The 100,588-nt window shown below is 41.6% G+C and carries 85 protein-coding genes, 1 other RNA gene, 2 pseudogenes and 1 riboswitch (1 of these 89 only partly in view); of the genes and pseudogenes, 83 read left to right on the top strand and 5 right to left on the bottom strand.

What is annotated here, in order from left to right; genetic code table 11:
• From DWX96_RS08055 to DWX96_RS08285, 46 genes and pseudogenes are all read left to right on the top strand, one after another.
• Nucleotides 1-982, top strand: the end of a protein-coding gene (locus DWX96_RS08055) for a heavy metal translocating P-type ATPase (protein ID WP_118057211.1). The gene continues 1,652 nt to the left of window position 1, outside the view; only the last 982 of its 2,634 coding nucleotides appear in the window; its start codon lies off the left edge, out of view; its stop codon occupies nt 980-982.
• Nucleotides 983-1,205: 223 nt separating this feature from the next.
• Nucleotides 1,206-2,513, top strand: a complete 1,308-nt coding sequence (locus DWX96_RS08060) for an alpha-amylase family glycosyl hydrolase (protein ID WP_118057212.1) — start codon at nt 1,206-1,208, stop codon at nt 2,511-2,513.
• A 58-nt stretch (nt 2,514-2,571) separates the two neighbouring features.
• On the top strand, nt 2,572-3,906 hold the full coding sequence (locus tag DWX96_RS08065; protein ID WP_118057213.1) for a methyl-accepting chemotaxis protein: 1,335 nt from the start codon (nt 2,572-2,574) through the stop codon (nt 3,904-3,906).
• Between the two features lie 91 nt (nt 3,907-3,997).
• Nucleotides 3,998-4,741, top strand: a complete 744-nt coding sequence (locus DWX96_RS08070; RefSeq protein WP_117842000.1) for a DUF6062 family protein — start codon at nt 3,998-4,000, stop codon at nt 4,739-4,741.
• Nucleotides 4,742-4,819: 78 nt separating this feature from the next.
• Nucleotides 4,820-6,415, top strand: coding sequence for a potassium/proton antiporter (locus DWX96_RS08075; protein ID WP_117841999.1), 1,596 nt, complete (start codon nt 4,820-4,822; stop codon nt 6,413-6,415).
• 352 nt (nt 6,416-6,767) lie between these two features.
• Nucleotides 6,768-7,277, top strand: a complete 510-nt coding sequence (locus DWX96_RS08080) for an RNA polymerase sigma factor (RefSeq protein ID WP_118057214.1) — start codon at nt 6,768-6,770, stop codon at nt 7,275-7,277.
• A gap of 65 nt (nt 7,278-7,342) precedes the next feature.
• Nucleotides 7,343-9,481 (top strand): beta-propeller domain-containing protein, encoded by a 2,139-nt coding sequence (locus tag DWX96_RS08085; protein WP_118057215.1) that lies wholly within the window; start codon nt 7,343-7,345, stop codon nt 9,479-9,481.
• 462 nt (nt 9,482-9,943) lie between these two features.
• Complete coding sequence (locus DWX96_RS08095) at nt 9,944-11,122, top strand: aldo/keto reductase (protein ID WP_118057217.1); 1,179 nt, start codon at nt 9,944-9,946, stop codon at nt 11,120-11,122.
• A gap of 159 nt (nt 11,123-11,281) precedes the next feature.
• Nucleotides 11,282-12,289, top strand: coding sequence for a deoxyguanosinetriphosphate triphosphohydrolase (locus DWX96_RS08100; RefSeq protein ID WP_117841995.1), 1,008 nt, complete (start codon nt 11,282-11,284; stop codon nt 12,287-12,289).
• Between the two features lie 3 nt (nt 12,290-12,292).
• Nucleotides 12,293-14,074, top strand: a complete 1,782-nt coding sequence (gene dnaG / locus DWX96_RS08105; RefSeq protein ID WP_118057218.1) for a DNA primase — start codon at nt 12,293-12,295, stop codon at nt 14,072-14,074.
• Between the two features lie 136 nt (nt 14,075-14,210).
• Nucleotides 14,211-15,323 carry an RNA polymerase sigma factor RpoD gene (gene rpoD / locus DWX96_RS08110; RefSeq protein WP_117698098.1) on the top strand — a complete coding sequence of 371 codons (1,113 nt, stop codon included), beginning with the start codon at nt 14,211-14,213 and terminating at the stop codon, nt 15,321-15,323.
• A 3-nt stretch (nt 15,324-15,326) separates the two neighbouring features.
• The gene (locus DWX96_RS08115; protein WP_118057219.1) at nt 15,327-16,121 is read left to right on the top strand and encodes a tRNA (adenine(22)-N(1))-methyltransferase; all 795 of its coding nucleotides are present in this window, start codon (nt 15,327-15,329) and stop codon (nt 16,119-16,121) included.
• On the top strand, nt 16,118-16,903 hold the full coding sequence (locus tag DWX96_RS08120) for a Nif3-like dinuclear metal center hexameric protein (RefSeq protein WP_117698072.1): 786 nt from the start codon (nt 16,118-16,120) through the stop codon (nt 16,901-16,903). Before DWX96_RS08115 ends, DWX96_RS08120 begins: the two co-directional genes overlap by 4 nt.
• A gap of 28 nt (nt 16,904-16,931) precedes the next feature.
• Complete coding sequence (locus tag DWX96_RS08125) at nt 16,932-18,626, top strand: nucleoside kinase (RefSeq protein WP_118057220.1); 1,695 nt, start codon at nt 16,932-16,934, stop codon at nt 18,624-18,626.
• Nucleotides 18,627-18,849: 223 nt separating this feature from the next.
• A complete protein-coding gene (locus tag DWX96_RS08130) occupies nt 18,850-20,544 on the top strand; it encodes a GspE/PulE family protein (RefSeq protein ID WP_117841990.1) in 1,695 nt (564 codons plus the stop codon).
• A 20-nt stretch (nt 20,545-20,564) separates the two neighbouring features.
• On the top strand, nt 20,565-21,623 hold the full coding sequence (locus DWX96_RS08135) for a type IV pilus twitching motility protein PilT (RefSeq protein WP_117841989.1): 1,059 nt from the start codon (nt 20,565-20,567) through the stop codon (nt 21,621-21,623).
• Between the two features lie 118 nt (nt 21,624-21,741).
• The gene (locus tag DWX96_RS08140; RefSeq protein ID WP_117841988.1) at nt 21,742-22,956 is read left to right on the top strand and encodes a type II secretion system F family protein; all 1,215 of its coding nucleotides are present in this window, start codon (nt 21,742-21,744) and stop codon (nt 22,954-22,956) included.
• Between the two features lie 77 nt (nt 22,957-23,033).
• On the top strand, nt 23,034-23,498 hold the full coding sequence (locus tag DWX96_RS08145; RefSeq protein ID WP_022244032.1) for a type II secretion system protein: 465 nt from the start codon (nt 23,034-23,036) through the stop codon (nt 23,496-23,498).
• A 31-nt stretch (nt 23,499-23,529) separates the two neighbouring features.
• Nucleotides 23,530-24,288: a prepilin peptidase gene (locus DWX96_RS08150; RefSeq protein ID WP_330416165.1), complete on the top strand. Its 759-nt coding sequence runs from the start codon at nt 23,530-23,532 to the stop codon at nt 24,286-24,288.
• A 77-nt stretch (nt 24,289-24,365) separates the two neighbouring features.
• Entirely contained in the window at nt 24,366-26,069 is a 1,704-nt protein-coding gene (pilM, locus tag DWX96_RS08155) for a pilus assembly protein PilM (protein ID WP_118057221.1), read from the top strand.
• Nucleotides 26,062-26,901 carry a hypothetical protein gene (locus DWX96_RS08160; protein WP_118057222.1) on the top strand — a complete coding sequence of 280 codons (840 nt, stop codon included), beginning with the start codon at nt 26,062-26,064 and terminating at the stop codon, nt 26,899-26,901. Before pilM ends, DWX96_RS08160 begins: the two co-directional genes overlap by 8 nt.
• Before the next feature lie 55 nt (nt 26,902-26,956).
• Nucleotides 26,957-28,060, top strand: coding sequence for a prepilin-type N-terminal cleavage/methylation domain-containing protein (locus DWX96_RS08165; protein ID WP_118057223.1), 1,104 nt, complete (start codon nt 26,957-26,959; stop codon nt 28,058-28,060).
• A 12-nt stretch (nt 28,061-28,072) separates the two neighbouring features.
• A complete protein-coding gene (locus tag DWX96_RS08170) occupies nt 28,073-30,289 on the top strand; it encodes a hypothetical protein (RefSeq protein ID WP_118082987.1) in 2,217 nt (738 codons plus the stop codon).
• Nucleotides 30,290-30,296: 7 nt separating this feature from the next.
• The gene (locus tag DWX96_RS08175) at nt 30,297-30,887 is read left to right on the top strand and encodes a pilus assembly FimT family protein (protein ID WP_118057225.1); all 591 of its coding nucleotides are present in this window, start codon (nt 30,297-30,299) and stop codon (nt 30,885-30,887) included.
• Between the two features lie 27 nt (nt 30,888-30,914).
• A complete protein-coding gene (locus DWX96_RS08180) occupies nt 30,915-33,071 on the top strand; it encodes a type II secretion system protein (RefSeq protein WP_118057226.1) in 2,157 nt (718 codons plus the stop codon).
• A 30-nt stretch (nt 33,072-33,101) separates the two neighbouring features.
• Nucleotides 33,102-37,847, top strand: a complete 4,746-nt coding sequence (locus tag DWX96_RS08185; RefSeq protein WP_118057227.1) for a DUF5057 domain-containing protein — start codon at nt 33,102-33,104, stop codon at nt 37,845-37,847.
• Between the two features lie 126 nt (nt 37,848-37,973).
• Nucleotides 37,974-38,317: RNase P RNA component class A (gene rnpB, locus DWX96_RS08190), an RNA gene on the top strand.
• Nucleotides 38,318-38,516: 199 nt separating this feature from the next.
• Entirely contained in the window at nt 38,517-38,912 is a 396-nt protein-coding gene (locus DWX96_RS08195; protein ID WP_117698086.1) for a hypothetical protein, read from the top strand.
• A gap of 25 nt (nt 38,913-38,937) precedes the next feature.
• Entirely contained in the window at nt 38,938-39,837 is a 900-nt protein-coding gene (locus tag DWX96_RS08200; protein WP_118057228.1) for a DUF5685 family protein, read from the top strand.
• A gap of 28 nt (nt 39,838-39,865) precedes the next feature.
• Nucleotides 39,866-40,528 (top strand): J domain-containing protein, encoded by a 663-nt coding sequence (locus DWX96_RS08205; RefSeq protein WP_022244043.1) that lies wholly within the window; start codon nt 39,866-39,868, stop codon nt 40,526-40,528.
• A gap of 90 nt (nt 40,529-40,618) precedes the next feature.
• Complete coding sequence (locus DWX96_RS08210; RefSeq protein ID WP_022244044.1) at nt 40,619-41,158, top strand: hydrolase; 540 nt, start codon at nt 40,619-40,621, stop codon at nt 41,156-41,158.
• 12 nt (nt 41,159-41,170) lie between these two features.
• Nucleotides 41,171-41,683: a YqeG family HAD IIIA-type phosphatase gene (locus DWX96_RS08215; RefSeq protein WP_118057229.1), complete on the top strand. Its 513-nt coding sequence runs from the start codon at nt 41,171-41,173 to the stop codon at nt 41,681-41,683.
• Nucleotides 41,680-42,120 (top strand): ribose 5-phosphate isomerase B, encoded by a 441-nt coding sequence (gene rpiB / locus DWX96_RS08220; protein WP_022244046.1) that lies wholly within the window; start codon nt 41,680-41,682, stop codon nt 42,118-42,120. The genes DWX96_RS08215 and rpiB overlap by 4 nt, the downstream gene beginning before the upstream one ends.
• Before the next feature lie 158 nt (nt 42,121-42,278).
• Entirely contained in the window at nt 42,279-42,836 is a 558-nt protein-coding gene (efp, locus tag DWX96_RS08225) for an elongation factor P (protein WP_022244047.1), read from the top strand.
• An 84-nt stretch (nt 42,837-42,920) separates the two neighbouring features.
• Nucleotides 42,921-44,819, top strand: a complete 1,899-nt coding sequence (locus tag DWX96_RS08230; protein ID WP_242988759.1) for an LTA synthase family protein — start codon at nt 42,921-42,923, stop codon at nt 44,817-44,819.
• 2 nt (nt 44,820-44,821) lie between these two features.
• The gene (locus DWX96_RS08235) at nt 44,822-47,305 is read left to right on the top strand and encodes a YfhO family protein (RefSeq protein WP_118057230.1); all 2,484 of its coding nucleotides are present in this window, start codon (nt 44,822-44,824) and stop codon (nt 47,303-47,305) included.
• A complete protein-coding gene (locus DWX96_RS08240; RefSeq protein ID WP_117698091.1) occupies nt 47,302-48,039 on the top strand; it encodes an ElyC/SanA/YdcF family protein in 738 nt (245 codons plus the stop codon). The genes DWX96_RS08235 and DWX96_RS08240 overlap by 4 nt, the downstream gene beginning before the upstream one ends.
• Before the next feature lie 151 nt (nt 48,040-48,190).
• On the top strand, nt 48,191-49,231 hold the full coding sequence (locus DWX96_RS08245) for a zinc ribbon domain-containing protein (RefSeq protein WP_118057231.1): 1,041 nt from the start codon (nt 48,191-48,193) through the stop codon (nt 49,229-49,231).
• 130 nt (nt 49,232-49,361) lie between these two features.
• Nucleotides 49,362-50,225, top strand: a complete 864-nt coding sequence (locus DWX96_RS08250) for a C39 family peptidase (protein WP_242988760.1) — start codon at nt 49,362-49,364, stop codon at nt 50,223-50,225.
• Between the two features lie 414 nt (nt 50,226-50,639).
• Complete coding sequence (locus DWX96_RS08255) at nt 50,640-50,813, top strand: chorismate--pyruvate lyase (RefSeq protein ID WP_117698093.1); 174 nt, start codon at nt 50,640-50,642, stop codon at nt 50,811-50,813.
• 62 nt (nt 50,814-50,875) lie between these two features.
• Entirely contained in the window at nt 50,876-51,949 is a 1,074-nt protein-coding gene (locus DWX96_RS08260; protein WP_118057232.1) for an alpha/beta hydrolase family protein, read from the top strand.
• A 236-nt stretch (nt 51,950-52,185) separates the two neighbouring features.
• A complete protein-coding gene (locus DWX96_RS08270; protein WP_117841976.1) occupies nt 52,186-52,758 on the top strand; it encodes a hypothetical protein in 573 nt (190 codons plus the stop codon).
• Nucleotides 52,759-53,043: 285 nt separating this feature from the next.
• Nucleotides 53,044-54,297 (top strand): ATP-binding protein, encoded by a 1,254-nt coding sequence (locus DWX96_RS08275; protein WP_022244062.1) that lies wholly within the window; start codon nt 53,044-53,046, stop codon nt 54,295-54,297.
• Nucleotides 54,298-54,315: 18 nt separating this feature from the next.
• Complete coding sequence (locus DWX96_RS14270) at nt 54,316-54,480, top strand: hypothetical protein (protein ID WP_158561519.1); 165 nt, start codon at nt 54,316-54,318, stop codon at nt 54,478-54,480.
• A gap of 230 nt (nt 54,481-54,710) precedes the next feature.
• Nucleotides 54,711-56,078, top strand: a complete 1,368-nt coding sequence (locus DWX96_RS08280) for an MATE family efflux transporter (RefSeq protein ID WP_118057233.1) — start codon at nt 54,711-54,713, stop codon at nt 56,076-56,078.
• 13 nt (nt 56,079-56,091) lie between these two features.
• Nucleotides 56,092-56,184 (top strand): annotated as a pseudogene (locus tag DWX96_RS08285) (cytidylate kinase family protein); the annotation flags it as partial.
• Nucleotides 56,185-56,768: 584 nt separating this feature from the next.
• Here the strand turns inward: DWX96_RS08285 and DWX96_RS14960 are convergent.
• A complete protein-coding gene (locus DWX96_RS14960) occupies nt 56,769-56,921 on the bottom strand; it encodes a DUF6774 domain-containing protein (protein ID WP_416390273.1) in 153 nt (50 codons plus the stop codon).
• Between the two features lies 1 nt (nt 56,922).
• Here DWX96_RS14960 and DWX96_RS08295 point away from each other — a divergent pair, with 1 nt between their 5' ends.
• From DWX96_RS08295 to DWX96_RS08315, 5 genes are all read left to right on the top strand, one after another.
• Nucleotides 56,923-58,131: an ROK family transcriptional regulator gene (locus DWX96_RS08295; protein WP_330415590.1), complete on the top strand. Its 1,209-nt coding sequence runs from the start codon at nt 56,923-56,925 to the stop codon at nt 58,129-58,131.
• 251 nt (nt 58,132-58,382) lie between these two features.
• Entirely contained in the window at nt 58,383-59,411 is a 1,029-nt protein-coding gene (locus DWX96_RS08300) for a zinc-dependent alcohol dehydrogenase (protein ID WP_117841974.1), read from the top strand.
• A gap of 9 nt (nt 59,412-59,420) precedes the next feature.
• Nucleotides 59,421-59,813, top strand: a complete 393-nt coding sequence (locus DWX96_RS08305) for a VOC family protein (protein WP_117841973.1) — start codon at nt 59,421-59,423, stop codon at nt 59,811-59,813.
• Between the two features lie 18 nt (nt 59,814-59,831).
• The gene (locus DWX96_RS08310) at nt 59,832-61,196 is read left to right on the top strand and encodes an MFS transporter (RefSeq protein ID WP_117841972.1); all 1,365 of its coding nucleotides are present in this window, start codon (nt 59,832-59,834) and stop codon (nt 61,194-61,196) included.
• Nucleotides 61,180-62,142, top strand: a complete 963-nt coding sequence (locus DWX96_RS08315) for a carbohydrate kinase family protein (RefSeq protein ID WP_117841971.1) — start codon at nt 61,180-61,182, stop codon at nt 62,140-62,142. Before DWX96_RS08310 ends, DWX96_RS08315 begins: the two co-directional genes overlap by 17 nt.
• A 143-nt stretch (nt 62,143-62,285) precedes the next feature.
• Here DWX96_RS08315 and DWX96_RS08320 read toward each other — a convergent pair.
• Nucleotides 62,286-62,411, bottom strand: a pseudogene (locus DWX96_RS08320) (DUF6061 family protein); the annotation flags it as partial.
• A 448-nt stretch (nt 62,412-62,859) separates the two neighbouring features.
• Here DWX96_RS08320 and DWX96_RS08325 point away from each other — a divergent pair.
• The 7 genes from DWX96_RS08325 to DWX96_RS14575 all read left to right on the top strand — a co-directional run bounded on the left by DWX96_RS08325 (nt 62,860) and on the right by DWX96_RS14575 (nt 66,346).
• Entirely contained in the window at nt 62,860-63,297 is a 438-nt protein-coding gene (locus tag DWX96_RS08325; protein ID WP_117841969.1) for a radical SAM mobile pair system MarR family transcriptional regulator, read from the top strand.
• Nucleotides 63,294-63,983 carry a radical SAM mobile pair protein A gene (locus DWX96_RS08330; protein WP_118057234.1) on the top strand — a complete coding sequence of 230 codons (690 nt, stop codon included), beginning with the start codon at nt 63,294-63,296 and terminating at the stop codon, nt 63,981-63,983. Before DWX96_RS08325 ends, DWX96_RS08330 begins: the two co-directional genes overlap by 4 nt.
• A complete protein-coding gene (locus DWX96_RS08335) occupies nt 63,971-64,879 on the top strand; it encodes a radical SAM mobile pair protein B (RefSeq protein ID WP_118057235.1) in 909 nt (302 codons plus the stop codon). The genes DWX96_RS08330 and DWX96_RS08335 overlap by 13 nt, the downstream gene beginning before the upstream one ends.
• A gap of 206 nt (nt 64,880-65,085) precedes the next feature.
• The gene (locus DWX96_RS08340; RefSeq protein WP_117698757.1) at nt 65,086-65,727 is read left to right on the top strand and encodes a nitroreductase family protein; all 642 of its coding nucleotides are present in this window, start codon (nt 65,086-65,088) and stop codon (nt 65,725-65,727) included.
• The gene (locus DWX96_RS08345) at nt 65,724-65,918 is read left to right on the top strand and encodes a hypothetical protein (RefSeq protein ID WP_147326044.1); all 195 of its coding nucleotides are present in this window, start codon (nt 65,724-65,726) and stop codon (nt 65,916-65,918) included. Before DWX96_RS08340 ends, DWX96_RS08345 begins: the two co-directional genes overlap by 4 nt.
• Before the next feature lie 14 nt (nt 65,919-65,932).
• The gene (locus DWX96_RS08350; protein WP_158561833.1) at nt 65,933-66,184 is read left to right on the top strand and encodes a DUF3303 domain-containing protein; all 252 of its coding nucleotides are present in this window, start codon (nt 65,933-65,935) and stop codon (nt 66,182-66,184) included.
• 24 nt (nt 66,185-66,208) lie between these two features.
• Nucleotides 66,209-66,346, top strand: coding sequence for a hypothetical protein (locus tag DWX96_RS14575; RefSeq protein ID WP_242986207.1), 138 nt, complete (start codon nt 66,209-66,211; stop codon nt 66,344-66,346).
• 262 nt (nt 66,347-66,608) lie between these two features.
• Here the strand turns inward: DWX96_RS14575 and DWX96_RS14190 are convergent, their stop codons facing one another.
• Nucleotides 66,609-66,791 (bottom strand): DUF6774 domain-containing protein, encoded by a 183-nt coding sequence (locus tag DWX96_RS14190; RefSeq protein ID WP_147337975.1) that lies wholly within the window; start codon nt 66,789-66,791, stop codon nt 66,609-66,611.
• 115 nt (nt 66,792-66,906) lie between these two features.
• Between DWX96_RS14190 and DWX96_RS08360 the strand changes: the two genes are divergently transcribed.
• The 11 genes from DWX96_RS08360 to DWX96_RS08415 all read left to right on the top strand — a co-directional run bounded on the left by DWX96_RS08360 (nt 66,907) and on the right by DWX96_RS08415 (nt 79,543).
• Complete coding sequence (locus DWX96_RS08360) at nt 66,907-67,410, top strand: cysteine hydrolase family protein (protein WP_118057237.1); 504 nt, start codon at nt 66,907-66,909, stop codon at nt 67,408-67,410.
• Nucleotides 67,411-67,500: 90 nt separating this feature from the next.
• Nucleotides 67,501-67,968, top strand: coding sequence for an acyl-CoA thioesterase (locus DWX96_RS08365; protein ID WP_117947003.1), 468 nt, complete (start codon nt 67,501-67,503; stop codon nt 67,966-67,968).
• Nucleotides 67,969-67,974: 6 nt separating this feature from the next.
• Nucleotides 67,975-70,611 carry a DNA polymerase I gene (gene polA / locus DWX96_RS08370; RefSeq protein ID WP_118057238.1) on the top strand — a complete coding sequence of 879 codons (2,637 nt, stop codon included), beginning with the start codon at nt 67,975-67,977 and terminating at the stop codon, nt 70,609-70,611.
• Between the two features lie 15 nt (nt 70,612-70,626).
• Nucleotides 70,627-71,241: a dephospho-CoA kinase gene (gene coaE, locus DWX96_RS08375; RefSeq protein ID WP_022244071.1), complete on the top strand. Its 615-nt coding sequence runs from the start codon at nt 70,627-70,629 to the stop codon at nt 71,239-71,241.
• Nucleotides 71,234-73,495, top strand: coding sequence for a cell division FtsA domain-containing protein (locus tag DWX96_RS08380; RefSeq protein WP_117698747.1), 2,262 nt, complete (start codon nt 71,234-71,236; stop codon nt 73,493-73,495). The genes coaE and DWX96_RS08380 overlap by 8 nt, the downstream gene beginning before the upstream one ends.
• A gap of 20 nt (nt 73,496-73,515) precedes the next feature.
• Nucleotides 73,516-74,313 carry an MBL fold metallo-hydrolase gene (locus DWX96_RS08385; protein ID WP_117698746.1) on the top strand — a complete coding sequence of 266 codons (798 nt, stop codon included), beginning with the start codon at nt 73,516-73,518 and terminating at the stop codon, nt 74,311-74,313.
• A 35-nt stretch (nt 74,314-74,348) separates the two neighbouring features.
• Nucleotides 74,349-74,633, top strand: a complete 285-nt coding sequence (locus DWX96_RS08390; protein ID WP_022244074.1) for an ACT domain-containing protein — start codon at nt 74,349-74,351, stop codon at nt 74,631-74,633.
• 104 nt (nt 74,634-74,737) lie between these two features.
• Complete coding sequence (locus DWX96_RS08395) at nt 74,738-76,102, top strand: PFL family protein (protein WP_117698745.1); 1,365 nt, start codon at nt 74,738-74,740, stop codon at nt 76,100-76,102.
• Nucleotides 76,103-76,126: 24 nt separating this feature from the next.
• Nucleotides 76,127-77,320, top strand: a complete 1,194-nt coding sequence (locus tag DWX96_RS08400; RefSeq protein WP_118057239.1) for a glycosyltransferase family protein — start codon at nt 76,127-76,129, stop codon at nt 77,318-77,320.
• Between the two features lie 76 nt (nt 77,321-77,396).
• Nucleotides 77,397-77,477, top strand: a riboswitch (ZMP/ZTP riboswitch).
• Between the two features lie 134 nt (nt 77,478-77,611).
• On the top strand, nt 77,612-78,325 hold the full coding sequence (locus tag DWX96_RS08410) for an IMP cyclohydrolase (protein WP_022244078.1): 714 nt from the start codon (nt 77,612-77,614) through the stop codon (nt 78,323-78,325).
• A 39-nt stretch (nt 78,326-78,364) separates the two neighbouring features.
• Nucleotides 78,365-79,543 (top strand): phosphoribosylaminoimidazolecarboxamide formyltransferase, encoded by a 1,179-nt coding sequence (locus tag DWX96_RS08415; RefSeq protein ID WP_117841215.1) that lies wholly within the window; start codon nt 78,365-78,367, stop codon nt 79,541-79,543.
• Nucleotides 79,544-80,088: 545 nt separating this feature from the next.
• On the opposite strand, the gene DWX96_RS08420 is transcribed toward DWX96_RS08415, so the two are convergent.
• On the bottom strand, nt 80,089-81,348 hold the full coding sequence (locus DWX96_RS08420) for a nucleotidyltransferase (protein WP_118057241.1): 1,260 nt from the start codon (nt 81,346-81,348) through the stop codon (nt 80,089-80,091).
• Nucleotides 81,349-81,574: 226 nt separating this feature from the next.
• On the opposite strand from DWX96_RS08420, the gene DWX96_RS08425 reads away from it, so the two are divergent.
• From DWX96_RS08425 to ilvA, 10 genes are all read left to right on the top strand, one after another.
• The gene (locus tag DWX96_RS08425) at nt 81,575-82,765 is read left to right on the top strand and encodes an acetate kinase (protein ID WP_022244081.1); all 1,191 of its coding nucleotides are present in this window, start codon (nt 81,575-81,577) and stop codon (nt 82,763-82,765) included.
• A gap of 71 nt (nt 82,766-82,836) precedes the next feature.
• Nucleotides 82,837-83,361 carry a YceD family protein gene (locus DWX96_RS08430; protein ID WP_197420842.1) on the top strand — a complete coding sequence of 175 codons (525 nt, stop codon included), beginning with the start codon at nt 82,837-82,839 and terminating at the stop codon, nt 83,359-83,361.
• 4 nt (nt 83,362-83,365) lie between these two features.
• Complete coding sequence (gene rpmF / locus DWX96_RS08435; protein ID WP_022244083.1) at nt 83,366-83,545, top strand: 50S ribosomal protein L32; 180 nt, start codon at nt 83,366-83,368, stop codon at nt 83,543-83,545.
• A gap of 117 nt (nt 83,546-83,662) precedes the next feature.
• Nucleotides 83,663-84,316 carry a YesL family protein gene (locus tag DWX96_RS08440; protein ID WP_158561517.1) on the top strand — a complete coding sequence of 218 codons (654 nt, stop codon included), beginning with the start codon at nt 83,663-83,665 and terminating at the stop codon, nt 84,314-84,316.
• A gap of 81 nt (nt 84,317-84,397) precedes the next feature.
• Entirely contained in the window at nt 84,398-85,417 is a 1,020-nt protein-coding gene (gene plsX, locus DWX96_RS08445) for a phosphate acyltransferase PlsX (protein ID WP_022244085.1), read from the top strand.
• Nucleotides 85,418-85,430: 13 nt separating this feature from the next.
• Nucleotides 85,431-85,661 carry an acyl carrier protein gene (gene acpP / locus DWX96_RS08450; RefSeq protein ID WP_022244086.1) on the top strand — a complete coding sequence of 77 codons (231 nt, stop codon included), beginning with the start codon at nt 85,431-85,433 and terminating at the stop codon, nt 85,659-85,661.
• 229 nt (nt 85,662-85,890) lie between these two features.
• Complete coding sequence (gene rnc, locus DWX96_RS08455) at nt 85,891-86,589, top strand: ribonuclease III (RefSeq protein ID WP_022244087.1); 699 nt, start codon at nt 85,891-85,893, stop codon at nt 86,587-86,589.
• 12 nt (nt 86,590-86,601) lie between these two features.
• Nucleotides 86,602-90,162, top strand: a complete 3,561-nt coding sequence (gene smc, locus DWX96_RS08460; RefSeq protein ID WP_022244088.1) for a chromosome segregation protein SMC — start codon at nt 86,602-86,604, stop codon at nt 90,160-90,162.
• Nucleotides 90,163-90,191: 29 nt separating this feature from the next.
• Nucleotides 90,192-91,163, top strand: coding sequence for a signal recognition particle-docking protein FtsY (gene ftsY / locus DWX96_RS08465; RefSeq protein WP_022244089.1), 972 nt, complete (start codon nt 90,192-90,194; stop codon nt 91,161-91,163).
• The gene (ilvA, locus tag DWX96_RS08470; protein ID WP_022244090.1) at nt 91,157-92,368 is read left to right on the top strand and encodes a threonine ammonia-lyase; all 1,212 of its coding nucleotides are present in this window, start codon (nt 91,157-91,159) and stop codon (nt 92,366-92,368) included. Before ftsY ends, ilvA begins: the two co-directional genes overlap by 7 nt.
• A gap of 137 nt (nt 92,369-92,505) precedes the next feature.
• Here the strand turns inward: ilvA and DWX96_RS08475 are convergent, their stop codons facing one another.
• Nucleotides 92,506-93,525, bottom strand: coding sequence for a DUF5050 domain-containing protein (locus DWX96_RS08475; protein WP_117841209.1), 1,020 nt, complete (start codon nt 93,523-93,525; stop codon nt 92,506-92,508).
• Between the two features lie 466 nt (nt 93,526-93,991).
• Between DWX96_RS08475 and pheA the strand changes: the two genes are divergently transcribed.
• From pheA to DWX96_RS08500, 4 genes are read left to right on the top strand one after another with little or no spacing between them, the layout of a single operon-like run.
• Nucleotides 93,992-95,122: a prephenate dehydratase gene (gene pheA, locus DWX96_RS08485; RefSeq protein ID WP_118057244.1), complete on the top strand. Its 1,131-nt coding sequence runs from the start codon at nt 93,992-93,994 to the stop codon at nt 95,120-95,122.
• A 21-nt stretch (nt 95,123-95,143) separates the two neighbouring features.
• A complete protein-coding gene (locus DWX96_RS08490) occupies nt 95,144-96,439 on the top strand; it encodes an ATP-binding protein (RefSeq protein WP_117698734.1) in 1,296 nt (431 codons plus the stop codon).
• A 30-nt stretch (nt 96,440-96,469) separates the two neighbouring features.
• A complete protein-coding gene (locus DWX96_RS08495; RefSeq protein ID WP_117841208.1) occupies nt 96,470-98,002 on the top strand; it encodes a Ppx/GppA phosphatase family protein in 1,533 nt (510 codons plus the stop codon).
• A 12-nt stretch (nt 98,003-98,014) separates the two neighbouring features.
• The gene (locus tag DWX96_RS08500; protein WP_117841207.1) at nt 98,015-100,210 is read left to right on the top strand and encodes an RNA degradosome polyphosphate kinase; all 2,196 of its coding nucleotides are present in this window, start codon (nt 98,015-98,017) and stop codon (nt 100,208-100,210) included.
• Nucleotides 100,211-100,588: the final 378 nt, after the last annotated feature.

Genomic DNA, 100,588 nt, shown 5'->3' on the forward strand with positions numbered 1-100,588 from the left:
CCTTGGAGATACTCTGGACAAGCTGGCAGAAGAAGGAAAGACTCCATTAATCTTTGCGAAAAACAACAGCCTTCTGGGTATCATTGCAGCAGCAGATGTGGAAAAGAAAACCAGCCGCTATGCTATTGAAGCATTCCGTAAGATGCACATTGAGGTAGTAATGCTGACCGGAGACCATAAACGTACCGCCGAAGCTATTCGTAAGAAGCTTGGAATTCCAAAAGTAATTGCAGAAGTATTGCCGGAGGATAAGGAACGGCATATTGCCAAACTGCAGCAGCAGGGACATAAGGTTGCCATGATTGGAGACGGAATCAATGATGCACCGGCACTGGCAAGAGCTGATGTAGGAATTGCCATTGGAGCAGGAACAGATGTGGCAATCGAAAGTGCAGATGCGGTACTGATGCGGAATGATCTGATGGATGCCGTAACAGCCATCCGGTTAAGCAAAGCGGTTATCCGCAATATCAAGGAGAACCTGTTCTGGGCATTCTTCTATAACAGCATTGGAATTCCACTGGCAGCAGGCGTTTTATACCCGGCATTTCATATTAAATTAAATCCGATGTTCGGTGCAGCCGCCATGAGTTTAAGCAGCGTCTGTGTTGTTTGCAATGCTCTCCGGTTAAAGCTTTTTAAGCCGCAGCGATTAGAGCAGACGGCAGGAAATGTGGCAGAACAGATAGCGGAAAAAGCAACAGGAAGTCAGACAGAACAGACAACAGAAAAAGTGACAGATAATAATGAAAATGATAAGGAGGATAATAAAATGAAAGAAACACTTAAAATTGAAGGAATGATGTGTGAACATTGCAAGAAACATGTGGAAGAAGCATTAAATGCCATGGAAGGAGTACAGGCAGCTGTCAGCCTTGAGACAAAGAGTGCTGAAGTAACCATGGACAAAGAGATTCCGGATGCAGCATTTGCAGAAGTGATTGAAAAAGCAGGATATCAGCTTACCGGTGTTGAAAAATAACAAAATAACGTTATGAAAATCAAAAAAAATTAGGAAAAATGCAAGAAAAAAATTCCCTTATGCTATAAAGTTATGTTATAATAAGCGTAATTGAAACAACATGGGCGAAGGTAGAGGGAAGAAGTTAGGAGGATGGTTCCCGCAAAAGGAACCGTCCTCTTTTATTTACGCAGGTAGCGGGAAAACCACAGCACATGATGGACAGACAGGAGGAACAGTTTTTATGTGGTCATATGACAGTGTATTTTATCAGATTTCAACATTGGGATTTTGCGGAGCACCAACAGAAAATGATGGTGTTCTGGCTCATCGGATAAAGAAAGTGGAAGATTGGATTCCGCATATGGTAAAGCTTGGAGTGGATGCAATATATTTCTGTCCGGTTTTTGAATCAGACCGTCACGGTTATGATACCAGGGATTATACAAAGTTAGATGTAAGACTTGGAACCAATGAGGACTTTAAAGAAGTATGTGGAAAATTACATGACAACAATATCAAAGTAGTGTTGGACGGAGTGTTTAACCATGTGGGAAGAGGCTTCTTTGCATTTCAGGATTTACTGAAAAACAGAGAGAATTCTCCATATAAGGACTGGTTCACAAATGTGAATTTTGGCTGGAATAATAATTATAACGACGGACTTTCCTATGAAGGCTGGGAAGGACATAATGAGCTGGTAAAGCTGAATTTGCGGAATGAAGAAGTAATCCGGCATATCTTTTCAGCAGTAGAGGGATGGATAAAAGAATTTGATATTGACGGACTGCGTCTGGATGTTGCATACAGTCTGGATATGGATTTTGTAAGAAGATTACGTCAGTTCGTAGATTCGAAAAAGGATGATTTTTATCTCCTGGGCGAGATGATTCATGGTGATTATAACCGTCTTCTGGATGAACAGAATATGCTGCACAGTGTAACAAATTATCAGGCATATAAGGGAATGTGGTCCAGCTTTAATGACCGCAACCTCTTTGAAATCAATTATACCCTGGAGCAGCATTTCTGTGGAATGTATCAGGGCAAACATTTATTAAATTTTCTGGATAACCATGATGTGAACCGTCTGGCAAGCACTTTAAAGGAAAAAGAACATCTTCCACTGGTATATGCAATGCTGTTTGCAATTCCTGGCATTCCATGTGTCTATTATGGCGGTGAATGGGCAGCAGAGGGAAAGAAGGAAAATGGCGGGGATGAAGCACTCCGTCCTTCTTTTGAAGCACCGGAATGGAATGAACTTACCGATTATATTTCCAGACTGGCGAAGGTTCATAAATCGGAAAAAGCACTTTGCTATGGCAACTACCGAAAGGTATTCTTAACAAACCGGCAGATTGTATTTGAGAGAAGCTTTGAAGGTGAGCGGATTCTTGTAGCAATCAATCTGGAAGAGAATCCCTTCCATGCATCCTTTGATGCAGGAGCAGCAGAAGCAGTTGACCTGCTGACCGGAGAAAAAGCAGCATTTCAGGGTGGTCTTGATATGCCGGCATTTTCCGCAGCTTATTTAAAGATAACCGGATAAAAAGATAATACATAAGAATAAGAATAAGAGATAAGAGCTATAAGGAGGAAGTGCAGTAATGGCAGAAAAACGTAAATCTTCAGAAAAAAGTAATATAGGAAAGAAACTGGCACTTGGATTAATTGCAGTAATTTCACTCCCGATTCTTCTGGTTGGACTTGCCGGAATTATCATAATGCATCTGGTACAGAATACAGCATTAAATGCAGGTGTGGGAACGATTATTTTAATTGTGGTTTTAGCGGTATTTGTGGCAGGTTCCCTGTGGCTTGCAGTAGCAATTGCCGGAAAACTGAAAGCTGTAATTGGAAGTATGGATAAGATTGCGGATGGAAGCCTTCAGTTAGAAGAACCAAAACATAATGAAAAAAATGATGAAATCAGCAAATTGTTAGGCTCTGCCAATGATATGGTAAGAAACTTTGCACAGATTGTAACCGGAATCCGTAGAGCCAGCAGGGAATTAAGCGAACTGTCTACGACATTCAGCCAGTCCTTTGACACTATGAATGAAGCGTTGGATCATGTGAGCGGTGAAGTTGCTTCCATTACAGATAATACCGTTTCACAGGCAGAGAAAACACAGCATGTACAGCAGAAAGTAGCAGAAATCGGCAATGCCATTGAAGTAATTGCCAGCAATATTACACTTCTTTCGGACAGTGCATTAAAAATGAAAGACTGCAATGAATCAGCAGAGGTGATTATGCAGCAGCTGGTGGAAATCAGCAGACAGAACAGGCAGTCTATTGATGAAGTGCAGAGCCAGACAGACAGAACCAATCAGTCTGCCTTACAGATTCGTACTGCAACAGAGATTATTGCAGGAATTGCAAGCCAGACAAATCTGCTTGCTTTAAATGCAAGTATTGAAGCTGCGCGGGCAGGAGAACAGGGAAAAGGATTTGCCGTAGTTGCAGAAGAAATCCGTACCTTGGCAGACCAGTCCAGAGAGTCTTCAGAGCAGATTAATAAAATTGTTAATGAACTGATTGATAATTCTAATGTCAGTGTAGACATTACCGGAAAAGTATCAGAAGCATTTGAACAGCAGAATGCAAAGATTCGCGAGACAGAGACAATCTTTACTGCCTTGAATCATGAAATTGAAAGTGTCAGCACTTCTATTCAGGGAATCAATTCAGAAGTCGGTGGCTTGAATGAACATAAGAGTGCCATTGAAGAGAAAATGGATTCGCTTGCTGCAGCAGCAGAGACAAATACAACAAGTGCCAGAGATACATCTGAGGCAATGAATGAGTTTGAAGCTTTGGTAGAAGAATGTAAGAATGCAACTGCCAGAATTACTTCTGTAGTAGCAGAACTGGATGAAAATATCCGTAAGTTTAATGTTTCTTCCATGAAAGAAGAAGTAGAGAAAAACATGATGTAATAAACGGTATACAATTGCAAAGAGAAGGGTATTCCACAGGCCGAAGGAGTGCATATGGAATACCCTTTTGTGTATCTTTAAGGAGATTAAAATGAAAACAGAGATTTATACGATACCAATACAGGATGCATTTGCAGAGGAAAGCGAATGTCCGGTCTGCAGAATGTATCAGAAATTAGAAGAAAATGCTATCAATTATACCATTGGACCGGGTGCAAGTTATATGGAGGGAGATATCCGGGAGCAGAGCGATGAACAGGGCTTCTGTCAGAAGCATTTGGAAATGTTATATGAATATCCGAATAAATTAGGACTTGCCATGATGTTAAAGACCCATATGGATAAGACAGCTAAGGAGTTAAAAAAAGCAATGAAAGCACCACTGCCTCAGGCAGCTGTACTTTTCAGGAAAAAGAGCCAGACGGTCCATCCGGTGATTACCTTTGTGGAAGAAAAAGAGAAAAAGTGCTTTGTGTGTGATTACATTAATCACAGCTTTACAAATTATATCAATACCATTTACTATTTATATGAAAAAGAAGAGGACTTCCGCAAACAGTTTGCAGCATCCAAAGGCTTTTGTGTAAATCATTATAAAGTTCTGTTTTCCGGTGCCCCGGAATATATGGGTAAGAAATACCTGAATGAATTTCTGATGACTTTAAATGAGACTTTTATTAACGGATATGAGAGGGTGCGGGATGATTTAGAATGGTTCATCTGTAAGAATGATTACCGTTATAAGGAGCAGCCTTGGAAGAATGCAAGGGATGCACTGCAGAGAGGACTGGTAAAGGCAGGAAGTATCATGGAGGCAGAAGAAAAGAAGGAATAGGTAGAGGTAATAAAAGAAAAGGGGATAGAAGAAGACGTAAGAGCAACAGGTAAATAAAAACAGGAAAGAGAGGTATTTATGACAAGCTATATTTTACTGGTAGCAGCAGTGATTTTATTGTGCCTGTCATTGAATAAAATGTCCAACAAACTGGGAATTCCAATGCTGTTGGCATATATTCTTCTTGGCATGATGTTTGGAACAGATGGAATTTTAAAGATTCCTTTTGATAATTTTACGATTGCCGAACAGATTTGTACGGTGTCCTTAATCTTTATCATGTTTTACGGTGGATTTGGAACCAACTGGAAACAGGCAAAGCCGGTGGCTGGTAAAGCAGTATTATTATCAACAGTGGGTGTGATACTGACCGCAGTAACAACCGGAGCATTCTGTCATTTTATATTGAAAATGGATTTCTGGGAAAGTATGCTGATTGGCTCTGTAATCAGTTCTACGGATGCGGCATCGGTCTTTTCAATCCTTCGTTCCAGACGGCTGAATCTTAAGAACAATACTGCATCCATGTTGGAGGTGGAAAGTGGTAGTAATGACCCATGTTCTTATATGCTGACCGTAATTATATTAACAATAATGAGCGGAGAATTAAGTGGTTCTTCGCTGGTTGTCATGATATTCTCGCAGATTATTTTTGGCATATTAGTGGGGGTAGTTGTGGCACTGGCAGCAGCATTCATTTTAAAAAAAGTGAATTTTGCAACGGATGGATTTGATACGATATTTGTATTCAGTATGGCACTGGTATCCTACGCCGGAGCATCCATGATAAATGGAAATGGTTATCTGGCAGCATACATTGCCGGAATTATCCTTGGCAACACTCCCCTTCATCACAAAAAATCACTGGTGCATTTCTTTGACGGAATCACCGGATTGATGCAGATGCTGATTTTCTTCCTGCTTGGTCTGCTGGCATATCCATCCCAGCTGCCGAAGATACTGCCGATTGCACTGGCAATTGCGGTATTTTTAACATTTGTGGCAAGGCCGGTTTCTGTATTTGCTATCTTGATGCCATTCCGCTGCCCGGTAAAGCAGCAGCTTCTGGTGTCCTGGGCGGGGCTTCGTGGAGCGGCATCCATAGTATTTGCAATTATGGCAACAGTAAGCCCGGCATATACGAAAAATGATTTGTTCCACATAGTTATTTTCATTGTCCTGTTCTCTATCAGTATTCAGGGTACACTGCTTGGACTGGTGGCGAAGAAGCTTGACATGATAGACGAAAATGGCAACGTCATGAAGACCTTCAGTGACTACTCCGATGAAATGCCGGTGGAGTTTGTTAAAATCAGCATCAAGGCAGGACATCCATGGGAGAACCGCAAGATAAAAGACCTTGCTTCCCTGCCGGATTTATTACTGGTGCTGATTCTAAGAGGCGAGGAGCGTATCATTCCAAATGGCAACACGGTAGTGCTTGCCGGAGACAAGATTGTCTTAAGTGCCTTATCTCCGGAAGAAAATCTTGGCATCTGTCTGACAGAAATCCCAATCGAAAAAGACAGCAAGTGGATTGGAAAGCCATTATCCAGAATAAAACTGGGAGAAGAGAAGCTGGTTCTTGTTCTAAAGCGGAATGAGAAGGTTGTGATACCGAACGGAAATACTGTGATTCGTGAAAATGATGTGCTGGTAATCAGCCAGTTATAAATATGTTTTTTTGAATTTTGAAGAATAGCAGGAGTGTTCGCCGAAGTGCAGATGCATTTTAAGGGCTGTTAAGGGCACTTGGAATTTCGTTAGATATTAGGCAATGCCGGCACAAGGATGTGCCGGCAAGGTGCATAGGAACATGGATGTGACTTTGCACCGGTTGCCGGATATAAAAATGATTTTTCGAAATTCTTAGTGCCCTTTACAGCACTTAGACAGCATCTGTATTCGGTGAAGAGTACTGCTATTTTTAAAAATTTAAAAATATATGCAACAGAATGGAATTCAGCGACACTATATATATGAGACCGGTCAAAGGAAAGGACATAGGAAGGTATAGGGTGAGCATATGGAGCAGGAACTGCAGCTGGTGCGCAGGGCACAAAGTGGGGATACTGGTGCATTTGCACAATTATATGAAGGCGTTTATCAGGACTTGTATCGCTTTGCGTTATATGTGCTGAAGCATCCGCAGGATGCACAGGATGTGGTCAGCGATACCGTGACAGATGCATTTGCACAAATCGGGGAGCTTCGAAAGACAGAAGCGTTCCGGGCGTGGATATTCCGTATTTTAAGTAATAAGTGCAAACGTAAATTAAAAGAGTATGCGACCCGTCCGGAAGAGCTGACACCGGAGCTTTTAGAGCATCTGGGAAAATCCGGAATGGATGAGCATGCAGCAGTCCGGAGCCTGTTCTTTGAGCTGCCTTCCGAGGAACGAATGATTATCGCCATGCATTTATTCTGTGGGTATAGCAGCAAGGAAATCGGAAAACTGTTAGTCCTTAACGAAAATACCGTCCGCTCAAAAGAGAGCCGGGGAATAAAGAAAATGGTGGAGAAATATTGGAAGTGAGAAACGGAAGATATGCAAAAAGTCTGAAAAACAACAGAAAATTCAGATGAGATGGAGGTGCCGGTATGAATGAACAGGAGATTTTAACCCAGTTAAGAAAAGCGGCGGAAGAGATAGAGATACCAGAGACTCTGAAACCGGAACAGATAGAAAAACAATTACAGGAACAGAAAGCAAAACAGCAGCAGGAAAATCAGCACTTGGAACCGAAAAAATCGAAGAAAATAATTCCATGGCGCAGACTTGGAAGTATGGTGGCAGTGCTGGCACTGGTAGTATGCAGCGGAATTTATATAACAGTGACCCGTTTCGATAAGAATTCCGGTACAGGGCAGACGGATTCCGTAGCAATGACAGATACGCAGCAGACTGTGGGAGAAGCAGATGAAACAGGGTATGTGGATGTGGCAGCTCTTGGAACAATGTATCATCCTGCATCGGATTATAAGGAGGTATATCAGACCCTTCTTAAGGGGTATCAGCAGAATTGGATAGAAGATCTGGAAACAAGTGCGGAGACAAGCGAAGTTGCATCGGGAGCAATGAATTCCGGCAGTGACGAATATTACTACAGTGATGAAGCTAAGTACGGAAGTGCCGATGCCGATTTGCCGGAGAGCAGCAAGGAAGGCGGAAAAGATTATTCTACGACAAATCTGCAGATGGAAGGTGTAGACGAGAGTGATATTGCTAAAATTGATGGCAGTTACATTTATACGGTAGAGGATAAATACATTGTTATAACGGATATCCGGGATGGAAAATTAGAAGAAGTAACACGATTTCTCCCGAAAGACTGTGGCGCAGCAGACCGGGTGATGGAAATTTATGTGGATGGAGACCAGCTGATTCTGGTTGTGCAGGGCTATGAGACATCCTTGGGCGAAAGCAGCAAAGCTGGCTCTGATAAGGAAAACTCAGATAAAGAAAGCTCAGATGAAGAAATTGCTGTATCAGATGCTTCTGAAGACAGTGCATTCTGCTATAAAATGAATGGAAAAAGCACCACACAGATTCAGGTATACAGTATCGTAGACCGCAGGAATCCGGAATTTGAAGGAAGATTAATCCAGGATGGTTATTATAATACTTCCCGGAAAATCGGAGATGTAGTCTATCTTTTTACACAGTATCATATGACATCCGATGTGGTGGGATATGTAGAAAAGGAATATACCTCAGTGATTCCGAAGGTAAATGGAGAAAAGGTTGCCGCCGGTGAAATTTATCTGCCGGAGTCATCAGGAGAAAGTGGTATACTGGTTTCTTCACTGGATGTAAATAAGCCGGATAAAGTGCTGGACAGTAAGCTTGTAATCTCTGGATATGCCCAGACTTATATCAGCAAAGATGCCCTGTATTTATATGAGGAAGATTATGATGGAGCAATGATTACCAATATTGCAAAATTTGCACTGGATGAGGGCAGAATCAGTGGTGTGGCGGCAACGGCAGTAAGGGGTTATGTCAGAGATACCTTTGCAATCAATGCCAGTGATGGATATCTCAGGGTATTGACCACCGATTATAGTACAGAGGATGAGGTGAATGCACTTTATATTCTGGATGAGAACTTGAAATTAACCGGACAGTTGACGGGCATTGCACCGGGAGAAGAAATCTATGCTGCCCGTTTTATGGGAAACACTGGTTACTTTGTAACCTACCGGAATACCGACCCGCTGTTTACCGTGGATTTATCAGACCCGGCAAAACCGGAAATTATCGGCGAACTCAAGGTGACCGGCTTCTCCGAATATCTGCATTTCTGGGATGATACACACTTACTGGGAATCGGCTACGAATCTGATGAGAAGACCGGAAATATAGAAAACATTAAGATTTCCATGTTTAATATAGAAAATCCGGGAGAAGTAACCGAAGAGGCAAAGCTGGTATTAAAGGATGTAGATTATAGCGAAGCATTATATGATTATAAGTGTGTCATCATTTCAAAGGATAAGAATTTAATCGGTCTGGTTTGTGAGGATTATAGCGGCAGCGGAATAAAACAGACCTATCAGATATATTCCTATGAAAACGGAGCCTTTAAGAAACAGGCAGAAATTCCGGGTATTAACGGAGCAAATTACGAGAATGTCCGTGGAATGTATAGTGGCAATGTATTTTACCTCTGGATTAATGATAACATTACATCCTATGACATGACCGATGGATTTAAAATGTTAAAGGAGCGGGAGTGATTCTTGCAAAACTTTCCCGATAGCTTTATAATGACAGTATATGTGCCGGGTGGTGGTATGAAAATATCATCACCCGGCAACTTATGCAGAATCGGTAACTGCGAACTGGAGAAATGATAAATAGGGATGTCTGTTTTCTTAATGCTTGTCAGGATGCAGTCTTCTGTTCGCCTGTAGACGAATACATTTGCGCAGGCTGCTAGGGGCTCTTAGAATTTTGGTAATACCAGGCAACGCTGGTACAGGGACGTACCAGCGAGGTGCAGAGGAACATGGATGTGACTTTGCACCGTTTGCCATATATAAAAGAATTGTCCTAAAATTATTAGAGCCCCTTGCAGCCGGAGTGGTATTCGCTATAGGTGAACAAAAGGCGCATCCCGTCAAAGCAGTGGTAAGATATCCTTATTATCATTTTCCATTTCACAGCAGCCATAACAACAAGTGCAAGGGAGAATAAACATGCAATATAGAGAAAATCCGGGAAACAAAGACCAGCTGTCCATCTTAGGCTACGGCTGCCTGCGTTATTCAAAGAAGGGAACCACAATCGACCAGGAAAAGGCAGAGCGGGAGATGGCAGCAGCAGTGGAAGCCGGGGTCAATTATTTTGATACCGCATATACTTACGGTGGAAGTGAAGCCTGTCTGGGAAAATTTTTGGCAAAAGGCTATCGGGATAAAGTGAAGATTGCGACCAAACTGCCGCATTATTACATAAAAGCAGAAGGGGATATGGAACGGTATTTTAAGGAGCAGTTAGAACGCCTTCAGACGGATCATGTGGAATATTATCTGATGCATATGTTAAATGATATTGCAGCATGGGAGCGTCTTACAGAACTTGGTATACAGGACTGGATTGCAGAGAAGAAACAATCAGGACAGATTGGAAATATCGGTTTTTCTTTCCATGGAGGAGCAAATCAGTTTAAGAAGATTATAGATGCTTATGACTGGGATTTCTGCCAGATACAGTATAACTATATGGATGAGCATACCCAGGCAGGAACAGAAGGCTTAAAATATGCAGCAGCAAAGGGAATTCCGGTGATTATCATGGAACCGCTGCGGGGAGGCAGACTGGTCAACGCACTGCCAAAGGATGCCAGAGCCATATTTGCATCCGCAGAACCACATCGTTCCCCGGCAGAATGGGGACTCCGCTGGATATGGAATCATCCGGAAGTAACTGTGGTACTTTCCGGAATGAATGATATTGCACAGGTAGAAGAAAATGTGCGGATAGCATCAGATGCCACAGCAAATGCACTGACAGAAGAAGAACTGGAAATTTTTGAAAAAGTGAAGAAGTCAATTAACCAGCATATGAAAGTGCCATGTACCGGCTGCGGCTACTGTATGCCATGCCCTCATGGAGTAGATATTCCGACCTGTTTTGCAGCATATAATACACGCTATACCGACAGCTTTTATTCCGGTATGAAGGCATATATTATGTGTACCACTTTAAAGACAAATCCGACCAATGCTTCAAAATGCCGTCAGTGCGGAAAATGTGAGAAACACTGCCCGCAGTCCATTGCCATCCGACAGGAATTAAAACAGGTGGCAAAGAAGATGGAGAATCCGGTTTATAAGGTAGCAAGGGCGATTTCGAAGCGCATTGGAAAGTATTAGAAAAAATATTATGAAATTTTGTAAAAAATAAAGGAAATTTGAAGGTGGACACAGAATTATAATAGCAGAGGTCGAATGACGTCCTCATAATGGTAAAGATGATGGCAGTGCATTTACATCATGAAATGGTGATGTGACAGGAAGGGAGAAGATAAGGATATGACAATTCGGGAACGGATGGAGCGCATGGAGCATGAGATGTTAAGCCCTTATGCAGCATTAAGCGAGAATTCCAAAGGACGGGATTATCCGGAGGCACCTTGTGATATACGTCCCGTATACCAGAGAGACAGAGACCGTATTCTCCACTGTAAGGCATTCCGCCGTCTGAAGAATAAGACGCAGGTGTTCTTAACACCGAAGGGTGACCATTATCGTACCCGTATGTCGCATACCTTAGAGGTATCACAGAATGCCAGAACCATTGCAAAGGCACTGCGGCTGAATGAAGATCTGGTGGAAGCCATTGCATTAGGGCATGATTTGGGACATACGCCATTTGGTCATGCCGGAGAGCGGGTGTTAAATGAACTTTGCTCCGGTGGTTTTAAACATAATAAACAGAGTGTGCGTATCGTAGAGAAATTGGAAAAAGGCGGACAGGGGCTGAATCTGACATGGGAAGTGCGGGATGGCATTTTAAATCATCAGACCAGTACGATGCCGCATACATTGGAAGGCAAAATCGTCCGTTTTTCCGATAAAATCGCCTATATTCATCATGATATCGATGATGCGGTGCGTGGAAAGATAATGGTGGAAGAAGATATTCCAATTGAGATACGGAAGGTATTGGGAAAGAATTCGGCAGACCGGCTGGATACACTGATTCATGATATTATAACCAACAGCATGGATAAGCCGGATATCATTATGTCCGATGAAATTTTCCAGGCAATGCAGGATTTACGGAAGTTCATGTTTGTAAGCGTATATACCAATCCCATTGCCAAAGGAGAAGAGACAAAGGCAGAAGGCTTACTCAGCAAACTGTTTACATATTATATGGAACATCCGATGACAATGCCGGCGCAGTATACCGATATGATTGCAGAAGGCGAAGAGGAAGAACGGGTAGTATGTGATTATATCGCAGGAATGACCGACCAGTATGCAATTGCCAAATTCTCAGAATATTTTGTACCGAAAGCTTGGCAGGTGAATTAAGGAATGGCATATTATTCAGATGAATTAATAGAAGAAGTACGTTCCAGAAATGATATTGTGGATGTGATTTCCGGATATGTACGGTTGACAAAAAAAGGCAGCACGTATTTTGGACTGTGCCCCTTCCATAATGAAAAGACCGGTTCTTTTTCCGTATCACCGAATAAGCAGATGTATTACTGCTTTGGATGCGGAGCAGGCGGAAATGTATTTACCTTTTTGATGCAGTATGAGAACTTTTCATTCCCGGAAGCGATGGAGGCATTGGCAGAGCGTGCCGGAATCGAACTGCCGAAGCAGGAAATGAGTGCCCAGGCAAAGAAAGAAGCAGACAAACGCCAGATTCTGTTAGAGATTAACAAGGCAGCTGGCAAATATTATTATATGCTGCTGCGGAGCGAACACGGAAAACAGGCGTATGAATATTTTAAAAAGAGAGAATTATCGGATGCCACCATGCAGAAGTTTGGGCTTGGCTATTCGGATAAATACAGTGATGATTTGTACCGCTATTTAAGAAAGCTTGGATATGATGATGCAATCTTAAAGGAATCCGGTCTTGTGTCCATTGACGAAGTCCGGGGCGGACATGATAAATTCTGGAATCGTGCCATGTTTCCGATTATGGATGTGCATAATAAAGTAATCGGATTTGGTGGACGAGTCATGGGGGATGGCGAACCGAAGTATCTGAATTCGCCGGAGACCAAAATCTTTGATAAGAGCCGGAATCTGTATGCATTGAACTTTGCAAGACAGACCAAGAAACCGCAGATGCTCTTATGTGAAGGCTATATGGATGTAATTGCGCTGCATCAGGCAGGCTTTGACAATGCAGTGGCATCCTTAGGAACCGCGTTTACCAGTGGACATGCCAGTCTGCTGAAACGATATACGAAGGAGGTTTATCTTACCTTTGACAGCGACGGTGCCGGAATTAAGGCGGCACTTCGTGCAATCCCGATTTTAAAAGAAGTAGGGCTGACAGCCAAAGTCATCAACATGAAGCCGTACAAAGACCCGGATGAATTCATCAAGGCACTTGGAGCGGAAGAATACCAGAAGCGGATTGATGCGGCAGAAAACAGCTTTATGTTTGAAATCAGGATTTTAGAGCAGAAATATGATATGAAGGACCCGGAAGGAAAGACCGCATTCCAGACAGAAGTGGCAAAGAAACTGCTTGATTTTACCACGGAACTGGAACGGAACAATTATATGGAAGCCGTGGCGGATAAATATCATATGAGCTTTGAAGCACTCCGGAATCTGGTAAACCAGCTGGGCACCCAGGGAGGACTTGTAAAAGAGCGGACACCGCTTAAGAGTGGGCTGAATGAGAAGAAGCATAAGAAAGAGGACGGCATGAAGCAGTCCCAGAAATTGCTTTTGACCTGGCTCATAGAATATGATAATCTGTACGATAAAATCAAAGATATCATTACACCGGAGGATTTTACGGAAGACATTTTCCGTAAGGTAGCAGAGCTTCTCTACGAGCAGAAGAAGTCGGGTACTGTCAATCCGGCACAGATTATCAGTTTATTTGCAGAAGAAGAGGAACAGCGGGAAGTAGCAGAGCTCTTCCATGCGAGAATCCATGAAGTAGATTCTGCTGCAGAGCGGGATAAGGCGTTAAAAGAGACGATTCTGCGGGTGAAGGATAACAGCATCTCCTATCGTTCGGCGCACTTAGAACCTACGGATATGCAGGGCTTGCAACAGCTTGTGGCAGATAAGAGAACCTTGCAGAATATGGAGAAAATGCATATTTCTATAGATTGAGGACAAAATACTATTTAGTCCCGTTTATATGACGAATCATGAGAGGATGAACAAGAAAATGGATGAAAAGATGGAAAAGACTACGAAAAAGACAACAAAAGCTGCAAAAAGTGCTCCGGCAGCAAAAGACGAAAAGATGAGCATTGAGGAGAAAAAAGCAAAATTGCAGGAAAAACTCCAGGAACTCCTTGCACTGGCAAAGAAGAAAAAGAACAGCCTTGAGTATCAGGAAATCAGCGAGTTCTTCAAGGACATGGAACTGGATGCAGATGAGTTTGAGAAAATCTTAGACTTCCTTGAGACCAATAACATTGATGTGCTTCGAATCATGGATGATGACGATATCGATGACGATATCATCTTAGATGACGAAGACGAGGTAGAGGTAGAAAAGATTGATTTATCGGTACCGGACGGCGTATCCATTGAGGATCCGGTCCGTATGTATTTAAAGGAAATCGGTAAAGTACCTCTTTTAAGTGCAGAAGAAGAAATCGAGCTGGCAAAGAGAATGGAATTAGGAGACCAGGAAGCAAAGAAACGTCTGGCAGAAGCCAACCTTCGTCTGGTGGTAAGTATTGCAAAACGTTATGTAGGACGTGGTATGTTATTCTTAGACCTGATTCAGGAAGGTAACTTAGGTCTGATTAAAGCCGTTGAAAAATTCGATTACCGGAAAGGCTATAAGTTCTCTACCTATGCAACATGGTGGATTCGTCAGGCAATCACAAGAGCCATTGCAGACCAGGCAAGAACCATCCGTATCCCGGTTCATATGGTTGAGACCATCAACAAACTGATCCGCGTTTCCAGACAGTTACTGCAGGAGTTGGGACGTGAACCGACCCCGGAAGAGATTGCAGCAGAAATGAATATGCCGGTAGACCGTGTACGCGAAATCTTAAAGATTTCCCAGGAGCCGGTTTCTTTAGAGACTCCAATCGGTGAAGAGGAAGATTCCCATTTAGGAGACTTCATTCAGGATGATAATGTACCGGTACCTGCTGATGCAGCAGCATTTACCCTGTTAAAAGAGCAGTTGGAGGAAGTGCTTGGAACACTGACCGAGCGGGAGCAGAAGGTATTAACCCTTCGTTTTGGTCTGGAAGATGGACGTGCCCGTACACTGGAAGAAGTTGGAAAAGAATTCAATGTAACCAGGGAGCGTATCCGTCAGATTGAAGCAAAGGCACTCCGTAAACTGCGTCATCCAAGCAGAAGCCGCAAATTAAAGGACTATCTGGAGTAATATATGAATAAACTTTCAAAAAGAATGCAGGCAGTTGCAGCATTGGTTCAGAATACCACCTGCCTTGCAGATGTAGGATGTGACCATGGTTATGTTCCGATTTATCTGATTCAGTCAGAATGTATTGGGCATGCCATTGCAATGGATGTGAACCGGGGTCCGCTTCTTCGGGCAGAGGAGCATATCCAGGAAGTTCATTTAGAAGATTACATAGAAACCAGATTGTCCGATGGACTTACGGCACTGGCTCCATCCGAAGCCGATGGCGTGGTAATCGCCGGAATGGGTGGAGCGTTGACAAAACGGATTCTTGCAGAGCATCCGGAAGTCTGGAAGAAGATGAATAATCTTGTGTTACAGCCACAGTCTGAAATAGAAGAGGTACGCCGTTATATTTATGCGGAAGGCTTTCACATTGAAGAAGAAGATATGGTGGAAGAAGAAGGCAAATATTACGTGATGTTAAGATGCGTACCGGGAAAAGCAGCACCGTTGACGGATGTTGCTTTTCGTTATGGTGGATATTTATTGCAGACAAAAAATGAAATATTAAAACAATATTTAACAAAACAGAGACAGCAGTTCTCGGAAATCTTAAAGAAACTTGAAATCCAGAAGCTTATGCCGGAGCAAACTGTATTGCAGAAACCAGAATTGCTGCAACAATCTGCAACGCAACAGGATGAATTGCAGCAGAAAGAAGATGGCAGTACAAGACGTTTTGAACGGCAGAAAGAACTGGAAGAGAAACTTGCAATGATAGAAGAAGCAGAGCGTATCATGGGAGAAAATATATGAAGTGTGAACAGATACGGGAAATATTAGAGACACTTGCTCCTGTAGCAATGGCCTGTGAATGGGATAATCCAGGATTTCAGGTCTGCAGATGGGGGAAAGAGATAAACAGTATCTATCTGGCGGTAGATGCAACCGATGAAGTAATTGCGGAAGCAAAAGAACTTAAGGCTGATATGATACTGACGCATCATCCGTTAATCTTTGGTGGAATAAAAAATATTCTTACCAGTGATTTTATCGGCAGAAGAATTTACGGACTGGCACAGCAGGATATGGTTTACTGTGCGATGCATACGAATTTTGATATCTGCGTCATGGCGGACCTTGCAGCAGATTACATGGAACTAATGGAGACAGAACCATTGGAAGTAACCGGGGAGTGGCAGGGAAAATCCTGTGGTATCGGTAAAGTAGGAATGCTGCCGCAGCAGATAAGCCTTGAGGATTGCGGCAGGATTGTAAGAAGCCGGTTTCAGACAGAAGCGGTAAAAGTATTTGGTGATACCAGCCGCATGGTACAGCGTGCAGCAATTTGCCCCGGCTCCGGAAAGAGTGAAGTGGATGAAGCGATTGCAAAGGGTGCCCAGGTGTTGATAACGGGAGATATTGACCACCATACGGGAATCGACGCAGCAGCCCGAGGCTTAAGTATCTTAGATGCAGGACATTATGGATTGGAGCATATTTTTGTAACCTATATGGCAGAATATTTCAAGGAAAAATTACCGGAACTGAACATATACAGCCAGAAGTTACAATCTCCGTTTTCCTATATTGTATAAATAGTAATCAAAGAAATGGGGGACTACTATGGGAGAAATTAGATGTAGAATTAATATTCACGGAAATGTAAGGGAGTATGTGCCGGAAACCACATACAAGCAGCTTGCCAAGGAATATCAGAAACAGTTTTCGGATGATATTGTCCTGGTGCTGGTGAACAACCGCCTGCGGGAGCTGCGTGAGAAGGTAGAATCGGGAAATCTTACCTTTATTACAACAGCAGACAAGGATGGAAGGAAAGCATACCGGAGAAGTACGGCGTTACTGATGCAGAAGGCAGTGCATAATCTTTATGGGGAAGAAAAGATTACGGTCCGCATCATGCATTCCATTGCCCAGGGATATTATTGCGAACTGAAGCGGAATGAGGAAAAGAACGGAACATCAGAGCAGGCAGAATGGGTAGCTGTCGATGAACAGATGTTAAGGAATTTAAAGCAGGAGATGCAGCGTCTGGTAGAAGCCGATTTTCTGATTGAAAAGCACAGTCTGCCGACGGCAGATGCAGTAGAACTCTTCCGGAGACTGGGAATGACCGATAAAGAAAGACTGTTCCGCTACCGGAGAAGCTCAAGAGTCAATATTTATGAGCTGGATCATTACAAAGATTATTTCTATGGATATATGGTACCGTCTACCGGTTATCTGAAATATTTTGACCTGACATTATATAAAGAAGGTTTTATGCTGCTCTTTCCGGGAAAAGATACCAGGACGGTGGATGTTTTTGTCCCATCGGATAAACTGTACCTGACACTGGAAGAAGCGTCAGAGTGGGGACATACCATGGGAGTAGGAACCATAGGAGCTTTGAATGATGCAGTTTCTGCCGGCAGAATACAGGAAATTATTCTGATACAGGAAGCTCTGATGGAACAGAAAATAGGACAGCTGGCAGAGCAGATTAAAGAAGGACATCATAAGAAATTCATTATGATAGCAGGTCCATCCTCTTCCGGGAAGACAACGTTTTCCCACAGGCTGTCCATACAGCTTGCCGCCCATGGCATGAAACCGCATCCGGTTCCGCTGGATGATTTTTATGTAGACCGGGATAAGACACCGAAAGATGCAGATGGAAAACTGGATTTCGAATGCCTGGAGGCATTGGATATTGACCGTTTTAATAATGATATGACAAGTCTTTTAAATGGAGATGCAACGGAACTGCCGGTATTTAATTTTAAAACCGGAAAACGGGAAGCAAAAGGCAGAATGATGCAGCTTGGAGAGGAAGATGTACTTGTTATTGAAGGCATCCATGGACTGAATGACAGGCTTTCCTACTCTCTGCCGCAGGAAAGCAAATTCCGTATTTATATCAGTGCGCTGACCCAGCTGGATATTGATGAACATAACTGCCTGCCGACGACAGATGGCAGACTGATCCGGAGAATTGTAAGGGATGCAAGAACCAGGGCTACATCAGCGAGGGAGACCATTGCCATGTGGGATTCGGTAAGGCGGGGAGAAGAAAAGAATATCTTCCCATTTCAGGAAGGTGCCGATGTAATGTTTAATTCAGCTTTAATTTATGAGCTTGCTGTGCTGAAACAGTATGCAGAGCCATTGTTGTTTGCAATTGAACGGGACTGCCCGGAGTATCTTGAAGCGAAGCGGCTGCTGAAGTTCTTAGATTATTTCCTTCCGGTACCGGCAGATAATATCAATAACAATTCGATTATCCGTGAGTTTATCGGTGGAAGCTGTTTTAATGTCTGATATAGAAGCTATATGAGGGATAGACCGTGTTTCTTGTACAAAAGAGACATTTGTCTATCCCTGAATTTTACTTAAAAACACAAAAAAATAGACAAAAATTACGAAAAAAAGCGAATAAAAATAGAAATTTTGTTGAAAAGCATATAAAGAATGGCTATAATAAAATAATGATGATTTTTGTCACATCATGATATGTGAAGAATGATTTGGAGAGTGGCAGAGAATGGAAAGCAGACAGAAGAAACGTCTGGGGGATATGCTGATTGAGGAACAGATTATTACAGATGAGCAGCTCTCAGATGCATTAGAGAAGAAAAAGGGGACTACAAAGCGGCTGGGTGAGGTTCTGGTAGAGCTGGGTTATACCAATGAGACGGATATTGCCAAGGCACTGTCAAGCCAGCTTGGACTGGAAATAGTCTCGCTTAGTGGAATACAGATAGAAGAAAATGTGCTAAAGCTGGTGGACGTGGCAGTTCTGAGAAAATATGTCATGGTACCAATTGGCTTTTCACCGAATAATATGAATGAAGTCCGTGTGGCAATGGCCGACCCGATGGATATGCGTGGAATTGATGATTTTTCTATTATTACTAATCTGCAGGTCGCACCGGTAATTGCCACAACCCATGATATTATGCTTACCCTTGACCGTTTCTATGGAAGCAGTGAAGCAAGGAAGGTGGCTGAGGCATATGCACTGGAGCGCCGGCAGGAAGAGCAGAGGGAACAGGAGAAGGAGAATGATGAAGATATTGCAAATTCCCCGATTGTCCTTCTGGTAAATGCCATGATTGAGCAGGCAGCAAGACAGCGTGCCAGTGATATACATATAGAAGCATTGGAAAGCCGTGTAAGAATCCGCTACAGGATTGATGGTGTGTTATATGAGAAGGCGAGCTACGACATCCGGCTTCTGAATGCAATTACAGCACGTATCAAGATTATTGGCGGCATGGATATATCAGAAAAAAGAAAACCACAGGATGGACGAATTACCCTTGTGGTAGATCGTGTGGAATATGATATCCGTGTATCAATCCTGCCAACGGTTTATGGAGAGAAGTGTGTACTTCGTCTTGCACAGAAGAAAGCACTGACCAAGGATAAGAGGGAACTTGGATTTACCCCGGGGGAGCTGGAAAGCTTTGATCGTATGTTAAAGCATCCGAATGGAATCCTTTTGGTAACAGGACCAACCGGAAGTGGTAAATCAACGACGCTTTACACAGCACTTTCTGAACTGAATACAGAGGATATTAATATTATCACAGTAGAAGACCCGGTAGAGGCGAATCTGGACGGCGTCAATCAGGTACAGGTAAATGCCAAAGCGGATATGACCTTTGCATCTGCACTGCGTTCAATCCTGCGACAGGATCCGGATATTATCATGATTGGAGAGATCCGAGACGAAGAAACTGCAGAGATTGCGGTACAGGCTTCTATTACTGGACATCTGGTAGTAAGTACCCTGCATACCAACAGTGCGGCAGGAACCATTACCCGAATGTTAAATATGGGCGTAGAGGGATACCTCCTTGCGGATTCCGTAATTGGTGTAATTGCCCAGCGTCTGGTGCGGAGACTCTGTCCGAACTGTAAACAGCCGCATAAGCCGACAGAATACGAACGCAAGCTTCTGAATCTGGATGATTTGGATGAGACGATGATTTTTGAAGCAAAGGGCTGCCCGATGTGTGCCAATACAGGATATAAGGGCAGAATCGGTGTCTATGAGATGATGGAAATCAGCACGGAAATGAAAGACGCTATAGCAAAAGATGCTTCCACTGCCGAAATCAAACATCTGGCAGTAGAAAATGGAATGGAAACTCTTGCAGCGGGAGCCAGACGTAAAGTTTTAGAAGGAATTACTTCTGTGTCAGAGCTGGTGGGAGTATCTGCTGAGGATTAAGGAGAACTGGGGATTTTACAATGAACAGAATAGAAATGTTTTTGCGGGAAGGAAATGAAAAAGGGGCATCCGATATCCATCTTGCACCGGGAAGCCCGGTGATGTTCCGGATTGATGGAGAACTGGTTCCTGCATCAGATGAGAAGATAAAACCATTTGAAATAGAAGAAATGATAGAACCGCTGTTGACGGAAGAGCAGAAGGCAGAGCTGAAGGAAAATGGAGAACTGGATTTTGCGTATTCTATCGCAGGCTTTCACAGGGTGCGTTTTAATGTGTTCCGTCAGAGAGGTACTTATGCGGTAGCACTCCGTATACTCTCGTTTGAGATACCGGAAGCAAAGCGGCTTGGTATTCCACCATCTGTGGTTGACCTGACCAACCGCAAGCGTGGGCTGGTATTGGTAACAGGACCGACCGGAAGTGGTAAATCTACCACACTGGCGTCTTTGATACATATTATTTCTGAAACATATGCTAAGACAATTATTACACTGGAAGACCCGATTGAGTATTTGCATCCTCACAGCAAGTCAATTGTATTGCAGAGGGAAATCGGTTACGACAGTAAGAGTTATGCGTCAGCACTTCGCGCCGCATTGCGTGAAGACCCGGATGTAATTCTGGTGGGGGAGATGCGTGACCTAGAAACAATCAGTATTGCGATTACGGCGGCAGAAACCGGACATCTGGTATTTTCAACCCTGCATACCAACAGTGCAGCAGCAACCATTGACCGTGTCATTGACGTGTTTCCACCGCATCAGCAGCAGCAGACCAGGATACAGCTGTCAGGTGTTATTGAAGGAATTATCGCCCAGCAGCTTCTTCCAAAGGAAGGCGGCGGACGTGTGGCGGCTTACGAGGTCATGCTTGCCACTCCGGCAATCCGTAACCTGATACGTGAAGGAAAGAGCTTCCAGATACAGTCTATGATACAGACCAGCAAGAAGCTTGGCATGCAGGCAATGGATGATGCCATTTATGACCTTTATATGCAGAATAAGATATCCGCAGAAGATGCCGTAAGCTTCGCACAGGAGCCGGCAGTTATGCAGCAGAAGGTAACGCTATTCTAAACTGCGGAGCATCTGCAGGGAACTGTTAACAGCAGCTTCCGTGGATACCGTAGAATGAGAAAAATGGTTAACAAATTTGAAATTTAACCGATAAATATACTGTAAGGGGGATGAGAAGGTGCCCAGTTATTCATATATAGCAGTGGATGCCATGGGAAAAGAGAAGAAGGCAACCATTGATGCAGAAAATCAGGACAAGGCAGCAGCCCGGCTTAAGAAAAACGGACTTACTTTAATATCCATAAAGGAAGTCGGAATGTTGGAAAAGGATATTAAATTAAGCTTTGGGCGGAAAGTAAAACCAAGGGATTTAAGCGTGTTCTGCCGGCAGTTTGTCAGTATGATAGAAGCCGGGGTTACGGTAATTGATGCCCTTGGAATGTTAGAGGAACAGACGGAAAACAAGAGACTTTCCGCTGCACTTCATGAAGTGCGTACCGAAGTGGAGAAAGGACAGACACTATCCGAAGCCATGGGACATCAGGGAGAGATTTTCCCGGAAATGCTAGTGAATATGGTGGCGGCAGGAGAGACCTCCGGTAATATCGAGCTTTCCTTCAGCCGTATGGCAGTGCAGTTTGATAAGACGGCAAAACTGTCCGGCTTAATGAAAAAATCACTGGCTTATCCGGTAGTACTGCTGATTGTGGCAGTATTAATCGTCATTCTGATGGTAGTAAAGGTAATACCGGGATATGCAGCAACCTTTGAGCAGGCAGGCATGCAGCTGCCGGGCATCACCCGGGCAATGATGAGCATGAGCCATGTAATTACAAAATTCTGGTATCTTTTCGTGGGAGGAATCCTGCTGATTGCGCTTGGTATCCGGGAATGGCGCAAGACAGAGAGCGGAAAGCTGTTCTTTGGCAAAATAGCCATGAAGCTTCCAATGTTTGGTAAGTTAAACATAAAGACATATTCTTCACAGTTTGCCCGTACATTAAGTACTTTAATGTATGCAGGAATTCCATTGATTCATGGAATTGATGCAGTCACCAAGCTGATGAAGAACCGTCACTTCCAGCTGCAATTGCAGTCAGCAAGAGAGGAAGTGGCAAAGGGTGTTCCGTTATCAGAACCGCTGCGGAAGGGCGGACTGTTTCCGCCTATGGTAATCCACATGCTTTCTATCGGCGAGGAAACCGGTGATATTGAGGGCATGTTAGACAAGCTGGCCGATTATTATGATGAAGAGGTTGAGATGACTACCCAGACGGTTATGGCGGCAATGGAACCAATGATTATCGTAGTAATGGCAATTATCGTAGTCATTCTGATTGCAGCAATATATGCGCCGATGCTTTCTATGTACAACCAGCTCGGCAACATGTAAAACGAATTAAGATTCCGTAATAGGGGCGGAATTTTAAGATAAAATATTTATATTTATACAAGAAGGAGAATAGCATTATGAACAAGATTAGAAACAGAAAGAACAACAAAGGCTTTTCATTAGTTGAGTTAATCATCGTTATTGCCATCATGGCAATCTTAGCAGGAATCTTAATTCCTCAGTTTGTTAAGTACATCAGCAGCTCCAAAGTATCCGGAGATATCCAGCAGGCAGAGAACATCTACAATGCAGTAGCAGCTCAGTACGCAGATTCTCAGGGGAATGCACCAACAGGTATGACTTATGATGGAAACAAGCATATAGTAGACAAAGATGTTGCAGAGGCATTAGATATGGGAAAAGCAGCACCTACATGTAAAGTAGATTCCACCTATAAATTTATGTATAGCTGTGATGACAAGGGTACGGTTGCTGTATATCTTGCACCAGAAAGCTCGGATGGTTCAGCATATAGTGCTACTACCGATACCAAGATATCTCCATCCATCGAAGGTAAAGATGCAGATAAGTGGAAAAAATAATCCACTGAGTTAAGAAAGGACACTACATACCATGACACCAATGCCTGCACTCATTACAGTATTTATTTTCATATATGGAATCGTCATCGGAAGCTTCTTAAATGTCTGTATCTACCGGATACCGCAGAAAGAAGATATCGTCCGGGAGAGTTCCCACTGTATGAGCTGCGGGCACCGGTTGAAATGGTATGATTTAGTGCCGCTGTTCAGTTATCTTTTCTTAAAGGGAAAATGCCGTTACTGTGGTTCGAAGCTGTCAAAGCAGTACCCTATCGTCGAAGCACTCAATGGAATCCTTTATGTAGTTGTATTTTATGCAACAGATTTTAGCTGGGACAGTATTTTATACTGCCTTATGACTTCTGCGTTAATCGTACTTAGTGTGATAGATTACCGCACCTATGAGATTCCTTTTGGAATCAATGTGTTCCTGTTTGTACTGGGGGTTATCCGGTGCGTATTTGGGAAAGGGGACAGAGGAACCTTGATGATTGGTTTCTTTGCAGTGAGCTTGTTCTTGCTGTTATTATCACTTCTTACCAGAGGAGCAGCAATTGGTGGTGGAGACATCAAGCTGATGGCGGCTGCCGGGCTGCTTCTCGGATGGAAGTTGATTATTCTTGCATTTGTGATTGGATGTATTGCGGGTTCTGTGGTACATCTGTTCCGGATGAAGGTATGTGGTGCCGGCAGAATGCTGGCGCTGGGTCCATACTTATCGGTCGGGATATTTATTGCTGCCCTGTGGGGAAATGGGATGATAGACTGGTATCTGGGACTTTTTATGTAGAAAAGAGTGATTATAAGTGGAAAGTGTATGAAGCATAGGTATGCTTTCCAGTTATAATCACGAAAGGTGAGTGAAGGATGAAGATATTAAGTATAGAAATAGGTGTTGATGTAACCCATGTATTGGAGATGGATTACCGGGTGAAGAATCCGAAAGTATATCGAAGCTTTAGCTTTCAGACTCCGGTAGGTGTAATTGGAGAAGCTGGTGTGCGTAAGAGTGAGGAATTCCGCACAGCCTTACATAAGCTTCTGGATGCAAATAAGATTAAGACACGGAAAACTTTGTTTGTAGTTAATTCCGGTAAGATAGCAAGCCGTGAAGTGCTGATTCCGATGATAAAAGAAAACCGTATCAAGGATTTCTTAAATACAAATTCGGCAGATTTCTTCCCGGTAGATTTATCCCGGTACCAGCTGGTATACCGGAATGAAGGTGTGGTACAGCAGGACAAGGTAAAGAAGAGAAAATTATATGTATTTGCTGTGCCGGGAGATCTGGTGCAGACTTATGAAGAGCTGGCAGATTTCTGCTCCCTGGAACTTACCGCACTTGACTATGTGGGAAACAGTATTTTCCAGATGATGCATAAAGCGGTAGGAAATAATATCTGCTGTTCTGTAAAATTAGACGATAATGCAACCATGATTACGATTATCAATCAGGGAATGGTTGTATTACAAAGAACAGTATTTTATGGCTTTGAAGAAGTAGAGAAGGTTGTAGTGGATTCCGGTCTTTTCCCGAAGGAACAGTATCCGGCAGCAATGGATATATTACAGCAGACAGACTGTCTGGATGCAAACCAGGCGGCACCGGAAGATGCCATGAATGCCATGCGGGCAGAAGCGGTAGAAGCACTGCGTCCGATGATTGGCAATATCCGGCGGGTATTAGATTATTATCAGTCCAGAAATAATGGGGCAGAAGTAAAAGAGTGTTTCCTGATTGGTAACGGAGCTTATATCAAGGGACTGGACAGACTGATGTCCCAGGAATTGAATCTTCCGGTACATTTGCAGGAAAAAGATGTTTTAAACGGTTTCCGTACATCCGGAGGCAGATTGGATGCCATGTATGAAGCCTGCTATGGAGCAGCAATACAGCCATTAGACTTCGTGTTTGGTTCGGCACAGACTGCAAAGATTATAGAAGAGAAGAAAAAACGCGAATTGCTTGCGGCAAAGCTGATTGGTCTGCTTTGCGTGGCATGTGCTGTGATATTGCTGGCATTATCCGGAGTACAGAGGATTGCATTATCCCACGAACTGAATACTCTGAGTAAGCAGAAGGATGAACTGGAATATATACAGGATATTTATAATGCATATGTGGATACCAAGAGCCAGTATGATGATGTGACAAAAATGAATGGCAAGACAGAGACAGTCAGTGATGCACTGGCAGATGCCATTGAAGAAATGGAAGAAAAATTCCCATCCGGTGTAAAGGTAACAAGCCTTACCAGTAATGGAGAGGGAATTTCCATGGACATTGAAGTATCTACAAAGGAAGAAGCAGCAAAGATTTTGCAGAATCTTGCAACCTTCGATGCTTTCCGCAGTGTAACGACCAACGGAATTACAGAATCCACAGATGAGAACGGTAAAATTACGGTAACATTTTCAGTGATGTGTACCTATGTAAATGGTACAGCAGATGATTCCATTGATACCGAGACCACACCGGAAGAAGATGTCGAGACCTATATGAATGGTGACCAGTATATTTATCCGGATATGGAAGGCAGTACCGAAAGTGGGGAGGCAGACAATGAATAAGGAAAATAAGAAAGTAAACGACAGGGAATTAAAACTGATATTTGTATTAGGCGGCATAGTATTATTTTTCTTAATCTACCAGTTTGGATATCTGAATGTCCAGAAGGCAAATAAAAATTTAAAGAGCCAGGTAGATGAGGTGCGTGGAGAAGTAAAGGTTATGCAGACCATGAAGCAGAACGAAGAGACTTATAAGGCATATACAGATTCCATGACACAGGAAATGCAGGAGGTAATGGATGCAATTCCATCAGAGATCCGTTCGGAGGATAAGATTATGTTTGCCAGAAGTCTTGAAAAAGAGTATGGCTTTCATGTTACCGGCGTAGGTCTCCAGACGGACGAAATGGTTTATGAAATGAATGAAGATGGAAGTAATCCGGCAGATGATGGCAAATTGTTATATCGTACCGTGGTAAGTCTTGACTGTGAATGTGATTATACACAGCTTAAGAACTGTCTGCGTGGATTAAAGAATAATAATTTCAAGATGTCTGTGGATACAGCAAGCTTCGAGCCGGATGAAGAAACCGGGAAACTGAAAGGAAACATGACGGTAAATATGTATTATCTTTACGGAAGTGAGAAACCATATGAACCATTAACCATTGATGGGGTATCCTTAGGAACAGATAATATTTTTGGAATGGGAACGATTACTCCGTCAGCTCCATCGGATGCCGCAGGTACAGAAGATACCACAGGAACAACAGGTACTACAGGAACAGCAGGTACCACAGGAACAACAGGTACTACAGGAACAGCAGGTACCACAGGAACAACAGGTACCACAGGGACAACAGATACCACAGGAACAGATACCGGGCGGTAAGAAAAGCCGGACAGTATAGAAGAATATGTGAAAAGCAGAAAGGAGCAGAGACAGTATGAGCGGTTATAATAGCAGAAAGTTAAAACATAAATTAAATCGTAATTTAAATAACCGGGGATTTTCACTGGTGGAAATTCTGATTGCAGTAGCGATTCTCGTACTGTGTGCAGTTCCTTTACTGAAAGCATTTGTAACATCTGCCCAGACCAATGCCAGGGCAAGACAGAATTTAAATGCTACTACGTTGGCTGAAAATATTATGGAAGAAATAAAAGCGGCAGGTGTTGAAGGCTATGGTGTGAAATCGGGAGATACGGTTACGATAGATGGTGTGGAGCTTCCGGTTTATGAGGCAGAGTATAGCAATTACAGCTTTGATGGCAGGGCATATGATGTTAAGGCAGTAATGACACCATCGCAGGAGACCTATCAGGATGGTACTGATGAAAAGGCATATAATGCTCAGGGTATCCCGGAGATTTCTGTTATGGATGACAGCCGGGATGCTGTTTATGTAGAGGACAAGAATGCAAGATTTGACATAATAGATGAAAATGCGGATTCGCTGGGCATGAAGGCGGAAGAACTGCTGAATGCATGCAGAACGGAATACCGCTTTGCAGTAAAGGAAAATCACGGCAGATATACCGTTACCCAGACGGTAACATACAGTGATGCTTCCGGAAATACAATCGGAACACCCCAGACCCTGACCATATTTGATTCGGTGCTGACCGGAGCAGATCTCAGAAGTCTTTATGTGTGCTATATTCCGGCACTTCGAACAGCCGGTGATATGTACAGAACGCAGGAGAAGGTGGTAATCGAAAACAGACAGGATATTCCGGTTGATGTATATCTTATCCGTCAGGGCTCGCAGGATACACCACTTGCAGTCAGTATTATAGAAAGTGCTCCATCAACAGTGGCAGCAACACAGATTCATACAAATCTTTCTGTAGATGATAAGACAGACATCGGCAGTATAGAACGAAATGGAAGCAGTATTACAGCAGCTACAGCTAAAAGCGCCTTTGGTTTTCAGAAGATGGGCGAGGCTGCAAAGGCAGATGCAGCCAGACTTTATACAGTAGAAGTAACCGTTAAACCGGTAGATTCGGAAAAATCAATTACCTTAACAGGAACGGCAATGAAGTAAGGCGGGAAAACAATGAACAGATGGAAGAAATCACGGGACAATCGAGGAATGTCACTGGTCATGGTCATTGGAACAGTGGCACTGGTAAGCATACTGGTGGTTATAGTACTGTCTCTTTCTCTGATGAATATACAGATGAAGTCAGTATATAAGAAGTCTGCGGATAATTTCTATGATGCAGAAGCGGCAATGGATGAGATACGTATCGGTCTGCAGCAGGATGTGGCAGATGCAGCAACCACGGCATATCTTTCTGTTATGTCACAATATTCTGCCAGCAGTTATCAGGATGCTGTGCGTCAGAGCACCTTCCGGGAATTGTACCGGAAGGAGTTAAAGAAGAAAATCGGGCAGACCATGGATGATACCCATTATGATATCGGCTATCTTGAGAATTATATCGGTGCGTCCCACCGTTATGTAGCAGCAACCGGTACCGGAGCCAGACTTACAACACAGGATGGCAAAGATGCAGATTTTGTGGTAACACAGTCCGGTCTTGTGATTATGAATCTGGAGCTTTCTTATAAGGATGCAGATGCTTATGAGTCGGTTGTAGATACAGATCTGGTATTGAGCTATCCACAGGTAAACTTTATCCAGTCAACGTCAGTACCGGATTTGCTGAATTACTGTGTGGTAGCAGATGAAGGTGTCTGGGTAAACAATGGAAACCGTACACTTACCATGAATGGCAATGTATACGCAGGCGATTATTATACCGGGAGCAGCAGTGACCGGAATGGATTCCACATTGATAACAGTGGAAGTGTAATGCTTGGACTGCGCAAGACGCTGATTACCAGAGGCGGACTTACGGTAGAAAACCAAGGCTCTTTTACAACAGATACCAAAGCTGCGATATGGGCAGATAATCTCAATGTTTACAGCAACGCAGCCCTGTCCTTATCCGGCAGTACATATGTATCAGATGATTTGACGATTACCGGAAGCGGTGATGTTACCTTGCGTGGAGAGTATTATGGCTACGGTAATCCGGAGACTGCCAAGGCAGCGGCATCTGTAGTTACAGAAGAAGTCAATGCCAATAAGGCAGCATACAGCAGTGCCATGATTATCAATGGAATTGCAGACAGTGGCAAGGCAAGTATCCGCATGAATGGATTAAAGACACTGATGTTAGCAGGAAATGCCTATATCGGAAGCGGTAATGCCATGATGGGAGAATCCCTGGCTGTAAAGAGTAGCCAGACAGCATATCTTGCACCGGCAGACTGTTTTCTTATAAATACTACCAATCCCACAACGGTAGCGGAAGATTTTATGGCAAAGAGTGATTTTGCAGCAACTCCGGAAAAATATATTAATTATGAAGTGTTAAAAAATTATCACGCTTTGGATATCACACCATTATATAAAGATGGTCTGGTTTATTATTTCTTAAAATTCGAGAATGCAAAGGAAGCGGCGGCATTTGACCTTGCATACTACAATAATGCAGACCATGCAGCCACAAGGGAGCAGTACCTGTCTCTTTATGTGGATGACGCAGAATTATCTATCCGTGAGAGCAGCTCTGTGGAGAAGATTACCAACGGAAGTATTCTTGTCTGGGATACAAAAGGAATCCGTACCATTGAGCCGACAACCATAAGTAATGGATTAGACGATATTTACGAGGATGGTTATTATGCCGGACTGCAGAGTGGCTGGCAGGATATGTATGCTTCTTATAATATTTCACTGACAAAGGATTATGAGAGGCTTACAGCGGAGCAGAAGGCAGCCACTGTGTTTGAAAATCTGGTGGATGTAGACGGGCTGAAAAAAATTACTGGCACATTCGGAGCAGTTGAATTTGAATTTACCGATGGGGATGGAGTCCGGCAGGTGGCATACGTAACAGATAATGAAGGTGCATCAGCATTGGAGGTGGATGCTTCGTTTCTGGGTGGAAAGAATGTACCGCTTATCATTGCAACCGGAGATGTGAAGGTTACAGCAGATTACTCCGGCACAATTTTAAGTGGTGGCCAGGTGACCTTTGGCATGCCGGGAAGCAGCAGCTCAACAGTGTCATCTGATATGCAGGATGCTGCCAGAGTCATTCAGAATGCCGAATATAAGAAGGGGTCAGATACTTATATTCTGTCACAGGTATTGAAGAACAGCCAGTACTATGTAGGCAGTATTGGAAAGGCATATACCGGAGAGGATGCCGTGGATGTAACAAAGCTTGTAACCTATCAGAACTGGTCAAAGGAGTAAAGATAAGATGCAGAAAGGGAATCGTATAAGCGGAAAAAAGAATAGTGGATTTTCGATGGTAGAGCTGATTGTTACCGTGGCGATTCTTGCAATTATTTCTGTGGGAGCGTTTCTGCTTACCGGTTCACAGAATGGATGGAAACTGCGTCATGCTGCGGAAAGACTGGATTCGGCACTGGATAAAGCTATGGTTCAGTCTATGAGTAAGAGTGATACTGCAGGTCTTATTGTCTATGAATTAAATGGAGAATATTATGCAGCAATGATAAAGGAATCCTGCCGGGACGGAAATATTTACCGTGTAACTGAGGACAAGGTGCTGGAAAAGTATTCACTTGGAAAAGAACCGCTGACGATTACGCTAAGTTATAAAGGAAAAGACGGGACAGCAGTATCAGATGTTACATTATCCAATCAGGGCAGTGAGAGTAATTTAAGCAGTGCGGCAGAATTTCTCTATGACAGAAGTACCGGAGCAGTTAAGACCGTAAAGGTAAACAGCGTGGAAAGCTATTATACTGGTATACATTTGAAGTTGTCAGACCGTGATATGCAGATAAAAATAAGTGCTGCCACCGGCAGACATGAGATACAGTAAGCAAAAAGCAGGGAGGAGGAAAACAAGGTGGGTCACAGGAAATCTTCAAAGAAGTATTGTGAAATCAGAAAATGCGGGATATATGATAATAAAGGATTTACGCTGGTTGAACTGCTGGTAGGAATTGCGATTGTGGCAATTGTCGGCGGGTTGATTGGCACATTTTTGATTTTCTCCACAAGAACATATGGAAAAGTAACTGATGAAGCAGACTTACAGGAGGATGCACAGATTCTCCTATCCCAGATGGATAATTATATTATCGATACAGACAGTGCGCTTCGTTATTATGCAGATGTATCAGAGAGTGGAAGCGGCACGGAAATCTTAAAGGACAGTCTTTATCCGGGTGGAGCAGCAGGACTGACCAGAAAATGGCTGGAGATTTATAAGACCACCGATACCGGATATACGAAAGAGACCGTTTTGTGGACAAAATCCACAGAGAAGTTGACATATAAGCAGGAGACGATTGATGCGGCAGGAACGGTAACTGAAAATATAGAAGAACAGGAACTGGCAACGCATGTAACAGATTTTTCCATTGATCTGACGAAAGTAACTTCACTGCGTCAGGTAACAGTGTCTGTTGCTCTTGCCAGTGGAGAGAAAAGTTATGGAGCGGATACTACAGTGTATCTGCGTAACCAGATTGTAGTAAATGGGGAACCTTATACACCGGATGCAGCACCGGTCATTTCATCCGTACTCAGCGTTAAGGTTCTGCCACAGACGGTTATGATGCGGCCTGGCGGAAGAAAGGCATTTCAGGCAATTGTTTATGGTAATAATTCACCATCCCAGGAGGTAACCTGGAGTCTTTCCGGAAATACGTCTTCCCTTACCACTATTTCAGCGGATGGACTGCTGTGGATCAGCATGGATGAGAAGGCAAAGACCTTAACGGTAACAGCAACATCGGTACAGGATACCACCAAGTCAGGAACGGCGGAAGTAACAGTAGTACATGGCAAGAAGCTGTCTTTAGGCCAGATTCGGAAATACTGGCTGCAAAGAGGAAAATCAATGTATATCTATGCAAGGGTGAATGGAACATTAAGTGGTTCTATTACCTGGGAAAGTAATCCATTGGATTTACTTTCGGTGAATCCCGCAGATTCTGTAACAGTTGCAGGAGGATATCCATCATTGGATTTGATGAATGCGAGATGTGTGAAAACAGAGTATCCGGGGACACCTTTAGGAGAATATACAGTGAAGATTAGCGGTATAGTAGATGGTCAGCCGTATGAAGATATGGTTTATATAGAGGTGGTGGATTCGCCTGAAATAGCTGGAGCAGGTGATGTTGTATATTTTGATAAATCAAATGGTTTGGATTATTGGGTACATCCTGGAGACACCGTGAATTTGTCTACAGCATTAAAGAGGTTCGATATTGGAACAAAACGTAGTTATGAATTTAAAGAAGGCGGGAATATAAATAAGGATTCCTATACTTTTGAGACCTCTGGAACAGATGATGAAAAGATAAAAATAAGTATTGATGAAACAGCTGAGGATGGTGAAATTTATGTTACAGTCAAAGCTGGAAATCAATGGCATACAGGCTATGATTCTGTTACAATTCATGTGGCGGAGGAATTGGATTTCCCATATATTGTGGAAACAACATATTTTCCAGATCAGGAGAACTGGTTCTGGTCAAGTGTACATTGCAGGGGACCGGTAATGATAGCAGATTCAACATTACAATTTACGAATCTTACTTCCGGAATCAATGGGTTGATAGCAAATACCGGCGAGCCGCATAAACTTACACCATCGGAGCAGCATACAGGTGAGAATGAGCGTACGCTGTCTGGCGTAAATGAATTTACACAGGACGGACCGGGAAGGTATGAAAGTTCTAAGATACTTAATTTAGAGGGAATTATTATTATTGATAAAGATGTTGAACTTGATGCACCTTTTATTTGTTGTAATAGTGATACGGTGATTTATATAAAGGGAGAACATAGCTTGAAATTCAAAGGAATTACTACTTTTGACGGGCTGATTTATGCACCGGAAGGAGATGTTTATTTTGAAGGTCAGGCGGGTTATTGCCGGGGTGTTGTAATAGCAAAAAATTTGCATGTAAATAGTCGGGGAGACAGGGAGTTCTCCTTTATGGAAAAAAGCAGTGTAATGGATCTGGTTAATACATTGAAGGCAAACTAGCTTGTTGAGAAGTAAAAGAGGACAGGATATATGAAACGGAAGAATTCTTTGAAAAATTCCAGAAAGAGAATCATTCAGGCAACGGTAGCAGCAGTAGCCGGTATAACAGTTGCGGTTGCTGCATTCCGGCCGGTAGAGACTTCAGCAAACGGAGTACTGCCGGGGGTGGAAAGCATCGTTGCACAGAAGATGGCAACAGAAGATAAGACCTATCGGATTTTAGAGATTATGCCGGATGGAGCAGAAAGTGAAATGGGCTATCTTGCAGCGGGCAGTGAGCCGGTAGCCCTAGCAGCAGATGGAATGCTGGCTTACTTTGCAGAGAATGGTATCGAAAATACGCAGCAGGAGAGAATGAATTATATCAACAGCTTAAAGCAGCGTTTGGAGGACGGGAAGATAGCTTCCGGTGATACATCGAAGACACCACTTTATGCAGAAGCTTATGAGGAGACTTTTTTCCCGACAGAGGAGCAGCAGAAGGACTACAAGAAGCTGGTATTTCCGGAAGAACAGTATGAGACAATTACTGCTGAGGGACATTATGCTTACCGGCAGGATTATGACGGAAACTATAATCCCAATGTAGTTTCCTTCTCTTATAATGCAACTGGGGATTATGCAGTAGAATTTGAACGGAGAACACCACTTAAGGATGAAGCACCATATAACCAGCCATATGAGTACCGGGATAATGGAACAGATGGTTATTATGAAGCGGTTGAAAATCCTATGACAGGTGGTAATTATTACTATATTTCAGACTTTTACTATGTTGGAGCAGATTCCGAACATGGACATTATCTGGCACAGTTAGATGCTGCAAAACCATATTCATATACTGCATCAGGGGATGGAGCATTTGCATTTGTGCCGGGAACAGCGGAAGAGGACAGTGCAAATCAGTCCTGTCAGGTGGAGATGGGTTCTGTCTGGTATACCGGTGGACTTTATAATAATAACCTGTTCCGGGACTATGTATTAGGAGCATTGTCCAAGGATGATTTAAAGGTGGAAGTAACGGCAGTGACAGAGTCTGGACTTGCTTCTGTAGATGTATCCAGTATGGATTTTATTTATATCGGCGGACAGGGTTATGATACCGGAATGAAATATCAGCTTTCTTCTCCGGAGCTTCTTGCACAGGTGGATAAAATATATAAGAAAATTTTAGGAAAAGCACCGGTTCTTATTGATTCCACTGTCTTAGAAAGTGCACTTACTGATTATAATACTTCTGATATTGCAAAGCTTGTGGTGTGGAGCATCCAGAAGGAGTTAAAGGATGACCCGCAGTCTGTGGATGCGGCAGAATTATGTGATACCGCTTCTTTAAACAGCAATTACACCGGCAATGATACTAATTATGCGGAAAATAATGTTTACTGCATGAAAATGACAGATGCAGACGGGGTACGTCAGCATGTATTTACCGGTCTGCTGGAAGCTTTTCCACAGGAGCTGCAGGAGGCGGAGGGATTTGCATCCGTCCGGGCATTGATTGAACAGGAGAATACCCTCCGTACATCAGCGGATGCGATTGATACCACGCTTTCAAAAAACATGGTCTTACAGTATATTTTAAATTATCCTTATGAGAGAACCTTTAGTGATAAAGAGGAGCTGCGGGTGCTGGATATCGAACCGGCAATGGGTGCACTGTATCTTGATGAAAATGCAGCTGATGACAGGATTCTTACCAAAAAGAAGCTGGCAGACTGGACAGGTGTTGCCATTGACAATATCAGCATTACCCGGATGACTTCAGCGGAGTTTATTGGTAAAATCGAAGACATGAATATGGAATACGACCTGGTTTACTTTGGGCTTGGTTATGCCGGAGAGAATGGAAATTCTGATGCAAAGCTTCAGGGGGATTATATGAACCGTGATGCTGAAGGAAATACGGTTTATAATGATTCACTGATGAACGGACTGGTCTATGCACATACCGGGGATGCATTCTTAAGAAAGGCTATTCTTGGCGGACTTTTAGATACTGATTATGTAGATAATAATACATCGAATTATCTCTATGGAGGCAATCCGGACAGCTCAAGAGACCCATACGGTGACCGGGATGAGTGGGACAGCGGATTAGGTAAGCTCGTTACCGCAACAAAGACCATCAGTGGTTTCCAGTATGATAATCCAAAGAATAGAAATGACCGTCAGGAAATTACCGTTACAGTAGGAAATGTAGGAGTATACCGTGCCAGCGGAAATGATATAACAGAGAGCAAGAAACGTGACCTGGAAGAATTCCTCGGAGCGAAATATCCGGTTCTTTTTGCACAGAATTTTGTGACCACAGAAGGTGAAATCAATGCAAAGGTGGTAGATAATTCTTCTGTTCTATATCAGTTCGCAAAGGAAAATCTTGCACAGGATAATGTCTTTTATCTGGATACCGAAGGCAGGCCAAATGATGAGAGCAGCTTCCGGTACTATATTAATATGCCAAAGGTTAAACTTGCCATGCTTAATCCGTCTACCGGAGCAGAAGAGAGTGATACGGCATTAAGTACAGGAACAGCACGTACTACGGATAACAATTATGGCAATAAAATAGTAGAAATCCGTACCGATAAGAAGGATTCCGGAGTCTATACGCTGCGTTACCGCTTCCGGATTGATAGTACCGTAGATGCCAGCGTGGCTACGGTATATCATGCAGGACTTTATTTTGATATGAATGCCGATGGTAAATTTATCGAAAATGATACATATTCCGAACGGCAGAAGGACTGCATCATTTTTGATGCTTCCGGCAATGAAGTCAACCGGGATGCAGCTGGAGAATATCAGTTGAGCAGCGGACAGGAGTACTATCTTGAGAAAGACATTCCAGGTGACTATCGTGGTATGCTGACCTGGAAACTGGAACTGACTCAGACCACCAATGCCTATATCCGTACAGCAAAGACAGGTTATACGATTGTATCAAGACCAGCTGGTGATGATAGTGTACAGGTTGTTAAGGTGCTTCAGATTATGGGAAATAATAATGAATGGGGCGGTTACTTTAATCTTTCTACAGATGGTGACGTGCGGAATTTTATCAGCAATTTTGAAAATACAGAGGGAGTCCGGTTTGAAATTACAGCCATTCCAATGCGCGATTTCGATGGCAAATATACATCCTTTGAACAGCTGAAGGATTATCAGATGTTAATCTTTGGTTTCCAGGACAGTTATTCGGATATGACCAATGCTGACACACTGACAGCAGTAGATGATTATATTGTCAGCGGACGAAGTGTATTGTTTACCCATGATACCTCTTCCTTTGTCAATGTGGCAACCGAGCAGATGTACTGTCAGGATAATCCGGATGGCGATAATGGCTGGAACCCGGGCTGGCTTAGCAACCAGGGTAATGCAGGAGATTTTAACCAGGTGGAACGTCACTGGGGCTATATGGTAAACCAGAAATTCCGTGGTGTTCTTGGAATGGACCGTTATGGAATTACTTATAATGAGCGGACTTCCAAAGACCCGCAGGCGGCACAGCTTCGTTCCCTTCTATTAAAGGAAGGACAGCTTTTAGACATCAGTACTACTACAGATGCCTCTGGCAATGAGATAACAACCGGAACCATTGATACGGCACATGGTGGTGTAACGACACGGGAGAATCCGGATGGCAGCGGGGCACTGACTTCTGCAGTATTAGGAAGTGATAAAGATATTGCGTATGTACCGGGAACGAATCAGAAGCAGTCCTATGGACAGACACAGGGTTATACTTATGGAGCAATCAATTTCCATTATTATTATAATGCTCCGTGGCAGTGTACAACGGAAGCAAAGTATGCTTATAACCAGTACATGATGTGGCGTACACTTCCGTTACCAACACAAAGAAATGATGTTTCTCTTGGAAACCTGAAAAACAATGCCAGCATGTATGCAACCCAGGTAAATGATGGACAGATTACCCATTATCCATATGAGATTGGCAGTCAGATTACGATAGCTAATACCCATTACCAGTATTATCAGCTGAATATGGATGAGGATATGGATGGAGATGAAAACAGTGATATTGTAGTGTGGTACTGTCTGGGTGCATCCGGTGATGGTTCGGCGATTTATACCAGTTCCCCGAATGATGTGCGGAACAATTATTATATTTACAACATTGGAAATATTACCTATTCCGGTGTGGGACACAGTACAATAAGTAACGTGAATGAGAAGCAGTTATTCTTTAATACCATTGTTGCAGCGTACAAGACAAGAATCAAAGATCCGGTAGTAAAGCTTTTAGAGAATGGAAGCCGTACTTCAGCAGAAAAGGAAGCTGTTTATGTACATACTGATAATGCCATCGGAAATAAGGCACTGGAAAATGAAGTAAGTTTTTATTACACCATAACAGATTCGAATCTCGTCACATCGGATAAGGAAATCAGTGTGGATTATTCCATGGTAGATAAGAATGGCAGCAGTATTGCAATTCCGGTACAGGCAGCAGAAAATCAGGTGTATATCACAACAGAAGCAGTAAACGGAGATACGGTTACGACAGATTCTGCCGGAAGACTGAGAGGCTTAAAGAGCGGGGAAGTGTATAAAGTCACAGTTCATAATCTGACGGATACAAAAGTACAGGAGGCAATTACCAATGGTAATATGCGGATTGCAGTTCATGCAGTCAGTACCTTTGACTATTATGGAGACAGCTATGGTCTGGGTGAAAATGCCCAGGGCATTCCACAGAGCAGTGCATCTATGAAAATATTAGGAACAACGCTGTTTGATTTGGATTAGAATAAAAGAAAAAAATTTTATTGGAAAAATGGAAACGAAATCGTATAAGACCGGAAAAGCAATTCGTAAAATCAAAAAAAGGTTGAAAAACTGGTAACGTTACCATATAATAAAACCATGAAGAACCAAGTAGGGTGAATGGTCGCGGCTGCATTGTCGAAAGACATACAGACGAGGAAAGTCCGGGCTTCGCAGGGCAGGATGCCGGATAACGTCCGGTGGAGGCAACTCCAAGGAAAGTGCAACAGAAATGTACCGCCAGGTAACTGGTAAGGGTGGAAAGGCAGTGTAAGAGACTACCGCATCTCTGGTAACAGAGATGGCTCTGTAAACCCCATTCGAAGCAAGACCAGATTTAAGCATTGACGTGGCCCGCCAGCTTAAGGTAGGTTGCTTGAGGCGGTTGGCAACAGCCGTCCTAGATAGATGACCATTTTCAACATAACCCGGCTTACAGCCCTGCTTGGTTTCTTACTATCAAATCTAATGTAATTCTAAAATGTTTCTTAAAAGACAATAACTCTGTTGACACAGAAAAGCAGGGGACTTAAGATGAATATCAGGGTATGGTGATATGTGAACATACATATCACCATATTTTTGCGTAAGCATCCGTAAGGAACTGCCGGTGGCAGGTGCGTAGATATAAAAAGAAGAGAGGTCTTATATTTGAAAGAGAAGTTAGCGAGATTTATGTCAGGAAGATATGGAGTAGATCAGTTATCAAGATTATATCTTGGAATTGCACTGATATTACTGGTAGTTTCAATTTTTAGTCACCTTGGTATATTTTATATAGTTGGAATTGTTCTTCTGGTGTATACTTATTATCGTATGTTTTCGAAGAACATTTCCAAGATGTATGCACAGAATCAGAAGTATTTGAATGCAAAATATCGTGCGGTGGTAAAAAAGGATGCATGGAAGAAACAGTGGCAGCAGCGTAAGATTTACCGGTTTTATCGTTGTCCGGGATGTAAACAGAAGGTTCGTGTTCCAAAGGGAAAAGGTAAAATCTGCATTACCTGTCCAAAATGCAGAATGGAATTCATAAAGAAAAGTTAAGCTGTAGCTATTTGGAGGAAGCAGTATGTTTGGATATGTAAATATCAATCGTAATGAATTATCAGATGAAAATAAAAAGATTTACCAGGGTTATTACTGCGGACTTTGTCAGAAACTAAAGGAGGTTTCCGGCCGTAAAGGCCAGATGCTTTTAAACTATGACATGACATTTCTGGTAGTGCTTCTGACCGGACTTTATGAGCTGGAGGATAAAAGCACAGATTTTGTATGTGCACTGCATCCGACGAAAAAACGGACAGCCAGAATCAATGAAGCAACAGAATATGCTGCTGATATGAATATTATTCTTTCCTACCAGAATTTTGAAGATGACTGGAGAGACAATCGTTCTTATTCGAAAAAAGCATTTGCCAGAATGCTGGGAAAAGATTATAATCGCATCATGGCAAAATACCCAAGACAGGTAAAGGCAGTAGAAACCTATATCGAAGAACTGGGTAAGGCAGAGGATGCACAGGAATCCAATATTGATAAAATATCAGGACTGACAGGAACCATGCTGGGCGAAATTTTTGCATGGCGGGAAGATATATGGGCAGAAGAACTCAGATATTTTGGATTTTATTTAGGAAAGTTTATTTATCTGATGGATGCCTATGAGGATTTTGAAACAGATAAGCGTAAAAATGCATACAATGTTTTCCGGGTACAGCGGAAAGAGGATATGCAGAATCTGGATACCTTTGTGAAGCTGCTGCTGACCAGTATGATGTCAGAGTGTGCCAAGTCCTTTGAACGTCTGCCAATTCTTATGCATGCAGACATTCTGCGGAATGTATTATATTCCGGAGTCTGGACGAAATATGAGTACAACAGACTGAAACGTGAGCGGAAGCAGCAGAAGCTTCTTGAAAAACAGAAAGCCGAAAAACAGAAGGCAGACAGGAAAAGTGCAACAAAGTGAAGTTAAGAATTAAGAAGGAGTAAGTAGTATGGACCCATACAAAGTGCTGGGCATAGCTCCGGGAGCAACAGATGAAGAAATCAAACGGGCATACCGGAATCTGAGCCGCAAATATCATCCGGATGCCAATGTAAATAATCCTGACCGTGCACAGGCAGAAGAAAAATTTAAAGAAGTACAGATGGCGTATGACCAGATTATGAAACAGAAACAGCAGGGTTACAGCTATGGAAGCGGTTACGGCGGCGGTGGCGCCTACGGTTATGGTGGTTTTGGCTATGGCAGAACCAATGGTGCATATGGAAACAGCGGTTATGGCAGCAGTGCTTCCGGTGAATCGGTAGAGATGCAGGCGGCTGCAAATTACATCCGGAATCGTTGTTTTAAAGAAGCATTGCATGTGTTAGATGGCATTTCTGACAGAACGGCACGCTGGTATTATTACAGTGCAATTGCCAATGCCGGAAGCGGTAATAATGTAACGGCAAAGGAGCATGCCAGTCAGGCTGTCAATATGGAACCGAGTAATATGGAATATCGTCAGCTGCAGCAGCAGTTAGAGTTTGGCGGAACCTGGTATCAGAGCAGAGGCGGTGAATATGAACGGCCATATTCCGGCAGCAGCGGCTGGTGCATGAGTATGCTGTTATTGAATCTTTTATGTAACTGTTGTTGTTTCAGACCATATTAGAAAATCATATTTTAGAAGTTCTTTTTTATTTGCAAGAATGAAAACTTCTGCTATACTGTAGAATGAAAAAAACAGAAATGGAGATTAGAAATGAGAATTTTAGCTGAAAATACATCATGTATTGTAATTGACTATCAGGAGAAGATTTTGCCGGCAATGTCAGGAAGAGAGGAACTTGTGGCAAATTCTGCTGCATTATTAAAGGGACTTAATTTATTGGAAATACCGATGGTATTGACCACACAGTATGCCAAGGGATTAGGAAATAATATTCCAGAGATTTGTGAAGCAATTGGAAGTGATGTGGCATATGACAAGACCACATTTTCTGCATATGAAACAGAAGCTGTATATGAAGCAATGGATAAAGAGCGTAAAAATGTCCTGATTTGCGGAATTGAAGCACATATCTGTGTACTTCAGACAGCCATTGATTTAAAGGCAGCAGGATATCAGCCGGTTATCGTAGCAGACTGTGTATCTTCAAGAAAAGAACTGGATAAGGAACTTGGTTTAAAGAGAGCAGAACAGGAAGGCATTCTGATTACATCTAAGGAAGCTATTTTATTTGAATTGACACGTAAGGCAGGCGGACCGGTATTTAAACAGATTTCTGCACTGATTAAATAAAGGAGACAGGATATGCTGCAAAGATTTTATCCCGATGAATATCTGGATTCTACCTATGTCATAGACTTTGATAAACTTTATGAAGAGGGATACCGGGGCATTATTTTTGATATTGATAATACTCTTGTTCCACACGGAGCACCGGCGGATGAGCGGGCAAAAAAGCTGTTTTCTCATTTAAAAGAGCTGGGTTATCATTGTATGCTGTTATCGAATAACAAGGAACCACGGGTGAAGATGTTCAATGATGCGGTAAATGTTTCTTATATTTACAAGGCAGGAAAACCGTCAACGAAAAATTATCTTAAGGCAATGGAAGAGATGGGAACCACCACGGAGAATACGTTATTTGTGGGAGACCAGATATTTACGGATGTGTATGGGGCAAACCGCGCAGGAATCCGTACGATTCTGGTAAAACCGATACATCCGAAAGAAGAAATACAGATTGTTTTAAAGAGATACCTGGAGAAAATAGTGTTATTTTTTTATACAAGGAAGAGAAAGAAGGAAGAAAAATTATGAAAATCGGAATTGGAAATGACCACAGTGCAGTCGAAATGAAATTCGCAATTAAAAAGTATTTAGAGGAAATGGGACATGAAGTTGTAAATTACGGAACAGATTCTACCGAGAGCTGTGACTATCCGGAGTATGGTGAAAAAGTAGGACGCGCAGTTGCAGCCGGGGAAGTAGACTGTGGCGTATTAATCTGTGGTACCGGGGTTGGAATCTCTTTGGCTGCTAATAAGGTAAAAGGTGTCCGTGCAGCAGTATGTTCTGATGTAACAACTGCGCATCTGGTAAAAGAACATAACAATGCCAATATCATCGCATTTGGAGCAAGAATTGTTGGAATCGAGAAGGCAAAAGATATTGTAAAAGCATACCTGAATGCAGAATTTCAGGGTGGCAGACATGAAAAACGTATTGCCATGATTCATGAAATTGAATCAAGATAGGGTAAAGTCACAAAAAAAGGTTGAAAAATGGCTTGTTTTATTATAGAATAGAACGAGTGAGTGACAAGTTTGGAATGAGAATTTTTTCCAATACCCGTAAGAACCTGCCGATGGCAGCGTCTTATGGTGCTTAGCAACGAAAATTAGGAGGAATATCGATGATTTCAGCAGGAGATTTCAGAAACGGAATTACAATCGAATTAGAAGGAAATATTTATCAGATTATTGAATTCCAGCACGTTAAACCTGGAAAGGGTGCTGCATTTGTCAGAACCAAATTAAAGAATATCAAGAGTGGCGGTGTAGTTGAGAAAACTTTCCGTCCAACAGAGAAATGCCCACAGGCACGTATCGACCGTAAAGATATGCAGTATTTATATTCTGACGGAGATTTGTATTACTTCATGGATGTTGAAAACTATGAGCAGATTGCTTTAGATAAGACAACCATCGGTGATACCTTAAAATTTGTAAAAGAGAACGAAATGTGTAAAATCTGTTCTCACAATGGCAACGTATTTGCTGTTGAACCACCATTGTTTGTTGAACTTCAGATTACAGAGACAGAACCTGGATTCAAGGGTGATACTGCAACAGGTGCAACAAAACCTGCAACTGTTGAGACTGGTGCAACTGTAATGGTTCCATTATTCGTAGAGCAGGATGATGTCATTAAAATCGATACAAGAACTGGTGAGTATTTATCCAGAGTATAATTTCATGCGAAATATGTGGGAGTTTCAAAACAGTTGTTTTGAAACTCCTTTTTCTGTTGCCGGGTATTTAGGAAAGAACTGTCAGTGGCAGTACCAGCAGGTTATGGCAATGAGAATGGAAAGTTGAGGAAACAGGCTATGCAGGAAGAAAGCAGAAAAGAGAAAAATTTCATAAAAAGGATTTATCATGCAGAAGCACCAAAGTGGTTGAAATATGCGATATTATTCGGATATCCGGTTCTGCTTTTTTATATTACTGCATTTATGACATATAATCCTTTTGTAAGAACCAGATGGAGAGCACAAATTCTAAATCTCATTTTATTTGAGGCTTTTGTGTGGCTGCTGCTGGCAATTACCGGAAGTGCAGTGATTGCACTTCGTACGGAAACAATTCTTGGAATTGCATTGAGCATTGCGAATTATTATGTCATTTCCTTCCGTGGTTCTCCGGTGGTGCCATGGGATTTGCTGTCTCTTGGAACGGCAGCCAGTGTTGCCGGAGGCTATGATTATACTTTGCCGCCCCGTCAGATTGCATTGATTCTTCTGATGCTCTTTCTGGCATTTACGGAGCGTTATGCAAAGATTCATATTTCACGGAAAAAGATATTGCTCCGTGCAGGCAGTGCTGTGATTTCTATTGCCTGTATGGCAGGAATTGGCTGGATGGTACAGGATGATGCAATGGTAAGTGAATTACAGCTTTATCCGTTCCTTTTTACGCCTACAGTCATGTATGAACGAAATGGCTTTGCAGTGACGTTTCTTATGGATATGCAGTATCTTAAGGTGGAGAAGCCGGAAGGATATTCCGTTGAAAAGGCAAAGAAATTATTAGAAAATGAGGATGGTCTTGAATGGACGGCATCCGACCAGAGAAATAATGTTGGAAAGGAATTCACAAATCAGAAAGAAACAACAGACCAGCTTCCGAATGTTATCGTCATTATGGATGAAGCCTTTTCCGATTTGGGGGTCCTGTCCGATGAGGCACTTCCGGTAAATGAAGACTATATGCCGTTTATTCACAGCCTGCAACAGGGGGCAGAAAATACCCAGACCGGATATTTGAATGTATCGGTGAAGGGTGGAAATACAGCAAATACGGAATTTGAATTTTTAACGGGAGATACCATGGCATTTCTTCCGGCTGGTAGTATTCCGTATCAGCAGTATATTACGAAGGATACACCAAGCATGGCATCTTATCTAAAGAGCTTGGGCTATGAGACCTATGCCATGCATCCGTATTATGCGTCCGGCTGGAACCGGGATAAGATATATCCGCTGCTGGGATTTGACAGCTTTTATTCTTCCACGGATTTCTATGGTTCCACCTATGAGCGGGGCTATATTGATGATTCATCCTGTGTGGATAAGATTATTGAGACATATGAGAAGAAGGATGCAGGAACGCCGGCATTTATCTTTAATGTAACCATGCAGAATCACAGCCCATATACCGACGGCTATCAGAATCTTCAGGGAAATGTTACAGTAGATGGAACGGTATCTGCCCAATTATCGGAATATCTGACCCTGGTAAAATTATCGGATGCTGCATTGGAAAAGCTGATTGATTATTTTGAGACACAGGACGAACCTACGGTTATCGTATTCTTTGGTGACCACCAGCCGACAGATGCGGTGGTGGAGCCAATCTGGAATTTGGAAGGCAAATCATCCTCTGATTTAACAGAAGAAGAAAATCAGCTTCGTTATAAGGTGCCTTATGTTATCTGGGCAAATTATGATATTGATGAGGCGGTAAATCAGGAGAGCAGTGCCAACTATCTGGGGGCACAGATGATGGAAGCAGCAGGAATTCCGTTGTCGGATTATCAGAATTATTTACTGGAACAAAAGAAGGAGATGCCATTGATTTCCACGCAGCATACGGAAGCAGAAGGCAGTGATGCGTGGCTTAATTATCAGACGTTGCAGTATTATATTTTATTTGACTGGGATGGAGAAAAATAGAAATGAAGGAAAGATTACTTCGAATCAAAAACAATAAGAAGATGCCGTTAATACTGGCTTTTTGCATTCCGTTTTTTCTTGCACTGGGAGTCTGCATCGGCCATGAGATTTATCCTTTTGGCAATCAGTGTTTTCTGCATATTGATATGTATCACCAGTATGCACCGTTTTTTACGGAATTCATGAATAAGTTAAAGAGCGGAAGCGGGTTATTATATACATGGAATCTGGGGCTTGGTACAGATTTTGTATCCCTGATGGCATATTATCTTTCCAGTCCTTTTAACTGGCTGTTATTATTATGTCCGTCTAATCTGGTAATCGAATTTATGACGGTATTGATTCTAATTAAGACTGGACTTAGCGGACTTACTTTTGCATTTTACTTAAACCGGCATTATAAAGATAATGGATATCGCATTGCTTTATTTGCGGTATTCTATGCGTTATCCGGGTTTATGTGTGCTTATAACTGGGATATTATGTGGCTGGATACGGTGGTGTTATTGCCGCTTATTTTGCTGGGTCTGGAAAGACTGGTAGAAGGAAAGAAGATGACGCTTTATGTGGTAACACTGGCGGTTTCGATTCTTTCAAACTACTATATTTCCATTATGGTCTGTATCTATCTGGTGCTTTATTTTGTGATTCTGATATTAGAGCAGAAAAGCGGAATAGGAAAAGCAATTCTTAAATTTGCGACCGGCTCCATCCTGGCAGGCGGTATGGGAGCAATACTGATTCTGCCGGAGATTGTGGCGTTAAGCGGAAGTGGTTCCGGTGGAATCTCTTTTCCGGAAAAAATGGAGTGGTATTTTGGCCTGCTGGATGAAGCAGCAAGGTTCTGCATTGGTGTCGAGCCGTCTTCTACGGTAGGACATATGCCAAATCTTTACTGCGGAGCGGCAATTTTATTATTATTATTCCTTTATCTTTTGAATCGCAGGATTCGAATTGGTGCAAAGATTCCAAGACTCTTACTGGTGGCATTTTTCTTTGTGAGCTTTGCAAATAATAAACTGGATTTTATCTGGCATGGCTTTCATTTTCCGGATGGACTTCCGGCAAGACAGACCTTTTTATTTGCATTTTTACTGCTGACCTTAGGTTATGAAGCAGTGCGGGAAGAAAGAGGCAATAGCATTTTTAAAATCCTATTTGCATTCCTGTTAGCGGAGCTGGTATTGGTTTTATGTTTCCGGTTTACAGATTTAGAGCAGGTGACACCGGAGCAGATGCTTTTAACAGGACTTTTGATTTTAGGTTATGCACTTCTGCTGTTATTCTATCGGCGGAAGGATAAGACGATGCGGACTATCGTATCGATATTTGCGGTGCTTCTGGTATGTGCCGAGGCAGGCGTAAATCTTGACACGACCAGTATTTCTACTACCAGCCGGACGCTGTATACCCAGCATTTAGAGGATTATAAAACACTGGCGGAGACAGCAGGAGCAGAGGATGACGGTTTCTTCCGTATGGATAAGTTTAACCGGATGACGAAGAATGAGTCGGCACTTTCAAACTATGCATCCGCATCTATTTTTTCTTCTCTTATAAATAAAGATGTGGCAGATTTCTATCGGGAGATGGGAATGGAAGGCGGTAAGAATTATTACTGCTATAATGGTGCAACGATGCTTACTTCCTCGCTGCTTTCGGTAAAATATATCCTGACGGACAGTGCAGAAGAGGAAAGTCCGTATCGAAGTCTGATATCAGAACAGAATGGCATATATTTATATGAAAATACTTATACACTGCCACTTGGTTTTATGGTAGATAGTGATTTGACGGAAAAGTGGGATTTTACCCTTGGAACACCGATAATGGCACAGAATGAACTCGCCTATGCCCTTGGTGCAACGGAGAATCTTTTAGAGCCGGTAGATGCAGAATTACATGATGGAAAAACGGTGATTCAGGTAACGGAAAGTGGCTATTATTATGGCTATTATACGATGAAGGATGCCAAAACCATTACCGCAACCACTGGAAACCGCATGCGGACATTTTCTAAATGTGACCATGTCTATTTACTGGATTTGGGCTATTGTGAGGCTGGGGAAGATATTACGCTGACTTCTGCCGATACGGATCAGATACTGGTGCAGGGCTACCGGTTAAATGATGCAGCATTTCAGGCAGCATATCATACATTATCCCAGCAGACCATGGAGTTAAAATCCTACAGTGACAGCAGAATCGAAGGCAGCATCAACGTAAAAAAAGCCGGAACTCTTTTGCTGTCCGTGCCGGATGATGAAGGCTGGCATGTCTTTGTGGATGGGGAAGAAGTGGATTATGAGCATTTCTGCGATGCGTTTATCAGCATTCCATTAAAAGAAGGCAGCCATGATATTATATTAAAATATACAACACCGAATCTGAAACTGGGAGCATTGCTTTCCGGTGGAGCATTGTTCTTATTCCTTTGTATTACCTGGATACCGGTTGTTGTGAGAAAACGAGGAGAGAGGGCATGAAGAAAAAAATAACATTTCTGATATTTACGGTACTGGCGCTACTTTGTGTTGTTTATTCGGGGATGGTACTGGCAACGGGTTCCGGAACATCATTTTTTCTTGTGTGGATTGGGCTGGCGGTACTTTTCTTCCTGTTTGGGTATTCTGTCTGGAAATCTTTCTGGAAGAAAGTTCCCCGGCTGGTTAAGGGAATCTGTATTGCTGTCGTTGCAGTGGGATTTACAGCATTTTTCATCGTAGAAGGCTGTATCATAAGTCAGATGCATGAAAAAGGCGAAGCGGGACTTGACTATATTATTGTGCTGGGGGCACAGGTGAGGGAAAGCGGACCAAGTGCTGCGTTAAAATACCGACTGGATGAGGCAGTGGAATATTTAGAGGATAATCCAAAGACAATCTGTATCGTATCCGGCGGACAGGGTGCAAATGAACCATATTCCGAAGCCGAAGGAATGGCACAGTATTTAAAAGAACAGGGGATTGATGCGTCCCGGATTCTCTTAGAGGATAAGTCCTTAAATACAGAGCAGAATATGGAGTACAGCAAGGCACTGATAAAAGATGGGGCATCCGTTGGAATTATCACCAATGATTTTCATCTGTTCCGGGCAAAGCAGATTGCACGAAAATATGGACTGGACAATATCTGTGGGATAGCAGCAAAGTCTACACCGGTTTATCTTCCAAATAATATGTTGCGGGAATTTTTAGCAGAGATAAAATTTTTGCTGTAATTATGCGGATGAATGGAAAAGTCAAAGACTGACCGGAGACTTTGATGTGTGCCAGGGTATATTCTTTGTTCTAAATGGGCTTGCATCGGGTGGAAGAATAGAATAGTATAAAAAGTAACAGGAGTTTTATGGAGAAAGGGTTTATATAGCTATGGAGATTAAATGCGAATACTGTGGCTCCATCATTAAGGAAACAGATGAGAAATGTCCTTACTGTGGAGCCACCAATCAGGCAGTAAAGCGTACTGCAGACCATACGCCAAAAACCATTGAAGAATTGCAGCAGTGGTATCAGGCGCGGAATCTGCCGCCTTATGAAGTGACGAGATTCTTTATCGGAATCAATTACACACAGCCCAAGGCCTTTGGTATTTACCGGGAAGGACAGAATGTTATTGTCTATAAGAACAAGGCAAATGGCGAGCGGGCAATCCGCTATCAGGGAACGGATGAAGCCTATGCGGTAAATGAACTGTATCTTAAGTTAAAAGAGGAAATCTTAAACCAGAAGGAACATAATCGGGCCGGAAATGTAAGAAGCAGTTATGGAAATAACAGAAAGCCAATGTCAACAGGAAAGGTAATAGGAAGAACCTTTGCCGGGATTGGAGCATTCTTTCTTTTCTTCTTTGGTTCCTTTGTACTCTTTGTGTTGGATGCATTATACCGGGGAATTGGAACAGCACTTTTTATTGCACTGATTGCCGCAGCACCTGTGGCAGTGATATTAGACCTTATTGTTTGTGGGTTAAGGGAAAAAAGCACGGTATTTGAAAAGATATATCAGGGATTTGCCGGAAAGAAATTCTTAACCTGTGCCGTTTGTTTCCTGATGTGCTTTTTAATCATTCTGATTCCGATACATAATTACAAGAAGGCAAGTTATTACCAGTACCAAAATACGGTTTACGTTCACAGCCACAATAACTGGTTCGAATATGATGGTTATGACTATGATAAGATAGACAGCGATGAGGTACCGGATGATATTTTAAATAACCGTTCTGATTATGAAATGACTTATCAGAATGGCTATGACTGGGATAACAGCATTACCAATTTTGAAGACAGCAGATATTATGAAGAGCATTATGGCTCAGACAGATCGGACAGCAGTTCAGACAGTGGATATGACTGGGATTCCAATGACAGCTGGGATTCTAATTCATCTGACTGGGATAGCGACTGGTAAATATTAATATATCATTTAGAAATTTATTTTTCTGTTAAGAATAATCTAAGAAATGAAATAGAATATCTTTAAGAACACTCCTTTTTCGTGTGCTTTACTAAGAGTAAAGAATGAAAAAGGGGTGTTTTTTATGATGCAGTCAGAACAGGAAGGACAACGAAATTTACAACAATCAGGAGCAGCCGGACAGCGGAATACGCAGCATGCAAAAGAAATAAGAAAGCGGAGCATACAACGGAAAAGAGCAAGAAGAATGCGAAGAATCAAAAGGATATTTGTGGCAGCAGTAATTCTGCTGGTAGTTTTTGCCGCGGGCAGAACATCATTTGTGCAAGGCTTCTTAAATCACTGGAATGTAAAATCAGAGGCAACACTTACGGCAGAGGGGTATCCGGAAAGCCTGGTACAACTTTACGAGAAAAATGAAGAAGCAAGACAGTTTGTGCTTGATTATAAGAAGAATGGAAACAACGAGCAGCCGATTGATATTTCATCGGATGTAACAGATGGTAAAATACCGCTTTTCCTTCAGTGGGACGAGCGTTGGGGCTATAGAACCTATGGAGATAATTTCCTTGCAATTACAGGATGTGGTCCGACGGCATTGTCCATGGTTTATGTGGGACTGACCGGAGATACTTCCATGAATCCTTATGCCGTTGCCCAGATGGCACAGGAGGATGGCTTCTATGTCAATGGAAGCGGATCTTCCTGGAGTATGATGACGGAACTTGCCACAAAGCTTGGCTTATCTGCACAGGAGCTGAGTCTCAGCGAAGACAGTATCCGGCAGGAATTATCCCAGGGACATCCGATTATCTGTATCATGGGACCGGGAGATTTTACCACATCTGGACATTTTGTTGTTTTAACAGGAGTAGATTCCGATGGAAAAATAACAGTGAATGATTCCAATAGTAAAAAGAACAGTAATAAGGCATGGAAGATAGAAGACCTTATGAGCCAGATCCGGGATTTGTGGGTGTATCAGTAGAAGTGGCATTCTTTACGAAAATCTGCTATAATTCTTGATAAAATGATTTGAAAGGCGAGTGGGAAAGAGACTGGTGGTAATCTTTCGACGGTAGTGTTTGAATATCCACAGCATTTGCCGGATGTGAATGTTGCATAAAAACTGTAAGGGGTACTAAGAATTTTGATTTAAATTTTATTTTTTTTCTGGCAACCGGTGCAAATTCGCATCCATGCTCAGATGCACCTCGCTGGCACATCCCTGTGCCAGCGTTGCCTGATGTCAGACAAAATTCCAAGTGCCCCTAACAGTCTTTATCATGCATCCACATTCCGGTAAATACTGTGGATATTACATCACATTCCGCCGGAAGAAAACCGGCATCATATTTCCCACTCCTTTACAAATATTTTAACAAGAAGGGAGCTATAGAATATGGGAACATGGTATTACGAAGTCGTATCCATCGATGGAGACTATGCAAATTTAAAGAGGACAGACATTGCTTCAGATGATTTAAAACTTGTGGCAAGAGCACTTCTTCCGGCAGAAATTATGGAGGGAAGCAAGTTAAAATACGAACTGATGCAGTATGAGATTATAGAATAGAGGATAAAGGAGTTAGGGAAGATGAAAATCGAAGCGGCAAGGCGGGAGGTTTAGCAAAAATTATGAAAAAGGAAAAGGTTATTGGAATGGGGGTACTGCTTGGAATTGTTATTCTGGCAGTGATTGGAGTTGTAGTGGCAGGAAATCAGAAAAAAAATAAAACGAAGACTGAGACAGAAAATAAAACGGAAACAGAGACGCAGATGGAATCAGAATCAGAATCGGAAACAGAAACTGCACCTGCGGATAAAGAGTCTTTGGACGCAGACGAGCTGGTAGAAGAGAACTTTCGTCAGGCTGGAATTACAGAATATGAAAAAATAGATATGGAAGATTATGAGAGCCAGGTAGGAATCGATTTATCAGAATATGTATCTTATCGGTTTTATTATGATAGCGATGGATTGAAAATTGAAGGATATTTCAGTGCACCAAAAGATTTACTGGATGGAAAAAAGACTTCCTGTCTTATTTATAATCATGGTGGAAATCAGGATTACGGAGCATTGGAAAATATAGAAATCTGCTTTTATGCCTATCAGCTTCATACCATTTGCATTGCATCAAACTATAGGGGATGTGGAAGCAGTGAAGGAGAAGACCAGTTTGGCGGAGCAGATGTGGATGATGTGGTCCGGATTTTGGATTTGTGTGAGCAATTTTCCTATATTGATGAGGATGCCATAAATATGATGGGTATTTCCAGAGGCGGAATGATGACTTATGAAGTGTTAAGAAGGGATGAGCGGGTGCATAAGGCAGTTGTCGTATCTGGCCTTTCCGATTGCTTTATGTCATATGAGGAAAGAAGTGATATGCAGACCATATTCGATTCTTTGGTAGGCGGTTCCCCGGAAGAGATGCCGGAGGAATATGAGAAACGTTCTGCAACCTATTGGGCGGATGAAATTAATACACCGCTGCTTATCATTCATGCCACCGGAGATGAAAAAGTATCCGTTGCACAGGCAGATAAATTAACAGAAGCATTAGAGCAGGCAGGAAAGACCTACGAATATATCACCTTTGATGGAAATTCCCACGGAGAAATCCGACCAGAGGATGGTGAGAAGATAAAGGCGTTTCTGGGAGGGCAGGAGCAGGAAGAAGATAGTGAAAAGAATAATGTAAAATAGTGAAAAAATAGTGTATTATTTCCTTCGCATGGTACTGTTGTATTCAAATAAGGTTTGTGAATTGCCGGAGAGCTCAAACAGCGAAAAATTGGAAGGAAGCCTTTCGTATCTAAAAAGTAGAGAAAAAGAATTGCTCTTGCTGCTCATGAAGAACTACAAAAGAGAGTTCACGCCTATTGAAGTCAGCAAAGAACTTAAGGTTACCAATAAGACGGTAACAAACTATGCAAAATGGGATGATTGATTTATATGTGAGAGGTAATAATTCTGTAGCTTATTCAGAGATATATTCATCGTTTGCATCAGAAAAAAATAGTTATATTTCTGATTTGTTGTTGCTGGTTATCAATAATGACAGCTCTAAGGTACGAAAACATGGAGAAACATATGAAGTTGCAGGTGTTCGATTTACAGCAGACCAGATTCCTAAAATAGATACAAATAAGTTATTAGAAATAAAAGCTTGTAACAATATAATTGATTTCGGACAGAATCATTACTTCAAATATGTTTCTTCAGACGGAAAAGAGCATGCATTATTTACAAATGACAAGGGTGTTGGGGTTCCCTACTCGGAACATATGCGGGGAGCAGAGCATGATGCAGTTGCTCAGAGATATGCTCTTTTTTGGCGGTATATGATGAACGATGATCCTGTATATGTAGGATTGACTTATTCTAATGATGATATTGATGAATTTATGAAACATGCAGGCATAGAAAATGGCTTCTTTACTGTTAGAATGGGGAATCAGGAAGCAACACAATATTATACCAAAAGCGAAAACCATACTTTGGATATTCCATAAGGAGAAGATTTGTGGTGTTTGGAATACCCGTCAAATTATAGATTTTGGGAAAAATTGATTAATCTCTGAGAGTCTATTTATATGTGTTGTAGTTATCAAGCAAAGGGATACTTATATCGTGTTACAGGACATGGTGTAGGTATCCTTTTTGCATATTATCTATAATCATTACATAAAAAAGTGCAAATGCACAAAAAATAGTAATGGTTATTGAAGTGAAAATAATTTAGTGATAAAATAACATTACCAAAATTCGTGCAATGCACAAAAATAAGGAGTGACACTATGGAGATTAAGAGAGATTCATACCTTGAACAGTTAAAGATAAGAAAAGATAACGGAATGATTAAGATTATCACAGGAATCAGGAGATGCGGCAAATCATTCCTGTTATTTGTGTTGTTTAAGAAGTATTTACTGGAGAGTGGCATAGATAATGACCACATCATTGAGATTGCTTTAGATGGCATTGAAAATGAGGAACTGAGAGATCCAAAGAAGTGTTATCAGCATATTAAAGAACGGGTGGAAGATGACCGGAAGTATTATCTGCTCTTGGACGAAGTACAGTTTATGCCACGATTTGAGGAAGTGCTGAACAGTTTGCTTCGTATCAGTAACATTGATGTGTATGTAACCGGCAGTAATTCTAAATTTTTATCTAGTGACATTGTAACTGAATTTAGAGGCAGAGGAGATGAAATAAGAATTTATCCGTTGTCTTTTGCAGAGTTCTATGCGGCTTATGATGGAGATTATGATGATGCTTGGGAAGAATATATGATATACGGTGGTTTACCACAAGTGGCACAATTTTCTGTAGAACGCCAGAAGGCTGAGTATCTTAAAAATATTTTTACCAATGTTTATATCAAGGATGTGGTAGAGCGGAATAAAATTCAAAATGTTGATGAGATTGGAACTTTGGTGGACATTCTTGCTTCTGCCATAGGAGCACCTACCAATCCAACAAAAATATCAAATACTTTCAAAAGTGAGAGAGGTATCAATTACAGTAATAAAACTATATCCAATCATATTGATTATTTGGCAGAGGCATTTTTGATTTCTAAAGCGGACCGGTATGATATTAAGGGGAGAAAATATGTAGGAGCCAATCTGAAATACTATTTTTCGGATATAGGACTTAGAAATGCCAGACTAAACTTCAGACAGCAGGAGCCGACTCATATTATGGAGAACATTGTTTATAATGAGTTGCTTGTGCGTGGTTACAATGTAGATGTTGGTATTGTGGATGTATTTGCAAAGAATAGTGACGGAAAGAGAGTTCATAAGCAGCTAGAGGTTGATTTTGTAGTAAACCAGGGCAGTCAGAGATATTACATTCAGGTGGCTTATGATATGACTTCTGAGGAAAAACAAACACAGGAACTTAATTCACTCCGAAATATTCCGGATTCATTTAAGAAGATTGTTATAGTAAATGGAACAAAAAAGCCTTGGAGAAATGAGGAAGGCTTTGTGATCATGGGCATGAAATATTTTCTGCTCAATGAGGATAGTTTGGAGTTTTAGTATGGAAGGAGATGATAAGTGTTCTTTGGTGATAGATCCGAAATAAATAATAGTAAGTACTTTGAGATTTTGGATAAGGAAATAATGAGAAAGGTAAGTGGAGGTTACAATTTAGGCATGGCTTACGTTGAAAATTGCATATATGGTGGAACATGGGATGAGTATAAAACGAGAGAAAAATAATTTGACTTTTTCCAAAAAGAAAAATATAATGACTTTTGAACGAGTAGCAAAATTGCGTAAATCCAGTTTTGCTGCTCGTTTTTGTAATTTTATAATGCAATGAAAAAGTGTGTAGCTTATCAGCGTAAGTCCAACTTATAAGATAGGTGCGCACTTTTTATATTGCCAAATATCCGTAAGAAGCTTCCAGTGGCAGCTTCTGCAGGTGGAAAAAGGAGGATTAAGTTAAGATGGCAGAAAGTAACAAGATGAAGGATATGCCGGTAAATAAGCTTATGGTGCAGATGGGAATACCGATGATTTTATCTATGGCATTGCAGGCGGTTTATAACATTGTAGACAGTGCCTTTGTAGGAAACATGAAATCAGGAAGTGAGGCTGCACTTAATGCACTTACACTAGTATTTCCGGTTCAGATGCTTATGGTAGCAGTGGGAATCGGAACCGGTGTGGGAACCAATGCACTTCTCGCGAGAACACTGGGAGAGGGAAAAAGTAAAAAAGCTGCAAAAGTTGCAGGAAACAGTTTATTTCTTGGAGTGATTATTTATGCAGTATGTCTGCTGTTTGGAATGTTTGGAGTAAAAGCATACATCTCATCCCAGACCGTTGATACGGAAGTCATTGCAATGGGGACAAGCTATTTAAGAATATGCTGTGTGATTTCATTTGGAATTATTTCCTTCTCGCTATTTGAGAAACTGTTACAGGCAACCGGGCGTTCCATTTATTCAACAATTGGTCAGGTTGTGGGAGCAGTGGTAAATATTATTCTTGACCCAATTATGATTTATGGCATCGGACCGGTTCCTGAAATGGGAGTAAAGGGCGCAGCCTATGCAACCGTAATCGGACAGGTGGTATCAGCAGCATTGTTATTTATTTTCCATGTAAAATTAAATAAGGAATTTGAGCATGGTGTAAAGTTTATGAAACCAGAGGGCAGAATTATCAGGGAAATCTATGCAATCGGACTTCCGGCAATTATTGGACAGGCGCTTATGTCTATTATGGTTTATGTGATAAATCTGATTTTAAAATTCAGTCCTTCGGCTCAGACCGCATATGGATTGTTCTATAAAGTACAGCAGTTTGTACTCTTCCTTGCCTTTGGACTTAGAGATGCAATCACGCCGATTATTGCATTTGCCTATGGAATGCATAGCAAGAAGAGGATTCAGGATGGAATCAGATATGGCTTAATCTATACGATTGTGCTTATGATTGTGGGTGTGGCGATTACAGAAATTTTCCCTGGGGCTTTTGCAACATTATTTAATGCAGGACAGTCAAGGGAATATTTTATCGGAGCCATGAGAATTATTTCTATCAGCTTTATTTTCGCCGGAATCAATGTAGCATATCAGGGAATTTATCAGGCATTGGACGGCGGTTTGGAGTCGCTTGTGATTTCACTGCTCAGACAGCTTGTCATCATATTACCGCTGGCAGGTGTTTTCTCCAGTTTAGTCAGAAATGGACAGATGGACGTTTCCTTAATCTGGTGGGCATTCCCGATAACAGAGATTGCTGCATGCCTTGTGGGATATGTATTTTTAAAGAGAATCCGGAAGAATAAAGTGGAAAGTTTAAGTTAAGGAGGAGTCAGCTATGGCAAAAAGAATCATTACAATCAGCAGAGAGTTTGGAAGCGGCGGACGGTTTATGGGGAAAGAAGTGGCAAAAAACTTGGTACTGTATTTTTGCAGTACCTTTTCTTTTTCTGGAAAGTGAAGTATGATACAGAGGAAGAGTAGCTGCTTGACGACAGAAGAATTGGGTAACATAAGAAAAATGTGGAGGTAAATAAAAGGCATGCTGAATGTGAAAAATGCTGAAATAGCAGATTTAGAGCAAATTATGAAAATTTACAGATATGCACAGGATTATATGATAAAGTCCGGAAATCCGACTCAATGGGGACATTTTTACCCGGATGCAGATCTGATAAAATCTGATATTGATAAAAATGCATGTAAGGTAATATATGACAAGAATGGAATCCACGGGGTATTTGCATTGTTTGATGGTACAGAACCTACTTATAAGCATATTGAGGGCGGTAACTGGCTGAATGAAGAACCATATCTGACGATTCACAGGCTTGCCGGAGATGGTCAGGTACATGGCTTGTTTCCGTGTGCTTTAAACTATTGTAAAAAGATTTCTTTAAATATCAGGGTAGATACTCATGCGGATAATAAAACTATGCAAAGGCTGATTGAAAAGAATGGTTTTATAAAATGCGGTACGATATATGTAAAAAATGGAACAGCAAGAATAGCATATCAAAGGACTGATTTTCGGGCAGCAAGATTTGCAAGCATATCACTTAATACCACTAGGTCTGCGGCAAGAAGCGTAAGCTCATCGGTCGACAGGCATTCGGACAACTGGCAGGAAATTGTGGAGAGGTAAAAAAGATTTGTACAGTTTGACATAGTGGTTGTCCATAAGATATTTAGCGTTAACGGATCGTCCCTTTACAAACAGAATAAAAAAGCATATAATTCTTTTATAAAATATTTAATAAAAGAGGACAAAAAAACGGAAAATAAAGATAAAAGAAATATAGCAAGAAAAAAAATCATCAATTATGTGCTGAATCATCCGGTTATGTCCAAAGCGGAGCTCGCGAAAGAATTAAATCTGAGTATGCCGACTGTGTTAGCAAACGTAAATGACCTGTTGGAGAAAAGACTGTTAGAAGAAGTGGGCGAGTATGCGTCGACAGGCGGACGAAAGGCAAAAAGTATAGGAATTAATAAGTCATATTGTCATGCAATGGGGCTTTTGATCACTGCGAATCATATCGAAATGGTACTGGTAAATCTTGGAGATGAGATCGTAAAAAAAGACCGCATCCGTTTAAAATTTACGGCAGAATTATCCTACTGTACAGAGGTGGCACAAAAGGTTGAAACTTTTCTGGCAGACGAGCCTGCGAAGGAGACACTGCTTGGAATTGGTATTGCGATCCCGGGAATTATCGATCAGAAAGAACGGATTGTTTTAAAATCCCACGCGTTAGGGATAGAGAACTATAGTCTCCGCTTTTTAGAGCAGGCTGTGGGAATGCCGGTGTATTTTGAAAATGATGCCAATGCAGCCATGCTTGCAGAAAAAAAGCAGAAGTATCCCAATGCGATATATCTGTCTTTGAATCATACATTAGGCGGTGCTTTCTGCATAGATGGAAAGTTGTATCGCGGACAAAACCAGAAAGCAGGAGAGTTTGGTCATATGATACTTGTTCCCGGTGGAAAAAAATGTTATTGTGGTAAATCAGGATGCGCGGATGCATATTGTGCTGCAAGTGTACTGACGGAAGATAACAGGCAGTCGCTGGATGCATTTATGGAAAATCTTGAAAGTGGAGATAAAAAGGTTTTACAGATATGGAATGAGTATCTGGATCATCTTGCTGTTTTGATATCAAATCTACGGATGGCATATGATATGGATATCATACTGGGGGGCGATGTCGGAGGTGTACTCTCAGATTATATGATACCTTTGGGAGAAAAAGTGATGGCATATAATGGTTTTGAACATGATGTTTCATACCTGAAGAACTGTTCGTACAGGAAAGAAGCGTCGGCTGTTGGAGCTGCGAAATATTTTTTTGCGGAACATATGATGGAAATATAAATTATTATAGTGTGAAAACAGAGTGAAGTGTGAGCAAAAAAACGGAAAGGAAACGATAAGTGAGGTTTTCTTTCCGTTTTTTGTGCGTTGATTAGAAAATATATACAAAAAGCATATCTGCAAATTGTGCAATGCGTAAAATTGAGAGAAATATATTGACAAAATATGTTTAAAGGATGATAATGTAATTACTTTAATAAAACATTTAATAAAACATAAAATAAAACAATATAAAAAAGGAGGAAGCAATTATGTTACAGCAGGTAATGACAAATCCAGGAGAAATTATTTTCAGAGAGGTTCCGGTTCCGGAGGTAAAGGAAAATCAGGTTTTGGTAAAGATTATGAATATTGGTGTCTGTGGATCAGATATTCATGTTTATCATGGAAAACATCCGTTTACAAAATATCCGGTAACACAGGGACATGAGGTTTCCGGTGAGATCACAGAACTTGGAAAAAATGTCACAGAGTTTCATGTGGGACAGAAGGTGACGATAGAGCCACAGGTATATTGTGGACACTGCTATCCATGCCGTCATGGAAAGTATAATCTCTGTGAGGAATTAAAAGTAATGGGATTTCAAACGACAGGAACAGCATCTGAGTATTTTGCAGTGGATGCATCTAAAGTAACACCTATTCCAGAAGATATGTCCTATGAAGAAGGAGCTATGATCGAACCTCTTGCTGTGGCAGTTCATGGTGTAAAACAGATGGGTGATGTGGCTGGCATGAATATTGCAGTCCTTGGAGCGGGACCGATCGGAAATCTTGTAGCACAGGCAGCAAAAGGAATGGGGGCAGCGAAAGTGATGATCACAGATATCAGTGATCTTAGACTGGCAAAGGCAAAAGAATGTGGAATTGATGTGTGTGTGAATACCAAAGATAAAGACTTTGGTGAGGCAATGATCGAAGCATTTGGACCGGATAAGGCGGATGTAATCTACGACTGTGCCGGAAACAATATCACAATGGGACAGGCAATTAAATATGCAAGAAAAGGAAGCACGATTGTACTGGTGGCTGTTTTTGCAGGAATGGCAGAAGTAGATCTTGCAGTGGCAAATGACCACGAACTTGACATTAAGAGCACGATGATGTACCGCCATGATGATTATATAGATGGAATCAGACTGGTAAATGAGGGCAAAGTTCATTTGAAACCGCTTATCTCAAAGACATTTGCTTTTAAAGATTATCTGAAGGCATACCAGTATATTGATGATAACCGCGAGACAACGATGAAAGTAATTATCAACGTCAGTGAAAAGTAAGGAGTTCGTATGGAAAATAAATATGGAATTGTCGGAGTTGCCCATGTCGGGCTTCCGACAAACGATTTACAGAAAACAGTTGAGTTTTATAGGGGTCTTGGATTTGAAGTAATTATGCAGACTTATAATGAAAAAGCAGGGGAAAAAGTGGCATTTTTACAGATAAAAAATTACTGTATAGAGACTTTTGAAAATGGGCAGGCGGCAATGTCAGACGGTGCATACCAGCATGTTGCTCTTGATGTGGAAGACATTGAGAGTATATATCAGAAAATCTGCAATGAAAAATACACAGTTATCACAGACGGAATCGAAGAACTGCCATTTTGGGAAAATGGTGTGAAGTTTTTTATGATTAAGGGACCAAATGAGGAAAGAATAGAGTTCTGTCAGAAACTCTGATAAAAACAGGAGGGACATATGGGAAGCGAAAACAAAAATGGAAAAGTACCGCTGATCAGTAAGATTGCATATGGGTTTGGTGATGTTGGATGTAATTTCAGCTGGATGTTTGTCAGTAATTTTCTGATGATATTTTATACAGACGTGTTCGGAATCAGTATGGCGGCTGTGTCAGCACTTATGCTTTTTTCAAGATTCTGGGATGCAATCAATGATCCAATCGTCGGGGGACTTACAGATAAAACAAAATCGAGATGGGGACGGTACCGTCCATGGTTGTTAGTAGCGGCACCAATCACAGCGATTCTTCTTGTTATGACATTCTGGGCAAGACCCGACTGGCCGCAGAATGGAAAGATTATTTATATGGTAATTACATATTGTCTGCTGGTTTTGGGGTATACCTGTGTGAATATTCCATATGGAACCTTGTGTGGTGCTATGACACAGGATATTGATGAACGTGCAAAAATAAATACATCCCGTTCGGTTGCAGCGATGATTGCAATTGGTGTGTTAAATATTATCACAGTTCCACTGCTCAGCAAATTCGGCAGTCATAGTGCAAAGACAGGATATCTGACGGTTGCGGTCATATATGGATGTATTTTTACAGCCTGTCATTTCTTCTGCTTTGCGAAGACGAAAGAGGCAGTGATTACTCCGGAAAAAGAAAAAATTTCTGTAAAGGTTCAGTTGAAAGCGGTTATGCAGAACAGACCATATCTTCTTGCATTGGCAGGACAGATATTATTTGGATTTACACTGTACGGTAGAAACGCAGATATTCTGTATTACTTTACATATGTGGAAGGGAATGCCTCCTACTACACAACTTATTCGATGTGCATCATTATTCCTTCTATCATCGGGGCAGCCTGTTTTCAACCATTATTCCGCAAGTTGAATAACAAAGGAAGAACAGCATCTCTCTTTGCTTTATTTACAGGAATTTCCATGTTGTCTATGTTTTTCTTTAATGCCAAAGAATCACCGGCTATTTTTTATGCTTTATCTGGTCTGACACAGTTTTTCTTCTCTGGATTTAATACTGCAATCTATGCAATTATTCCAGACTGTGTGGAATATGGGGAGTGGAAAACCGGACTTAGAAATGATGGTTTTCAGTATGCATTTATTTCACTTGGAAATAAAATCGGAATGGCAGTTGGAACAGCACTTTTAGCAGGATTACTTGGAAAATGTGGCTATATTGCAAATCAGACACAGAATGCGGCTGTACTTTCAATTATGAAACATGCATTTACGACGATTCCGGGTGCACTGTGGATTGTGACTGCGGTTGTATTATTTTTCTACCGGTTAAATAAAAAACGTTATAACGAGATTGTGGAGGAACTGAAAAATGGAAGAAAAAGTTGATATCGTGGCATTGGGAGAATTGCTGATTGATTTTACGGAAGCAGGACACAGTCAGGATGGGAGAAAATTGTTCGAACAGAATCCCGGCGGTGCTCCGGCAAATCTTCTAACCGTTGCAAGCCACTTTGGGTATCGCACATCTTTTATTGGAAAAGTTGGAAACGATATGCATGGTAAATTTTTAAAGAAGACATTGCAAAAGGAAGGAATCAATACAGATGCTATTGTTGAAGACCCGGGTTATTTTACAACGTTGGCATTTGTGGAAATCGGTGAAAGTGGAGAACGGAATTTTTCTTTTGCAAGAAAACCAGGTGCAGATACACAGTTAAAAAAAGAAGAACTGGATCAGACATTAATTTCAGGTTGTAGAATTTTTCATTTTGGATCATTATCGCTGACAGATGAACCGGCAGAAAGTACAACGATTGAAGCGGTAAAAATGGCAAAAGCAGCGGGTGCACTTATTTCCTATGATCCGAATTATCGACCGTCTCTTTGGAAGAGCAAAGAGGATGCAGTGAAAAAAATGAGATCTGTCATAGAATTGGTAGATGTCATGAAGGTATCGGATGAAGAGAGTATTTTGTTGACAGAGGCCGAAAGTTATGAGCAGGCCGCAGACCAACTCCTTGCTATGGGACCAAAGCTGGTAGCCATTACATTGGGAGAACAGGGTGTTCTTATGGCAACAAAAAGCAGAAAAGAAATCATCAAAGCATTTCAGATACATGCGGTCGACACGACTGGGGCAGGTGATTCATTCTGGGGAGGCGTATTATGCAGTATCCTTTCCATGAATAAGAATGTTGAAAAAATGAAATGGGAAGAAATCAAAAAGTGTGCTGTTTTGGGAAATGCAGTTGCTGGATTGTGTGTGCAAAAGAGAGGTGGCATCCCTGCGATTCCGACAAAAGAAGCAGTGTTTGAATTTATGCAGAAATAATGAATGTATATGACAAAATTGGGGCTATAAAAACGCCCCTATTTTTAACAAAAATATAAGCAGGACAACTTTCGATATTTGCTCCTGCTTGTATTTTATGTAAATTACGATAAGTTTTATTCCCTGTGTTCTTCGCCCCATGTACAGTCTGATTCTGGTGTAGTCTTTAAATGCTTTTCTGATTCCCAACAATCAATGCGGAGCATATAGCCAGCAGATATATAAACATCAATACTATTAAGCTGTGGATTGTATTCTGCAAATATTATTCTCGTCGTATTTTATCTCCTTATCATTCAATCAATCATTTGTTACAAAAATCAGAAGCATTTCAATCAGTTCACCATGTCACTTTCATTTTGTGTTATAATGTGTTATCAGATTTCTTGGTCTCCGCTGCCGCTTCGGTCGGCACAGAGCAGAGGTCCACTGGACCTCTTGTGCCCTTATCAGAGTTCGTAAACACTGGTGCGATGATATAATACAAGGGAAACAATAAGGGAAAGCTCACCTGCGATAAATTCAGTATTTTCAAGGGTTTGCGGAGAATTTAATAACAAAATATAACAGTTATTAAATCTCTTAAAACAGGTGAAATCTCAATTCCAGTTTGGAGAATTGAAAAAAACGGAATTTACCTATTAAGACATATAAACTCTTGACAATAAAGCTCCTATATAGTATGTTTTTAATAAACTACTATATAGGAGCTTTTGTATGGAAATGAATGGAGGATTTCTTGTCACCAAAATAAAACAGCTTGGAGACCGGATTTTCGAGAAGATTCTCAGTGAAAAGGATATTGATGCGTTTAATGGAGCTCAGGGACGTATTCTTTATGTGCTGTGGCAGGAGGATGGTATCTCAATCAGGTCACTCTCGACTAAATGCGGATTAGCGATAACATCTCTTACTACGATGCTGGAAAGAATGGAAAATCAAGGGCTGATAAGCCGTGTTCAGTCTGAAACGGACAAAAGGAAAACACTCCTGTTTCTGACTGAGAAAGCACATGCCTTAAAGGGCGAGTACGATTCTGTATCTGATGAGATGGGCAGTATTTACTACAAAGGTTTTTCAGAGGAAGAAATTACCCGGTTTGAGGAATGCCTCGACCGCATCAGAAAGAATCTTGAGGAGTGGCAGAAGTCATGAGTATTTGTATCAAAGATCAGATTCAGAACATGAATATCGTCATTGGCTGCACAGTGGGGTGTACATATTGCTATGCCCGCAACAACGTGAAACGCTGGCATATGATTGATGATTTCGCTGACCCTGAATTCTTTCCGGGTAAGCTTAAGATGATGGAAAAGAAACGTCCGCAGAACTTTCTTCTTACCGGCATGAGCGATCTCTCCGGATGGAAGCCGGAATGGAGAGACGAGGTATTTGTAAAGATCCGTGAAAATCCGCAGCATCAGTTCCTGTTCCTTACCAAGCGACCTGATTTGCTGGATTTTGATACCGATCTGGAAAACGCATGGTTTGGCGTTACGGTGACGAGGAAAGCAGAACTGTGGCGTATCGATGCTCTTCGGAAAAACGTCAGAGCAAAACATTACCATGTTACCTTTGAGCCGTTATTCGACGATCCCGGCACAGTTGACCTTTCCGGAATCAATTGGATCGTTGTCGGCACCATGACCGGAGCTCAGAGCAGGAAGATTCATACGGAACCGGAATGGGCATGGTCTCTGACGGACCAAGCACATAAGCTCGGCATTCCGGTGTTTATGAAGGAAGACCTTGTCCCTATCATAGGGGATGAAAATATGATTCAGGAAATGCCGGAAGAATTTAATAAAGTGTTAGAGGTACAGAAATCATGGAAGAAGTAATAAATGGAATCCTCATTCGTGAGGTGGAAACAAAGAATATCATGACTAAGTCTAGTCTGCCGGTAGGCGGTTACTCGGTCAATCCCTATGTGGGCTGTACACATGCCTGCAAGTATTGCTATGCTTCTTTTATGAAGCGCTTTACCGGGCACAAGGAGGAATGGGGCACTTTCCTTGATGTGAAGCATTGGCCGGAAATTAAAAATCCGAAGAAATATGCCGGACAGCGGGTGGTCATCGGTTCTGTGACAGATGGCTACAATCCACAGGAGGAGCAATTCGGGAATACCAGAAAACTTCTGGAGCAGCTGATCGGCAGTGACGCAGATATTCTGATCTGCACAAAGTCGGATCTTGTGGTACGGGATATTGATCTGTTGAAGAAGCTTGGACGTGTAACCGTTTCATGGTCGATCAACACACTAGATGAAAATTTCAAGAACGATATGGATTCTGCTTCGAGCATTGAGCGCCGTATCACTGCTATGAAGCAGGTATATGAAGCAGGTATCCGTACAGTCTGTTTCGTATCCCCGGTATTCCCCGGTATCACGGATTTTGAAGCAATCTTTGAGCGGGTAAAGAATCAGTGCGATCTGTTCTGGCTCGAAAATCTCAATCTTCGAGGCGGTTTCAAAAAGACAATTATGGATTATATCGCCGGACAATATCCTGATCTTGTACCACTTTACGACGAGATCTATAACAAGCATAACCGCAGCTACTTTGAAGCACTTGAAGTAAAAGCTGAGAAAATGGCTAAGAAGTATGATTGTGCCTTTGTGGATAATGAAATGCCTTATGGCAGAGTCCCGCAGGGGCATCCGGTGATCGTAGATTATTTCTATCATGAGGAAATCCGTGGGACAGAGAATACCGGAAAAAGAAATCGTTAAATTCCAGTTTATGGAATTGGAAAACCGGAAGTTGTATGTTTTATCAATTACAGGTTCTAAAACTGAATAAATCAGAAATTAAGAGTAGATAACCTGAAATATGGTTATCTATTTTTAATCGTCTTGATTTTCTTTACCATTGAATTTTTTATGGGAAGATATGATATACTTGATTTAATTAGATGAACGAAAGCGAGGATATTGTAATGGATATATTAGAAATTATGAAAGAAAGACACAGCGTAAGACAGTATAAAAATCAGACTATCGAACCATCGAAAAGAGAAGAAATCAACTCTTTGATAAATGACGTCAATGCTGAGAGTAAATTATCAATCCAGGCTTTTTATGACGAACCGAAGTGCTTTAATTCCTTTATGGCTCATTATGGGAAGTTTGAAAATGTGAAGAATTATATTGCCATTGTTGGAAATAAGAATGATCAGGAAAAGGCGGGATATTATGGTGAGAAGATTGTTTTGAAATGTCAGGAACTTGGTCTTAATACCTGCTGGGTAGCAATGACGCATGGTAAATCAAAAGCAGAAATAGAAAGAGGACAGAAACTGTTAATCATTATTTCACTGGGATATGGAAAAACACAGGGAGTTCCACATAAAAGTAAGAGTATAGTGGAACTTGGAAAGGCAGACCAGAGTACAGAATGGTTTGACAGAGGTATGGAAGCAGTAAGTCTTGCACCTACTGCCGTAAACCAGCAGAAGTTTCAGTTGGAACTGAAAAATGGAAAAGTTACAGCAAAAAATCTTGGAGGATTTTATTCTAAGATAGATCTTGGAATTGTCAAATATCACTTTGAAGCAGTAACTGGACATGAGGTAAAATGATGCATACAAAGAAAGATATAGATAAGCTGGCGGCAGATTTTGAACAATGCCAGAAAATTCTGCTTGCACTGGGAGATGAAAATAGACAGCATATGATTTTGGAAATGATGAAAATGGGGGATTGTAACGAGGTGCGTGTAAATGAGATTACAGAGGAGTTGAGTAAAGTAGAAAGTCTGATTTGGAGGTAGGAACTATGCTATATATGGTAATTGAAAAATATAAAGACAAAGAAGCTGTTTACAGGAGATTTTATGAAAAAGGGCGGATGATGCCAACAGGTGTAACCTATGTCAACAGTCGGGTTGCAGAAGACGGTAATACCTGTTATCAAATCAATGAAGCTGAAAGTTTGGAAGTGTTGCAGGAGTGGGCTTCGAATTGGAATGATGTTACTGATTTTACATTTATACCGGTAATAAGTAGCCATGAAATGAGCGAAAAAATGAAGAAGTAGACAATTCAGGTTTGGAGGAACAATATGGTACGAAAAGCAGAAAAACAGGATTTAGAAATACTGGCAAATTTAGCAGTACAAATGTGGGACAGCCATTCGGTCAGTGAACTGATTACTGAATTCTCAGAAATTATGGAAAAAAGAAACACTCAATTTTTTTGAAATATGAAAATGATATTCCAATTGGCTTTGCACAATGCCAGTTGCGGTATGATTATGTAGAAGGAACAAAAACCAGTCCGGTTGGATACTATAGATAGTGTTCTATTTCATAAAGCAATGAATTTTACAGAAGCAAACAGAATTATTTGCTTTACCAAGACATTATAAAAGAATGCAGAGAAGTAGTTTATAGAGATACTTCTCTGCATTTTTGCTGTCGGGCATCCGAAAGAGGCTGCCGGTGGCAAGTCCGGTAGGTAAGTTATGGTACATCTTCCGCAGAAGCAGCAGGCTCACAGATTGATTTCCGGGCGGCAAGATTTGCAAGCATATCACTTAATACCACCAGGTCTGCAGCAAGGAGCGTAAGTTCATCGGTCGACAGGCATTCGGACAACTGGCAGGAAATTGTGGAGAGGTAAAAAAGATTTGTACAGTTTGACATAGCGGTTGACCATAAGATATTTATGATATGGTATGCAACTGTCAGAGAAAATGTGTATAATAAAAGAAATAACTTCCGATAGATAATTGGTAAAAGGGAATGAAAGGAATCAAATATGAAAACACTGATTGTAGTAGATATGCAGAATGACTTTATCGATGGTTCACTTGGAACCAGAGAGGCACAAGAAATTGTACCGAAGGTAAAAGAGAAAATCAAAGAGTATCAGGAGCGTGGGGACGAGATCATTTTTACCAGGGATACCCATCAGTCAGATTATCTTAGTACACCGGAGGGAAAGAAGCTTCCGGTGGAGCATTGCATTGAAGGAACAAAGGGCTGGGAGATTGCAGAAGGCTTGGAGGTGCCGGGATGCAGCTGTATTAATAAACCGACCTTTGGATGGACACACTGGTCGGAGAGAAACTTTGAAGAAATAGAATTATGCGGTCTTTGTACAGATATCTGTGTGGTATCCAATGCCTTGATTTTGAAAGCAGAATTTCCGGATGTAGAGATTACGGTAGATGCTACATGTTGTGCCGGAGTGACGCCGGAATCCCATGAGGCAGCGCTTACCACTATGAAAATGTGTCAGATTCATGTAATTGGAGAATAGAAAAGGCGTAATAATTCCAAAAGAATCCCTCCGACGCTTGAACGTCGTTCGTTTTTTGAGTATAATCGTTTCGTAAGGAAGGTGACAGATATGAAGGATACAAGAGTTGATATTTATCATGGAGTAACACCAATTAAGGTAAAACCGTATGAGCACAATGTAAAATATTATGAGACAGACCAGATGGGGATTGTGCATCACTCCAATTATATCCGTTGGATGGAAGAGGCACGCATGGACTTGATGGATCAGATGGGCTTCAGCTATAAACAGATGGAAGACCAGGAAATTATCAGTCCGGTGCTGTCGGTACAGTGTGAATATAAGAGCATGGTGCGATTTGGGGATACCGTTGTCATTGAAACAGCCATTGCAGGTTACAATGGAATCAAACTCAGTGTCCGTTATCGTATGACAGACAAAGAGACCGGAGAACTCCGTACCATTGCAGCCAGTGAGCACTGCTTCTTAGATCGTAATGGTAAGCCGATTTCCTTGAAACGGTCATACCCTGAAATAGATACAAAATTCTTCCAGATGATGGATGAGGAAAGTTAGGATAAGATGAGCGAAAAATTAGTTCTGATCGATGGACACAGTATATTAAACCGGGCATTTTTTGGATTACCGGATTTGACCAATGCAGAGGGACTTCATACCAATGCAGTATATGGTTTCTTAAACATTTTATTTAAAATATTAGAGGAAGAGCAGCCGGAGTATCTTACGGTTGCTTTTGATGTGCATGCACCAACATTCCGTCATAAGATGTTTGATGCATACAAGGGAACGAGAAAACCGATGGCAGAAGAATTGCGGCAGCAGGTACCGCTGATGAAAGAAATGCTGCGTGCCATGGGAGTTACGGTAATTGAAAAAGAAGGCTTAGAAGCAGACGACCTATTGGGAACCATAGCAAAGCGCAGTGAAGCAGCAGGCTATGAAGTGTCTGTAGTGTCCGGAGACCGGGACTTATTGCAGCTTGCCAGTGACCATATTAAGATCCGGATTCCAAAGACTAGGCGGACCGGAACGGAAATCGAAGATTATAATACCAAAGAGGTATTGGAAAAATATCAGGTTACACCATTGCAGTTTATTGATGTAAAGGCGCTGATGGGCGATACCGCAGATAATATTCCGGGTGTACCGGGAATCGGCGAAAAGACAGCCACGAACCTGATTGTGGCATATGGCAGCATTGAAAATGCATATGCCCATGTAGAAGAGATTAAGCCAAACCGTGCGAAAGAGATGTTAAAAGAGCATTATGATATGGCACAGTTGAGTAAGACACTGGCGACCATTAAGATAGATGCAGACATCCCATATGATATCAGGGAAGCAAGAATTGGCAATTTATATACACCGGAAGCTTATATGATGTGTAAGCGTCTGGAATTTAAGAATCTTTTGAAACGGTTTGAAGTGGACACACCGGTAAATACCGGAGAGGAAAACTTTAAACGAATCGAGGATTTTGCTGGGGTAGAAGATTTTTTTGCAAAGGCAAAGAAGCAGCAGGCAGCAGGCTTCCAGTTGATTTATGAAAAGGATGTTGTGCTTGGACTTGCAGTTGCATGCACAAAAGAAGATGTGGCATATATTCCGGTTGCGGGATTTGTGACAGAGCAGTATCTATTCGAACAGAGCAGGCAGCTTCTTGCAGCAGGCACAGAGATTCGCACCTTTGATTTAAAACCACAGCTTAAATGGATAGAAGCCGATGAAAAAAGTCATATTTTTGATGTGAAAATAGCAGCTTATTTATTAAATCCATTGAAAAATGACTATGCTTATGAAGATATTGCAAAAGACTATCTTGATTTGATGGTGCCATCGAAAGAGGATTATTTTGGAAAGAAAGATTTTGTCACATCATCGGAAGAAAAGCCGGAAGAATTCTTGAAAATGGCGTGTTATCAGGCATATATTAATTTAATGGCAAAAGAGCCGCTGGCAAAGCAGTTAGAAGAAGAGGGCATGAAAGAACTCTTTGATAAAATAGAAATGCCGCTGGTATATACCTTATCTGATATGGAAAAGGAAGGCATTGCTATTGATGCAGATGCCTTAAAAGAATATGGAGAGAATCTTGCAGTATCCATAGATAAAATTGAAAAAGAAATCTATGAAGAAGCCGGTGAGACCTTTAATATCAATTCACCAAAACAGCTTGGTGTGATTCTTTTTGAAAAATTGCAGATGCCAAATGGCAAGAAGACCAAGACCGGATATTCTACTGCAGCAGATGTACTGGAAAAGCTGGCACCGGATTATCCGATTGTATCAAAAATATTAGAGTACCGTCAGCTGACCAAATTAAAATCCACATATGCCGACGGACTGGCTGCATTTATTGCAGAGGATGGACGGATTCACAGTACATTCCAGCAGACCATAACAGCCACCGGACGTTTAAGCAGTACAGACCCGAATTTACAGAACATTCCAATCCGGATGGAATTGGGACGGCTGATTCGTAAAGTGTTTTTACCGAGAGAAGGTTATGTATTCTTAGACGCGGATTATTCCCAGATAGAGCTTCGTTTGCTGGCACATATGTCAGGAGATAAAAATCTGATTGATGCATATAAGCATGCAGAAGATATTCATGCGATTACTGCATCCAAGGTATTTCATGTGCCGTTCGAAGAAGTAACGCCACTGCAGCGAAGAAATGCAAAGGCGGTAAACTTTGGTATTGTCTATGGAATCAGTTCCTTCGGATTAAGTCAGGATTTAAGTATTACAAGAAAAGAAGCAGAACAGTATATTAAGAGCTATTTTGAAACCTATCCGGGAATCAAGACATTCTTAGACGGACTGGTAGAGGATGGTAAGACAAAAGGCTATGTCACAACAATGTTTGGCAGAAGAAGACCGGTGCCGGAGTTATCCTCCAGTAATTTCATGCAGCGTTCCTTTGGAGAACGTGTGGCAATGAATGCACCGATTCAGGGTTCTGCAGCAGATATTATTAAAATAGCCATGATTCATGTGCATGACCGCCTGAAAGAGGAAGGCTTGAAATCAAAACTGATTTTACAGGTACATGACGAACTTTTGGTTGAGACCTGTAAAGAAGAACAGCAGCAGGTAGAGAAGATTTTGAAAGAAGAAATGCTTCATGCAGCAGACCTTGCGGTAACCTTAGAGGTAGATATGCATGCCGGAAATAACTGGTACGAAGCAAAATAGGATAAGGCAGAAATTATGAAATTTATCGGAATTACCGGAGGCGTAGGAGCCGGAAAAACAGAAATATTAAAATACCTTGCCGGCAGAGAAGATACGAAAGTAATGCTGGCGGATGATATCGCAAGAGAACTTTCTGAGCCGGGACAGTCCTGTAACGAAAAATTGCAGGAGCTGTTTGCGGGAACAGATGTTTTTGATGAAAAGGGGAAGATGAACCGTCCGAAGGCAGCAGCCATTATTTTCAAGGATGAAGCCAGGCGGAATGGAATGAATGAGATTTTGCATCCGGCAGTAAAGGAATATGTGCTTCATGTATTAGAGCAGGAAAAGGAAGAAGGCAGGCTTCGTTATCTGGTATTGGAAGCGGCATTATTAATCGAAGAACATTATGATGAAATTTGTGATGAATTATGGTATATTTATACTTCAGAGGAGAATCGCAGAGCAAGGCTGAAGCAGTCGAGAGGCTACAGTGATGAAAAAATCAGTGAAATGTTTGAAAGCCAGCTTTGCGAGAACGAATACCGCAGACATTGCAAAGTGGTAATTGATAATAATGGTACGACGGAAGAAACCATTGCACAGGTAAGAACGATAATAGAGAATGAGGGAGAAAATACCAATGGATAATGCAGAACAGAATGCAAATCAATTTGTATTTGGCTTGGATATCGGGACAAGAAACGTAGTTGGAACAGTTGGATATCGGGAAGGCAAAGACTTCTATGTGGCAGCCCAGTATATGAAAGAGCATGAAACCAGAGCTATGCTGGATGGTCAGATTCATGACATCGGAAGAGTAGGCAGAACAATTGCAGAAGTAAAGGCAGAATTAGAAGGGCAGTTAGAGGCAAAGCTTACCGATGTCTGCATTGCTGCCGCTGGCCGTGTACTGAAAACCGTGACCACCAGCGTGGAATATGAATTCGCAGAAGAGACCGTAGTAACTGCAGAACATATACATACTCTGGATTTACTGGGAGTAGACCATGCCCAGCAGATTTTAAAAGAGAAGAATGATACCCGTTACAAATTTTACTGTGTGGGATATTCTGTTGTAAAATATTATATCAATGATGAAGTCTTTTCCAATATAGAAGGACATAAGGCAGAGAAAATTTCGGAGGATGTTATTGTAACCTTCCTGCCGGAGGACGTTGTAGATGGTCTGTATTCCGCAGTAGGGCAGGCTGGATTAAATGTTGCCAATCTGACCTTGGAGCCTATTGCTGCAATCAACGTAGCAATTCCGGAGGCCTTTCGAATGTTAAATATTGCACTGGTTGATGTGGGAGCCGGAACATCCGACATCTGTGTCACCAGAGACGGAAGCATTATTGCATATGGCATGATTCCTTATGCCGGAGATGAGCTGACTGAATTAATTGTACAGCATTATCTGGTGGATTTTAATATGGCAGAACATATGAAGCTGACATCCGGTATGGCGGATGAAGTGGAATTTACCGATATCATGAGCATTACCCATACGATTCCATCCGAAGAAATCTGGGATTTAACCCATGATACGGTAGATAAGATTACTACTGAGGTAGCAGAGAAAATCAAAGAGTTAAATGGTGATAAATCGGTCAGTGCAGCCTTCGTAGTTGGCGGCGGCGGCAAAATCCACGGATTTACGGAAATGCTTGCAGACAAGCTTGAAATTCCAAGAGAGCGTGTAGCTTTACGTGGAGAAGAAGTTTTAAAAGAGGTTCATTTTGCACAAGAAGAGATTAAGAAAGACCCATTACTGGTAACGCCGATTGGAATCTGTCTTAATTATTATGACCAGAAGAATAATTTCATTATGGTCCGGTTTAACGGAGAACGCTTAAAGCTTTATGATAACAGCCATCTTACCATTGTGGACGCTGCATTGCAGGCGGGCTTCCCGAATGAAGCACTATTCCCAAGACGGGGCAAGGCAGTGGAGTTTACCGTAAATGGCAAGCCGAGAATCGTCCGTGGAGAACCGGGAGAATCTGCCATTGTTAAAGTGGACGGAAGAGTAGTCAGCATCAATACACCACTGGTTCCGAATTCCGAGATTACCATAGAAGCATCTACCATTGGAAAAGAAGCCGTATCTACGATTGAACAGTTAGATGAATATACATCCTCCACCATTACCTTCCAGGTCAATGGCATCAATATTACCTGTCCGAAATTTGTTCAGGTCAATGGAAGCCTTGAACCTTCTAATTATGTTATTCAGGAAGGGGACGAAATCGAAACCAGAAACTTCTATACCATTGGACAGCTGGCAGAGTTTATGGATGTGCGGATTGATGAAGAAGCCGGAATTATCTTAAATGGAAAACCGGCAGATATGGGTTCCCTTTGCTATGAGAACTTTGAAATCGAATGGAGTGCTTCTGCCTATGAAAGCGGTGAACGCCATATTTCCTATGGACAGGCAGACCACAGATTTGATGCCGGACCGGAAGAAGAAGCTTCAACAGAAGGAAGCACAGACAGTGCAGCTGAAGTTCATGAGACAGAAGCTTCTGTGGCAGCTGAATCTGTGACAGGCGAAAATGCTGCGGATGAAAATGTTGCAGATGGCATTCAAACGGCAGGTGCAGAGCCGGCAGTTGAAACGAATACAGATTCTGCAGCAGAAGCAGCAGCCGATGCACCGGTGCAGAAACCGACAGAGCCGGAAAGCAAAGAATTACATATTATTGCAAACAATCAGGAAATTACTTTAAGTGGCAAAGAAGAATATGTATTCGTGGATATTTTTGATTATATTGATTTTGATTTGTCAGCATCCCATGGAAGAGCAATTGTAACTTTAATTAATGGCATGGATGCCCAGTATACACAGGTATTGCAGGATGGCGATAAAATTGAAGTGTACTGGAAAGAGAATTACTAAATAGAAAGAGACATAAGAAAATGGAATTATGCAGTATTGCAAGTGGAAGCAGTGGAAACTGTATCTACGCAGGAACAGAAAGCAGCCATCTGATGATTGATGCCGGAATCAGTGGAAAGCGCATTGAAGCAGGATTAAACAGTATCGGTTTGAAAACCGCGGAAATGCAGGCACTGCTTGTGACCCACGAACATTCAGATCACATTTCCGGTCTTGGCGTGGTAGCAAGAAAATATGGAATTCCAATCTATGCCACGGCAGAGACCATTGAGGCAGTCAAAGGGATTTCCAGTGTGGGAAAAGTAGATGAGACATTGTTTCATCCTATCGAAGCAGGAGTGGAATTTCAGATTGGAGATATTACGGTGGAGCCGGTATCCATTTCCCATGATGCCGCAAATCCGGTGGCATACATCATGAAACAGTCAGATAAAAAGATGGCGGTCATTACCGATTTGGGGAAATATGACAATTATCTTATAGACAAGCTGCAGGATTTAGATGTATTATTGTTAGAAGCAAATCATGATGTGCGTATGCTTCAGGTGGGCAGTTATCCTTATCCTCTGAAACAGCGGATATTAGGGGACAGAGGACATCTTTCCAATGAGAGCAGTGGACAATTTTTAGGGCAGCTTCTGCATGATAAGTTTAAAAAAGTAGTATTGGGGCATCTGAGCAAGGAAAATAATCTGGCAGAACTGGCATATGAGACAGTGCGCCAGGAAGTAGAACAGGGTGAGAACCCGTACCACGGAAATGATTTTCCAATCCAGGTAGCAAAGCGGGACGAAGTGTCTGAGCTTATCCGGATTTAAGAATATTAAGAAAGCAAAAATAAGAGGAGAACAAAATGGAAAAGACACAGAGCAAGACAATTATTACTGTAGTAGGAAAAGATACTGTAGGAATTATCGCAAAAGTTTGTACTTATTTATCAGAACAGCATATCAATGTACTGGATATTTCACAGACTATCATTGACGGATTCTTCAATATGATGATGATTGTTGATTTAAATACATCCAAAACACCATTTGCTGAGTGTTCTGCAGCACTGGAAAAATTAGGTGAGGAAATCGGTGTTACCATCAAATGTCAGAGAGAAGAAATCTTTGATATGATGCACAGAATTTAATACGACTTACATAAAAGGGAACTGCTGTTGGCAGGTCACTAAGGCGTATCAATGAAAATACAGGAAATGAGCTGCGTAGAAAGGCAGAATATAGGAGACAAAAAATGATTAATATAATGGAAGTAAGCGAAACCAATAAAATGGTGGAGCATGAGAACTTAGATGTCCGTACCATTACCATTGGAATCAGTCTTTTGGATTGTATTGATTCTGATTTAAAGAAGTTAAACGATAACATTTATAAGAAAATTACTACAGTGGCAAAGGATCTGGTATCAGCAGGAAATCAGATTGAGCAGGAATTTGGAATCCCAATCGTAAATAAAAGAATTTCCGTTACACCAATTGCACTGGTTGGCGGGGCAGCCTGCAAGACACCGGAAGATTTTGCAACCATCGCAGATACTATGGATGCAGCAGCCAAAGCAGTAGGAGTAAACCTGATTGGTGGATATTCTGCACTGGTATCCAAGGGAATGACAAAGGCAGATGAGCTTTTAATCCGTTCTATTCCAATGGCACTTTGCCGTACCGAAAGAGTCTGCAGTTCTGTAAATCTTGCATCCACAAAAACCGGAATTAACATGGATGCTGTAAAATTAATGGGAGAGATTCTCTTAGAGGTGGCAGAGCAGTCTAAGGACAGAGATTCTGTAGACTGTATGAAACTGGTTGTATTCTGTAATGCGCCGGATGACAACCCGTTTATGGCAGGCGCATTCCATGGTGTAACAGAGGCAGATGCGGTAATCAATGTTGGTGTCAGCGGACCGGGTGTTGTAAAGACTGCACTGGAAAAAGTCCGTGGAGAGAACTTTGAAGTATTATGTGAGACCATCAAGAAGACTGCATTTAAAGTAACCCGTGTAGGTCAGCTTGTAGCACAGGAAGCGTCGAGAATTTTAAATATTCCATTTGGTATTGTAGATTTATCTCTGGCACCAACTCCTGCAATCGGAGACAGTGTAGCAGATATTCTTTGTGAAATTGGTCTTGAATATGCAGGTGCACCGGGAACGACAGCAGCCCTTGCTCTTTTAAATGACCAGGTTAAGAAGGGCGGCGTAATGGCATCTTCTTATGTTGGTGGTTTAAGTGGTGCATTTATTCCGGTCAGCGAAGACCAGGGAATGATTAATGCAGTACAGGCAAATGCCATTACACTGGAGAAATTAGAAGCAATGACCTGTGTATGTTCCGTAGGTCTCGATATGATTGCAATTCCGGGTGATACCAAGGCAACTACCATTTCCGGTATTATTGCAGATGAAATGGCACTTGGAATGATTAACCAGAAGACTACAGCAGCCCGTCTGATTCCGGTAATCGGAAAGGGAGTAGGCGATACTGTAGAATTTGGTGGATTATTCGGCTATGCACCGATTATGCCGGTAAACCAGTATTCCTGTGATGCATTTATCAACCGTGGGGGAAGAATTCCTGCACCAATTCACAGCTTTAAGAACTAGGATTTTTTGAAATGGAGAAAGAAAATGAGTGATATCCGTAAACTTGTGTTTTTTGAACGAGGCGTAGAAACATTAACTTATTTTTCACATGAGATGGCAGCGTCATTTCGCAAGATGGGATATCAGATTTTCTTCTTCGACATTCAGGCAGAATATGCTGATACGAAACGATTAAGCCGCTTTTTAAAAAGTGGCGAGACCGCAGTCATTACCTTTAACTTTATCGGATTAAGCGGAGAGGAGTTCCTGCTGGAGACAGAGTCTCAGTCTGTCTTTGCCAGCAGAAATATTCCGGTCTACTGTATTCTTGTGGACCATCCGTTGTATTATCATAAGCAGCTTGATGAGACAATTCCGAATCTGACTGTGTTCTGTATCGACCGTCAGCATATTTCTTATATGAAACGGTTTTATAAAGGGATTCCCTGTCATTTTTTACCATTGGCAGGGAATTTTCTGATGGATGGGGAAGAGCGAGTCCCAACAGATTTTATTCCATATGAGAACCGGGAATATGAAGTGGGTTTTATCGCAAACTATGTGCATCTTCCGGCAATTGAAGAGCATTTTACCAGCCAGACGAAGGAATATATTGATTTCTATCATGAGATATTAAATTATCTCCGCCTGCATCCGTCAGAGCCGTTAGATTCTGCCATGGAGCATTTTGTCCGCCGGGAGATTCCGGAAGTAACGGAGCGGGAGCTGATGGCATGCTTTGCAGGAATGCTTTTTTTGGATATGTATAACCGGACTTATTTCCGTGGAGAAACGGTGCGGACATTGGTAGACAATGGAGTACGGGTACATGTTTTTGGCAAAGGGTGGGAGAATCTTAAGGTAAAGCATCCGGAGAATCTTATTTTAAACGGAAGACAGCTTGATTCTGCCGAATGCGTAAAAATCATCCGGAATACAAAGCTTGCATTGAATACCATGCCGTGGTTTAAGGATGGAGCCCATGATAGAATTTTTACAGCCATGTTAAATAAAGCAGTATCCCTGACAGATGGCAGCATTTATTTAAAGGAGCGTTTCTGCGATGGAAAAGATCTGGCATTTTATGAGTTAGAGCATCTGGATGCATTGCCGGAGCAGGTATTATCCATGCTGGGGCATCCGAAGAAAATGAAAGAAATCATAGAATATTCTTATGAACGGGCACTTAAGGAAGATACCTGGGCGAACCGTGCAGAACGTCTGAGAGAGTTCTTATAGAAATAGAAAATCTTATGAAGGGGAGTCCTTAGAGGAAGAATTCCTTGACAAGTGTTTTGGAATATGTTTTACTAAATTCAGGTCATATGACTGACGGAACCGTGGGAATAACCACATGAAGTATGACCTGAGAAAGCCGACCGTCTGGGCAGTTAAGCTCGGGATACGTGTCGGTATTTTTTATGCATGCAAACAGGAAAAGTCACAGGGAAAATTCGAAAGAGAAAGAGACTTTGACGAAAGCTGCAGCAACTTTAAAAATTACATGGAGCGTAAGAAGGAGGAACAAAAATGAAGATGACTTCATTAGCAGAAGAACTTGGAAGCACTACTTATCCGGGAAGAGGAATTGTAATTGGAAAGTCGAAGAATGGAAAGTATGCGGTAACTGCTTATTTTATCATGGGAAGAAGCGAGAACAGCCGTAACCGTGTATTTGTTGAGGATGGAGAAGGAATCCGTACCCAGGCATTTGACCCTGCAAAATTAAGTGACCCAAGTCTTATTATTTATGCACCGGTTCGCGTACTGGGCAATAAGACCATTGTAACCAATGGAGACCAGACAGATACCATTTATGAACTGATGGATAAACAGCAGACCTTCGAACAGGCATTAAGAACCAGAGAATTTGAGCCGGACGCACCTAACTATACACCGCGTATTTCCGGAATCATGCATGTGGAAGATGGAAAATACAATTATGCAATGTCTATTTTAAAGAGCAACAATGGTAATCCGGATGCCTGCAACCGTTATACATTTGCTTATGAGAATCCGGTAGCAGGAGAAGGACATTTCATTCATACTTATATGAATGATGGCAATCCATTACCAAGCTTTGAAGGCGAACCGGTACTGGTTGATATCGGAGATGACATTGATGCATTTACCGAGCTGGTATGGAATAACCTGAATGCAGACAATAAGGTATCCTTATTTGTAAGATATATTGATATTGAAACCGGAAAATATGAAAGCCGCATTGTAAACAAGAACAAATAAGATTTTGTGAATAAGATTCGTTCGAGAGAGGAAAATAAAATGAAAGAATTAGAATTAAAATATGGTTGTAACCCAAATCAGAAACCATCCAGAATTTACATGGAAAATGGCGAATTGCCAATCAAAGTATTAAATGGTAAACCAGGTTATATTAACTTCTTAGACGCATTCAATGGCTGGCAGTTAGTAAAAGAATTAAAGAAAGCAACCGGACTTCCGGCAGCCACTTCTTTTAAACATGTTTCTCCGGCAGGTGCAGCAGTGGGACTTCCACTTTCTGAAGTAGAGCGTAAGATTTACTGGGTAGATGACATGGATGTAGAATTTACACCGATTGCTAATGCATATGCAAGAGCAAGAGGCGCTGACCGTATGTCCTCTTTCGGAGATTTCATTTCTCTTTCTGATGTCTGTGATAAAGCAACCGCACTTTTAATTAAAAGAGAAGTATCTGATGGAGTTATTGCACCGGGCTATGATGATGACGCATTAGAAATTTTAAAAGCAAAGAAAAATGGCAATTACAATGTCATTGAAATTGATCCTGACTATATTCCAGACCCAATCGAGCGTAAACAGGTATTTGGCGTTACCTTTGAGCAGGGAAGAAATGAGTTAAATATTGACGAGCATTTCTTTGACAATATTGTAACAGAAAACAAAGAGCTGCCGGAATCAGCAAAGAGAGATCTGGCAATTTCCATGATTACTTTAAAATATACACAGTCTAACTCCGTATGTTATGTAAAAGACGGACAGGCAATCGGTATTGGTGCCGGACAGCAGTCCCGTATCCACTGTACCAGATTAGCAGGCTCCAAAGCAGATAACTGGTGGTTACGCCAGTCTCCACAGGTACTGAATCTGCCATTTTTAGATAAAATTCGCAGAGCTGACCGTGATAATGCAATCGACCTTTACATTGGCGAGGATTATATGGACGTACTTGCAGATGGCGAATGGGAGAAGATATTTAAGACCAGACCTGCTGTATTTACGGCAGAAGAAAAACGTGCATGGTTAGATAAGAATACCGGAGTATCTCTTGGCTCTGATGCGTTCTTCCCATTTGGAGATAACATCGAGCGCGCCCACAGAAGTGGCGTGCAGTATGTAGCACAGCCGGGCGGATCTATCCGTGATGACCATGTAATCGAAACCTGTAACAAATATGGTATGGTGATGAGCTTTACCGGAATCCGTCTGTTCCACCACTAGGAGCTGGAAAATCAGATAGGATTTGAAAGATAAGATTTTGCTTTGTGAAAGGACATTTAGTTCCTGCTATAAAATTCCGCAGTTACTAAGCAGTTTGTTTTTCTTTTTGAGATAAAAACAGTCTTTCCAATGTTTGACAAGATGTCTGTACGGTTCGTCGAAGTACGGATGCATAATAAAGGCTGTTAGGGGCACTTGGAATTTCGTCTGGCAACAGGCAACGCTGGCACAGGGATGTGCCAGCGAGGCGCATTTGAACATGGATGTGAATTTGCGCTGGTTGCCAGATAATGTGATGTATTATCCGAAATTCCCAGTGCCCCTTGCAGGCTTTATAGAGCATCCGTACCCGACGGACAGTGCAGACATCCAGTCAAAGCAACGGAAAGACAGTTTACATTCAAGAAAAACAAACTGCTAAGAACTGCTGAAATTTTACTGCCAAAGAACTAAGATGTCCTTTTACAATCAAAATCTTAGTTCTTATCAAACACTCTTTTGATTTTCCCACCAACCAAATGGTGGAATCAGACGGCACGGAAAATTCACACCCTTACAATATTGCGTACAAACTCGCTTCTGGCATCCTGACCGGTTATTCCGGACAGGATGTTTTCGTATAATTCGCCGGCAAAAATATCAAAATCAAAAACCTTTGCTGCATCGGAAGAAAGAAAGTTATAGGCATCGGCAGTTTTGGAGATCATAGGAACACTGGCGTAGTTGCTTAAAATAGTAAGAAGCCTGGAAGCATCTTTGCGGAAACCTAAAATCCGGAGATAAGGAATATAATCCAATGATCTGCCCAGGCGGTAATCGTCCTTTGTAATCTGAAGCAGAAGGTGCGTGAAAATCCGGCTGATTCTGGTATAAGTCATATCCTTTGTTTTCAGTAACTGGCAGAACTGCTCAAAGGAATGAAACTGTTTTTGCAAATTTTTTATCCGGTGGGCAATTGCTTCATTGGAATCACCACAGAAAGCCAGTTGTGCTTCACTCTGCTGTAACAGAAGGTAAGAGAGCGGAGCAGAAAAATCATTGGCAGAAACCGGCGGATAAAGATTAAGATACTTTTTTAAAATAGAATAAGCAGCTTCCGGCAGATATGGATTTAATGTAGTGATGTCATTCCAGCCGTTTGAAAGAAGTTCTTTTCTTATGGCAGTGGCAGAGGAAAGACTGCTGTTAAGTGCCGCTTCGTGATAGCCGTCTCCGGTCCGCTGAATCAGATAAGGGGTGATGGCGGCATTCTGAGCCTGAATCGCTTTTAAATATTCAATAGCAAGAATATTATTTGGCTCATTTAAAAGGCTGGCAAGTTCATCTGCCGGGATTTGCGGGTTGGCTTCTTTTAAATAGCTGCATACCGCCTGACTTCTTGCGGCAGGATAGGACATTCCTTTTTTGAGACAGGAAGAGAGAACTTCTTTGTAGTCTTCTGGTTCGGATACGAGCAGGGAAGCAACTTCTTTTAATAAAGAAAGATTGTCTGTTTCTGCACCAAAGCAGAGGGTGTCTACACAGCCACATTTACGCATGAGTGCAACACCTGCAGAAGCAAAAAGTTCGGCAGAAGCAGTTGCCCAGAGGGCTGGCAACTCAATTACCAGGTCAGCACCGCAGCTTAAAGCCATTTCTGTTCGTGCATATTTGTCAATAAGAGCCGGTTCTCCCCGCTGGACGAAATTTCCACTCATGGCTGCGATAACGAAGTCAGCCTGGGTCAGGGAACGGATTTTTTCTATCTGGTAAGCATGACCGTTATGAAACGGATTGTATTCTGCAATGATTCCTATGATGCGCATAAGTCCTCCAAAGTTACAAATAATATAGTTCTATCATAGCATTATTCCCATATTTTTGGCAAATTACTTATGGAAAGTATTCATAAGAAGAATTTCGAAAAAATATTTTTCTTTGCATTTTTTCAGACACTGTACTTGAACACCATTTAAAATAGGGGTATACTAAACATACATATGCGGATTTGTAACAATGAACCGTAAAAAAATAGCAGTGAGGAGAAAACAGATGAACGTATTAGTTATTAACTGTGGAAGTTCTTCTTTGAAGTATCAGCTTATTAATTCAGATACAGAAGCTGTACTGGCTAAAGGACTTTGTGAAAGAATCGGAATTGATGGAAGATTAGTATACCAGCTTGCTGGCCATGATAAAGAGATAACAGAAGCACCAATGCCGACCCATAAAGAAGGTATCCAGATGGTACTGGATGCACTGGTAAACCCAAAGACAGGTGCGGTAAAGAGTCTTTCTGAAATTGATGCAGTAGGACATCGTGTCGTACATGGTGGCGAGAAATTTGCCCAGTCTGTTGTATTAAATGAGGAAGTATTAGCAAAAGTGGAAGAGTGTAATGAGCTTGCACCACTTCATAACCCTGCAAACTTAATTGGTATTCGTGTATGTCAGGAACTTATGCCTGGTGTACCAATGGTAGGTGTGTTTGATACCGCTTTCCATCAGACCATGCCGCAGAAGGCTTATCTTTATGGTCTGCCATATGAATATTATGAAAAATACAAGGTAAGACGTTACGGTTTCCACGGAACAAGCCACAGCTTCGTATCCAAACGTCTGGCTGAGTTCTTAAATCTTGATTATAACAATTCCAGACTGATTGTTGCCCACCTTGGAAACGGCGCATCCATCAGTGCTGTATTAGATGGTAAATGTGTAGATACCTCTATGGGACTTACTCCATTAGAGGGACTTGTAATGGGAACACGTTCCGGTGACATTGACCCGGCAATCATGGAATTCATTGCAAAGAAAGAAAACCTTGACATCGACGGAATTATGGATGTATTAAATAAGAAATCCGGTGTAGAGGGACTTTCCGGTGTATCCAGTGATTTCCGTGATCTCGAGGCTGCTTATCATGAAGGAAATCCAAGAGCAATTGCAGCATGTGAAGTATTTGCTTACCGTGTAGCAAAATATATCGGTGCTTATGTGGCTGCAATGAACGGAGTAGATGCCATTGCATTTACCGCAGGAATTGGTGAGAATACATCTTTTATCCGTGAGAAGATTCTTGCATACTTCGGATATCTTGGAATTACCATGGATAAGGAAGCAAATATGGTTCGTGGAGAGGATAAGATTATTTCTACTCCGGATTCCAAAGTAACCGTATGCATTATCCCGACCAACGAGGAACTTGCAATCGCAAGAGAAACCGTAGCTTTGGTAGGCTAAAAAAGGAAAAATATTGTTGACAAAAGCTATAGTGCTATGTATAATTGTTTAGGTGTGAAAAGGAGACAAACGTGATATTAGATTTAACCGATGTATGTTCATGTGAAAATAAAGAGCTTACGAAAGAGGCTGTAATTGAATTGACATCCTTTGATTCAAAGTTAGGTGTGTTTCCGTTCATAGAGAAAAAGCCATTCGAGCTGCGTATCGTTAACGAAGAGAATAAGGATTTACTGATTCACGGAGAAACGGACGTAAGGATAGCAATACCATGTGACCGCTGCTTGGAAGAAGTTCCAACAGATTTCCACCTTGTATTCGATAAGAAGTTCCCATTGGAAGATGCGGATGCTTCGGAAGAAGAGATGGATGAGGCAGACTACATGAAAGGATTTCAGCTTGATATTGATAAAATGGTCTATGATGAAATCTTGGTGAACTGGCCAATGAAGGTTCTGTGCAGAGAGGATTGCAAGGGGATTTGTAAGAAATGCGGTACGAATCTGAATGTCAAGACTTGTGACTGCGAGAAATCTGAGCTGGACCCGAGAATGGCAGCAATTCAAGATATTTTCAATAAATTTAAGGAGGTGTAACCAGATGTCAATTTGTCCAAAGAACAAATCTTCCAAAGGAAGAAGAGATAAAAGAAGAGCAAACTGGAAAATGACTGCTCCAAGTTTAGTAAAATGCAGTAAGTGCGGCGCTTTGATGATGCCTCACAGAGTATGTAAGAACTGCGGTTCATACAACAAGAAAGAAATTATTCCTCAGGACTAATTAAGAAGTGACCCGGGAGTGTTTGTAAAAACACTCCCTTTTTACTTTCTGAAAAAGATAGGCATTTGCAAAACAGATTCTGTTTTGTGGATGCCTATTCATAGAAAAGGAGAAGGTATGAGCAATATTTTTAATTATAATAATAAGTTCTTTAGCGCATTTGATAAAGTGATTAACATATTTTGCTTGAGTTTAATCTGGTTCATGGCATGTATTCCGGTTTTTACTATTGGCGCGTCCTGCACGGCATTATATTATGCAGTAAATAAAGTAATCCGCCATGGCAGAGGATATATCTGGAAAGAGTTCTGGTCATCTTTCCGTTCCAATTTCAAACAGGCAACCGTAATCTGGCTGATTTTTCTATTAATTGGTCTTATTATGGGAGCAGACTGGTTTATTATGTTTCAGTTTATGAAAGCCGGAGCAGCATGGGGCAAGGCTTTTGTGATTTTTGTTGTTATGCTGGTATTTGAGATTGCAATCTGGTTATATGTATATCCGAACATTGCCCGTTTTGAAAATACCAATAAAGCAATTGTAAAGAATGCAGCACTGATGTCATTTGCACATCTGCCAAAGACCATTCTTATGCTGGTGATTTTGCTGGTAATTGCATTTTTAGTATATCTGATTCCATTTTTATTAATCTTTGCACCGGCGGCATTTATTGCAATTCAGAATGGAATTATGGAGAAGATTTTCTTGCGTTATATGTCAGAGGAGGACATTGCCAAAGAAGAGGAACGGAACCGGGAATATTTCAATTAGTTTTCTGTTGATTTCTATGGAAAGTTATAGTATATTTCAATATAGGCTTAATGTGATGGCAGATTTACAGGAGGAATGTATATGCAGGAAGTCATTAGAGTGGCAGTTGATGCAATGGGAGGCGACAACGCGCCGGGCGAAATTGTAAAAGGTGCCATCGAGGCAGTAAATACACGCAGAGATATACAGGTTGTACTGGTTGGACAGCAGGAGGTTATTGCTGAAGAATTGAAAAAGTATACCTATGAGAAAGACCAGATTGAAATTAAGAATGCAACAGAAGTAATTGAGACTGCGGAACATCCGGTAAATGCAATTCGTAAGAAAAAGGATTCATCAATTGTTGTGGGAATGAATATGGTAAAACAGAAGGAAGCAGATGCATTTGTATCGGCAGGAAGTTCCGGAGCCGTATTAGTTGGTGGACAGGTGATTGTAGGAAGAATCCGTGGTATCGAGCGTCCGCCTTTGGCACCGCTGATTCCGACCGAGACAGGAGTATCCCTGCTCATTGATTGTGGAGCAAATGTAGATGCCCGTTCTTCACATCTGGTACAGTTTGCCAGGATGGGTTCCATTTATATGGAAAATGTTGTGGGAATCAAGAACCCGAGAGTTGCAATCGTAAATATCGGAGCAGAAGAAGAAAAAGGAAATGCACTGGTAAAGGAAACATATCCTTTATTAAAAGAATGCAAGGATATCAATTTTGTGGGAAGTATTGAAGCAAGAGAGATACCACATGGCGGAGCAGATGTCATTGTCTGTGAAGCGTTTGTAGGAAATGTAATCCTTAAACTTTATGAAGGACTTTCCAGTACGCTGATTGGTGTAGTAAAGCAGGGAATGCTCAGCAGCCTAAAGAGTAAGATTGGTGCAGCATTGGCATTGCCGGCACTGAAGAAGACATTAAAATCTTTCGATGCATCCCAGTATGGCGGGGCACCATTGCTTGGACTGAATGGACTGGTGGTTAAAACACATGGAAGCTCCAAGGCGAAGGAAGTAAAGAATTCCATCATTCAGTGTGTTACATTTAAAGAACAGGATATCAATAATAAAATCAAAAAAAATATAGTAATTTCTGAAACAGAAGAATAGAAAGGAAAAGATTATGGAATTTGAAAAACTGAAAAAAATTATTGCAGAAGTCCTGAATGTGGACGAAGAAGAGATTAGTATGGAAACTACTTTTGTAGATGACCTTGGCGCAGATTCATTGGATGTTTTCCAGATTATCATGGGTCTGGAGGAAGAATTTGATATTGAGATTCCAAATGAAGAAGCAGAGAAAATTGTTACTGTAGGCGATGCGGTAGAGCAGATAAAGAGTGCGCTGAACTAAAAGCAGAATAGATAGTATTCTTCAAAGGAAGCATATTGTGCGAAAGAGTCCGGCATGCCGGATTCTTTTTTGCTTTACAGGAAATTTCTTTCCTGTAAAGTAAAAAACGCTCCGCGAGGATGCACACTGCGGCGTATAAGGTAGATGTCGCAAGCGACCGCCGCAGGCGGCTTGCAAAGCGTGTTTCCCGTAGTTTGCGGGCAGCATCGACAGTTAGAAGGAGAAAACAGTGAGCAGATTACATGAATTTGAAGAAGTGATAGGATATCATTTCAACAATCAGGGATTATTAAGACAGGCATTAACCCATAGTTCCTATGCCAATGAAAGACATATGAAGAAGCACTCGGATAATGAGCGGCTGGAATTCTTAGGCGATGCAGTGCTTGAGGTTACATCCAGTGAATTCTTATACCAGAAGTATCCGGATTATTCGGAAGGTGAACTGACCAAGCTCCGGGCAAGTCTTGTGTGTGAGCCGACACTGGCATTTTGTACCAGAGCAATTGATTTGGGAAAATATCTGTATCTGGGAAAAGGAGAGGATTTAACAGGAGGAAGAAATCGGAAATCCATTCTTTCGGATGCATTGGAAGCAGTAATAGGAGCAATTTTTCTGGATGGTGGTTTTGCTAATGCAAAAGAGTTTGTGTTAAAATACATTCTGACAGACATTGAGCACAAACAGCTCTTTTATGATAGCAAGACTATCCTGCAGGAGATAGTACAGGCAGGATATAATGAAGAACTGAATTATCAGTTGATTCGGGAAGAAGGACCGGATCATGATAAGCGGTTTGTGGTAGAAGCCAGAATCGGAGAAAAGTCCATTGGAGAGGGAATGGGACATACAAAGAAAGCAGCAGAACAGGAGGCTGCATATCAGGCGCTGCTTAAGCTGAAACAGCAGGAGAATAAGCGCTCTTAAACGGAGGAAGTTATGTATCTCAAAAGTATTGAAATTCACGGTTTTAAATCATTTGCAAATAAAATTGTATTTGATTTTCACAACGGAATCACAGGCATTGTGGGGCCAAACGGTAGTGGAAAAAGTAATGTTGCGGACGCAGTGCGCTGGGTATTGGGAGAACAGAGTGCCAAGCAGCTACGTGGTGCAAGCATGCAGGATGTTATTTTTGCGGGAACAGAGAATCGTAAGCCATTAAGTTATGCATATGTTGCGATTACATTAGACAATGCAGACCATCAGCTTGCGGTAGATTATTCAGAAGTAACGGTAGCCAGAAGAGTATACCGTTCCGGAGAAAGTGAATATCTTATCAATGGCAATCCATGCCGTCTGAAGGATGTAAGCGAGCTTTTTTATGATACCGGTATCGGTAAAGAAGGTTATTCTATTATCGGACAGGGTCAGATTGAGCGAATCTTAAGCGGTAAGCCGGAGGAAAGAAGAGAACTTTTCGATGAAGCGGCAGGAATTGTAAAATATAAGAGAAGAAAAGTAACCGCCCAGAAGAAATTAGAAAGTGAGCGGGAGAACCTGGTACGTGTCAATGACATTTTGACAGAGCTGGAGCGTCAGGTAGGACCGTTGGAGAAACAGTCAGAGACCGCAAGAATCTATCTTAAGAAAAAGGAAGAGTTAAAGACCTTGGATGTTAACATGTTCCTTTTAGAGATGGAGCGGATTGAGACCCAGACCAAAGAAGTAGAAGAAAAGTTTAAAATTGCAGATACCCAGTTAAAAGAAGACAACGAGGCATACGAGAATATCAAAGCGGAGTATGAGAAAAAAGAGCAGGACATGGAAGAAATGGATGCGAAAATCACAGAAATCCGCGAAGAACTCAGCAATACCAATGTCATGAAGGGAAAACTGGAAGGTCAGATTAATGTATTAAATGAGCAGATTAAGGCTGCACAGATGACAGATGACAGCTTAAAAGCACGTTTGGAACAGTTAGAAAGTGACCGGAAAGAAAGAAAAGAACAGCAGGAGCATTATCTTGCACAGAAGCAGGAAATTGACAGCCAGGTAGCAGAGATTGAAGCACGCAAGCAGGCAGCTTCTGATGAGTTAGAAAAGATTCAGAAGGAAATTGCCCGCTGTACGCAGGGCATCGAAGAAGGCAAGAATGAGATTATTGAGATTCTGAATAATAAAGCTTCCACAAAAGCAAAATTACAGAAATTCGATACCATGGCAGAGCAGGTAAATATCCGCAAAGCCCAGTTGAATCAGCGTCTCTTAAAGCGTAAAAGCGAAGAAGCAGATTTGCAGAGTGTATTGTCAGAATATCAGGACAAATTAGCAGAAGTAAGTCGTGAGATTGAAGCATTAAAGGCAAAAGAAAAAGAGACCGCAGACTTAATTCAAAGCTGGCGTAAGAAAACAGCAGAGAACCGGAGTGCCTTAGAAAAAGCAACTATTGACTATAATAAGGGAGAATCCCGTCTTGAGACCTTAAAAAATATTGCAGAGCGTTATGAAGGCTATGGAAACAGTATCCGTAAGGTAATGGAGCAGAAGGATAAGGAAGGCGGAATCCTCGGCGTTGTGGCAGACCTCATTCAGGTGGACAAGAAGTATGAGACAGCCATTGAAGTTGCACTCAGTGGAAACATCCAGAACATTGTTACGAAAGACGAGCAGACAGCAAAGAAAATGATTGCTTATCTGAAACAGAATCGTCTGGGACGTGCCACATTCCTGCCGTTGACCAGTGTTACCGGTAAGGATAACAGCAAGCAGGATGTATTTTTAAAAGAAGAAGGCGTAATCGGAAAGGCAGATACGCTGGTAAAACATGATGCAAAATTTGACGGTGTAATGTCCTATCTTCTTGGAAGAGTCTTTGTTATGGACTCCATTGACCATGCGTTGGCACTGGCGAAGAAGAGCCATTATTCTTTACATATGGTAACCTTGGAGGGTGAGTATTTAAGCCCGGGTGGTTCCATTGCCGGTGGTGCCTTTAAGAATACCGGTAATCTTCTGGGAAGAAAACGCGAAATTGACGATTTGACGAAGAGACTGGAAGAACTGAAGAAAACCATTGCATCCTGCAAGGAGCGGAGCGAAGAAATCCGCACTGCACAGGAACTTGCCATGCAGGATATGGAAAAGGTACGGACTGATTTACAGGAACAGTATTTACAGCAGAATACAGCCAGGATGAATGTAGACCGTACCTTGCAGCAGAAGAATGAAAGCGAGAGCGTATTTGAAGGTTTAAAGAATGAGAGCCAGGATATTGAAGAACAGTTGACGGATATTAAGAAGGGCAAGGAACGTACGGAAGAGGAAATCAAAGAAGCAGAAGTACGGGAAGAAGAAATCAAAGCCCAGGCAGAGCAGTTCCAGGTGATTTTAGAAGAACAGATGAAACTGGAAGAGGCTGCAACTGAAGCTGTTTCCAAGGTGCAGTTAGAGGAAGCCGGATTCACACAGAAACAGGAATTCATACAGGAAAACTTAGAACGTGTGGAAGAAGAGTTAGAGCGTGTATACAAGAATCAGGAGTCTTTGAAGAATCAGTCAGCAGAATCCAAAGAAGATGCAAAACGTCATGAGGCAGACATTGAAGCCATCCGAAAGACCATTCTTGCATCCGATGAGAATTATGCGGCATTGAATCAGAAGCTTTCTGAGAGCATTGCTGCAAAAGAACAGATGTCAGCAGAGTATAAGGGATTCTTTGAACGAAGAGAAGAGATTTCCAAGCGGATTGCAAATCTTGACAAAGAGATTTTCCGACTGAACAGCCAGAGAGAGAAGTTAGAAGAGGCAGGTGAATACCAGACCAATTATATGTGGGAGGAATATGAGCTGACTCCGCATAACGCATTGCTGCTTCGCAATGAAGAATATCAGGATTTGCCGGAACTTAAGAAACAGATTTACGGTATCAAGGATGATATCCGAAAATTGGGTGATGTCAATGTCAATGCCATTGAAGAATATAAAGAAATCAGTGAACGTTATACGTTTTTAAAGACGCAGCATGATGATTTGGTAGAAGCAGAGCAGACGCTGGTGGGTATCATTGAAGATCTGGATACCGGAATGCGCAAGCAGTTTACCGAGAAGTTTGCGGAAATCCAGCATGAATTTGACAAGGCATTTAAGGATCTCTTTGGTGGTGGTAAAGGAACCTTAGAGTTAGTCGAGGATGAGGACATCTTAGAGTGCGGCATCCGTATTATTGCACAGCCACCTGGAAAGAAGCTGCAGAACATGATGCAGTTGTCCGGTGGAGAGAAATCGTTGACAGCCATTGCACTGTTATTTGCAATTCAGAACTTAAAGCCATCTCCATTCTGTCTTTTAGACGAGATTGAGGCAGCGTTAGATGATTCTAACGTAGGACGTTTTGCAAAATATCTGCATAAATTAACGAAGAATACGCAGTTTATTATCATTACGCACCGAAGAGGAACCATGGCAGCAGCCGACCGCCTGTACGGAATTACCATGCAGGAGAAGGGTGTATCCACACTGGTAAGTGTAAATCTGATTGAAGAAGATTTAGATAAATAAGAGAAATGAACAGAGAAAGAAGTGACAAGATGGAAGAAGAAAAGAAAGAGAAAAAAGGCTTTTTTGCCCGCCTTGTATCAGGATTAACCAAGACAAGAGATAACATTGTATCCGGTATTGATTCTGTATTTCATGGATTTTCACATATTGATGATGATTTCTATGAAGAAATCGAAGAGATTCTGATTATGGGAGACCTTGGTGTACATGCCACAGAGGCAATTTTGGACAAGTTAAAGGAACGTGTCAAAGAAGAAAAAATCAAAGAGCCGGCAGACTGTAAAGAGCTTCTGATTCAGAGTATCAAAGAGCAGATGGATGTAGGCGAGACTGCATACCGCTTCGAGGAAGAAAAATCTGTCGTTTTAGTCATTGGTGTAAACGGAGTCGGAAAGACAACCTCTGTTGGCAAGCTGGCAGGTAAATTAAAGAGTCAGGGTAAACGCGTGGTTTTAGCTGCGGCAGATACCTTCCGTGCAGCGGCAGGAGACCAGTTAAAGGAATGGGCGAACCGTGCCGGAGTAGACATGATTGGCGGCCAGGAGGGTGCTGACCCGGGCTCTGTGGTATACGATGCAGTAGCAGCTGCGAAAGCAAGAAAGGCAGATGTCCTTTTGTGCGATACTGCCGGACGGCTTCATAACAAGAAAAATCTGATGGAAGAACTTCGCAAAATCAACCGTATTCTGGAAAAAGAGTATTCTGATGCATACCGCGAGACCTTGGTAGTATTGGATGCTACAACCGGACAGAATGCACTGGCACAGGCAAGACAGTTTGCAGAGGTGGCAGACATTACCGGAATTATTTTAACGAAAATGGACGGAACCGCAAAAGGTGGTATCGCAGTTGCCATTCAGTCAGAACTTGGCATCCCTGTAAAATATATCGGTGTCGGTGAAACCATAGATGATTTACAGAAATTTGATTCCGGGCAGTTTGTAAATGCATTGTTTGATGTAAAGGAAGATTCGGGAGAAGAAGGAGAGACAGAATGTTAACATTAGATAAATTTGAAGAAGCAAGTGAAAAAGTAAAAGAAGTAACTTTGGAGACCAAATTAATTTACAGCAATTATTTGAGTGAGCAGACCGGTAACAAAGTATATCTGAAACCAGAAAATATGCAGTTTACCGGAGCATATAAGGTACGTGGTGCCTATTATAAAATCAGCACTTTATCCGAAGAAGAAAGAGAGAGGGGACTGATTACCGCTTCCGCAGGAAACCATGCCCAGGGTGTTGCCTATGCAGCAAAATGCTATGGCTGTAAAGCAACCATCGTTATGCCAACCACAACACCACTGATTAAAGTAAACCGTACCAAGAGCTATGGTGCTGATGTAGTACTTTATGGAGATGTTTATGATGAAGCATGTGCACATGCTTATGAACTGGCTGAGAAGCATGGATATACCTTTATCCATCCTTTTGATGATTTGACGGTTGCAACCGGTCAGGGAACCATAGCCATGGAAATCTTTAAAGAACTTCCACTGGTTGAGTATATTTTAGTTCCAATCGGAGGAGGCGGACTGGCAACCGGTGTTTCCACTCTTGCCAAATTACTGAATCCAAAGATTAAAGTGATTGGTGTAGAACCGGCTGGAGCAAATTGTATGCAGGCTTCCTTTAAGGAGGGTAAGGTTACAACACTTCCGGCAGTGAATACCATTGCAGATGGTACCGCAGTAAAGACTCCGGGAGAAAAAATCTTCCCATATATTCAGAAGAACTTAGACGATATCATCACCGTAAGTGATGATGAGCTGGTCGTATCTTTCCTTGATATGGTAGAAAACCATAAGATGGTGGTAGAGAACTCCGGTTTACTTACCGTTGCCGCATTAAAGCATCTGAATGTGAAAGACAAACGGGTCGTATCCATCCTGAGCGGTGGAAACATGGATGTCATTACCATGTCTTCCGTTGTTCAGCAGGGACTTATTTTCCGTGACAGAATCTTTACTGTATCTGTACTGCTTCCGGATAAGCCGGGTGAGCTTTGTAAAGTGTCCGGAATCATCGCAAGAGAGCAGGGAAATGTTATCAAGCTGGAGCATAACCAGTTTGTAACAACCAACCGTACCGCAGCAGTTGAACTTCGCATTACATTAGAGTGCTTTGGACCGGAGCATAAACAGCAGATTATCAATGCTTTGGAAAAAGAAGGCTATAAACCAAAACAGGTTCGTACCAGCCTGTAAGGGACGTTTATTGGAAAAGGATATTTTTCAATTTCTTTGCAGACAGAAGAAAAAAGTATAGTTTGTAATAAAATAGAAAAAGCCGCATTGGAGAGGAAGAAAAACTTCAGCTCTGATGCGGCTTTTGGAATGGTAGATTATAATTTCTCCGGCGTAAATACACCGATATCATTTCCGGTTCCGCTAAGTGGCATCTGATAACAGACAGAGTCATTGCCGTATTCATAGAAGTAAAGGTACTGTGAGGTGGTATGTAATGCGGTATAATTACCGGATATCAGTAATTCCTCATTGCTTCCGTCGGTGAGACAGCGGTAGATACCGGCACCCTCTCCATTTTTTTGATAATAGATATAATCCCCGGTGACGTTGTAGCAGTCAATTCTGGATGGAATGATAAGGTTGGCAGTACCGCTGCTTAAGGAATAAGTGCTTAGTCCATAATCGTTGTCTCCATCCATGTAATAAGCCGTGTCATTAATTACAGTCGGTTCATAACAGGTGCAGCTATAGAGTGTAGCAACAGAGTTGTCAGCAGTATCAAGCTGCAGGAGAGAGTGGGAATCGTTTTCGCCATTAAAGTACATATACTGTCCATTAGAGGAGCAGGTCTTATAAGGAAACTTAGAAACCTGTTCTTTTTTTGTTCCGTCGATTTTTATCCGATACAGGGTAGAAGCCGTTTCTTTGTCATAGTGGATATAGTAAATATAATTTCCGTACAGTCCGGCATAAAGACTTGGGTCGTCATCTAAAATGGTAACCCTGCCTCCATCACGGTTGATACGGCATAAGCTGTTAGTTCCAAAATTCAGAAAAGAGAAATTAGTATCCTCACTCTTGTTGTTTCGGACATAGTAAACATAGTGATCATCTGCATTGATATAAGAGACGGTATCATCGGAAAGCTTCTTCATATCAGAACCATCAGGATTCATGGAATAGAGTCGGTGGTTGTCGGAAGGATTACTGAAGAAAACAGTGCCGTTGCTTTCACAGAAAAGTCCACCGTTATAAAGATTACCGGCAGAATTTCCATTGACATAACCGGAATTCATTTTTGTGCGGTTGAGAAAATGAATCAGACAAAACACTGTAATCAGAATAAGAATAATTGCAATCGTGATAAAGAGCTGTTTTTTTCGTTTGTTTTTCATAAGAATCCTCCTTTGATGTTATATGTAATCAGACGATTGTGAAATTTGGAAATACGACAGGAGGATGTTTTTCTTTCCGATATTTGACAGAATGGCAGCTTTGTCCGGCTGATTGCGGATGCAATTTCTGTAGTCTGTTAGGGGCACTTGGAATTTCATTAATAACTGGCAACGCTGGCACAGGATGTGCCAGCGAGGCGCAAGTTGAACATGGATGTGAATTTGCGCCGGTTGCCACAACTATGTGATATAAAATGGAAATTCTTAGTGCCCCTTGCAGACGAAAGGATGTATCCGCTGCAGCCGGACAAAGTCGCTATCCAGTCAAAGCAACGGAAAGAACTTTCCTATAACATTTCCAAATTCCACAATTCTTACGATAAAAATTATAACTTTCTTTCGGGAAACTTGCAACCGAAATGGGAATGGTATATGATAGAAAAAAATAATAAGGTGAAAGATAACAATGAAAGATTTAAAAGAGATAAGAGCAGAAATTGACAGCGTGGACAAAGAGCTGGTGTCACTGTATGAAAAACGTATGGCACTGACCGAACAGGTGGCAGATTATAAGCTTTCTACCGGGAAAAAAGTCTTTGATAAGGCAAGGGAAGAAGAAAAGTTAGAAAAGGTAACTTCCATGGTAGATGACCCGTTTTTAAAGCGTGGAACAAGAGAGCTTTTTGAACATCTGATGAGCATGAGCAGAAAAAGGCAGTATCAGAAGCTGGCAGAAAAAGGCATTATGGAGCCGATACCATTTGAAGAGGCAGCGGCACTTCCGGATAAAAATATAAGAATCGTATATCAGGGAGAAGAGGGCGCATACAGCCAGATGGCAATGCAGCAGTTTTTCCATGATACCACAAACAGTTATCATGTGCAGACCTGGCGGGATGCCATGGAAGCAATCGCAAAAGGAGAAGCAGATTATGCAGTGCTTCCGATTGAGAATTCTTCTGCCGGAATTGTGTCAGAAAATTATGATTTGCTGGTAGAATATGATAATTGTATCGTGGGAGAACAGATTATTCCAATAGACCACTGCCTGCTCGGAACGAAAGGCTCAAAGCTATCTGATATTGAACAGGTATATTCCCATCCGCAGGCACTGATGCAGTGTGGTAGATATTTGGACGAGCATCGGAACTGGGAAAAACACAGCTTTAAGAATACTGCCATGGCAGCAAAAAAAGTAAAAGAAGATGGTCTCCTAAGACAGGCAGCCATTGCCAGCCGTCTTACTGCCGATATTTACAGGCTTGATATATTGGACGAGCATATCCAGGATAACAGCAATAACTGTACAAAGTTTGTCATTGTAACCGGCCGTAAGATATTCTTAAAGAATGCCGGAAAAATCAGTATCTGCTTTGAAATTCCGCATGAAAGTGGATCTCTTTATCATATGTTATCCCATTTTATTTTTAATGATTTGAACATGAATAAGATAGAATCAAGACCATTAGGAGAGCGGAACTGGGAATATCGTTTCTTTATTGACTTTGAAGGAAATTTAAATGAGAGTGCAGTAAAGAATGCATTGCATGGAATCAAAGAAGAAGCTGAAAACTTTAAAATTCTTGGAAATTATTAGAAAGACAGGTAAGACATTAAGATGAAACATTCAGGAGAATTAATTTTATATAAGAACTTTGAAAATGGAGAATTATTTTATAATTTTACATGGATTTTGGAAAACTATGATAGTGAATTTTACAATCGGTCTGATATAGTAGAATTGTATTATAGATGTTTGAACCAACTGATTGAACTGGCAGTGAGCCACGGTTTTGAAGGAAATCTGTGGCACTGTTTTCTTGCGTTTATTATGGTAAATAATGAAAATGCCTACAGTACCGCCTGCGAAATGAAAGGAGCAGTAAACGGAAGTATCAATGCGATTGCAGCCCATGATTTTGCTATTTTAAAAGAAATGTTTGATTATAACTTAAATGAAGTGGCAAAGACTCTGGAAATTGATGATATGGATGTGCTTCAGAATTTCAAGGGACCGGATGATAATGGAAGCGTATTTAACAAACGTATCCGTGACTGCATCTGTGAACTGGCTGTAGAACTGGCAGGAGCAAAGGATACCAATGCATTTCAGGACAGCGTAACCGGATTCTATGCAAGATTTGGTGTGGGAAATCTAGGCTTACATAAGGCATTCCGTATCCAGAATACCAATGGTGTTGTAGAACTGGCACCGATTACCAGAATCGCTCATGTGAAACTCGATGACCTGGTAGGCTATGAAATTGCCAAGAAGAAGCTGGTGGATAATACAGAAGCTTTTGTAAAGGGAAAGAGTGCCAATAACTGTCTGTTGTTTGGTGATGCAGGTACCGGTAAATCAACCAGCATAAAGGCAATTGCCAATCAGTATTATGAGCAGGGACTTCGCCTGATTGAAGTTTATAAGCATCAGTTTAAAGATTTGAACACGGTTATTTCCATGATAAAGAACCGTAATTATAAATTTATTATATATATGGATGATTTATCTTTTGAGGAATTTGAAATTGAATACAAATATTTGAAAGCTGTAATTGAAGGTGGGCTGGAGAAGAAACCGGACAATGTGCTGATTTATGCAACCTCAAACCGCAGACATCTGATTCGTGAGAACTTTTCAGATAAAGAGGAAGTGCGTGAGGATATGCATACTTCTGACACCGTACAGGAAAAACTTTCGCTGGTATATCGTTTTGGTGTATCTATTTACTTTGGAGCACCGACCAAGAAAGAATTCCAGCAGATTGTAGTAGAACTGGCAGAAAAGCAGGGAGTACATCTTCCGGCAGAAGAGCTTTTAGCAGAAGCCAACAAATGGGAGTTAAGTCATGGTGGACTTTCCGGAAGAACCGCACAGCAGTTTATCAATTATATGTTAGGACAGGAAGTGTAACAGAAGATTTACACAGGAGGAGGAGCACGGATGAAGACTTTTGCAGCAATTTATATCGGGTCTTATGAAATCAGCATGAAAGTGTTTGAGCTTTCCATTAAGAGAGGAATCCGGGAAATTGACCATGTCCGCCATAGAATAGAATTGGGAAGGGATGTTTATTCCCAGGGATATGTTGGATATGAAACAGCGGATGAATTGTGTCAGGTGCTGAAAGAATTCGTGGGGATTATGGAGATGTATCGGACGGATGAGTATGAAGCATATTCAGGTCTTGTCATCCGGGATGCACAGAACGAAGCATTTATTTTAGACCAGATACGGATTCGAACCGGACTTAATGTGAAAGTGCTGAGCAATTCGGAACATCGTTTTATCAGTTATAAGACGGTGGCATCCCAGAAGAATTTTGAGGATATGACCAGTCAGAATGCAGCAGTAGTTGATGTAGGTGGTGGCAGTATGCAGATAACACTTTTTGTAAAAGGAAAGGTAGTTACCACGCAGCATCTTCTGATTGGAATTATGCGTGTACAGGAGAAACTCTTTGACCTTGGCATGCAAAGCAGCGGTAATTATGAGCAGCAGATACAGGAAGTCGTAGATAAGGAATTAGAGGTCTTTAAAGCTCTTTATCTGCCAAAGGATGGCATCCGTTATGTTATTTTTATGGGAGATTATATCTCTGCATTTATGCCGAAAATCAGTAAAGAAAATGGCAAATGTATGGTAGATGCGGACAAGTTCTATCGTTATACGGAGAAGCTGAGAGCCAAGAATACAGGACAGATTGCAAGAGAATTAGGAATCACCAACGAGAGTGATGCATTGCTGATTCCGGCACTGGTTATCTATCGTCAGTTAGTTGCTGCATTAAATGCGCAGAATGTTGTTGTTCCGGGTGTGAATGTAAATGATGGTATAGCATATGATTATGCACAGCGGCATAATATGGTGAAAGCAACACATGATTTCGAAGAAGATGTAATATCTGCGGCGGAATGTATGTCCAAAAGATATTTCGGCTATCAGCCACATCTTGAAGCATTAGAGCAGATGGCAGTCCGGATATTTGATGCCATGAAGAAGATTCATGGATTGGGAAACAGAGAGCGGCTGATGCTAAGGACAGCAGCCATTCTCCATGACTGTGGTAAATTTGTCAGTCTGGTTAATGGACCGCAGTGCTCCTATGACATTATTATTTCTTCAGAAATTATTGGATTGACTCATCTGGAGCGTGAAATTGTGGCGTCTACGGTACTTTATAATACACTACCGATAGACAGCTATGACAGACTGGCAGATAAGATGGATCATGACAGTTATCTTACCGTAGCCAAGCTTGCAGCTATCCTTAAGGTGGCAAATGCCATGGATAGAAGCCACAAGCAGAAATTTAAGAATGTAAAGACATCTGTTTCCGGAAGAAATCTGATTATTACCATAGAGACGGAAGATGATGTGACCTTGGAAAAGGGACTGTTTGAGTCCAAGGCGTCCTTCTTTGAAGAAGTATTCAGTATGAAACCGGTGATTAAAGTGAAAAAGGTCTATAGTTAGGAGAGTATGCGAATGGAAAAATTAAAAGAATATACGAATCCGGAATATTATGAAAACCGTGAGTTGAGCTGGATTAAATTTAATGGCAGAGTATTGAATGAAGCAAGAGACAAATCCATTCCGCTGCTGGAGCGGTTAAAATTTGTCAGCATTACTTCTTCAAATCTGGACGAATTTTTCATGGTACGTGTGGCTTCTTTAAAGGATATGGTACATGCGGGCTATAAGAAAACAGATATTGCCGGTATGACAGCGTCTGAACAGTTAGCAGCCATTAATCATGATACCAGGGAATTGGTAGAACTGCAGTATTCTACTTATAACCGTTCCCTGATTCCGCTATTGAATGCAAGAGGAATCTATATTGTAGATGCCTATGAAGATTTGGAAAATTTTCAGGCAGAATATGTAGACCGTTATTTTGAAGAAAATATATATCCGGTACTGACACCGATGGCAGTGGATGCATCCAGACCATTTCCGTTGATTCGCAATAAGACATTAAACATTGTAGCTTTACTGGAAGAAAATCCGAAGAAGGATGACCTCCTTGGCAAAGAAGAAGAGAAGAAGCTTAAGGCAGAGGGGAAGAAGGGCGGAACCATCTATGAATATGCAACCGTTCAGGTGCCATCTGTATTACCAAGGCTGATTCCAATTCCATCCGTAAAGGAAGGCGAGAAATCCTTTATCCTGTTGGAGCAGATTATTGAGAAGAATATTTCCAAATTGTTCTTAGGCCATAAAGTGGTCTGTGCTTATCCGTATCGTATTATGCGTAATGCGGACCTTTCCTTTGATGAGGACGAAGCAGAGGATTTACTGAAAGAAATTGAAAAATCCCTAAAGAAACGGCAGTGGGGCGAAGTTATCCGGCTGGAAGTGGAATATGGCATTGATAAGCGTCTGCTGGCATTTTTAAAGGATGAACTTCGGGTAGAGTCAGAGGATGATATCTTTAAAATCAATGGACCGATTGATTTGACTTACCTGATGAAGATGTATGGACTGGAAGGCTGTGATGATTTACGTTACAAACCATATACGCCACAGCCGGTGCCGCAGATCCAGCAGGGAGAGAGTATCTTTGATGCGATTAAAAAAGGTGATATTTTACTGCATCATCCATACCAGACCTTTGATCCGGTAGTCGAATTTATCCGTCAGGCAGCCAAAGATCCGGATGTACTGGCAATCAAACAGACACTTTACCGTGTCAGCGGCAATTCGCCAATCATTGCATCGCTGGCGCAGGCAGCAGAAAATGGCAAACAGGTATCTGTTCTGGTAGAATTAAAAGCCCGTTTCGATGAGGAAAATAATATTGTCTGGGCAAAAAAATTAGAGAAAGCAGGCTGCCATGTCATCTATGGTCTGGTGGGCTTAAAGACCCACAGCAAGATTGCACTGGTCGTAAGAAGAGAAGAAGAAGGCATCTGCCGTTATGTACATCTTGGAACCGGAAACTATAACGATTCCACTGCAAAGCTGTACACAGACTGTGGTATCTTTACCTGTTCGGAAGCAATCGGAGAAGATGCAACAGCAGTATTTAATATGTTATCCGGTTATTCTGAACCGCTGTCCTGGAACCGGCTGGTGGTAGCACCAATCTGGCTGCGGAAGCGTTTCTTGAAATTAATTGAGCGTGAAACAAAATACGCCAGGGCGGGAAAGACAGCCAAAATTGTTGCCAAGATGAATTCTCTTTGTGACCGTGATATTATTGCAGCTTTGTATGAAGCATCAGCAGCGGGAGTGCAGATTGATCTGGTGGTACGTGGAATCTGCTGCCTGAAGGTAGGCATTCCAAAGATCAGTGAAAATATCAGAGTGCGTTCCATTGTAGGAAATTTCTTGGAGCACAGCAGAATTTTCTATTTCTATAATGATGGACAGGAAGAAATTTACATGGGAAGTGCTGACTGGATGCCGCGTAACTTAGACCGCCGTGTAGAGATTATTTTCCCCGTAGAAAATGAAGAGTTAAAGCATAAAGTAATGCATATTCTGGATGTGGAACTGGCAGATAATACGAAAGCACATCTCCTTCAGAAGGATGGCACCTATGAAAAGGTTGACAAACGTGGAAAGGTACTGGTGAATTCACAGCTGCAGTTCTGCAGGGAAGCAGAAGAAGCAGCACCAAAGCCTGCAGATGTGGTAAAAGACCGTATTTTTATTCCGGCAGAACCGGTAGAGGACTAAAGAAATCAGACACTTTTGCCGATATATAATATGAAACCATTGAAATAAAGCTCCAGGGAGGGGATTGTCGCATACGGATATGACGGTTATTTTAAGGTTCCGGTTGTTTTGCTCGTTCATGAGCAGGAAAGACAGCAGAATAGAGGGTATTCGGATGAATCCAGCCGGAAAAAATGTTCCGAAAATGAATTTGAACGAATCTTTCGAAATGCATTAGACGAGGTGAAAGACAAAAAATAGAAAGTATCTATAAAGAGGGACTGTTGTTTTACAGAAATTGTAAAATGACAGTCCCTCTTGGTGTACATGAGTAGTAAGCTATCTGGAGTTATAGGACAAAATGTGTTGATGAAAACCGCTTTCAAGCCTTGAAAATAA

The organism is Roseburia sp. AF22-2LB, from assembly GCF_003461125.1.
GTDB lineage: Bacteria > Bacillota > Clostridia > Lachnospirales > Lachnospiraceae > Roseburia_C > Roseburia_C amylophila.

Excerpts from the sequence above, each read along its gene's own strand:
- DWX96_RS08420 (WP_118057241.1), bottom strand. The coding sequence starts at position 81,348 with ATGCGCATCATAGGAATCATTGCAGAATACAATCCGTTTCATAACGGT.
- DWX96_RS08185 (WP_118057227.1), top strand. The coding sequence starts at position 33,102 with ATGAAACGGAAGAATTCTTTGAAAAATTCCAGAAAGAGAATCATTCAG.
- ftsY (WP_022244089.1), top strand. The coding sequence starts at position 90,192 with ATGGAAGAAGAAAAGAAAGAGAAAAAAGGCTTTTTTGCCCGCCTTGTA.
- DWX96_RS08255 (WP_117698093.1), top strand. The coding sequence starts at position 50,640 with ATGGGAACATGGTATTACGAAGTCGTATCCATCGATGGAGACTATGCA.
- dnaG (WP_118057218.1), top strand. The coding sequence starts at position 12,293 with ATGGCATATTATTCAGATGAATTAATAGAAGAAGTACGTTCCAGAAAT.
- DWX96_RS08210 (WP_022244044.1), top strand. The coding sequence starts at position 40,619 with ATGAGAATTTTAGCTGAAAATACATCATGTATTGTAATTGACTATCAG.
- DWX96_RS14575 (WP_242986207.1), top strand. The coding sequence starts at position 66,209 with ATGGTACGAAAAGCAGAAAAACAGGATTTAGAAATACTGGCAAATTTA.
- ilvA (WP_022244090.1), top strand. The coding sequence starts at position 91,157 with ATGTTAACATTAGATAAATTTGAAGAAGCAAGTGAAAAAGTAAAAGAA.
- DWX96_RS08200 (WP_118057228.1), top strand. The coding sequence starts at position 38,938 with ATGTTTGGATATGTAAATATCAATCGTAATGAATTATCAGATGAAAAT.
- DWX96_RS08060 (WP_118057212.1), top strand. The coding sequence starts at position 1,206 with ATGTGGTCATATGACAGTGTATTTTATCAGATTTCAACATTGGGATTT.
- DWX96_RS08490 (WP_117698734.1), top strand. The coding sequence starts at position 95,144 with ATGAAACATTCAGGAGAATTAATTTTATATAAGAACTTTGAAAATGGA.
- DWX96_RS08500 (WP_117841207.1), top strand. The coding sequence starts at position 98,015 with ATGGAAAAATTAAAAGAATATACGAATCCGGAATATTATGAAAACCGT.
- DWX96_RS08385 (WP_117698746.1), top strand. The coding sequence starts at position 73,516 with ATGGAATTATGCAGTATTGCAAGTGGAAGCAGTGGAAACTGTATCTAC.
- DWX96_RS08205 (WP_022244043.1), top strand. The coding sequence starts at position 39,866 with ATGGACCCATACAAAGTGCTGGGCATAGCTCCGGGAGCAACAGATGAA.
- DWX96_RS08260 (WP_118057232.1), top strand. The coding sequence starts at position 50,876 with ATGAAAAAGGAAAAGGTTATTGGAATGGGGGTACTGCTTGGAATTGTT.
- acpP (WP_022244086.1), top strand. The coding sequence starts at position 85,431 with ATGGAATTTGAAAAACTGAAAAAAATTATTGCAGAAGTCCTGAATGTG.
- DWX96_RS08270 (WP_117841976.1), top strand. The coding sequence starts at position 52,186 with ATGATTGATTTATATGTGAGAGGTAATAATTCTGTAGCTTATTCAGAG.
- DWX96_RS08245 (WP_118057231.1), top strand. The coding sequence starts at position 48,191 with ATGGAGATTAAATGCGAATACTGTGGCTCCATCATTAAGGAAACAGAT.
- DWX96_RS08080 (WP_118057214.1), top strand. The coding sequence starts at position 6,768 with ATGGAGCAGGAACTGCAGCTGGTGCGCAGGGCACAAAGTGGGGATACT.
- DWX96_RS08100 (WP_117841995.1), top strand. The coding sequence starts at position 11,282 with ATGACAATTCGGGAACGGATGGAGCGCATGGAGCATGAGATGTTAAGC.
- DWX96_RS08070 (WP_117842000.1), top strand. The coding sequence starts at position 3,998 with ATGAAAACAGAGATTTATACGATACCAATACAGGATGCATTTGCAGAG.
- DWX96_RS08380 (WP_117698747.1), top strand. The coding sequence starts at position 71,234 with ATGGATAATGCAGAACAGAATGCAAATCAATTTGTATTTGGCTTGGAT.
- DWX96_RS08425 (WP_022244081.1), top strand. The coding sequence starts at position 81,575 with ATGAACGTATTAGTTATTAACTGTGGAAGTTCTTCTTTGAAGTATCAG.
- plsX (WP_022244085.1), top strand. The coding sequence starts at position 84,398 with ATGCAGGAAGTCATTAGAGTGGCAGTTGATGCAATGGGAGGCGACAAC.
- DWX96_RS08150 (WP_330416165.1), top strand. The coding sequence starts at position 23,530 with ATGACACCAATGCCTGCACTCATTACAGTATTTATTTTCATATATGGA.
- DWX96_RS08250 (WP_242988760.1), top strand. The coding sequence starts at position 49,362 with ATGATGCAGTCAGAACAGGAAGGACAACGAAATTTACAACAATCAGGA.
- rpmF (WP_022244083.1), top strand. The coding sequence starts at position 83,366 with ATGTCAATTTGTCCAAAGAACAAATCTTCCAAAGGAAGAAGAGATAAA.
- DWX96_RS08135 (WP_117841989.1), top strand. The coding sequence starts at position 20,565 with ATGAACAGAATAGAAATGTTTTTGCGGGAAGGAAATGAAAAAGGGGCA.
- smc (WP_022244088.1), top strand. The coding sequence starts at position 86,602 with ATGTATCTCAAAAGTATTGAAATTCACGGTTTTAAATCATTTGCAAAT.
- DWX96_RS08390 (WP_022244074.1), top strand. The coding sequence starts at position 74,349 with ATGGAAAAGACACAGAGCAAGACAATTATTACTGTAGTAGGAAAAGAT.
- DWX96_RS08160 (WP_118057222.1), top strand. The coding sequence starts at position 26,062 with ATGAATAAGGAAAATAAGAAAGTAAACGACAGGGAATTAAAACTGATA.
- DWX96_RS08215 (WP_118057229.1), top strand. The coding sequence starts at position 41,171 with ATGCTGCAAAGATTTTATCCCGATGAATATCTGGATTCTACCTATGTC.
- coaE (WP_022244071.1), top strand. The coding sequence starts at position 70,627 with ATGAAATTTATCGGAATTACCGGAGGCGTAGGAGCCGGAAAAACAGAA.
- DWX96_RS08395 (WP_117698745.1), top strand. The coding sequence starts at position 74,738 with ATGATTAATATAATGGAAGTAAGCGAAACCAATAAAATGGTGGAGCAT.
- DWX96_RS08350 (WP_158561833.1), top strand. The coding sequence starts at position 65,933 with ATGGTAATTGAAAAATATAAAGACAAAGAAGCTGTTTACAGGAGATTT.
- DWX96_RS08300 (WP_117841974.1), top strand. The coding sequence starts at position 58,383 with ATGTTACAGCAGGTAATGACAAATCCAGGAGAAATTATTTTCAGAGAG.
- DWX96_RS08065 (WP_118057213.1), top strand. The coding sequence starts at position 2,572 with ATGGCAGAAAAACGTAAATCTTCAGAAAAAAGTAATATAGGAAAGAAA.
- DWX96_RS08400 (WP_118057239.1), top strand. The coding sequence starts at position 76,127 with ATGAGTGATATCCGTAAACTTGTGTTTTTTGAACGAGGCGTAGAAACA.
- DWX96_RS08410 (WP_022244078.1), top strand. The coding sequence starts at position 77,612 with ATGAAGATGACTTCATTAGCAGAAGAACTTGGAAGCACTACTTATCCG.
- DWX96_RS08365 (WP_117947003.1), top strand. The coding sequence starts at position 67,501 with ATGAAGGATACAAGAGTTGATATTTATCATGGAGTAACACCAATTAAG.
- DWX96_RS08440 (WP_158561517.1), top strand. The coding sequence starts at position 83,663 with ATGAGCAATATTTTTAATTATAATAATAAGTTCTTTAGCGCATTTGAT.
- DWX96_RS08125 (WP_118057220.1), top strand. The coding sequence starts at position 16,932 with ATGGGAGAAATTAGATGTAGAATTAATATTCACGGAAATGTAAGGGAG.
- DWX96_RS08360 (WP_118057237.1), top strand. The coding sequence starts at position 66,907 with ATGAAAACACTGATTGTAGTAGATATGCAGAATGACTTTATCGATGGT.
- DWX96_RS08280 (WP_118057233.1), top strand. The coding sequence starts at position 54,711 with ATGGCAGAAAGTAACAAGATGAAGGATATGCCGGTAAATAAGCTTATG.
- DWX96_RS08165 (WP_118057223.1), top strand. The coding sequence starts at position 26,957 with ATGAGCGGTTATAATAGCAGAAAGTTAAAACATAAATTAAATCGTAAT.
- DWX96_RS08495 (WP_117841208.1), top strand. The coding sequence starts at position 96,470 with ATGAAGACTTTTGCAGCAATTTATATCGGGTCTTATGAAATCAGCATG.
- DWX96_RS08235 (WP_118057230.1), top strand. The coding sequence starts at position 44,822 with ATGAAGGAAAGATTACTTCGAATCAAAAACAATAAGAAGATGCCGTTA.
- rpoD (WP_117698098.1), top strand. The coding sequence starts at position 14,211 with ATGAGCATTGAGGAGAAAAAAGCAAAATTGCAGGAAAAACTCCAGGAA.
- DWX96_RS08275 (WP_022244062.1), top strand. The coding sequence starts at position 53,044 with ATGGAGATTAAGAGAGATTCATACCTTGAACAGTTAAAGATAAGAAAA.
- DWX96_RS08145 (WP_022244032.1), top strand. The coding sequence starts at position 23,034 with ATGAACAAGATTAGAAACAGAAAGAACAACAAAGGCTTTTCATTAGTT.
- DWX96_RS08120 (WP_117698072.1), top strand. The coding sequence starts at position 16,118 with ATGAAGTGTGAACAGATACGGGAAATATTAGAGACACTTGCTCCTGTA.
- DWX96_RS08340 (WP_117698757.1), top strand. The coding sequence starts at position 65,086 with ATGGATATATTAGAAATTATGAAAGAAAGACACAGCGTAAGACAGTAT.
- DWX96_RS08130 (WP_117841990.1), top strand. The coding sequence starts at position 18,850 with ATGGAAAGCAGACAGAAGAAACGTCTGGGGGATATGCTGATTGAGGAA.
- DWX96_RS08335 (WP_118057235.1), top strand. The coding sequence starts at position 63,971 with ATGGAAGAAGTAATAAATGGAATCCTCATTCGTGAGGTGGAAACAAAG.
- pilM (WP_118057221.1), top strand. The coding sequence starts at position 24,366 with ATGAAGATATTAAGTATAGAAATAGGTGTTGATGTAACCCATGTATTG.
- DWX96_RS08075 (WP_117841999.1), top strand. The coding sequence starts at position 4,820 with ATGACAAGCTATATTTTACTGGTAGCAGCAGTGATTTTATTGTGCCTG.
- DWX96_RS14960 (WP_416390273.1), bottom strand. The coding sequence starts at position 56,921 with ATGTCAAACTGTACAAATCTTTTTTACCTCTCCACAATTTCCTGCCAG.
- DWX96_RS08085 (WP_118057215.1), top strand. The coding sequence starts at position 7,343 with ATGAATGAACAGGAGATTTTAACCCAGTTAAGAAAAGCGGCGGAAGAG.
- rpiB (WP_022244046.1), top strand. The coding sequence starts at position 41,680 with ATGAAAATCGGAATTGGAAATGACCACAGTGCAGTCGAAATGAAATTC.
- DWX96_RS08415 (WP_117841215.1), top strand. The coding sequence starts at position 78,365 with ATGAAAGAATTAGAATTAAAATATGGTTGTAACCCAAATCAGAAACCA.
- efp (WP_022244047.1), top strand. The coding sequence starts at position 42,279 with ATGATTTCAGCAGGAGATTTCAGAAACGGAATTACAATCGAATTAGAA.
- DWX96_RS08115 (WP_118057219.1), top strand. The coding sequence starts at position 15,327 with ATGAATAAACTTTCAAAAAGAATGCAGGCAGTTGCAGCATTGGTTCAG.
- DWX96_RS08095 (WP_118057217.1), top strand. The coding sequence starts at position 9,944 with ATGCAATATAGAGAAAATCCGGGAAACAAAGACCAGCTGTCCATCTTA.
- DWX96_RS14190 (WP_147337975.1), bottom strand. The coding sequence starts at position 66,791 with ATGTCAAACTGTACAAATCTTTTTTACCTCTCCACAATTTCCTGCCAG.
- DWX96_RS08310 (WP_117841972.1), top strand. The coding sequence starts at position 59,832 with ATGGGAAGCGAAAACAAAAATGGAAAAGTACCGCTGATCAGTAAGATT.
- DWX96_RS08475 (WP_117841209.1), bottom strand. The coding sequence starts at position 93,525 with ATGAAAAACAAACGAAAAAAACAGCTCTTTATCACGATTGCAATTATT.
- polA (WP_118057238.1), top strand. The coding sequence starts at position 67,975 with ATGAGCGAAAAATTAGTTCTGATCGATGGACACAGTATATTAAACCGG.
- pheA (WP_118057244.1), top strand. The coding sequence starts at position 93,992 with ATGAAAGATTTAAAAGAGATAAGAGCAGAAATTGACAGCGTGGACAAA.
- DWX96_RS08305 (WP_117841973.1), top strand. The coding sequence starts at position 59,421 with ATGGAAAATAAATATGGAATTGTCGGAGTTGCCCATGTCGGGCTTCCG.
- DWX96_RS08240 (WP_117698091.1), top strand. The coding sequence starts at position 47,302 with ATGAAGAAAAAAATAACATTTCTGATATTTACGGTACTGGCGCTACTT.
- DWX96_RS08315 (WP_117841971.1), top strand. The coding sequence starts at position 61,180 with ATGGAAGAAAAAGTTGATATCGTGGCATTGGGAGAATTGCTGATTGAT.
- DWX96_RS08345 (WP_147326044.1), top strand. The coding sequence starts at position 65,724 with ATGATGCATACAAAGAAAGATATAGATAAGCTGGCGGCAGATTTTGAA.
- DWX96_RS08175 (WP_118057225.1), top strand. The coding sequence starts at position 30,297 with ATGCAGAAAGGGAATCGTATAAGCGGAAAAAAGAATAGTGGATTTTCG.
- DWX96_RS08325 (WP_117841969.1), top strand. The coding sequence starts at position 62,860 with ATGGAAATGAATGGAGGATTTCTTGTCACCAAAATAAAACAGCTTGGA.
- DWX96_RS08330 (WP_118057234.1), top strand. The coding sequence starts at position 63,294 with ATGAGTATTTGTATCAAAGATCAGATTCAGAACATGAATATCGTCATT.
- DWX96_RS08170 (WP_118082987.1), top strand. The coding sequence starts at position 28,073 with ATGAACAGATGGAAGAAATCACGGGACAATCGAGGAATGTCACTGGTC.